Annotated in this window: 65 protein-coding genes, 4 tRNA genes and 1 pseudogene; 57 read left to right on the top strand and 13 right to left on the bottom strand. The window is 71.5% G+C overall.

Going from position 1 to position 83,163, the window contains the following annotated elements:
• Positions 1-61: 61 nt before the first annotated feature.
• The 7 genes from VT52_RS12325 (at position 62) to VT52_RS12295 (ending at position 9,956) form a co-directional block, all read left to right on the top strand.
• Positions 62-928: an immunity 49 family protein gene (locus VT52_RS12325; RefSeq protein WP_107481313.1), complete on the top strand. Its 867-nt coding sequence runs from the start codon at positions 62-64 to the stop codon at positions 926-928.
• Positions 929-1,099: 171 nt separating this feature from the next.
• The gene (locus VT52_RS12320; protein WP_046421687.1) at positions 1,100-1,576 is read left to right on the top strand and encodes an HD domain-containing protein; all 477 of its coding nucleotides are present in this window, start codon (positions 1,100-1,102) and stop codon (positions 1,574-1,576) included.
• 50 nt (positions 1,577-1,626) lie between these two features.
• Positions 1,627-1,920, top strand: coding sequence for a hypothetical protein (locus VT52_RS12315; protein ID WP_046421688.1), 294 nt, complete (start codon positions 1,627-1,629; stop codon positions 1,918-1,920).
• 13 nt (positions 1,921-1,933) lie between these two features.
• Positions 1,934-3,289 carry a type VII secretion integral membrane protein EccD gene (gene eccD / locus VT52_RS12310; protein WP_046421689.1) on the top strand — a complete coding sequence of 452 codons (1,356 nt, stop codon included), beginning with the start codon at positions 1,934-1,936 and terminating at the stop codon, positions 3,287-3,289.
• 25 nt (positions 3,290-3,314) lie between these two features.
• Positions 3,315-4,475: a MinD/ParA family ATP-binding protein gene (locus VT52_RS12305; protein WP_046421690.1), complete on the top strand. Its 1,161-nt coding sequence runs from the start codon at positions 3,315-3,317 to the stop codon at positions 4,473-4,475.
• A 48-nt stretch (positions 4,476-4,523) separates the two neighbouring features.
• Positions 4,524-8,501 (top strand): type VII secretion protein EccC, encoded by a 3,978-nt coding sequence (locus VT52_RS12300; protein ID WP_046421691.1) that lies wholly within the window; start codon positions 4,524-4,526, stop codon positions 8,499-8,501.
• A 24-nt stretch (positions 8,502-8,525) separates the two neighbouring features.
• Positions 8,526-9,956 (top strand): DUF6177 family protein, encoded by a 1,431-nt coding sequence (locus VT52_RS12295; RefSeq protein ID WP_046421692.1) that lies wholly within the window; start codon positions 8,526-8,528, stop codon positions 9,954-9,956.
• 37 nt (positions 9,957-9,993) lie between these two features.
• On the opposite strand, the gene VT52_RS12290 is transcribed toward VT52_RS12295, so the two are convergent.
• On the bottom strand, positions 9,994-11,109 hold the full coding sequence (locus tag VT52_RS12290) for an acyltransferase family protein (RefSeq protein ID WP_046421693.1): 1,116 nt from the start codon (positions 11,107-11,109) through the stop codon (positions 9,994-9,996).
• Between the two features lie 532 nt (positions 11,110-11,641).
• On the opposite strand from VT52_RS12290, the gene VT52_RS12285 reads away from it, so the two are divergent.
• Positions 11,642-11,836: a hypothetical protein gene (locus VT52_RS12285; RefSeq protein WP_046421694.1), complete on the top strand. Its 195-nt coding sequence runs from the start codon at positions 11,642-11,644 to the stop codon at positions 11,834-11,836.
• A 73-nt stretch (positions 11,837-11,909) separates the two neighbouring features.
• Here the strand turns inward: VT52_RS12285 and VT52_RS12280 are convergent, their stop codons facing one another.
• The 3 genes from VT52_RS12280 to VT52_RS12270 all read right to left on the bottom strand — a co-directional run bounded on the left by VT52_RS12280 (position 11,910) and on the right by VT52_RS12270 (position 13,130).
• Positions 11,910-12,548 carry a TetR/AcrR family transcriptional regulator gene (locus VT52_RS12280; protein WP_046421695.1) on the bottom strand — a complete coding sequence of 213 codons (639 nt, stop codon included), beginning with the start codon at positions 12,546-12,548 and terminating at the stop codon, positions 11,910-11,912.
• Complete coding sequence (locus tag VT52_RS12275; RefSeq protein WP_046421697.1) at positions 12,545-12,931, bottom strand: VOC family protein; 387 nt, start codon at positions 12,929-12,931, stop codon at positions 12,545-12,547. The genes VT52_RS12280 and VT52_RS12275 overlap by 4 nt, the downstream gene beginning before the upstream one ends.
• A 128-nt stretch (positions 12,932-13,059) precedes the next feature.
• Positions 13,060-13,130, bottom strand: a tRNA-Gly gene (locus VT52_RS12270).
• 160 nt (positions 13,131-13,290) lie between these two features.
• Here VT52_RS12270 and VT52_RS12265 point away from each other — a divergent pair.
• The 6 genes from VT52_RS12265 (at position 13,291) to VT52_RS12240 (ending at position 18,620) form a co-directional block, all read left to right on the top strand.
• Positions 13,291-13,367: transfer RNA gene (locus VT52_RS12265), tRNA-Pro, on the top strand.
• A gap of 221 nt (positions 13,368-13,588) precedes the next feature.
• Positions 13,589-14,956 (top strand): trigger factor, encoded by a 1,368-nt coding sequence (tig, locus tag VT52_RS12260; protein ID WP_046421698.1) that lies wholly within the window; start codon positions 13,589-13,591, stop codon positions 14,954-14,956.
• Positions 14,957-15,381: 425 nt separating this feature from the next.
• Positions 15,382-15,987, top strand: a complete 606-nt coding sequence (locus VT52_RS12255; RefSeq protein ID WP_046421700.1) for an ATP-dependent Clp protease proteolytic subunit — start codon at positions 15,382-15,384, stop codon at positions 15,985-15,987.
• 69 nt (positions 15,988-16,056) lie between these two features.
• Positions 16,057-16,722: an ATP-dependent Clp protease proteolytic subunit gene (locus VT52_RS12250; protein WP_046421702.1), complete on the top strand. Its 666-nt coding sequence runs from the start codon at positions 16,057-16,059 to the stop codon at positions 16,720-16,722.
• Between the two features lie 169 nt (positions 16,723-16,891).
• Positions 16,892-18,178: an ATP-dependent Clp protease ATP-binding subunit ClpX gene (gene clpX, locus VT52_RS12245; RefSeq protein WP_046421703.1), complete on the top strand. Its 1,287-nt coding sequence runs from the start codon at positions 16,892-16,894 to the stop codon at positions 18,176-18,178.
• 193 nt (positions 18,179-18,371) lie between these two features.
• The gene (locus VT52_RS12240; protein WP_046421705.1) at positions 18,372-18,620 is read left to right on the top strand and encodes a hypothetical protein; all 249 of its coding nucleotides are present in this window, start codon (positions 18,372-18,374) and stop codon (positions 18,618-18,620) included.
• A gap of 78 nt (positions 18,621-18,698) precedes the next feature.
• On the opposite strand, the gene VT52_RS12235 is transcribed toward VT52_RS12240, so the two are convergent.
• A complete protein-coding gene (locus tag VT52_RS12235) occupies positions 18,699-19,733 on the bottom strand; it encodes a hypothetical protein (protein WP_046421706.1) in 1,035 nt (344 codons plus the stop codon).
• A gap of 137 nt (positions 19,734-19,870) precedes the next feature.
• On the opposite strand from VT52_RS12235, the gene VT52_RS12230 reads away from it, so the two are divergent.
• The 12 genes and pseudogenes from VT52_RS12230 to VT52_RS36880 all read left to right on the top strand — a co-directional run.
• A complete protein-coding gene (locus tag VT52_RS12230) occupies positions 19,871-22,495 on the top strand; it encodes a valine--tRNA ligase (protein WP_046421707.1) in 2,625 nt (874 codons plus the stop codon).
• Positions 22,496-22,554: 59 nt separating this feature from the next.
• Entirely contained in the window at positions 22,555-24,099 is a 1,545-nt protein-coding gene (gene folC / locus VT52_RS12225) for a bifunctional tetrahydrofolate synthase/dihydrofolate synthase (RefSeq protein WP_420856276.1), read from the top strand.
• A gap of 10 nt (positions 24,100-24,109) precedes the next feature.
• Positions 24,110-24,463 (top strand): DUF4233 domain-containing protein, encoded by a 354-nt coding sequence (locus tag VT52_RS12220; RefSeq protein ID WP_046421710.1) that lies wholly within the window; start codon positions 24,110-24,112, stop codon positions 24,461-24,463.
• A 66-nt stretch (positions 24,464-24,529) separates the two neighbouring features.
• Positions 24,530-24,943, top strand: a complete 414-nt coding sequence (gene ndk / locus VT52_RS12215) for a nucleoside-diphosphate kinase (RefSeq protein ID WP_046421712.1) — start codon at positions 24,530-24,532, stop codon at positions 24,941-24,943.
• A gap of 208 nt (positions 24,944-25,151) precedes the next feature.
• Positions 25,152-26,171, top strand: a complete 1,020-nt coding sequence (locus VT52_RS12210; protein WP_046421714.1) for a rod shape-determining protein — start codon at positions 25,152-25,154, stop codon at positions 26,169-26,171.
• Between the two features lie 168 nt (positions 26,172-26,339).
• Positions 26,340-27,320: a rod shape-determining protein MreC gene (gene mreC, locus VT52_RS12205; RefSeq protein WP_046421715.1), complete on the top strand. Its 981-nt coding sequence runs from the start codon at positions 26,340-26,342 to the stop codon at positions 27,318-27,320.
• 13 nt (positions 27,321-27,333) lie between these two features.
• Positions 27,334-28,011, top strand: coding sequence for a rod shape-determining protein MreD (gene mreD, locus VT52_RS12200; protein ID WP_046421716.1), 678 nt, complete (start codon positions 27,334-27,336; stop codon positions 28,009-28,011).
• A gap of 167 nt (positions 28,012-28,178) precedes the next feature.
• Positions 28,179-30,431, top strand: a complete 2,253-nt coding sequence (gene mrdA, locus VT52_RS12195; RefSeq protein ID WP_046421718.1) for a penicillin-binding protein 2 — start codon at positions 28,179-28,181, stop codon at positions 30,429-30,431.
• The gene (gene rodA / locus VT52_RS12190; protein WP_046421719.1) at positions 30,428-31,624 is read left to right on the top strand and encodes a rod shape-determining protein RodA; all 1,197 of its coding nucleotides are present in this window, start codon (positions 30,428-30,430) and stop codon (positions 31,622-31,624) included. Before mrdA ends, rodA begins: the two co-directional genes overlap by 4 nt.
• A gap of 92 nt (positions 31,625-31,716) precedes the next feature.
• A complete protein-coding gene (locus VT52_RS12185) occupies positions 31,717-33,216 on the top strand; it encodes a CYTH and CHAD domain-containing protein (protein ID WP_046421721.1) in 1,500 nt (499 codons plus the stop codon).
• A 70-nt stretch (positions 33,217-33,286) separates the two neighbouring features.
• Positions 33,287-35,248, top strand: a complete 1,962-nt coding sequence (locus VT52_RS12180) for a TIGR03960 family B12-binding radical SAM protein (RefSeq protein ID WP_046421722.1) — start codon at positions 33,287-33,289, stop codon at positions 35,246-35,248.
• A 317-nt stretch (positions 35,249-35,565) separates the two neighbouring features.
• Positions 35,566-35,653: pseudogene (locus VT52_RS36880) on the top strand (IS5/IS1182 family transposase); the annotation flags it as partial.
• A gap of 183 nt (positions 35,654-35,836) precedes the next feature.
• On the opposite strand, the gene VT52_RS12170 reads toward VT52_RS36880, so the two are convergent.
• From VT52_RS12170 to VT52_RS12160, 3 genes are all read right to left on the bottom strand, one after another.
• On the bottom strand, positions 35,837-36,562 hold the full coding sequence (locus VT52_RS12170; RefSeq protein WP_046421725.1) for a hypothetical protein: 726 nt from the start codon (positions 36,560-36,562) through the stop codon (positions 35,837-35,839).
• 435 nt (positions 36,563-36,997) lie between these two features.
• Positions 36,998-38,506 (bottom strand): FAD-binding oxidoreductase, encoded by a 1,509-nt coding sequence (locus VT52_RS12165; protein WP_046421726.1) that lies wholly within the window; start codon positions 38,504-38,506, stop codon positions 36,998-37,000.
• A gap of 465 nt (positions 38,507-38,971) precedes the next feature.
• Positions 38,972-39,838, bottom strand: coding sequence for a YhjD/YihY/BrkB family envelope integrity protein (locus VT52_RS12160; protein WP_240509726.1), 867 nt, complete (start codon positions 39,836-39,838; stop codon positions 38,972-38,974).
• A gap of 273 nt (positions 39,839-40,111) precedes the next feature.
• Between VT52_RS12160 and VT52_RS12155 the strand changes: the two genes are divergently transcribed.
• The 7 genes from VT52_RS12155 to obgE all read left to right on the top strand — a co-directional run bounded on the left by VT52_RS12155 (position 40,112) and on the right by obgE (position 49,731).
• Positions 40,112-40,888, top strand: a complete 777-nt coding sequence (locus tag VT52_RS12155; RefSeq protein WP_046421729.1) for a TIGR03936 family radical SAM-associated protein — start codon at positions 40,112-40,114, stop codon at positions 40,886-40,888.
• A 261-nt stretch (positions 40,889-41,149) separates the two neighbouring features.
• Positions 41,150-45,475, top strand: coding sequence for an Rne/Rng family ribonuclease (locus VT52_RS12150; protein WP_079174997.1), 4,326 nt, complete (start codon positions 41,150-41,152; stop codon positions 45,473-45,475).
• Positions 45,476-45,597: 122 nt separating this feature from the next.
• The gene (locus VT52_RS12145; RefSeq protein ID WP_046421730.1) at positions 45,598-46,350 is read left to right on the top strand and encodes a phosphocholine cytidylyltransferase family protein; all 753 of its coding nucleotides are present in this window, start codon (positions 45,598-45,600) and stop codon (positions 46,348-46,350) included.
• Complete coding sequence (locus tag VT52_RS12140; RefSeq protein ID WP_046421732.1) at positions 46,338-47,405, top strand: iron-containing alcohol dehydrogenase family protein; 1,068 nt, start codon at positions 46,338-46,340, stop codon at positions 47,403-47,405. The genes VT52_RS12145 and VT52_RS12140 overlap by 13 nt, the downstream gene beginning before the upstream one ends.
• 170 nt (positions 47,406-47,575) lie before the next feature.
• Positions 47,576-47,896, top strand: coding sequence for a 50S ribosomal protein L21 (gene rplU / locus VT52_RS12135; RefSeq protein ID WP_009188585.1), 321 nt, complete (start codon positions 47,576-47,578; stop codon positions 47,894-47,896).
• 14 nt (positions 47,897-47,910) lie between these two features.
• Positions 47,911-48,165, top strand: a complete 255-nt coding sequence (rpmA, locus tag VT52_RS12130; RefSeq protein ID WP_030779398.1) for a 50S ribosomal protein L27 — start codon at positions 47,911-47,913, stop codon at positions 48,163-48,165.
• A 120-nt stretch (positions 48,166-48,285) separates the two neighbouring features.
• A complete protein-coding gene (obgE, locus tag VT52_RS12125; RefSeq protein WP_046421735.1) occupies positions 48,286-49,731 on the top strand; it encodes a GTPase ObgE in 1,446 nt (481 codons plus the stop codon).
• An 80-nt stretch (positions 49,732-49,811) separates the two neighbouring features.
• On the opposite strand, the gene galU is transcribed toward obgE, so the two are convergent.
• Together galU and VT52_RS12115 are read right to left on the bottom strand one after the other, a co-directional pair.
• Entirely contained in the window at positions 49,812-50,720 is a 909-nt protein-coding gene (galU, locus tag VT52_RS12120) for a UTP--glucose-1-phosphate uridylyltransferase GalU (RefSeq protein ID WP_046421736.1), read from the bottom strand.
• Between the two features lie 66 nt (positions 50,721-50,786).
• Positions 50,787-53,090 carry a bifunctional glycosyltransferase/CDP-glycerol:glycerophosphate glycerophosphotransferase gene (locus VT52_RS12115; RefSeq protein ID WP_046421738.1) on the bottom strand — a complete coding sequence of 768 codons (2,304 nt, stop codon included), beginning with the start codon at positions 53,088-53,090 and terminating at the stop codon, positions 50,787-50,789.
• 767 nt (positions 53,091-53,857) lie between these two features.
• Here VT52_RS12115 and proB point away from each other — a divergent pair.
• From proB to VT52_RS12090, 5 genes are all read left to right on the top strand, one after another.
• Positions 53,858-54,985: a glutamate 5-kinase gene (gene proB / locus VT52_RS12110; RefSeq protein ID WP_079174996.1), complete on the top strand. Its 1,128-nt coding sequence runs from the start codon at positions 53,858-53,860 to the stop codon at positions 54,983-54,985.
• Positions 54,986-55,117: 132 nt separating this feature from the next.
• Positions 55,118-55,543 carry a hypothetical protein gene (locus tag VT52_RS12105; RefSeq protein ID WP_046421741.1) on the top strand — a complete coding sequence of 142 codons (426 nt, stop codon included), beginning with the start codon at positions 55,118-55,120 and terminating at the stop codon, positions 55,541-55,543.
• A gap of 75 nt (positions 55,544-55,618) precedes the next feature.
• Positions 55,619-56,905, top strand: a complete 1,287-nt coding sequence (locus VT52_RS12100; protein WP_046421743.1) for a glutamate-5-semialdehyde dehydrogenase — start codon at positions 55,619-55,621, stop codon at positions 56,903-56,905.
• Positions 56,906-56,990: 85 nt separating this feature from the next.
• On the top strand, positions 56,991-57,539 hold the full coding sequence (locus tag VT52_RS12095; protein ID WP_046421744.1) for an SCO2584 family spore wall biosynthesis protein: 549 nt from the start codon (positions 56,991-56,993) through the stop codon (positions 57,537-57,539).
• Between the two features lie 80 nt (positions 57,540-57,619).
• Positions 57,620-58,684 (top strand): SCO2583 family membrane protein, encoded by a 1,065-nt coding sequence (locus VT52_RS12090; protein WP_046421745.1) that lies wholly within the window; start codon positions 57,620-57,622, stop codon positions 58,682-58,684.
• Between the two features lie 158 nt (positions 58,685-58,842).
• Here VT52_RS12090 and VT52_RS12085 read toward each other — a convergent pair whose 3' ends face one another.
• Complete coding sequence (locus VT52_RS12085; protein WP_046421747.1) at positions 58,843-59,922, bottom strand: M48 family metallopeptidase; 1,080 nt, start codon at positions 59,920-59,922, stop codon at positions 58,843-58,845.
• A 100-nt stretch (positions 59,923-60,022) separates the two neighbouring features.
• On the opposite strand from VT52_RS12085, the gene VT52_RS37930 reads away from it, so the two are divergent.
• The 14 genes from VT52_RS37930 to VT52_RS12025 all read left to right on the top strand — a co-directional run bounded on the left by VT52_RS37930 (position 60,023) and on the right by VT52_RS12025 (position 73,584).
• The gene (locus tag VT52_RS37930) at positions 60,023-60,190 is read left to right on the top strand and encodes a hypothetical protein (RefSeq protein WP_046421748.1); all 168 of its coding nucleotides are present in this window, start codon (positions 60,023-60,025) and stop codon (positions 60,188-60,190) included.
• Positions 60,191-60,319: 129 nt separating this feature from the next.
• Positions 60,320-60,475 (top strand): hypothetical protein, encoded by a 156-nt coding sequence (locus VT52_RS37925; RefSeq protein WP_167377687.1) that lies wholly within the window; start codon positions 60,320-60,322, stop codon positions 60,473-60,475.
• A gap of 56 nt (positions 60,476-60,531) precedes the next feature.
• Positions 60,532-61,233 carry a nicotinate-nucleotide adenylyltransferase gene (nadD, locus tag VT52_RS12080; RefSeq protein WP_046421750.1) on the top strand — a complete coding sequence of 234 codons (702 nt, stop codon included), beginning with the start codon at positions 60,532-60,534 and terminating at the stop codon, positions 61,231-61,233.
• 17 nt (positions 61,234-61,250) lie between these two features.
• Positions 61,251-63,023: an LCP family protein gene (locus VT52_RS12075; protein ID WP_046421751.1), complete on the top strand. Its 1,773-nt coding sequence runs from the start codon at positions 61,251-61,253 to the stop codon at positions 63,021-63,023.
• Positions 63,024-63,158: 135 nt separating this feature from the next.
• The gene (gene rsfS / locus VT52_RS12070; protein ID WP_046421753.1) at positions 63,159-63,602 is read left to right on the top strand and encodes a ribosome silencing factor; all 444 of its coding nucleotides are present in this window, start codon (positions 63,159-63,161) and stop codon (positions 63,600-63,602) included.
• Positions 63,602-64,270, top strand: a complete 669-nt coding sequence (locus tag VT52_RS12065; RefSeq protein ID WP_046421772.1) for a histidine phosphatase family protein — start codon at positions 63,602-63,604, stop codon at positions 64,268-64,270. The genes rsfS and VT52_RS12065 overlap by 1 nt, the downstream gene beginning before the upstream one ends.
• A gap of 97 nt (positions 64,271-64,367) precedes the next feature.
• Positions 64,368-64,440, top strand: a tRNA-Ala gene (locus VT52_RS12060).
• Between the two features lie 133 nt (positions 64,441-64,573).
• The gene (locus VT52_RS12055; protein ID WP_037655034.1) at positions 64,574-64,807 is read left to right on the top strand and encodes a hypothetical protein; all 234 of its coding nucleotides are present in this window, start codon (positions 64,574-64,576) and stop codon (positions 64,805-64,807) included.
• Between the two features lie 125 nt (positions 64,808-64,932).
• Positions 64,933-65,005: transfer RNA gene (locus VT52_RS12050), tRNA-Ala, on the top strand.
• Positions 65,006-65,255: 250 nt separating this feature from the next.
• Entirely contained in the window at positions 65,256-68,129 is a 2,874-nt protein-coding gene (gene leuS / locus VT52_RS12045; protein WP_046421754.1) for a leucine--tRNA ligase, read from the top strand.
• 128 nt (positions 68,130-68,257) lie between these two features.
• Complete coding sequence (locus tag VT52_RS12040; protein WP_046421755.1) at positions 68,258-68,914, top strand: hypothetical protein; 657 nt, start codon at positions 68,258-68,260, stop codon at positions 68,912-68,914.
• A gap of 105 nt (positions 68,915-69,019) precedes the next feature.
• Complete coding sequence (locus VT52_RS12035; RefSeq protein WP_046421756.1) at positions 69,020-69,865, top strand: DegV family protein; 846 nt, start codon at positions 69,020-69,022, stop codon at positions 69,863-69,865.
• Positions 69,866-69,979: 114 nt separating this feature from the next.
• On the top strand, positions 69,980-70,918 hold the full coding sequence (locus VT52_RS12030) for a ComEA family DNA-binding protein (RefSeq protein ID WP_107481312.1): 939 nt from the start codon (positions 69,980-69,982) through the stop codon (positions 70,916-70,918).
• Positions 70,915-73,584 carry a ComEC/Rec2 family competence protein gene (locus VT52_RS12025; protein WP_046421758.1) on the top strand — a complete coding sequence of 890 codons (2,670 nt, stop codon included), beginning with the start codon at positions 70,915-70,917 and terminating at the stop codon, positions 73,582-73,584. Before VT52_RS12030 ends, VT52_RS12025 begins: the two co-directional genes overlap by 4 nt.
• A 36-nt stretch (positions 73,585-73,620) precedes the next feature.
• On the opposite strand, the gene VT52_RS12020 is transcribed toward VT52_RS12025, so the two are convergent.
• On the bottom strand, positions 73,621-74,148 hold the full coding sequence (locus VT52_RS12020; RefSeq protein ID WP_046421760.1) for a DUF3761 domain-containing protein: 528 nt from the start codon (positions 74,146-74,148) through the stop codon (positions 73,621-73,623).
• 384 nt (positions 74,149-74,532) lie between these two features.
• On the opposite strand from VT52_RS12020, the gene VT52_RS12015 reads away from it, so the two are divergent.
• Both VT52_RS12015 and holA read left to right on the top strand, forming a co-directional pair.
• Complete coding sequence (locus tag VT52_RS12015; RefSeq protein WP_046421762.1) at positions 74,533-74,778, top strand: hypothetical protein; 246 nt, start codon at positions 74,533-74,535, stop codon at positions 74,776-74,778.
• A gap of 113 nt (positions 74,779-74,891) precedes the next feature.
• Entirely contained in the window at positions 74,892-75,881 is a 990-nt protein-coding gene (gene holA / locus VT52_RS12010; protein WP_206306492.1) for a DNA polymerase III subunit delta, read from the top strand.
• 655 nt (positions 75,882-76,536) lie between these two features.
• Here holA and rpsT read toward each other — a convergent pair.
• Complete coding sequence (gene rpsT / locus VT52_RS12005; protein ID WP_037655051.1) at positions 76,537-76,803, bottom strand: 30S ribosomal protein S20; 267 nt, start codon at positions 76,801-76,803, stop codon at positions 76,537-76,539.
• 227 nt (positions 76,804-77,030) lie between these two features.
• Between rpsT and lepA the strand changes: the two genes are divergently transcribed.
• The 3 genes from lepA (at position 77,031) to VT52_RS11990 (ending at position 83,024) form a co-directional block, all read left to right on the top strand.
• Complete coding sequence (gene lepA, locus VT52_RS12000) at positions 77,031-78,905, top strand: translation elongation factor 4 (RefSeq protein ID WP_046421764.1); 1,875 nt, start codon at positions 77,031-77,033, stop codon at positions 78,903-78,905.
• Positions 78,906-79,175: 270 nt separating this feature from the next.
• On the top strand, positions 79,176-81,053 hold the full coding sequence (locus VT52_RS11995) for an AMP-dependent synthetase/ligase (protein WP_046421766.1): 1,878 nt from the start codon (positions 79,176-79,178) through the stop codon (positions 81,051-81,053).
• Positions 81,054-81,227: 174 nt separating this feature from the next.
• Complete coding sequence (locus VT52_RS11990; protein WP_206306494.1) at positions 81,228-83,024, top strand: SpoIIE family protein phosphatase; 1,797 nt, start codon at positions 81,228-81,230, stop codon at positions 83,022-83,024.
• Positions 83,025-83,163 lie beyond the last annotated feature (139 nt).

The following is an 83,163-nucleotide window of genomic DNA, read 5'->3' as shown; positions in this document are numbered from 1 at the left end:
CACCCCACCCTTTCAACCTCAGCGTCATGGAACACTTCAAGTTCTGGTCCGAGGAAAATAAGTGGTCACCCGCATTCCCCGTCATGAGTTCCGCACGGACAACGCGGAGGAACTCATGGCGCCGGTCATCAGGAGTGCGAAGGACGTACGCGACCACGTCGAGACCTCGGAGGACGACCGCTACGACGCCCTGTCCGCCACGCTCGCCGTCGCCAAGTGGCGCTGCCTGACGAACCCGACGGCAGGTGAGTTCCCGACCTGGGAAGCGTGGGTCACGGCCATGCAGACCGGCTGTGGGCTCTTCGCGGCCGGTACGGCCTCCGAGGGGACCGTGCCCTGTCGCGTCGGCAGTACCGGTGAGGTGAAGAACCTTCCTGCCACCGGACCTCAGGACTATCTGCACGCGGGCAACTGGCTCACCTCCTTCTACCTCGCGGTGATCTGCCGCGAGAACGACCGGGTCGATCAGCCGGCCCGGGTGCCCGTCTCCTTCCTGCGCGCGTCCGGGGCGGAGTTCGACGACTACGTCTACTCCTGGGTGGAAGCCCTCCAGAACCTCCGGTTCGGGCGGCGCGAGGTGTGGGACACCCTGGCCACCGCCATCGACGGCACGGCTCCCGAGGTCGCCGGGATCGCCGGTCCGGAACTCATGCTGAAGATCCTTTACCCGCCGCTCGAACTCCTCCACCGCTATCTGCGCCGGGAGGCCGACGAGTTCAACGCGACCCTGGCCGACGCCCTCACCTGGCACAAGGAGTACTGGACGGCGAACGAGGCCCGTTCCCGCAGCGGTGAGGGCCTGGTCGCGCTCGCTCCGCTCGCCGTCGCGTGCATGGCCTACGACGCCGGCATGCCGATCGGCGTCGAGTCCGAGTACCTTCCGCGGGCCCTGCTGCGGCGGTCCTGGGTCGGCGAGTACCAGACCTGAGCCGGGTACCGGGCGCGCTCCCCGGCAGTGGTGCGCCGCATACCGCTCCGCTTCCTGGGTATGCCGGTTCCGCGGTGGGCTCCCGGTTGCGGCCGTGAACCCGGCCGACCCGGCTGCGCCGCGCGTGCGTCCATGTTCTATCTTGCACGGGCGAAGTGAGGGGGACTCTGTATGCCGTACGACGGGCTGCCCGAAGCGCCGGGCATGACGCTCGCCGAGGTCGAGGCCGTCGCGAGCGCCGCGCACGCCGCGCAGCGCGACAAGGCCGGGCGACCCTACGTCGAACACCTGCGGGCCGTCGCCGAGGGCGTCCGGGCCCGCGGTGGCGATGACGAACTCGTCGCCGCCGCCTGGCTGCACGACGCGGTCGAGGACGGCGTGCTCGGCGAGGAGTGGCTGGCGGCGGCCCCGCTCACCCGGCGTACCAAGGACGTCGTACGGGCCGTGACCAAGCGGCCGGGCGAGGAGCCGCGGGCGTACGCGGAGCGGATCCTGGCCACCCCGGGCGCCCTCCTGGTCAAGGCGGCCGACCTTGCGCACAACGCCGACCCGCGCCGGCTGGCCGCTCTCGACGAGCCCACCGCGCGGCGGCTGACGCGGAAGTACACCGTCATGCGGCAGTACCTCGGTCTCACCTCCGACGACTGACCGCCGACCGACGACCGACCACAGAGAACACGGGCACGGGGGCCAACTCGATGGCACGGGACTACGACAGTCAACTGCTGGAGTCGGTGGCGGTACGCCGGCGCCGGATGCGCGACGCCCTGCTGTTCGGCGCGCAGCGCGCCCGGCGCTCGGCGGACGAACGGCTCGGCAAGGTGTTCGCGGGCATCGCCATCGCGGCCGTACTGTGCGCCGGCTGCGTCGGATGGTCCTTCCTCCAGGCCACCCTCGCCAAGCAGAAACAACAGCAACAGCAGCAACAGCAGCAGTACGGCGCCCCCTCCGCACCACCGTCCTCGGCATCCTCGGCCCCGACTTCGCGATGATAGGTTCCGGTGAGTGGTGAGCGCAGCGACGACGTCCCGAGTAAAACTGAGCCGGGTCACACTGGTCGGTGAGCGTCGACGTGCCGACATCGTGCTGCCGTCGGACACCCCGATCGGCCAACTCCTGCCCGACATACTCCAGTTGCTCGACGACCGGGCCGCCACGCGACCCATGACCCGGCAACTGGTGACCTCCGACGGCTCGGTGCTGCCGCACGAGGCCACGTTGTCGTCGGCCGAGGTGCCCGACGGCGCCGTGCTCCGGCTGGTGCGCGCCCATGCCGCGCCGCCCGCGCCCGTCGTGCACGACGTCACAGAGCAGGTCGCCGACGACCCCGACCTGCGCGCCTGGCGCTGGCGGCCCGCCGCCCGCCGGGCCAGTGCCGGGGTGGCCACCGTCCTGTTCGCCGTGGCCGCGGCCCTGCTGGCCCGGCACGAGTTCGCGCTGGAGTCCGTCGCCGTCGTACTCGCGGTGGTGACCGTCGTGTTCCTCGCGACCGGCGCGCTCGTCGCGCGGATCGGCGAGGGCAACCAGGGGCTGGCCACGGCACTGCTGTTCGCCGCCGGGGGACTGGGTGTGCTCGCCGCCTGGACCGCCGCCGACGCCCACGGCTGGTCCGGACCGGCCCGGCTGGCCGGCGTCGCCGCCGCGCTGGTGCTCACCCTCGTGCTGCTCGCCCGCTCCTCCCTGTTCGGCCGCGGCGCGCTCATCGGGGCGGGTGCCGGGACCGGTATCACCCTGGTGTGGGAAGCGGTCGCTGCCGTGCAGGACCGGCCGGAGAGGCTCGGTGCGGTGATGGCCGTGTTCTCCGTCGTACTGCTCGGACTGCTGCCCCGGCTCGCGCTGACGGCCTCCGGCCTGACCGGACTCGACGACCGGCGTTCCGCGGGCGCGTCGGTCAGCCGCCACCAGGTCGCCAACGCGCTCGCCGCGACCCACCGCGGGCTCGCGCTGGCCACCATCGCGACCGTCGCCTCGGCCGCCGCCGGAGGCTGGCTGCTGACCTCGGCCGGGCGGCCGACGGTGTGGACGATCACCCTCACCTCGCTCACCGCCGTCGTGCTGCTGTCCCGGGCACGGGCCTTCCCCCTGGTCGCCGAGGTCGTGGCGCTGTTCGGCGCGGCCGCGCTGCTCGTCGTACGGCTCGCCGTGGAATGGATGGACCACGCGGGCGGCGCCGGCCCGCTGGTGCTGCTGTGCGCCGCCGGCGCGCTCCCGCTGCTGGCCCTCGTGGCCCAGCCGGCCGAGCATGTGCGGGTGCGGCTGCGGCGGGTCGGCGATCTGATCGAGTCCGTCGGCCTGATCGGGCTCTTCCCGCTCGCCGTCGGGGTGTTCGGCATATACGGGCAACTGCTCGACAAGTTCTGAGGCCGGCGCGGGAATGAAGGGCGACATGCCGAACGGGGACAACTGGCAGGGCGACGTGTTGCGGGAGCTGAGGGGCGGCACGCCGCAGCAGCCCGTACCGGAGCAGCCGCGACAGGAGGCCGCCGCACCAGGGCAGCAGGCCGGGCCCGCGCAGGGACCGGCGTACGGCCCCCCGCGGCAGCAGCCGTACACCGACGCACCGGCGCACCACCGGCAGCAGCCGCACGCCGGGCAACAGCGGCAGACCGGTGCCACGCGGCGCGCCACCCCCGAGTCCCGGCCGGTGCTCGACAAACGGCTCGCCTCCGCCGAGCTCAAGCCGCGCCGGGGCGAGACGTTCGCCGCGCGTGCCCTGCGCGCCGTACGCCACACCGTCTCCTCCTCCGCGGCCCGAGAGGTCGCCGGCGCCGCCGCGACCGCCGAGGTGCTCCAGCAGGCCGTCACCACCGGCCGCCAGATCGCGGTGACGTCCATCCGCGGCGGCTGCGGCAAGACGACCGTCACCGCCCTGCTGGGCGCCGCCTACGCCCACTACCGCCAGGATCCGGTGCTCGTCGTCGAGGCCGACCCGGCGCTCGGCTCGCTGCCGCTGCGGCTCGGCGCGGAGTCGCTGCGCTGGACCACCGGCGACCTCGCCGCCCTGGTGGAACCGCAGATGTCGCTGCTCGATGTCACCGGATACCTGGTCCGGCTCCCCGGCAACGCCTGGCTGCTGCCCGGCAGCCAGGGCCAGGTCGGCGCGATGCTCGACACCAAGGCCTACGAGCGGGTCATGGTGTCGCTGCGCCGCTACTTCGGGGTGACCGTCGTCGACTGCGAGACCCTGCCCGCCGAGGTCGCCCGCACCGCGCTGTCCGCGGCGCAGGCCCGGGTACTCACCGCGCCCGCGACCCTGGAGGGCATCGCCAGCACCCGTGCCGTCCTGGAGTGGATGCGCAACCTGCCCCGGCACGTGCTGGCCTCCACCGTCGTCGTCCTCACCGAGGTCGCCCCGCACCCCGGCCTCGACCTGGGCAGGGCCACCGGGGAACTGGCCGTGGCCGGAGTCACCGTCGCGGTCCTGCCCTACGACCGCCACCTCGCGGCCGGTGGCACCATCCGCACCGAACTCCTCGCCCGAGCCACCCGGGACGCTGTCCCCCGCCTGGCCGCCGAGGTCTTCCAGCTCGCCCAGAAGCAGCGCTGACCGTCCGACCGGAAGGGACACCAGGAACTCGGGGACGAGGCAACGAAGATGAGCACCCGACTGATCCACCGCCCGGCGCGCACCACCCGGCCGCCGGCCGAGCCCGAGCCGCGCACCATAGAGGCACCGCCCAACCTGCCCGAGGGCAGGGCCGGTTCGATGCTGCACTCGCTGCTGCCCATCGCCGGCGTCATGTCGTCCGTCGTGATGATGACCGTCGTGCGCAACAGCCAGTTCGCCGGGCTGGGCGCGATCATCCTCGTCGTCACCCTGACCGGCTCCCTCGCCCTGGCCTTCTCCCAGCGCGGCAAGGCCCAGCGCACCCGCCGCACCCAGCGCGAGGCCTACCTCGCCTACCTGGAGGAACTGCGCGAACAGCTCGCGGAGGAGGAACGCGAACGACGCGCGAGCGCCCAGGTGCTCGACCCGCCGCCGGACGCGCTCCACGACATCATGCGCGACCCCGCACGCCTGTGGGAACGGCGCCGGACGGACGCGGACTTCCTGCATGTGCGGGTCGGCACCGGCCGGATGCCGGTGCGCGATCTGAAGATCGCCCAGCAGGGTTCCTCCGTGCTCACCCCGCCCGACCAGTTCATGCTCAACGAGGCCTCAGCGCTGATCTCCCGCTTCGGCACCGGATCCGAGCTGCCGCTCACCGCCCCGCTCGACCGGGTCGGCAACGTCAGCGTCATCGGCCCGCGTGAGGACACCCTGCGCGTCGTGCGCGCGCTGTTCCTCCAGACCGCCGCCGCCCACGCGCCGGACGACGTGGCCCTGGCCGTCGCGGCCCCCGGCGACCGGCTGGCCGACTGGGAGTGGGCCAAGTGGCTGCCGCACCTGCTGGACACCGAGCAGTTCGACGGCCCGGTCGCCGCCCGCCGGATCGCCCCCTCACTGCCCCAGCTCGCCCGGCAGATCGGCGGTGAGCTGCGCCGCCGCGCCTCCTACGCGGCCGAGGTGCGCCGCGGGCTGTCCGGCAAGGACGCCCTCGCCATGACCTCCCGGCTCCTCGTCGTCGCCGACGCGCACGGCGAGGACGCCGTCGACCTGCCGCGACCCGACGACGCGGTGGGTCTGCGGGAGATGGGGGTCACCGTGCTGCACCTGCTCGACGAGCGGGTGCAGGAGCCCGGCAGCGTCGGGGTGCGGATCACCGTAGACGGCGCCCGGATCCTCATCGAGGACCTACGCGGGGACGAGCCGGTCAGCGCCGACGGCACGGTCGACGAGGCCGGCACCGCGCTCGCCGAGGGCCTGGCCCGGATGCTCGCCCCGCTGCGGCTGTCTGCGGAGTCCCTGGTCGACGCCCCGCTGACCGGCCCGGTCGACTTCGCGGAACTGCTCGGCATCGACGACGTCGCCCGGCTCGACCTGGACCGGCTCTGGGCGCCGCGCGGCGAACGCGCCTTCCTGCGCGTCCCGGTCGGCGTCGGCGACAGCCACGAACCCGTGCTCCTCGATCTCAAGGAGTCCTCCGAGCTGGGCATGGGCCCGCACGGCCTGTGCGTCGGCGCCACCGGCTCCGGCAAGTCCGAGCTGCTGCGCACCCTCATCCTCGCGCTGGTCGCCACCCACCCGCCGGAGGATCTCGCGCTGGTCCTCGTCGACTACAAGGGCGGCGCCACCTTCGCCCCCTTCGCGGATCTGCCGCACGTGGCCGGCGTGATCACCAACCTGGAGAACCAGGCCGGTCTGGTCGAACGCGTCCACGCCTCGCTCGCCGGCGAGGTCAAGCGGCGCCAGCAGGTGCTCAAGGAGGCTGGCAACGTCGCCGACATCGGCCACTACGCCGCCCTGCGTGCCGAGCGGCGCCCCGATCTCGAACCGCTGCCCCACCTGTTCGTCGTGATCGACGAGTTCGGCGAACTGCTCACCGCCAAACCGGACTTCATCGACCTGTTCCTGTCCATCGGCCGCATCGGCCGCTCCATCGGCGTCCACCTGCTGCTGTCCAGCCAGCGCATCGAGGGCGGCAAGCTCAAGGGTCTGGACACCTACCTGTCGTACCGGCTCGGCCTGCGCACCTTCTCGGCCGACGAGTCCCGCACGGTCCTCGACACCACGGACGCCTTCCACCTGCCGCCGCTGCCCGGCTTCGGCTACCTCAAGGTCGACACCAGCCACTACGAGCGGTTCAAGGCGGGCTATGTCTCCGGCGGCTACCGCGGCCCCGTCCAGCGGGAGACCGAGGACACCGGGCCGCTCGCCCTGGAGTACCCGGCGTACAACACCCTGGGCCAGGACGAGGACACCGGGGCCGGGGAGCCGCAGATGCGGCGCCGGGAGACCGGGCCGACCGAGATGGGCGTCATGGTCCGGCAGATCGAGGACTCCGGCGCCGGTTCGGTGCGTCAGATCTGGCTGCCCCCGCTGCCCGACGCCGTCGCCCTCGACCAGGTCGCCGGCCCCGTCGAGGTGGGCCCCCGCGGCATGCGGCTGTCCCGGCGCCGGGGCCCCCTCCAGGTGCCGCTGGGCATCTTGGACGACCCGACCCGGCAGTGGCAGGGCCAGTGGTACCTCGACCTCACGATGGCGGGCGGTCACGCGGCGGTCATCGGCGGCCCCCAGTCCGGCAAGACCACCCTGCTGCGCACCCTGGCCCTGTCCCTGGCGCTCACCCACACCCCGCAGGAGGTCGGCGTCTACGGCCTCGACCTGGTCGGCGGCGGCCTCCAGGCGTTGTCCGTGCTGCCGCACGTGGGCGGGGTGGCCGGCCGGGCGGACCGTGAGCGGTGCGCCCGCACCATCGACTCCGTGCGCGGCATGCTGGACCAGCGCGAGGAACTGTTCCGCCTGCACGACGTGGACTCCCTGGAACAGCTGCGGACCCTGCGCGCCGCGGGGCGCGTCCCCGAGCTGGCCTCCACGGAGATCGTGCTGCTCATCGACGGCTTCGGCGCCCTGCGCGACGACTTCGAGGAACTCGACGACGCGGTCGGCGACATCCTCAGGCGCGGCAGCGGCTACGGTATCCACGTGGTCGCCGCCATGCTCCGCTGGAACGACGTGCGCATCGCCGCCCAATCCCAGTTCGGCACCCGGGTGGAACTGCGGCTGAACGACCCCGGCGAGTCCAGCATCGAGCGCAAGCTCGCCCAGACCCTCTCGCCCGAGGAGAAGGGCCGCGTCCTCACCGACGGCAAGCTCTTCGCCCAGGTCGCCCTGCCCCGCACGGACGGCGTCGCCGACACGGCGGACCTCGGCGCGGTCCTGGAGCGCACGGCCCGTACGATCCGCGCCACCTGGACCGGGGAGACCGCCCAGCCGGTCAGAGTGCTGCCGCACCTCCTGGAGCCGCACCTGCTGCCGGGCCCGGCCGCCGAACCGCGCCGAGTGCCGATCGGCCTGGACCAGACCCAGCTGGCACCGGTTCTGGTCGACCTGTTCCGGCACGACCAGCACCTGCTGATCATGGGTGACAGCGAGTGCGGCAAGACCAACCTGCTCAAGGTCGTCGCGGACGCCCTGATCGAACGCTACAGCGAGGACGAACTGGTCTTCGGCGTGATGGACCCGCGACGCGGGCTGCGCGGCGCCGTCCCCGAGGAGTACCGGGGCGGCTACGCCTACAACGCCAAGCTGTGCTCGGCCCTGTCCGCGGGCATCGCCACCGAACTGGAGAAGCGGATGCCCGACGAGGGCGAGGGCGGCGAGGACCTGGAACCGGGCAATTGGGGGTCGGGCCCGCGGATCGTGATGCTGGTCGACGACTACGACGTCCTCACCACCGCCGGACAGCAGCCGCTCGCGCCCTTCCTGCCGTACATCGCCTCGGCTCAGGACATCGGCCTGCACTTCGTCCTCACCCGCCGGGTCGCCGGCGCCTCCCGCGGCCTGTACGAGCCGCTGGTGCAGAGCCTGCGCGAGTCTGGCGCCTCGGCGCTGGTGATGGCGGGCGACCGCAGCGAGGGCCAGCTCTTCCCCGGGGTGTACGCCGGACAGCAGCCGCCCGGTCGCGGCGTCCTGGTCCGCAGGGGCGAACCGAACCGGCTGATCCAGACCGTGTACGCGGGCAACAGGTAGACCAGGCAGGGGACGGAAAGACCCATGACGAAGGACATCGTCGCTCTCACCAGGAAGATGCCCGACCCGCTCAGCGTGCTCGCGGCGCTGCTCGCCGGCGGCCCGGACGTGCTGGCGGGCGCCGAGGGGGACGGCGCGGTGGTGCAGCTCTGCGACGAGCAGGGCCGCCCCCTGGTCTCCGTCGAGGCACCCCTTCTGGTACAGATCAGGGGAGAGGCACAGCGGCTGCTCGGGGCGAGCGAGCCGGAGGTGCCGTACTGGTGGACCGAGGCCCGCGCCACCACCGGCGTCAGGCAGGCCGAGGAGCTGGCCGGGACCTTCGCGGCCCGTGTCGCCACCCTGGTCGGCGGCACCGCCTGGCCGCGCGAGGCGGCGCGCTCGCTGGCGGTGGTCAGGACCGACGGGATCCGCGCGGTGCCGGCCCCGGCCGCGGCGCAGCCCGCCGTGGACGTGCTCACGGACAAGGTCGCCGTGGTGATCCAGGACCGTCCGGTGGTCCCGATGACCGCCTGGCTCTCGGACGCCTTCCGAGCCGTCGCCGAGGCCGAACTCGGCCTCCAGATCGTCACCCCCGCGGGTACCCGGCTGTCACCGGCGGTCCGCAACAACCTGCCCGGCTGGCCCTCGCGGTGGGTGGTGCAGGACGAGAAGGACGGCTACTACGACGGCCTGTCCGGAGCCGTGCTGCACTGGTGCGACGGTATGTTCGCGCCGGTCGCCTCCCCGGACCCGGAGGCGACGCCGGAGGACCCCCGCACCCCGATGGCGGACGCGTTCGCCGCCACGGCCGCGGACGACGGCGAGCGCCAGCTGGCCGTGTCCTTCCGGGCGATCCACCCCGCGGACGAACGGCTGGTGCTCGGCGGCGCGCTGGAGGCCGTGTGGCGTGAGCTCACCGGTGCGCCGCCGGCCGGCTGGGGGACCGAGGAGCCCGTCAATCTTCCTTGGTCACCACGTCAGTTGACGGATGTGGCGTACGAGCGCGCCCCCCGGCCGACCTGGCTGGTGGCGGTCGGCGGCCCCGGGCGTCCGGGCCTCGCGACGGTCCGGATCAGCCGTACCGAGGGCGGTGTGGAGGAGGACGTCACGCTGGCGTTCGGCTACGGCCCCGGCGAGGAGATGCCGGCGGAGGCCGAGGTGATCCGGGCGGCCGAGGCTCTCGCCACCCGGCACGACCTCCAGTCGATGCTGGTCCAGATCCGCCGGGCCCGCCGTGATCTGTCCGTGCCGCCGCGCTTCGAGGGGCCCGGCGTCCCGTACGCCTTCGTCCTCGGCGCCGACGAGGTCCGGGAGATGCCCGGCGACCGGGCCCGGCGCACCCCGCTGCCCCGGCCGCCGCGCGAACTGGGCCCGAAGCGCCGTCCGGCGTTGTACTACCCGTTCCCGGGCGACCCTTCGGACTTGTCGGGGTGGGCGGACTTCGAGCGCCTGATGAGCCACCTCAAGGGCGACTGAGGTGGCTCGTCGGCGCGGGGGCTCCGGCTCCCCGTCCTCAAACGCCCGCCTTCACCGGCTCTCGTTCCTCGCGCTGCCGTTCGCGGGCCAGTTCGGTGGCGTCCTGGACGAAGGCCCAGGCCATCTTGGGCTCCATGGCGAAGCGGAACACCCGTTGCACCGGCTTGGTGCACAGGAGGGTGATGGCGGCCACCGCGAGGACGCTGACGACGGCCGAGCCGTAGTTGCCGTAGCGCTGGGCGATGTCGAAGCCGCCGAGGAGGAGCACGGTCTTGATCACGAAGCCGTGCAGCAGGTAGCCGTACATGGTGCCCGCGCCGAGGGCGGTGAACCAGGTGCGGCGGCCCGGCACCCAGGCCAGGAAGCCTGCCGTCAGTACCACCGCGCAGCCGAACAGGGCCAGCGTCATCAGCGGCCCGATCCACCACGGGGCGCCCAGTTCCTGTGCGGCGTTCTGCCGGTAGAACCAGTTGTCGTTCATGTGCGGCGCGGTCCACCAGCCGATGGCCAGCGCGGCCGCGAACACCGGCAGCGAGAGGATTCGCATCCGGCGTGTGCGCATCAGCGCGAAGTGCTCCGGCTTCAGCAGCAGTCCGAGGACGAAGCACGGCAGGAACTGGAGGATGCGGCCGAAGTCCACACTGCCGTCGACCCCGGGGCTGACCGATCCGAGCACGGCCAGCCCGAGCGCGATCGGCAGCGGCCAGCGCACCAGCTTCCACAGCGGGCTGGTCATCCGCCACACGAACAGCGCGAGCAGGAACCACGTCAGGTAGTACGGCGAGAAGAGGTTGATCGGGCCGTGCGCGTGCATCGCGTACCGCTTGAACAGCGAGTAGGCGAGCTGGAACAGCAGATAGGGCACCAGGACGCCGGTGACCAGGCGCTTCAGCCGGTCCGGGCGCATGTCGAAACTGCGGGAGAAATAGCCGGAGATGACGATGAACGCCGGCATGTGGAACGTGTAGACGACGTTGTACAGGTCCTCCAGGACCCGGTTGTCCGTCTTCAGCGGGGACCAGGAGTGGCCCATCGCGACCAGCGCGATCGCCAGGTACTTGGCGTTGTCGAAGAAGGGGTCGCGCTCTTTGCCGGATCTTCCTGCCTTCGCCTGCTCCTCCTGCGCACGCTGCGGGGCACGCGGTCCGGGCACTCCGTCCGCCGGCGACTGTGCCGGGGGGAGCGGCCGTGGGTTCTGGCCGGGGGACGAGGCGGCGTCAAACATCTCAGGCACCCTAGCGTCGTCGGCGGGATTTCGTAAAACCCCCTAGTCATTCCTGGTTATCCACTTCGTATGCCCCGGGATTTCCCGAACTTGCCTCCCTCGGACACGTGATGATGCGCACACGGAGGGTCCGCCGTTGGCCCCTGATGTGCCGATTCATCCCCAATAATTGGGGCATACCGCACCTCGGTGCCCTTCGGGTGCCGTCAAGATGTCATCAATTCGAATTATCTGCAGGTGAGATGTGTGGGCACGGAAACGAATTCACGGAATTGAGGCCGGAGTCCCGCGCGTCCACCCGTCGAATTGCAGTGCGGGGCGTCACCCGCCCGGGACGGCCCGCCGGACATCCCGTCAGCGCCCGCATGGAGCAGCCCTGTTGGTGGCACGATGTTTCTGGCGGGGGTGCGGGCCGTACCCCCGGGCCGGCAGAGGGACCGACCGAGGGTTGTGATCAGTTGTGGCCATTTCGCTGTCCGTAGTGGTGCTGTTGGCGGTCATCCTGGTGGTGCTCCTGAGAGGGAAGAGCCTCAAGGCGGGGCCGGCCCTCGTGGCCGTCCTCTTCGGCTTCTTCCTGGCCTCCAGTGGTATGGCGCCGTCCATCCAGCGGTTCCTGAACTCGATAGCGGACTCGATCTCCTCGATCAAGTTCTGACCCCGGACCCCGACGGGCCGGCGCCGGCGGTGTCGGTCGCCGCCAGTGGCCGGGCACCGGCCGCCGCCACTGGCTAGTGGTACAGGTGCCGCTGCTCGCGCGGCTGCCGGCTGATGAACACCAGGCGGTCGAAGTCCACGGCCACCCCGCGCAGCAGCAGGTCCACCAGTGCGTGCGCCGAAGGCGCGTCGACGGGCGCCTCCCCGAACAGTGCCCGCCGGTACACGACCGAGGCGAGCAGGTCCACGAACAACTCGGGATCCACGTCCGGCTGTAGGTCCCCGCGCTCGACGGCCCGCCGCACGGCGACCGCGGCGGCCGCCCGGCCGGGCTGCACGAGGCTGCTCAGCAGGTGCTCGTGGAGCCCGGGGTCGGCGGAGCAGTCGGCGATCAGCGGCGCGAGCACCCCGGCCGGCAGCCGCTCGTGCAGCACCTCGGCGAGCAGTCGCACGCTCTGGTGCAGATCGCAGCGCGTGCAGTCGTTGTCCGGGGCCGGCGGTACGACGAGGGCCGAGGCGAGCGCGTCGATCACCAGGCGCTGCCGCTGGGGCCAGCGGCGGCGGATGGCGGCCTTGCTGGTGCCCGCGACGGCCGCCACCCGCTCCAGTGCCAGGGCGCCGTAGCCGTCCTCGTGCAGCAGCCGCAGGGTCGCCGCCAGGACCGCCGCGTCGATCGCGGGGTCCCTGGGCCGGCCGCCGGCCGCCGGGCTCACGCGGCGACGTCCTGGGGGTACCAGCGCAGCTCCACGGTGTTCCCCTCGGGGTCGCGCACATAGACCGACTGGGCGGAACCCCGGGCGCCCCACCGCGGCACGGGTCCCTCGATCACGTCGAAGGTGCCGGAGTCGACGACCTCCTGCCAGTCCAGCGGGTCCACCACCAGGCAGATGTGGTCGACGTTGGACTCGCCGCGCGGCCGCTCGAACAGGTCTATGACGGTCGTGGCACTGACCCGTACCGACGGGAACGACACCTTTCCGGCCCGCCATTCCTCGACCCGCTCACCGGCGAGCCCCAGCGGCCCGGTGTAGAACGCCAGTGCCCGCTCGACGTCCGAGACGTTGAGCACCAGGTGGTCGAAGTCCTTGATCCGCATGGTGATTCCCCCTGCTGTGGTCGTTCCGAGTTATGTTCCGTACCGGTGTGGAACATAACCTACGTGCCGCGAAATAGCAAAAGGCCCAGGTGAGAGGACAACCTCTCACCTGGGCCTTCGGCATCCAGAGCGGGCGACGGGAATCGAACCCGCGTAGCTAGTTTGGAAGACTAGGGCTCTACCATTGAGCTACGCCCGCAGCGCTGCGCCGCAGGTCGGGGACCGCGGCACTCAGGCATCCTAGCGGGTCGTCCGCCGCTTGGGCCAACACGTCCGGTCGCCGGACGCCACGCGCCCCGCCTCGAAGAACGCGGCCGACGCGGGCCGCCGGGCCATGTACCCTACGTGTCGCACACAGACGGGGTGTGGCGCAGCTTGGTAGCGCGTCCGCTTTGGGAGCGGAAGGCCGTGGGTTCAAATCCCGCCACCCCGACCACCGATCGGCCCTGTCGCCGAATCCCGGCCGAGTTCCGGCCGCTTCCGCCGGCGGCGTCACGAAGATCGCCTTTTGGGGCGCCGAACGCCTGCGGTTACTATGCAAGCTGCACGCCCGTGTGCCCCGGCCCTCACGGCCTACGTACTCCTCCGGGCGGCGAATCCGCCGGACCTGTCTGGCTCCGGCAGAACCCAAGCAGTCAGCCACAAGGAGACCGAACCGTGAAGAGCGCCGTGGAGACCCTGAACCCGACCCGGGTTCGGCTCACTGTCGAGGTGCCCTTCGAGGAGCTCAAGGACAGCCTCGACGCGGCGTACAGCAAGATCAACCAGCAGGTCACGGTGAAGGGCTTCCGCAAGGGCAAGATCCCTGCCCGCGTCATCGACCAGCGGTTCGGCCGCGGTGCGGTCCTGGAGGAGGCGGTCAACGACGCGCTTCCGAAGTTCTACACCGAGGCGGTCAACGAGGCCGAGCTGAGCCCGCTGGGCCAGCCCGACGTCGACATCACCGAGCTGAAGGACGGCGAGACGCTGAACTTCACCGCCGAGGTGGACGTCCGCCCGGCCCTCGAGATCCCGGACTACTCCGGCATCGAGGTCGAGGTCGACGCCGTCGAGGTCACCGACGAGGACGTCGAGAAGTCGGTCGAGCAGCTCCGTGAGCGCTTCGCCTCCACCGCTCCGGTGGAGCGCGCCGCCGAGGACGGCGACGTCGTCACCATCGACCTGGAGGCCAAGGTCGACGGCGAGGTGCTGGAGGACGGCGTCGCGAGCGGCGTCTCCTACACCATCGGCTCCGGTGAGCTGCTCGACGGCATCGACGAGGCCGTCAAGGGCCTGTCCGCCGGCGAGGAGGGCACCTTCACCTCCGAGCTGAAGGGCGGCTCCGCCGCGGGCAAGGAGGCCGAGGTCACCGTCAAGGTCACCCAGGTCGCCAAGCGTGAACTGCCGGAGCTGGACGACGAGTTCGCGCAGCTCGCCTCCGAGTTCGACACCCTGGACGAGCTCCGGGCCGACAGCCGCAAGCGTCTCGCGAACATGAAGCAGTTCGACCAGGCCACGCAGGCCCAGGAGCGCGTCCTGGAGAAGCTCCTCGAGCTGGTCGAGGTCCCGGTCCCCGAGAAGCTGCTCGAGGACGAGGTCAACACCCGCAAGCACAACCTGGAGCACCACCAGCTCGGCCAGATGGGCCTGACCCTCGACAAGTACCTGGAGATGCAGGGCAAGTCCGCCGAGGAGTTCGAGACCGAGACCCGTGAGGCCGCGGTCAAGGGCATCAAGACCCAGTTCGTCCTGGACGAGCTGGTCAAGAAGGAGCAGCTGAACGTCAACCAGGAGGAGCTCACCGAGCACCTCATGCGGCGTGCTTCCTCCTCCGGCATGTCCCCCGACCAGTTCGCCCAGGCCGTCGTCGAGGGTGGCCAGGTGCCGCTCCTCGTCGGCGAGGTCGCCCGCGGCAAGGCCCTGGCCGTCGTGGTCGAGGCCGCCACGGTGAAGGACACCAACGGCGAGGTCGTGGACCTCGGTGACGAGGACGAGGAGACCGAGGCCGCCGCGGCCGAGGCCACCGAGGAGACCACCGAGGGCTGAGCCGCCCCACGGCACCTCTGACGCTCGCACGACGGGCCCCCGGGACCATCCCGGGGGCCCGTCGTCGTACCGGCGCGAGCGGCCGACCGGCGGACGCCTCGCCGTACCGGCGGGGGCGGGCGGTCCGGGGCGCGGTGCTGCGCCCGGTCGCGGCCCCGCCGCACACGAGGTGCGACGGGCCGCACACGACCCGCGGCCTGACTCCGGCCGGCGCCGCATCCCCCGGTCCGCGCCCGGCCCCACCCGGCGGAGCGCTACGCCCCCGGCGAACAGTCGCTACTCCGGGATTCCCCGAAGGTGCCCGAGCGTTAGGGTCCATGAGTACGGGGGCAGGGGAGTCTCCTGAAACCCCGAACCTCCGGCAGGACGACGTGAGACGGCCCGGCGCCGTCGTGAGACGAGCAGGTGGATACGTGACGAATCTGATGCCCTCCGCCGCCGGCGAGCCCTCCATCGGTGGCGGCCTCGGCGACCAGGTCTACAACCGACTGCTCGGCGAGCGGATCATCTTCCTCGGGCAGCAGGTGGACGACGACATCGCCAACAAGATCACGGCTCAGCTGCTGCTCCTGGCCGCAGAGCCGGACAAGGACGTCTACCTCTACATCAACAGCCCCGGTGGCTCGGTGACGGCCGGCATGGCGATCTACGACACCATGCAGTACATCCCCAACGACGTGGTCACCATCGCGATGGGCATGGCGGCCTCCATGGGCCAGTTCCTGCTCACCGGCGGCGCCGCGGGCAAGCGCTTCGCCCTGCCGCACGCCGACATCATGATGCACCAGGGCTCCGCGGGCCTCGGCGGTTCGGTCACCGACATCAAGATCCAGGCCGAGTACCTGCTGCGCACCAAGCGGCGCATGGCGGAGCTGACCGCGTTCCACTCCGGCCAGACCTACGACACGATCACCCGGGACGCGGACCGCGACCGCTGGTTCACCCCGGAGGAGGCCAAGGAGTACGGTCTCATTGACGAGATCATCACGAACGCCTCGGGTGTTCCGGGAGGCGGCGGCACCGGTGCCTGACCGGCCCGGCCACGCCACGCACCGCCACCACCCAAGCCCCCAGAACGCCACCAGGACGGTGAACATCCCATGAGCAACTTCCCCGGCGCGGCCAGCGGCCTGTACGAAGGGCCCCGGCCCGATGCCCGCTACGTGATCCCGCGCTTCGTCGAGCGCACCTCCCAGGGCGTCCGCGAGTACGACCCGTACGCGAAGCTCTTCGAGGAGCGCGTGATCTTCCTGGGCGTCCAGATCGACGACGCCTCCGCCAACGACGTCATGGCGCAGCTGCTGTGCCTGGAGTCGATGGACCCGGACCGGGACATCTCGATCTACATCAACAGTCCGGGCGGCGACATGACCGCCCTGACGGCGATCTACGACACGATGCAGTTCGTGAAGCCCGACATCCAGACGGTGTGCATGGGCCAGGCGGCCTCCGCCGCGGCCGTGCTGCTCGCCGCCGGCACCCCGGGCAAGCGCATGGCGCTGCCGAACTCCCGCGTGCTGATCCACCAGCCGGCCGGCTCCTCCGGCCGCGGTCAGCTCTCCGACCTGGAGATCATCGCCAAGGAGTTCACCCGGATGCGCGAGCAGCTGGAGAACATGCTGGCCAAGCATTCGAACCAGCCGCTGGAGAAGGTCCGCGAGGACATCGAGCGCGACAAGATCCTCACGGCCGAGGAGGCGCTGGAGTACGGCCTCGTCGACCAGATCATCTCCACCCGCAAGCTGAACAACGCCGACGTCCGCTGAGGCGGAGCGGCGAGCTCTCCAGCCCCCCACGGCAGGGCTCACGGCAAGTGAACCCTGCCAAGGGGGGCCCGAACATCCGGCCCGGCAAGGTACCGTCGGACATAAGGCAGCACCAGGAGCCGCTGGAACGCAGTGTCCAGGCGGCTCCCAGGCGAAGGGGAAGCACACCGTGGCACGCATCGGTGACGGCGGCGATCTGCTCAAGTGCTCGTTCTGCGGCAAGAGCCAGAAGCAGGTCAAGAAGCTCATCGCAGGGCCCGGTGTCTATATCTGCGACGAGTGCATCGATCTCTGCAACGAGATCATCGAGGAGGAGCTGGCCGAGACCAGCGAGGTGCGCTGGGAGGAGCTGCCCAAGCCCCGCGAGATCTACGAGTTCCTCGAGGGCTACGTGGTCGGCCAGGAGGCCGCCAAGAAGGCCCTGTCCGTCGCGGTGTACAACCACTACAAGCGGGTCCAGGCGGGCGAGAACGGCGGCGCGAGCGGCCGTGACGACGCCATCGAGCTGGCGAAGTCCAACATCCTCCTGCTGGGCCCCACGGGCTCCGGCAAGACCCTTCTCGCCCAGACCCTGGCGCGCATGCTGAACGTGCCGTTCGCCATCGCCGACGCGACCGCGCTGACGGAGGCGGGCTATGTCGGTGAGGACGTGGAGAACATCCTCCTCAAGCTCATCCAGGCCGCCGACTACGACGTCAAGAAGGCCGAGACGGGCATCATCTACATCGACGAGATCGACAAGGTGGCCCGCAAGAGCGAGAACCCGTCGATCACCCGGGACGTCAGCGGCGAGGGCGTGCAGCAGGCCCTGCTGAAGATCCTGGAGGGCACCACCGCCTCGGTCCCGCCGCAGGGCGGCCGCAAGCACCCGCACCAGGAGTTCATCCAGATCGACACGACGAACGTGCTGTTCATCGTGGGCGGTGCCTTCGCCGGTCTGGAGAAGATCATCGAGGGGCGTGCGGGCGCCAAGGGCATCGGCTTCGGCGCGACGATCCTGTCCAAGCGCGAGCTGGAGTCCAAGGACGTCTTCGAGGACGTCATGCCGGAGGACCTGGTCAAGTTCGGCATGATCCCCGAGTTCATCGGCCGTCTCCCGGTGATCACCTCGGTCCACAACCTGGACCGCGAGGCCCTGCTGAAGATCCTGGTCGAGCCGCGCAACGCGCTGGTCAAGCAGTACCAGCGCCTCTTCGAACTCGACGGCGTGGAGCTGGACTTCGAGCGCGAGGCCCTGGAGGCCATCGCCGACCAGGCCATCCTCCGCCAGACCGGTGCCCGGGGCCTGCGCGCCATCATGGAGGAGGTCCTCCAGGGCGTGATGTACGAGGTCCCGTCCCGCAAGGACGTCGCCCGCGTCGTCATCACCGCCGACGTGGTCCTCTCCAACGTCAACCCGACCCTGATCCCGCGCGACGCGCGCGGGCGGGGTGCGGGGGAGCAGAAGACGGCGTAGCGTCAAATCGCCCGTAAAGAAGGTATGCCCGGCACTGTGAGGTGCCGGGCATAGCCTGTTTTCGTCATATAGCGAAGAGAAGTAGCCGGGAAGCGCCCCACGCTTGAGGTGCGGTAGGCATCGTTGATCAACTTCTTCTCGACCTCGTCGGCCACAAGTTCGAGTGGCTGACGGAAAACGGGAGAGATAACTGATGCGAGCCAAGAGCCTTCTTGTCGCGGCTGGACTCATCCCGCTGGCGACCGCCACGTCGGCCAGCGCAGACCAGATCGACTGTATGACCTACCTGAAGCACCGCGGATACAAGGTGGGCATGCAGGTCCGCTGGGCTTGTGACAACAAGCCCGTCATCCTTGGGCTGCCCAACCCCTATTGCGTGGACCCGATCATGAAGCTGGGCGTGAAGTTCGGCTACGCGTCTGAGGCCTGCAAGATGGCCTGAGCGTTGCGACGCTGACCGCGACGGGCGCCCACGCCGTCAGTGGGCGCCCTGTCGGAGCGGTGTGTCACTCCACCGCCGTCAGGCCTTCACACGCACCTCGGCGCGGAACTTGGCCGCCAGTTCGGCGTCCGTCGCGGGGTCGCTCGCCCGGCCCGCCGCGAGCGTGGCGACATCCATGGGCATGACCATGCCGAGCGTGCTGTGGTCACCCCAGATGCAGAAATCGAATGACATCTCCTTGGGGCCCGTGCTGTCGGTGTTCGCGCCCTTGGCCTGCTGGCACTTGAGGACCGCACCGTCGAGCGAGGCAGGCTTGTACTCCTTCGGCTCGCCGACCAGGGTGTACTTGTCGGTGCTGTCCTTGGAGCTTTCGGTCTTCATGTAGGCGAACATCGCGTCGACGGCCTTCTCGGGGTCGTCGATCGTCCCGTAGACACCGCCGAACTCGATCATCTTCTGGCCCAGCGGGTTGGAAGGGTCCCCGGACTTGTACTCGGCGCTGACGTCCTTCGGGTTGTGCACGCCCCACTTCTCGGCGTCCTTGAGGTCGCTCGAGGTCATCGTGTCGCTCTTGCTGGAGTCTCGCTTGTACTCCGTCAGTACCGTCGCCGGGGTGATCAGCTTGTGCGCGCCGTCGTCCGCGACGGTGCTGCTGCCGCTTCCCTTGCCGAGCAGGAGGACCGCGCCCACCACGATCGCCGCCACGACCACGATCGAGCCGATGATCAGGCCCGTCTTCTTCTTGCCGCCCGCCGGCTGGGGCATGCCGGGCATGCCGCCGTACGGCTGCTGCTGGCCGTAGGGCTGCTGGCCGTACGGCTGCTGCTGCGGGGGCATTCCCGGCTGCTGGGGGTAGCCGTACCCCGGCTGCGGCGGAGGGGTCTGCTGGGGGTACCCGTAGCCGGGCTGCGGCGGAGGGGTCTGCTGGGGGTAGCCGTAGCCGGGCTGCTGCGGGGCCTGCGGCGGCTGGCCGTACGGGGCGCCCTGCGGCTGCTGACCGTACGGGCCGCCGGGCTGCTGCGGCTGGCCGTACGGACCGGGCTGCCCCGGCTGCCCGTAGGGGCCCGGCTGCTGGGGTGGCTGGCCGTACGGGCCCGGCTGGTTGTTGCTCATCTCTGGGATCCCCCTAGGACGCTTATATGTTCCTGACATCCTGAACCAGGCCGGGAAACCGCAGGGCACCGGGGGCCGCACCGTTACAGAACAAACGTGTTTCGGGACCGGCCCGTGACCCCTCTAAACTGACCCCCGTGACCGAGAACGCTCAGCAGCAGCCACCCGCGCCCGACACCGAACTGCCGACCCAGTACGCGCCGGCCGATGTAGAGGGGCCGCTGTACGAGCGCTGGGTGGAGCGTGGGTACTTCGAGGCGGACGCGAAGAGCGAGAAGCCGCCGTACACCGTCGTCATCCCGCCGCCCAACGTCACCGGCTCCCTCCACCTGGGCCACGCCTTCGAGCACACGCTCATCGACGCCCTGACCCGCCGCAAGCGCATGCAGGGCCACGAGACCCTGTGGCAGCCCGGCATGGACCACGCCGGCATCGCCACCCAGAACGTGGTCGAGCGCGAGCTCGCCAAGGAGGGCAAGTCCCGCCACGACCTGGGCCGCGAGGCCTTCGTCGAGCGCGTCTGGAAGTGGAAGGGCGAGTCCGGCGGCCAGATCTCCGGCCAGATGCGCCGCCTCGGCGACGGCGTCGACTGGTCCCGCGAGCGCTTCACCATGGACGAGGGCCTCTCCCAGGCCGTCCAGACCATCTTCAAGCGGCTGTACGACGACGAGCTGATCTACCGCGCCGAACGCATCATCAACTGGTGCCCCCGCTGTCTGACGGCCATCTCGGACATCGAGGTGGAGTACCAGGACGACGACGGCGAACTGGTCTCCATGAAGTACGGCGACGGGGACGACGCCATCGTCGTCGCCACCACCCGTGCCGAGACGATGCTCGGTGACACGGCCGTCGCCGTCCATCCGGAGGACGAGCGCTACAAGCACCTGGTCGGCAAGCTCATCAAGCTGCCGCTGACCGACCGCTCCATCCCGGTCGTGGCCGACGCCCACGTCGACCCCGAGTTCGGCACCGGCGCCGTCAAGGTCACCCCCGCGCACGACCCGAACGACTTCGAGATCGGCCAGCGCCACGACCTGCCGTCCATCACCGTGATGGACGAGCACGCCGTGATCACCGTCCACGGCCCCTTCCAGGGCATGGACCGCCTGGAGGCCCGCTCCGCGATCGTCGCCGCCCTGCGCGCCGAGGGCCGGATCGTCGCCGAGAAGCGGCCCTACGCCCACTCCGTCGGCCACTGCTCGCGCTGCAAGACCACCATCGAGCCGCGCCTGTCCATGCAGTGGTGGGTCAAGGTCGGCCCGCTCGCCGAGGCCGCGGGTGACGCGGTCCGCGAGGGCAAGGTCAAGATCCACCCGCAGGAGATGGAGAAGCGGTACTTCGACTGGGTCGACAACCTCCACGACTGGTGCATCTCGCGGCAGTTGTGGTGGGGCCACCGGATCCCGGTGTGGTACGGCCCCGAGGGCGAAGTCGTCTGCGTCGGCCCCGGCGAGCAGCCGCCCGCCGGCGAGGGCTGGCACCAGGACACCGACGTCCTGGACACCTGGTTCTCCTCCGGCCTGTGGCCCTTCTCCACCCTGGGCTGGCCGGAGCGGACCGAGTCGCTCGCGAAGTTCTACCCGAACTCCGTCCTGGTCACCGGTTACGACATCCTGTTCTTCTGGGTCGCCCGGATGATGATGTTCGGCCTGTACGCGATGGACGGCACCCCGCCGTTCCACACCATCGCCCTGCACGGCATGGTCCGCGACCAGTTCGGCAAGAAGATGTCGAAGTCCTTCGGCAACGCGGTCAACCCGCTGGACTGGATGGACAAGTACGGCAGCGACGCCCTGCGCTTCACGCTGGCCCGCGGCGCCAACCCGGGCGTCGACGTGCCGATCGGCGAGGACTGGGTCCAGGGCTCGCGCAACTTCGCCAACAAGATCTGGAACGCGACCCGCTTCGCGCTGATGAACGGCGCGACGGTCGAGGGCCCGCTGCCCGAGGCGTCCGAGCTCTCGGCGACGGACCGCTGGATCCTCTCCCGCCTCAACTCGGTCGTGGCCGAAGTCGACGCGCTGTACGAGGACTTCCAGTTCGCCAAGCTGTCGGACGCCCTCTTCCACTTCGCGTGGGACGAGGTCTTCGACTGGTACGTCGAGCTGTCCAAGACCGTCTTCCAGGCGGGCGGCGCACCGGCCGAGGTCTCCAAGCGGGTCCTGGGCGAGGTCCTGGACGTCACCCTGAAGCTGCTGCACCCGGTGGTCCCGTTCGTCACGGAGACGCTGTGGACGACGCTGACCGGCGGCGAGTCGATCGTCATCGCCGAGTGGCCGACCGACAGCGGCTTCCGGGACGCGGCCGCCGAGCAGGAGATCTCCGCGCTCCAGTCCGTGATCACCGAGGTCCGCCGCTTCCGCGCCGACCAGGGCCTCCAGCCCGGCCAGCGGGTCCCCGCCCGGCTGACCCTGGACGGCACGGCACTGGCGCCGCACGAGGCGGCCATCCGCCAGCTGCTGCGTCTCCAGCCGGAGGGCGACTCCTTCACGGCGACGGCCACCCTGCCGATCGCCGGAGCCGAGGTCGCCCTCGACCTCTCCGGCACGATCGACGTGGCCGCCGAGCGCAAGCGCCTGGCCAAGGACCTCGCCGCCGCGGAGAAGGAGAAGGCCCAGGCCACCGCCAAGCTGGGCAACGAGGCCTTCCTCGCCAAGGCCCCGGACAACGTGGTCGACAAGATCCGCACCCGCCTCGCCAAGGCGGAGGACGACATCACCCGCATCCAGTCCCAGCTGGAGAAGCTCCCGCAGGCGTAAGCGCCCGTACGACGCCGCAGGCCCCGGTACCGACCAGGCACCGGGGCCTTCGCCCACCCATGTCGGCGGGGCTCCGTAGACTGGGACCCGTGAGCGACCTCCCGCACGAGAACGACCAGCCCGACCCCCTCGATTCCTTCGAGGAGATCATCGAGGCCGAGACCGACCGCGACCCCGACCTCGCCGTCATCGAGGCCGGCAGCCGTACCCTCCGTACCCAGGGCGGCGCGCCGCGGGCCGACGTGCCCGCGCGCCCCGAGGACCCGGAGGTCGACAAGGCGCTGCGCGAGGTCGAGGCGGAGCTGGCGACCCGCTGGGGCGAGACCAAGCTGGAGCCCTCGGTCAGCAGGATCTCCGCGCTGATGGACGTCCTGGGCGACCCCCAGCGCTCGTACCCCTCGATCCACATCACGGGCACCAACGGCAAGACCTCCACCGCTCGCATGATCGAGTGCCTGCTCGGCGCCTTCGAGCTGCGCACCGGCCGCTACACCAGCCCCCATGTGCAGTCGGTCACCGAGCGGATCAGCCTGGACGGCGCCCCGGTCTCCGCCGAGCGCTTCATCGAGACGTACCAGGACGTCAAGCCGTACATCGAGATGGTGGACACCGCCCAGGAGTACCGGCTGTCCTTCTTCGAGGTCCTCACCGGCATGGCGTACGCCGCCTTCGCGGACGCGCCGGTCGACGTGGCCGTCGTGGAGGTCGGCATGGGCGGCTCCTGGGACGCCACCAATGTGATCGACGGCGATGTCGCCGTCGTCACCCCGATCGGCCTGGACCACACCGACCGCCTCGGCGAGACCACCGGCGAGATCGCCGGCGAGAAGGCCGGCATCATCAAGCAGGGCGCCACCGTCATCCTGGCCCAGCAGCCCGTGGACGCCGCCCAGGTGCTGCTGAAGAAGGCCGTTGAGGTCGACGCCACCGTGGCCCGCGAGGGCCTGGAGTTCGGCGTCGTGGCCCGTCAGGTCGCCGTCGGCGGGCAGATGCTCACCCTGCGCGGCCTCGGCGGCGAGTACCCCGAGGTCTACCTCCCGTTGCACGGCGCCCACCAGGCGCACAACGCGGCCGTGGCGCTCGCCGCCGTGGAGGCGTTCTTCGGCGTCGGCGCCCAGCGCGCCGAACCGCTGGACATCGACACCGTCCGCAAGGCGTTCGCCGCCGTCTCCTCCCCGGGCCGCCTGGAGGTCGTACGGCGGTCTCCCACGGTCGTCCTGGACGCCGCCCACAACCCGGCCGGCGCCGAGGCCACCGCCGAGGCGGTGCGCGAGGCGTTCGACTTCACGCGGCTGATCGGCGTGGTCGGCGCGAGCGCCGACAAGAACGTGCGCGGGCTGCTGGAGGCCTTCGAGCCGATCTTCGCCGAGATCGTCGTCACCCAGAACTCCAGCCACCGCGCCATGGACGCGGACGAACTGGCCGCCATCGCCGTCGAGGTCTTCGGCGACGAGCGGGTCCAGGTCGAGCCGCGGCTGCCCGACGCCCTGGAGGCCGCGATCACGCTGGCCGAGGAGGAGGGCGAGTTCGCGGGCGGCGGTGTGCTGGTCACCGGTTCCGTCATCACGGTCGGCGAGGCCCGGCTGCTGCTGGGCAAGGGCTGAGGAGTCCGACGTGCGTACGCTCTGTTCATCCACGCTGATCGGCGAGTTCTTCGTCATCGGTTTCGCCGGTCTGGTCGCCATGAAGGACCCGAGCCTGTCGGTCTCCACCGTCTGGCTGGTCAGCGGCATCGCCATGGTCCTGTGCGTGCTGCTGTGCGGCATGGTGACCCGGCCCGGGGGCATCGCCCTCGGCTGGGCCCTCCAGATCGCCCTGATCGCCTCCGGTGTCTTCGTGCCGGTCATGTACTTCATGGGCGTGGTGTTCGCCGCCCTGTGGTGGGCTTCGGTGCACTTCGGGCGAAAGGTGGACGAGGCCAAGGCCCGGTTCGCGGCCCAGGCCGGGTCCTCGGCTGACGCTGCGTAACGGGCGCACGGACACGCCCTGTAACCTCGTCCCACCGCACACGTCCCACGCGTAAGGAGTCCCCTCGTGAGCCAGCGCACCCTCGTCCTGCTCAAGCCCGACGCCGTCCGTCGCGGCCTGACCGGCGAGATCATCAGCCGTATCGAGCGCAAGGCCGGCTGGCAGATCACCGCGCTGGAACTGCGCTCCCTGGACCAGGAGACCCTTGAGCAGCACTACGGCGAGCACAAGGGCAAGCCGTTCTACGAGCCGCTGGTCGCGTTCATGTCCTCCGGCCCCGTCGTCGCCCTGATCGTCGAGGGCGAGCGGGTCATCGAGGGCGTGCGCGCGCTCGCCGGCCCGACCGACCCGATCGCCGCCCAGCCCGGTTCCATCCGCGGCGACTTCGGCGTCATCGTCCGGGAGAACCTGATCCACGCCTCCGACTCCGAGGAGTCCGCCGAGCGCGAGGTGAAGATCTTCTTCCCGGGCCTGGCGTAATACCGGCGATAGAGGGAACGAACGCCCCCGAACGCCCGTCTCCACAAGCGGGGCGGCCCGCCATCTGGTGACAATGGCCAGGACCCTCGCGCAGTGTTCGTGCAGGCGCGTTTACGATGGAAGCCTTCACGTCACAGCACCCGCCTCGCCTTGCCTGACATGCCCTCAAAAGCTCAGGAAGGCCAGATGAATCCGGATGGGGAACTCAATGTCGTTCATCGGCCGTGACATGGCTGTCGACCTCGGGACCGCCAACACGCTGGTGTACGTCAGGGGTCGCGGGATCGTACTCAACGAGCCGTCCGTCGTCGCGATCAACACCAACACCGGTGGCATCCTGGCGGTCGGCGCCGAAGCGAAGAAGATGATCGGCCGGACGCCGGGGAACATCGTGGCGGTCCGGCCGCTGAAGGACGGCGTCATCGCCGACTTCGAGATCACCGAGCGGATGCTGCGCTACTTCATCCTGAAGATCCACAAGCGCCGGTATCTGGCACGTCCGCGCGTCGTGGTCTGTGTGCCCTCGGGCATCACGGGCGTCGAGCGCCGCGCGGTCATCGAGGCCTCCACCCAGGCGGGCGCCCGCCAGGTGCACATCATCGAGGAGCCCATGGCCGCGGCCATCGGCTCCGGCCTGCCGGTCCACGAGGCGACGGGCAACATGGTGGTGGACATCGGCGGCGGCACCACGGAGGTCGCGGTCATCTCCCTCGGCGGCATCGTCACCGCCCAGTCCATCAGGGTGGCGGGCGACGAGCTCGACAACGCGATCATCCAGTACATCAAGAAGGAGTACAGCCTTCTCCTGGGTGAGCGCACCGCCGAGCAGATCAAGATCACCATCGGTTCGGCGTACGAACTCGACTCCGACGAGCACACCGAAGTGCGCGGCCGGGACCTGGTGTCCGGGCTGCCCAAGACCGTCGTCATCTCGGCCGCCGAGGTCCGCAAGGCGATCGAGGAGCCGGTCAACGCGATCGTGGACGCGGTCAAGACGACCCTCGACAAGTGCCCGCCGGAGCTGTCCGGCGACATCATGGACCGAGGCATCGTGCTGACTGGTGGCGGCGCCCTGCTGCGGGGCCTGGACGAGCGGCTGCGCCGCGAGACCGGCATGCCGATCCACATCGCCGAGGACCCGCTGGACAGCGTGGCGCTCGGATCCGGAAAGTGCGTCGAGGAGTTCGAGGCGCTCCAGCAGGTTCTGGACGCGCAGCCGCGCCGGTGACACGGCGCACCGATTCCGCCGTACGAGACGTTCTCCTCTCGTACGGCGGATCGTTGATATAGAGGCATAAGCTCCCCCAAATGGGCCGCTTGGATTTGCGCCGTACCTTTCGCGCTTTTCCGGGGGGTCCGACGAATTCCTACTTGAGGAAGGGCACGGCCGCCGCACGTGAGGGACACCAAAGAGAGCCGGCTGCTCCTGGTCCTGCTGATCGCCGTCGCGTTCGCGTTGATCACCGTGGATATCCGAGGGGGCCGGAACTCCCCGGTCGACGGTGCCCGGCAGGCAGCGGCCACCGTGTTCGGCCCGGTGGAGGACGGCCTGTCCTCGGCGGTCGACCCGGTCGGCAACGCCGTCTCCGCGATCCGCGACTCGGGCGAGCGGCACAGCAGGCTCGCCACGCTGGAGAAGGAGAACGCGGCCCTCAAGGCGAAGCTCGGCAGCGACGACCGCAGCCGCAGCCGCCTGAACCAGCTCGACGGCATGCTGAGGCTCGCCGGCGCGGGCCAGTACGGCATCAAGGGCGCCCAGGTCATCGCCATAGGGTCGGCGCAGGGCTTCTCCTGGACCATCACCATCGACGTCGGCGCGAGCGACGGCATCAAGCGGGACATGACCGTCCTCAACGCCGACGGCCTGGTCGGCCGGGTCACCACGGTCGGCCCGGACACGTCCACCGTGCTGCTCGCCAACGACCCGGACTTCACCGTCGGCACCCGGATGGAGGGCAGCGACGAACTCGGCTTCGCCTCCGGGCAGGGCGACCGCCCGCTGCGCGTCCAACTGCTCAACGGCAAGGCCGAGGTGAAGAAGGGCGACCGCCTGGTCACCTTCGGCTCGGAGTCCGACAAGCCGTTCGTGCCGGGCGTGCCCGTCGGTGTGGTCTCGCGGGTCGACCCCTCCGGCGGCGGTCTGACCCGCACTCTGTACGTCACCCCGTACGTCAGCTTCACCAAGCTCGACATCGTCGGCGTGGTCGTCCAGGCGCCGAAGAAGGACCCGCGCGACGAGGTACTGCCGAGCAAGCCCAAGCCGGTCCCGACGCCCACCGTGACCGTCACGGTCACCCCGTCCGCGGACGCGAACCAGGGCGGCGGGCAGAGTGACCAGTCGTCGGGAGACCCGTCCCAGACCGACCAGCAGCCGTAGGAGCTCAATCCCCATGCGTGTCAACCGGATCCTGCTCTCCGTGCCGCTGGTCGTGGTCGCCCTGGTGATCCAGGTGAGCGTCCTCGCCCGCCTCCACCTGCCGGGCGCCGTCCCCGATCTGCTGCTCCTGACCGTCCTCGGCCTCGCCATGGTCTACGGCCATGTCGGCGGCGCCCTCGTCGGGTTCGCCGCCGGCCTGCTGGCCGACCTGGCCCCGCCCGCGGACCACGCGGCCGGCCGCTACGCCCTGGTGCTCTGTGTGACCGGCTACTTCGCCGGGCTGATCAAGCCGGACCACGGCCGGCTGAAGTCGGCGACCGGCCCGATGGCCGTGGTCGTCGTCGCCGCGATCGGCTCCACCCTGCTGTACGCCGGGGTGGGCGCCCTGGTCGGCGACACCGCAGCCCGCCATGTCGGGCTGCCCGGCCTGCTGGTCTCGGCCGCCCTGTACGACCTGCTGCTGGCCCCGTTCGTGGTCCCGGGGGTGATGTGGCTGGCCCGCCGCGGTGAGAACGACCCGCTGGCCGAGACCGCCACCAGCGCCAAGGCGGCCGACATCTCCTCGGGCTGGCTTTCCTCCGGCACCGGCCTGCGCATCGGCAGCCAGCGCGGCGGCCTCGGCGCGCTGAAGGCCAAGGCCCGCACCCGCTCCGCCCGGGTCGGCCGGATCAAGGGGGTCAAGCGGCTGTGAACACACGTCAGGCCCCCGGGGACCCGGGACCATTCACTCGAACGGGTCGGCCTTCGCGGAACGCGGGCTCACAGACTGATCGTTCATCATTCGTACGCGCGCGGTCCGGTCGCACACACGCGCTGCGCGTCCGGACGTCCGTGCGCTGAGAGGGGGAGCAGCCCGCAGTGACCAACATCCCCGAGACCGGCCGGACCCCACGGGTCCAGATCCGGCTCGTCGTGATCCAGATCCTCGTCCTCTCGCTGCTCGGCACGCTCGGCGGCCGGCTGTGGTACCTCCAGATCCGGGAGGGCGCGCAGTACCAGAAGGAGGCGTCGGGCAACCACGTCCAGCAGGTCGTCCAGCCCGCCGTGCGCGGCGAGATCCTGGACGCCCGCGGCGTACCCCTCGCGGACAACGAGACCCGCCTGGTGGTCTCCGCCTCCCGCACCGACCTGCTCAAGCAGAAGGACGACGGCAAGGCGGTCCTGACCAAGCTGGCCGGGGTCCTCGGCCTGTCGACCGAGGACGTCCTGCAGAAGGTCCGCCTCTGCGACGCCAAGACCCCCCAACCCTGCTGGAACGGATCGCCCTACCAGCCGATCCCGATCACCGACAAGGCCACCGCCCGCCAGGCCCTGCAGATCCGCGAGCGCTCCGAGGACTTCCCCGGCATCACCGCCGAGCCCGAGGCCGTGCGCCGCTACCCGGGCCCCGGCAAGTCCAACACCGCGCAGGTCCTCGGCTACCTCTCGCCGGTCACCGACGACGAGATCCAGAAGGCCAAGGACACCAGCTCGCCCTATCTGCGCTCGGACATGGTCGGCCGCTCGGGCCTGGAGCGGGAGTACGACAAGGAGCTGCGCGGCAAGGCCGGCGTGACCCGCTACGAGGTGGACAATCTCGGCCGGGTCATCGGCAAGGCCAAGTCGGACGCCGCCGAGCCCGGTTCGAACCTGGTCACCAGCATCGACTCCCGCGTCCAGCGCGTCGCGGAGTACGAACTGGACAAGGCGATGAAGACCGCCCGCCAGCAGTTCGACTCCATCACCGGCGAGAACTACAAGGCCGACTCCGGCGCCGTCGTGGTCATGGAGGCCAAGACCGGCCGCATCGTCGCCATGGCCTCCGCGCCCACGTACGACCCGAACGCCTGGGTGGGCGGCATCTCCGCCAAGGACTACCAGGCCCTCACCGGCAAGAACTCCGACTACCCGCTGCTCAACCGGGCCATACAGGGTCAGGCCGCACCCGGCTCGACCTTCAAGGTGGTCTCCACGGCCGCCGCCGTCCAGGCCGGCTACCCATGGGACGGCGGCTACCCGTGCACCAGCGACTACCGGGTGGGCAGCCAGGTCTTCAAGAACTTCGAGGGCGAGAACTTCGGTGACATCTCGCTGGGCCGCGCCCTGGAGGTCTCCTGCGACACCGTGTTCTACGGCCTCGCCGACAAGGAGTGGAAGAGGGACGGCGGCATCAACCCGAAGAAGGGCCAGCCGAAGGACTACTTCTTCAAGACCGCCCACCAGTTCGGCCTCGGCAAGCCGACCGGCGTCGACCTGCCCAACGAGGTCGGCGGCCGCGTCCCGGACCGTCAGTGGAAGCTCGACTACTGGAAGGCCAACAAGGACTCCTGGTGCAAGACCGGCAAGAAGGACGGCACCTACGTCGAGAAGATCGCCTACGAGAACTGCCTCGAAGGCGACAAGATGCGCGAGGGTGACGAGATCAACTACTCCATCGGCCAGGGCGACACCCTCGTCACGCCGATCCAGGAGGCGATGATCTACGGCGCCGTCGCCAACGGCGGCACCGAGTACGTCCCGACCATCGGCAAGGCGATCATCAGCCCCGACGGCAAGACCGTCCAGGAGATCAAGCCCCAGGTGCAGCGCAAGCTGCCGGTCACCCAGGCCACCCTCAAGGGCATGAACGACGCCTTCGCGGGCGTCATCACCCGGGGTACGGCCGCCTGGAAGTTCAGCGGCTGGCCGCAGGACAAGATCCCACTGCACGGCAAGACCGGTACGGCGGAGGTCTACGGCAAGCAGACCACCTCCTGGATGGCCACCTACTCCAAGGACTACACGGTGATCATGACGATCGCCCAGGCCGGTACGGGTTCCGGCGCCTCCGGTGAGGCCGTGCGCAACATCTACAGCGCGCTCTACGGCGTCCAGGGCGACGGCTCCGTCGACAACAGCAAGGCGCTGCTGCCCCACCCCCAGCAGTCCCTGCCGAAGGTCCGCGCGGACGGTACCATCGCCGCGCCCGCGGTCCCCAAGGACCCGGCGAAGGACACCGAGGCCGCCCAGAAGAGCAACCCGAGCAACGGCAGCGACCAGCAGCCCGCCGGTACCGCACCCCCCACCAATGGCAACAGCAACACCCGAAGGCGCCCGCGCCGGAAGCGGGGAAGCCGGAGGATGCCCTCATGACCGGCGCGAACAGCTTCTCCGTCTCCGGGTACGGACCCGCGCGGGCCGGCTGGACGAGGATCTTCGCCCGCGACTCGCTGGCGCGGCGCCTGGACTGGCCGATACTCCTGTCCGCGATGGCACTGTCGCTGATCGGCTCCATGCTGGTCTTCTCGGCGACCCGCAACCGCACCGAGATCAACCAGGGAGACCCCTACTTCTTCCTGGAACGCCATCTGATCAACCTGGGCATCGGGTTCGCCCTGATGCTCGCCACCCTCTGGCTGGGCCACCGCGCCCTGCGCAACGCGGTGCCGGTCCTCTACGGCGCCTCGGTCCTGCTCGCCCTGGTGGTACTCACCCCGCTCGGCGCCACCATCAACGGCCAGCGCAACTGGATCGTGGTCGGCGGCTTCTCCATCCAGCCCGCCGAGTTCCTCAAGATCGCGATCATCCTCGGCATGGCCATGCTGCTGGCCGCGCGGGTGGACGCGGGCGACAAGCCGTTCCCGGACCACCGCACGGTGGCCCAGTCCCTGGGACTCGCGGCCGTGCCCTGCATGATCCTGCTGCTGATGCCGGACCTCGGCTCGGTGCTGGCGATGGTGGCCATCATCCTCGGCGTGCTGCTCGCCTCCGGCGCCTCCAACCGCTGGGTGTTCGGGCTGCTCGCCACCGGTGTGGTCGGCTGTATCGCCATCTGGCAGCTGCACATCCTGGACCAGTACCAGATCAACCGCTTCGCGGCCTTCGCCAACCCGGACCTGGACCCGGCCGGCGTCGGCTACAACACCAACCAGGCCCGCATCGCCATCGGCTCCGGCGGACTGACCGGCGCCGGGCTCTTCCACGGCTCGCAGACCACCGGCCAGTTCGTGCCCGAACAGCAGACCGACTTCGTGTTCACGGTCGCGGGCGAGGAACTGGGCTTCCTGGGCGCCGGACTCATCATCTTCCTGATCGGCGTCATCCTGTGGCGCGCCTGCCGGATCGCCCGCGACTCGACCGAGCTGTACGGCACCATCGTGGCCGCGGGAATCGTGGCCTGGTTCGCCTTCCAGTCGTTCGAGAACATCGGCATGACCCTCGGCATCATGCCGGTCACCGGTCTGCCGCTGCCCTTCGTGTCATACGGCGGATCATCGATGTTCGCGGTGTGGATAGCCGTGGGACTGCTCCAGTCGATCAAGGTGCAGCGGCCGATGTCGGCCTGACACCGGGCACCGTGACGCGGGGCGGGGTCATTCCCGCCCCGCACCGCGATCGCCCCCTGCCGCACCGGCCCGCCGCGCACTAGATTCGGTCCATGGCGGAGACGAAACGCGAGATCGAGCGCAAGTACGAATCCGATGACAGCGGTCTGCCCGACCTGACCGGCATCGGCGGGGTGGCCGCCGTACTCGACAAGGGCCTGGTCGAGCTGGACGCCACCTACTACGACACCGCCGACCAGCGCCTCGCCGCCGCCTCCCTCACCCTGCGCCGCCGCACCGGCGGCTCCGACGCCGGCTGGCATCTCAAGCTCCCGGTCGCCCCCGGAATCCGCGACGAGATCCGGGCCCCCCTCTCCGACACCCTCCCCGCGGAACTCGCCGCCCTGGTCCGCTCCCGGGTCCGGGAGGCGGAACTGGTCCCCCTGGTCCGGCTGCGCTCCGCCCGGGACGTGCGCCATCTGACGGACGCGGACGGCACCCTGCTGGCCGAGGCGAGCGCGGACACGGTACGGGCCGAACGGCTCACCGGCGCGGGCGGGACCGCCCAGTGGACCGAGATCGAGGTGGAACTGGCCGACGGGGGAGACCCGGCCTTCCTCGACCACGTGGACACCTGCCTGGCCGGAGCGGGCGTACGGCCGTCCGCCTCGCCCTCCAAACTCGCCCGCGCCCTCGAACTCACCGGCGGCCCGCTCCGCACGTCCCCCGCGCGCGCCGAGCCGGTCACCGCGGGCGACCACGTCCTCGCCTACCTCCGCGCCCAGCGGGACGCCCTGGTCGCCCTCGACCCCGCCGTCCGCCTCGGCACCCCCGACACCGTGCACCGGATGCGGGTCGCCACCCGCCGCGCCCGCAGCGCCCTGCGCACCTTCCGCGCCGTCCTCGACCGCGCCGCCACCGAGCCCGTCGCCGCCGAGCTGAAGTGGCTCGCGGGCGAGCTGGGCGTCGACCGCGACCAGGAGGTACTCGCCGAGCGGCTGACCACCGCCCTCGACGCCCTCCCGGCCACCCTGGCCACCGGGCCGGTCCACGAACGCCTCACGTCCTGGGCACGGGCCCGCGGCGCCGGCGCCCCCGCCCACCTCGCCGGCGTCCTGGACTCCCCCCGCCACCTCGCCCTGCTGAACACCCTGGACGCCCTGCTCGCGGACCCACCGCTGCGCGAGGCGGCCGGGCGCAAACCGGGGAAGGCGCTCGGCGAGGCCGTGCACAAGGACCTCGCGAAGCTCACCGCCCGCGTCGAGCGGGCGCTGGACCTGCCGCCCGGCACGGAGCGCGACCTCGCCCTGCACGAGGCCCGCAAGAAGGCCAAGCGGACCCGGTACGCCGCCGAGGCCGCGACCCCCGCGCTCGGCGCCCCCGCCCGCCGGCTCACCGCCGCCATGAAGTCCCTCACCACCCTGCTCGGTGACCACCAGGACAGCGTCATGGCCCGGCGCACCCTGCGCGAGCTGGCCGCGGTGGCCCATGCGGCGGGGGAGAGCGCGTTCCCCTACGGGGTGCTGTACGGCAGGGAGGAGGCGCGGGCGGCGGTAGCGGAGGCCGAGCTGCCCGCGCGGTGGCGCGGGGTCGCGGACCGCTCGTTCGGCTGACCGTTCGGAGGAGGGCCGCGGGCGGGTTACGCTGGATGGTCACCCCTGTCAGCTCATGAAGGTTCGCGAGATGCCTGTCGAGTCGGTTTTCCCGCAGCTCGAAGCTCTGCTCCCGCACGTGCAGAAGCCGATCCAGTACGTAGGCGGAGAACTCAACTCCACCGTCAAGGACTGGGACGAGTGCGACGTCCGCTGGGCGCTCATGTACCCGGACGCCTACGAGGTCGGTCTGCCCAACCAGGGCGTCATGATCCTCTACGAGGTGCTCAACGAGCAGGACGGCGTCCTCGCCGAGCGCACGTACAGCGTGTGGCCGGACCTGGAGGCGCTGATGCGCGAGCACCGCGTCCCGCAGTTCACGGTGGACGCCCACCGGCCGGTGAAGGCGTTCGACGTGTTCGGCCTCAGCTTCTCCACGGAGCTGGGCTACACGAACATGCTCACCGCCCTCGACCTTGCCGCAATCCCGCTGGAGTCCAAGGACCGCACCGAGGACGACCCGATCGTCCTGGCCGGCGGCCACGCGGCGTTCAACCCGGAGCCGATCGCCGACTTCATCGACGCGGCGATCATCGGTGACGGCGAGCAGGCCGTGCTGGACATGACCCGGATCATCCGGGAGTGGAAGGCCGAGGGCCGCCCCGGCGGCCGCGAGGAGGTCCTCTTCCGGCTGGCGAGGACGGGCTCGGTGTACATCCCGGCGTTCTACGACGTCGAGTACCTCCCCGACGGCCGGATCGGCCGCGTCGTGCCGAACAGGTCGGGCGTGCCGTGGCGGGTCTCCAAGCACACCGTCATGGACCTGGACGAGTGGCCCTACCCCAAGCAGCCCCTCGTGCCGCTGGCCGAGACCGTCCACGAGCGCATGTCGGTGGAGATCTTCCGCGGCTGCACCCGCGGCTGCCGCTTCTGCCAGGCGGGCATGATCACCCGCCCGGTGCGCGAGCGCTCGATCACGGGCATCGGCGACATGGTGGAGCGCGGCCTGAACGCCACGGGCTTCGAGGAGGTCGGCCTCCTCTCCCTGTCCTCCGCGGACCACTCGGAGATCGGCGACATCGCCAAGGGCCTCGCGGACCGCTACACGGACGACAAGATCGGCCTGTCGCTGCCCTCCACCCGCGTGGACGCCTTCAACGTCGACCTGGCCAACGAGCTGACCCGCAACGGCCGCCGTTCCGGTCTGACCTTCGCCCCCGAGGGCGGCTCCGAGCGTATGCGCAAGGTCATCAACAAGATGGTCTCGGAGGAGGACCTGATCCGTACGGTCGCCACCGCCTACGGCAACGGCTGGCGCCAGGTGAAGCTGTACTTCATGTGCGGCCTGCCCACGGAGACCGACGAGGACGTGCTCCAGATCGCCGACATGGCGACCCACGTCATCCAGAAGGGCCGCGAGGTGTCGGGGGCCAACGACATCCGCTGCACCGTCTCGATCGGCGGCTTCGTCCCCAAGCCCCACACCCCCTTCCAGTGGGCCCCGCAGCTCTCGGCGGAGGAGACGGACGCACGCCTGGCGAAGCTGCGCGACAAGATCCGCGGCGACAAGAAGTACGGCCGTTCCATCGGCTTCCGCTACCACGACGGCAAGCCCGGCATCGTGGAGGGCCTGCTGTCCCGCGGCGACCGCCGTATCGGCGACGTCATCCGCGCCGTCTACGAGGACGGCGGCCGCTTCGACGGCTGGCGCGAGCACTTCTCCTACGACCGCTGGATGGCCTGCGCCGACAAGGCCCTCGCCGCCCACGGCGTCGATGTCGACTGGTACACCACCCGCGAGCGCACCTACGAGGAGGTCCTTCCCTGGGACCACCTCGACTCCGGCCTGGACAAGGACTGGCTCTGGGAGGACTGGCAGGACGCCCTCGACGAGACCGAGGTCGAGGACTGCCGCTGGACCCCGTGCTTCGACTGCGGCGTCTGCCCGCAGATGGACACGGCCATACAAATCGGCCCGACCGGCAAGAAGTTGCTTCCTCTGACGGTCAAGAACGCTGGTCCGGCGCCCGCTTCGAGTGGTCACGCGCACTGACGTGAGCGAGGCGCTCGATCGGGTGATGGAGGCGCTGGCGGGGGTGAGCGAGGGGGATGTGACGGCTGCGCTGGCTGCGGTCGGCACTTCGGTCCCTCGCCCGTCGGCGCCGCCCGTGCCCTCTCGGACGCCGTTGCCGGGCCCTGGAAGTGCCCCGTACATCGTTTCCGAGGTGGAGTGGGTCTGAGCGGCCTGTCAGTCCAGCTGGAGCGATTTGTGCGACTGGGTTCAAGGCGGCTGCGTCCCCTCAGCGCGCGCGGCTCGGGTGCCGGCCGGCCGCGCCTCTGTCTCCGCCACGCGCCAGCCTGGCTGACGCGCGGCACGGCGTGAACGTGCAGGTGGTCACCGATCCCGGCGGCCGGCTGCTGTGGCTCTCGCCCGCCCTGCCGGGCCGCACCCACGACCTGGGGACAGCGGAGCCTCCGGTCCTTGCGAACGGCTCGTCTTGGTCGACTGCCGGTTCTACCGGGGCTCCGCTCCTCACGTACGGCGAACCGCCGCCTACAACCCCTGGACGACCCCGCCAGGCCCATGGCTTCACGGTACTGGTCCGGAGTCCGGGAGCGGGTCGCCTCCCTGAGCGCCTGGTCAGGCGGTCTTCATCGTCTGCTCCAGCGACGCGAGGATGTGTTCCGCGAGCTTCTTCCCGGAGACGGCGCCGTTGTCGTGGTTGGAGAGCACGGTGATGACTGCGGTTCCCTTACGGACGGCGATCAGCGTGGCGCCGTTCTCGTACACGTTGCTGGACTCGGTCATGGCGTAGGCATCGTCGCCGAGACCGGTTATGGTGCGGCTCGAGACCTTGAAGGCAGCGTGTTCTCTGACGTCGTTGAACGTCGCGCACATGGCCCCGATGGTCCGTAGGCGCTTCATCACCGTCGCCGCGGTGGTGCCACGGAAGACGTCGATCTCCTGGTCCATCTCCGAGTGCTCGGCCGAGTAGCCGTTCTGCGCGAACGACACCCCCGTGATGTTCGTCATGGAGATCCAGGCGGTGCCTTCCAGGCTCGTGCAGTCGGGCTTCCCCAGGCTCTTGACGTCCTGCGACTGGTACGTGGTGCCGGTGTCCACAGAGGACTGGGACGTGAGGGAGAGCCCGGCCGGGAAGAACGATGCGGGCGCCAGGGCCTTCTTCAACTGGGTCCCCGTCAGCAGTTTGGCGCTCGGGGCCTTGGGCTTGGCGGCGTGCGACGAGCCACTGCCGGATCCGTTGGATCCGTTGGATCCGTTGGATCCGGCGGAGCAGGCGGCGAGGGCCAGCGGGAGGACCGCGGCGGCGAGCATCTTGGTGGCGGCACGGGGCGAGAAACGCATCGGAGTCCTTCAGGGGTCACTGGGGCGGAGCAATGCGCCTGCGGCCGTCCGGCATGTACAGCGGCGCATGTACGGAACCTGTCGCAGGGCAGGTTGTGGCCAGTCGATCACCGGCCGCGGCTGACCTTATGGGTTCGCACGGAGCGCGCGGTCTGGGTCGCCATATTGAAATCAACTCAAAACGCCTGACAATTGGGGAATTTTTGCCGTGTCATGGGCAATTCTTGTGGCGGGTGGAGGTTGTGGTTTTCCCGGTGCGGGCGAGCCGGCAGCCCCGCCGCGCCCCCCCCGCGTCCACGGGGCCCGGCCACGGATGAGGCCGCGGTGGGCGGGCGCCGTGGTCCCTGGGTTCCGGCGATTGCGCGGTGAACGCTCAGGGCGGGTAGGTATGACCGAGCCCCCTCCCGGTCGGGGAGGGGGCTCGGTCGTACCAGGTCAGCAGGACGCGGGCGGGATGCTCTGGTCGTACTGGAAGATGTTGTGCGGGTCGTACTTGGCCTTGAGCCTGCGCAGCCGGTCGAAGTTGGATTCCCAGTAGGCGGTCTCCCAGTCCTGCAGGCTGACGTTCGGCACGTTGACGTAGGCGCCGTTGACATAGGGGCGCAGTGCCTGGCTGAACTCCGCGATCCAGGCCTGGGCGCGTGGAGTGAGCGGGTCGCAGATGCCCGGCTGGTCGCTGCGCGTGCCCCAGCCGGCGCCGGGCTCGGCGTAGAAGAGCGCGTCGCGGTGCGGGAAGGCCGTGCCGCCGTGGGGGTTCCTCCGGACGTTCCCGCCGAACGCCTGGACGAAGTAGTTGCTGTCGTCCGTGGGGGCGTCCTTGACGAACGCGGAGACGATGTCGATCGCCTCGCCCGGGAACGGCTTCTTCGCGAACTGGGAGTAGAACTTCCAGTTCGCGGGCTCGTTCTCGATCGGGATCTGGAACCCCGCGTAGATGTCGCCCCAGTTGCCCACCTGCGTCGTGACCTGGGGGCTGCCGATCGACAGGATCGGGGCCAGCAGTCTCCTCGTCTCCGTGGGTGTCCCCTCCGGGAGGACCGCGAACAGCAGGAGCTGGTTCCGGTGGGCTTCGAGCTGGGTGCCGAGTCGGGCGTCGGTGTACGGCGTGGTGCGCTGGTAGGCCTCGAAGATCCTGCGCAGGTCGCCGGTTCCGTCCCATGTGGCCTGCAGATACGTGACGCTCTTGAGCGGGGCCAGTTTGTACGTGAGCGAGGTGACGATGCCGAAGTTGCCGTTACCCGCTCCGCGCAGCGCCCAGAGCAGGTCCGAGTTGTGGTTCAGGTCGGCCTTGACGACCTTCGCGCACTCATCGCCCTCCGCGACGACGATCTCGGCGCCGATGAGGCTGTCGCAGGCCATGCCGAGCCAGCGGGTGAGGAAGCCGAAGCCGCCGCCGAGTGTCGCCCCGGACAGGCCTACGCTGCCCTCGGTGCCCGTCGTCACCGCGAAGTTCCGCTTCGCGAGTGTGGTCACCGCTTCCAGCTGGTTGAGTCCGGCGCCGACGGTCGCGACGCGGGCGGCGGCGTCGATGCGGACCGACTTCAGTTCGCTGATGTCGATCACGATGCCGCTGTCGACGTTCGACCAGCCCTCCAGGGCGTGGCGGCCGCTGCGGATCCGTACCGCGACGTCGTTCTGCCGCGCCCACGTGAGGGCGTTGACCACGTCCTGGGTGTTCTGCGCGAAGACGATGACCAGTGGGTAGTGCGAGAAGAGCTGGTCCCAGCCGAGGCGCGCGTCCGTGTACCCGGAGTCCTCGGGGCGGACGATGCGGCCGGTCAGCTTTGCCGGCGGGCATTTCCCTCCCTGCCCTCCGCTCCCCGGGGCGTCTGTCACGGCGCTCGCGGCGGGGGCGGCGGCAGCGGCGGCACCCGGCACGACGACGGCGCCGGCACCGGCGGCCGCCGAGGTCTTGAGCAGCCGGCGACGGGAAAAGTCGTTCATGGTCCGTTTCCTTTCGACCACCAGCCGACGCGAATCGGCCTTTTATGGGTTATTTCGGCGAGCGGACGCTATCAAGGGTGGCCGGGGAGGGCCGACGTGACACGCTCCCGGCCACGGTCGAGGCGCGTGATGGCGTAGTTTTCCGTGCCGCGCGCGGGCGGCTTCGAGGCGGTGAATTCGGGGCGATCCGCCTCTCGGGAAAGCGGTCGCGAAAGGGGGCGCAAAAGCGGCTTCGAGGGAAGGTGTATATCGCCGTCGCCGGTGCCGAGAGCGTCATCGGACTCGATGTCCGGACCGCCGCTGAACTGGATCTTCCCGCTCTGGTGAGCGGTGAACCGAGGCTCGCGGAATCGCGGGTGCCCGCATTCTGTTCGGATGTTCGGTGCGGTCTGCCGGGATATTTCCGTCGATGCCCCTATGGGTCGGCGAATTGTCGGTGGGCGGTCCTTGTCTCCGTGGCCGAGATCAATGGTCGGGCGGGTTGTCGGAGCGATGGCGGCTCACCTGGCGGCGGACCGAGTGCCAACGGGAGCGGGTCTGGGAGACGACCTCGTTCCATTGGCGGCGGACCTCGTCGTCGGGGGTGCGTTCGCCGCGGGAGATGCGGGTCAGTTCGTCGCGGATCTCGCGGCCCATCACGGAGGCGCCGACGATGCAGAGCATGACCGCGAAGAGGGCGGAGATCATCGCGAAGACGGCGCCGACGACGCCGTAGCGCTGGGCGGAGGCGTTGAAGAGGTGGGGGAGGTAGAGGGTCGCGCCCACGGAGTAGGCCGCGATGGCCACCGCGCCGGTGATGCCGAAGGGGATCAGGTCGCGCCAGGCGACGCGGCGGGCGGAAAGCATGACGCCGGTCCAGACCAGGAAGGCCGCGGTCACCGGCATCTCGGCCGCCACGCTGATCAGTTGCGCCCGGCCGTCGCTCGGCAGGGTGTGGATCAGGGCGCTGATCGCCATGTAGAAGGCGCCGGAGAGCAGCCAGCCCAGGCCGTTGCGGGTGTTGCGCACGCTGAGCGGCCGGAGCTCCCAGGTCTGCTCGAACAGGCGTTGCAGGGCCCGGGTGAAGCTCAGTGCCGAGACCGCGAGGAACAGCACGCCGAGGACGCTGACGTTCACCTGTTGCTGCTCGGGGGCGAAGAGCGCGTCGACCGCCGCGGCACCCTCGCCCGTCAGGCCGTACCGCGTGATCAGCTGCCGTGCGACGTCGTACGAACCGACGCTGGTCAGCACCGCCGCGCCCAGGATCGCCAGCGGCACCAGCGCGGTCAGGGCGCTGGAGGCGAGGGCCATGGAGCGGTCGAAGCCCGCGATCCGCTGGAAGCGGCCCAGCACGCGCAGCGTGAACGCAGGACGCAGCCAGAAGGTGAGGGTCCTGAGCAGGCGCCGGCCGCGGTTCTCCGCCGTCGTACCCTCCGGGGAATCGTTCAGAAGGGGGCAAAGTCAGCAGAAGGGAGGGTAGCCGTCCGTGCCCGCTTCGTTCCCGGTCGACACGGCGGGAACCCGGGAGCGCTGCGGCACGTACTCTTGAGAGGAGTACGACCGCTCTCACGAAGGACTAGGACACTGGGCAAGCGACAGCCCGAAGGCCCGCCGCCCGCACCCGCGGTGCAGCGCATCCGACTGCGCTACACCAAGCGCGGCCGCCTGAGGTTCACCAGCCACCGAGACTTCCAGCGCGCCTTCGAGCGTGCGCTGCGCCGTGCCGACGTGCCCATGGCCTACTCGGCCGGATTCACGCCGCACCCCAAGGTGTCGTATGCCAATGCCGCACCCACCGGCACCGGCAGTGAGGCGGAGTACCTGGAGATCGCGCTCACCGCGTCGCGCGACCCCGAGACACTGCGCGTCCTCCTCGACGAGTCGCTGCCCGCCGGGCTCGACATCGTCGACGCGGTCGAGGCGCACACCTCGGGCCTCGCCGACCGGCTGACGGCCTCCGTCTGGGAGCTCAGGCTCACCGGAGTCGATCCGGCCGACGCCGAGCGCGCGGTCGAGGCCTTCAACGGGGCCGAGTCCGTCGAGGTGCAGCGCATGGCCAAGAACGGTGTGCGCACCTTCGACGCCCGCTCGGCCGTGGCGAGCCTTCAGGCGTACGGCGCACCGGCTGATGGGCCGACCGACCAGCCCTGTGCGATACTGCGGCTGGTTGTTCGGCACGTGACGCCTGCCGTACGACCCGACGACGTCCTGTCCGGTCTCCGCGCCGTGGCCGACCTGGCGCCGCCGGTCCCCGCAGCGGTGACCAGGCTGGCGCAGGGGCTGTTCGATGAAGAGACCGGAACGGTGACCGACCCGCTCGCGCCCGACCGCGAGGCAGCCACGGCCCGAACGGCCGTACCGGCTGCCGCCGCGACGGCGCCGGCGCCGGAAGGTCCCGCGTAGGACGGACGTCGTAGCGCCGCCCTGGTACTCGGGAGCCACCTGGGTCGGGCAGCGCACCGACCAGAAGACTTTCGCCAGGCCGTACCGACAAGGTGTACGGAACCGGCGAGACAGGACACAGAGTGCTCCCGTGCGGCGCCCGCGCCCCGGACGGCGGCCATCGCGCATCGCGTGGCCGCGGACGTCACCGGTGGACGGCCCCTTCGGGCCGGTGCCGGAACCAGGCGCGGCGCCCGGGAGCCTGACGGGAGAAACGCCCGCATGCTGGAGCCGACCGAACCCAATGAGGGTTCCGAACTGAACACGCCGAGCGACACCCTGCCGCCGCGCAGGCGTCGCCGTGCCGCCTCCCGGCCGGCGGGTCCGCCCGTCGCGGCGGAGGCGCCCGCCGAGGTCACCCTCCCGGCCATACCGGCCGCTGAGGACCCCGAGGAGGCGGAGGGGTCCGCCGCCGGGGCCCTGACCCCCGAGGCGGCCGAGGAGGCCGCGCCCGCCGCGCGTCCGCGCCGCCGTGCCGCGCGCCGTGCGTCTGCGCCCGCTGGCGCACCCGCCGCGGAGACCGCCGAAGCCGCGGAGACCGTCGCGCCGGCCGCCGCCGCGGAGGTCGCCGAGGGCGGCGAGGTCGTCGTCGGCGAGGAGGCCGCACCACGGCGCACCCGACGCCGGGCCACGCGCAGCGTCGCCACGCCGAGCGCGGAGGCGGAGGCCACCGACGAGACCCCGGCCGAGGCCGAGGCGCCCGTCGCGCGTCCGCGCCGCCGTACCAGCCGTCGTGCCACCGCGCCCGCCGCCGAGGCCACCGAGACCGCCGCACCGGCCGTCGAGGCCGCGACCGAGACCCCGGCCGAGGCCGAGGCGCCCGCCGCGCGTCCCCGTCGCCGTGCCGCGCGTCGTGCGTCGGCGCCCGCGGGTGCGCCCGCCGCCGCCGAGGCCGTCGAGCAGGCGGAGACCGTCGTAGCGCCGACCGCCGTCGAGGCCGAGCCGGTCCAGGAGGCGGCGCCCGCCGCCCCCACCCGTCGCCGTGCCGCGCGTCGTGCGTCGGCGCCCGCGGGTGCGCCCGCCGCCGTCGAGGCCGCCGAGACCGTCGTACGGGTCACCGTCGAGGACGTCCCGGAGGCCGCGCCGGCCGCCGAGGAGCCCGCCGCCGAGGCCGCCCCCGCCCGTACCCGCCGTCGTGCCACCCGCCGCGCCTCCGCGCCCACCGGTGCGCCGAAGGCCGCCGAGGAAGCCCCCGCCGAGCCGGTCGTCGAGCCGGTCGCCGAGCCCGCCGTCGAGGCTCAGGCCCCCGCCGCCGAGGCCGAGAGCGAGGACGCCGGCCCGCGTCGTGGCCGCCGTCGCGCCACCCGCCGGGTCACCGCGCCCGAGAGCGCCCCCGCCGAGGCCGCGCAGACCCCGGAGGTTCCCGTCACCACACGCTCCACCACCGAGCCCGCGCCGGCCGCCGCCGAGGAGTCCGGGGCCGCCGAGACCCCCGCCCCGCGCCGGGCCCGGCGCCGGGCCGTGCGCCCCGCGTCCGGCTTCTCCGAGCCCGCGCGCGGCGCCGGGGCCGAGGAGGGCTCGCGCCGTCCCGCCCGTCCCGCCGTCGCCGTCTTCCAGGCCCCGGTGTTCGCCGAGCCGCGCTTCCAGACGCCCGAGCGGGCCGCCGCCGAGGCGGCCGCGGAGGCCGCCGAGCCGGTCGAGGCCGAGCAGCCCGCACCGCCGCAGCAGCCTGAGGAGCACGCGGAGGAGCGTGCCGAGGCCGGTTCGCGCCGTCGCCGCCGTCGCCGCGCCGAGCGCGTCGAGGAGGCCCCGGTCGCCGAGGCCCCCGCCGAGGACGAGGACGAGGAGCCGGAGGGCGCCGAGGGCGAGGCCGAGGACGCCGAGGGCTACGAGGAGTCCTCCTCGCGTCGCCGGCGCCGCCGGGGCGGCCGTCGTCGCCGCCGCGGGGACGCCGCCGAGGGCGAGGGCGGCGAGGAGTCCGAGGAACTGGCCGCCGAGCAGGCCGCGCAGGACACCGAGGACACCGCCGAGCAGGAGGAGGAGGACGCCGAGGAGGCGCACGGCGAGGAGTCCGGCGGCTCCAGCGCCGGCAGCCGTCGCCGTCGTCGCCGCCGTCGTCGCGCCGGTGAGTCCGCCGCGGACGGCGAGCCGTCCTCCGACGACCCGGAGCGTACGGTCGTCAAGGTCCGCGAGCCGCGCAAGCAGAGCGAGCCGTCCGACGAGGTGCAGTCCATCAAGGGCTCGACCCGTCTGGAGGCGAAGAAGCAGCGCCGCCGCGAGGGCCGCGAGCAGGGCCGCCGCCGCGTCCCGATCATCACCGAGGCCGAGTTCCTGGCCCGCCGTGAGGCCGTCGAGCGCGTGATGGTCGTCCGCCAGCACGGCGAGCGCACGCAGATCGGCGTCCTCGAGGACAACGTGCTCGTGGAGCACTACGTCAACAAGGAGCAGTCGACGTCGTACGTCGGCAACGTCTACCTCGGCAAGGTGCAGAACGTGCTGCCGTCGATGGAGGCCGCCTTCATCGACATCGGCAAGGGCCGCAACGCCGTGCTGTACGCCGGCGAGGTCAACTTCGAGGCGCTCGGCATGGCCAACGGCCCGCGGCGCATCGAGTCCGCCCTCAAGTCCGGGCAGTCGGTGCTGGTGCAGGTCACCAAGGACCCGATCGGTCACAAGGGCGCGCGTCTGACCAGCCAGGTCTCCCTGCCGGGCCGCTACCTCGTGTACGTCCCCGAGGGCTCCATGACCGGCATCAGCCGCAAGCTGCCCGACACCGAGCGGGCCCGGCTGAAGACGATCCTCAAGAAGATCGTCCCCGAGGACGCGGGTGTCATCGTGCGCACCGCCGCCGAGGGCGCGAGCGAGGACGAGCTGCGCCGCGACGTCGAGCGGCTCCAGGCGCAGTGGGAGGACATCCGGAAGAAGGCGAAGAGCGGCAACGCCCCGACGCTGCTGTACGGCGAGCCGGACATGACCGTCCGGGTCGTGCGCGACATCTTCAACGAGGACTTCTCCAAGGTCGTCGTCAGCGGTGACGACGCCTGGCAGACGATCCACGGGTACGTCGCGCACGTCGCGCCGGACCTCGCGGGCCGCCTGTCGAAGTGGACCTCCGAGGTCGACGTCTTCGCCACGTACCGGATCGACGAGCAGCTCGCCAAGGCGCTGGACCGCAAGGTCTGGCTGCCCAGCGGCGGTTCGCTGGTGATCGACCGGACCGAGGCGATGGTCGTCGTCGACGTCAACACCGGCAAGTTCACCGGCCAGGGCGGCAACCTGGAGGAGACGGTCACCAGGAACAACCTGGAGGCGGCCGAGGAGATCGTGCGCCAGCTGCGGCTGCGCGACCTCGGCGGCATCATCGTGATCGACTTCATCGACATGGTCCTGGAGTCCAACCGCGACCTGGTGCTGCGCCGCCTGCTGGAGTGCCTGGGCCGCGACCGTACGAAGCACCAGGTGGCGGAGGTGACCTCGCTGGGCCTGGTGCAGATGACCCGTAAGCGGGTCGGCCAGGGCCTGCTGGAGTCGTTCTCCGAGACCTGTGTGCACTGCAACGGCCGCGGTGTCATCGTGCACGTGGAGCAGCCCGGCACCGCCGGTGGCGGCGGCAAGCGCAAGAAGCGCGGCCGTGGCGGCGAGGCGCAGGAGCAGCCGCACGAGCACGAGACCGCCGCGGTCGCCGTGGAGAGCGGCGAGGCCGCGGAACCGGAGATCGAGACGGCCGCCGAGGTGGCCGCCGAGGTCGCGGAGCCGGTCGCCCTCGCGGCCCCGGAGTTCACGCCGGACGAGGAGCTGTACAGCAGCGTCGCCGAGGCGGAGGCGGCGGCCGGTCGCGGCCGTACCCGCCGCCGGGCGAGCCGTCGCGCGTCGGCCCCGGCGGGCGCGCCGAAGGCGGAGAAGTCCGCAAGGAAGCCGGCCCGGACGAAGGCCGCCGAGCAGGACGCCGCCGCCGAGGCCGTCGTGCCGACCGCGCAGGACGTCACCGCCGAGGAGGCCGCGGCCCGTCCGGTGCTGCCCGAGCCGGCCGTCGAGGCGCTGGCCGAGCCGGTGGCCGCCGAGGACCAGGTGGTTCCGGCCCCCGAGGCCGCCGAGGAGGCACCCAAGGGCCGTACCCGCCGTCGGGCGACCCGGAAGGTGTCCGCACCGGCCGGTTCCCCCGCGGGTGCCGAGGCCACCGTGGTGACCGTCGCCGAGACCGCGCCCGCGGCCCCGGTGGCGGAGCCCGCCGCCGAGGCGGCGCCGGCGCCCGCCGAGAGCGCCGCACCGGCCCGTCCGCGCCGCCGCGCGGTGCGGCAGACGGCCGCGCCGACCGCCTCCGAGGAGACGGCCGTCGTGGTCGTCCCGGCGGCTGCGGAGGCTCCCGCGGCCGAGGCCCCCGCCGAGGAGGCCGTGGCCGAGGAGACCGCGGCTCCGGCCAAGAAGACCGCTCGCAAGGCGGCCAAGAAGGCCACGGCGAAGAAGGCGGCCACCAAGAAGACGGCGGCGAAGAAGACCGCCGCCAAGAAGACCGCCGCCAAGAAGACGACGGCCAAGAAGGCGGCCGCCACGAAGAAGACGGCGGCCAAGAAGACCGCGGCGACCCCGCAGTCGGCCTCCGTCGACTGACCGGTCTCCGGTCACGCCTGGGTGCGGTCCTGTCCGCGAGGAGAGGGCCGCACCCGCTTTTTCGGCGGGCCGGGGCACCGCGTCCCGGGCCCGCGCCCCTGAACCGAAGGAGAGAAACCGCGATGATAGGCCTCGTGCTGGCGGCCGGCGCCGGACGGCGACTGCGCCCCTACACGGACACCCTGCCCAAGGCCCTGGTGCCGGTGAGCGCACAGGACGCGCCCGAGGCCGTCTCCGTCCTGGACCTGACCCTGGGCAACTTCGCGGAGATCGGGCTGACCGAGGTCGCGGTCATCGTCGGCTACCGCAAGGAGGCCGTCTACGCGCGCCAGGCCGAGTTCGAGGAGAAGTACGGCCTGAAGCTGACGCTCATCGACAACGACAAGGCCGAGGAGTGGAACAACGCCTACTCCCTGTGGTGCGGGCGCGACGCGCTCAAGGACGGTGTGATCCTCGCCAACGGCGACACCGTGCACCCGGTCTCGGTCGAGAAGACGCTGCTCGCCGCCCGCGGCGTGGGCAAGAAGATCATCCTCGCGCTGGACACCGTGAAGTCCCTGGCGGACGAGGAGATGAAGGTCGTCGTCGACCCGGACGGGGGCATGACGAGGATCACCAAGCTGATGGACCCGGCCGAGGCGACCGGTGAGTACATCGGCGTGACGCTGATCGAGGGCGACGCGGCCGAGGCGCTGGCGGACGCCCTGCGCACGACCTTCGAGCGCGACCCGCAGCTGTACTACGAGGACGGCTACCAGGAACTGGTCGACCGCGGCTTCCGCATCGACGTGGCGCCCATCGGCGACGTCGACTGGGTCGAGATCGACAACCACGAGGACCTCGCCCGCGGGCGGGAGATCGCATGCCGGTACTGACCCGGCTGTTCCCCTCGCCGATCGTCATGGACATCCGCGCGGGTGCCCTGGACGATCTGGCGGGTGTCCTCGCCGACCAGCGCATCTCGGGCTCCGGGCGGCTCGCCGTCGCCGTCAGCCGCGGCTACGGAGCCCAGCTGCGCGAGCGCCTCGCGCCGGCGCTGCCCGCCGCCACCTGGTTCGAGGTGGGCGGCGGCACCCTGGACGAGGCGGTCGACCTGGCCGACCGGATGAAGTCCGGCGACTTCGACGCGGTCGTGGGCATCGGCGGCGGCAAGATCATCGACTGTGCGAAGTACTCCGCGGCGCGGATCGGCCTGCCCCTGGTCGTGGTGCCGACGAACCTCTCGCACGACGGCATCTGCTCGCCCGTGTCCAACCTGGACAACGACGCGGGGCGCGGCTCCTACGGCGTGCCCGCGCCGGTCGCCCTGTTCATCGACCTCGACGTGATCCGCGAGGCCCCGCTGCGCTTCGTGCGGTCGGGTATCGGCGACGCCCTGTCCAACATCTCCGCGGTCGCGGACTGGGAACTGGACCACCGGGTCAACGGCGAGCGGATCGACGGTCTCGCCGCGGCCATGGCCCGTCAGGCCGGCGAGGCGGTCCTCAGGCACCCCGGCGGCTGCGGCGACGACGGGTTCCTCACCGTGCTGTCCGAGGGGCTCGTGCTGACCGGCATCGCCATGTCGATAGCCGGGCACACCCGGCCCTCCTCGGGTGCCTGCCACGAGATCAGTCACGCGCTGGACCTGCTCCACCCCCACCGGGCCGCCGCGCACGGCGAACAGGTGGGTCTCGGCGCCGCGTTCGCCACGTATCTGCGCGACGACCGCGAGGGTTCCCTTCTGATCGTGGAGTGCTTGCGCCGGCACGGGCTGCCCGTGCTGGCCGAGGAGATCGGCTTCAGCGACGAGGAGTTCGTACGGGCCGTGGCGTTCGCGCCGGAGACCCGGCCGGGCCGCTACACCGTCCTGGAGCACCTCGGACTGTCCGCCGAGGGGATCGCGGAGGCGTACGCCGGGTACGTCGCCGCGGCCGGACGCCCAGTTTGACCCTCACGGCCCCGGCCCGTAACCTTGACCGTCGGCGTGTCATCGAGCCCGCCACATCCCCGTAAACCTGTTCCTCCCGGACGCTGGGCCGGCCGGGAGAGGTCACCCATGCGTATGCCGGGTGGCTGGCCTGCGGGGGTGCCGTTTCTTCGAGCGAAAGAGAGATCCGCGTGTACGCCATCGTGCGCAGCGGTGGTCGCCAGCACAAGGTTGCTGTCGGCGACATCGTTGAGGTTGACAAGATTTCCACCGCCAAGGTTGGCGACACGGTCGAGCTCTCGACCCTGCTCGTTGTCGACGGCGACGCTGTGACCAGCGACCCGTGGGTGCTGGCCGGCATCAAGGTCCAGGCCGAGGTCGTGGACCACCACAAGGGCCAGAAGATCGACATTCTGCGCTACAAGAACAAGACCGGCTACCGCCGTCGGCAGGGCCACCGCCAGCAGTACACGGCGATCAAGGTCACGTCGATCCCCACGGCTGCGAAGTAAGGGACTGAGAAGACATGGCACACAAGAAGGGCGCATCGTCCACCCGGAACGGTCGCGACTCCAATGCCCAGCGGCTCGGCGTGAAGCGCTTCGGCGGTCAGGTCGTCAACGCTGGTGAGATCCTGGTCCGCCAGCGCGGCACCCACTTCCACCCCGGCGCCGGTGTCGGCCGTGGCGGCGACGACACCCTGTTCGCCCTGCTGCCGGGTGCGGTGGAGTTCGGTACCCACCGTGGCCGCAAGGTCGTGAACATCGTTCCGGTCGCCTGAATCATCTGATTCGGCATCGAACGTTTCGCGAGGCGGACCTCACTTCCCGGACGGGAAGGCGGGTCCGCCTTTCGCGTGTTAGTACCTAGACATACCCGTAATTTCTGGAGGCACTGAACCATGACCACCTTCGTGGACCGCGTCGAACTGCATGTCGCCGCGGGTAACGGAGGCCACGGCTGTGCCTCCGTCCACCGCGAGAAGTTCAAGCCGCTGGGCGGTCCGGACGGCGGTAACGGCGGGCGTGGCGGTGACGTCATCCTGACCGTGGAGCAGTCGGTCACCACGCTGCTCGACTACCACCACTCCCCGCACCGCAAGGCCACCAACGGCAAGCCCGGCGAGGGCGGCAACCGGGCCGGCAAGGACGGCCAGGACCTGGTCCTGCCGGTCCCGGACGGCACCGTCGTGCTCGACAAGGCGGGCAACGTCCTCGCCGACCTGGTCGGGCAGGGGACGTCGTACGTCGCCGCTCAGGGCGGCCGCGGCGGCCTCGGCAACGCGGCGCTGGCCTCGGCCCGCCGCAAGGCGCCCGGCTTCGCGCTGCTCGGTGTGCCCGGGGACCTCCAGGACGTCGTCCTGGAGCTGAAGACCGTCGCCGACGTGGCGCTGGTCGGCTACCCGAGCGCCGGCAAGTCCTCGCTGATCTCGGTGCTCAGCGCGGCCAAGCCGAAGATCGCGGACTACCCCTTCACCACCCTGGTGCCCAACCTCGGTGTGGTGACCGCGGGCTCGACCGTCTACACCATCGCCGACGTGCCGGGGCTGATCCCGGGCGCCAGCCAGGGCAAGGGCCTGGGCCTGGAGTTCCTGCGGCACGTGGAGCGGTGCAGCGTGCTGGTGCACGTCCTGGACACCGCGACCCTGGAGTCCGACCGTGACCCGCTCTCCGACCTCGACGTCATCGAGGAGGAGCTGCGGCAGTACGGCGGTCTCGGCAACCGGCCCCGCATCGTCGTCCTGAACAAGATCGACGTGCCCGACGGCAAGGACCTCGCCGAGATGGTCCGCCCCGACCTGGAGGCCCGCGGCTACCGCGTCTTCGAGGTGTCGGCGGTCGCCCACACCGGTCTGCGCGAGCTGTCCTTCGCTCTCGGTGACCTGGTCGGCAGGGCGCGTGCGGCCAAGCCCAAGGAAGAGGCCACGCGGATCGTCATCCGGCCCAAGGCCGTGGACGACGCGGGCTTCACCGTCACCCGTGAGGAGGTCGGCGGCGAGCCGCTGTTCCGGGTGCGCGGCGAGAAGCCCGAGCGCTGGGTGCGCCAGACCGACTTCAACAACGACGAGGCCGTCGGCTACCTCGCCGACCGGCTCAACCGCCTCGGTGTGGAAGAGCAGCTCATGAAGGCGGGCGCCCGGGGCGGCGACGGCGTCGCCATCGGCCCCGAGGAGAACGCGGTCGTCTTCGACTGGGAGCCGTCGGTCACGGCGGGTGCCGAGATGCTCGGCCGCCGCGGTGAGGACCACCGCTTCGAGGCACCCCGCCCCGCGGCCCAGCGCCGCCGGGACCGGGACGCCGAACGGGACGAGGCCGGCCGGGAGTTCGACGACTTCGAGCCGTTCTAGGCAGAGCCGACGACAGGGGGCGGGCCCGGAGGATTTCTCCTCCGGGCCCGCCCCCTGTCGTGTCCGGTGCGCCGGCCGGGTCAGCCCTCGGTGAGTTCCTGGCCGACATAACCGCGCAGCCAGGTCCGGAACTCCGGTCCCAGATCCTCGCGTTCGCAGGCGAGCCTGACGATGGCACGCAGGTAGTCGCCGCGGTCGCCGGTGTCGTAGCGGCGGCCCTGGAAGACGACGCCGTGCACCGGGCCGCCCAGCTTCTCGTCGGCGGCGAGCTGCTGGAGCGCGTCGGTCAGCTGGATCTCGCCGCCGCGGCCCGGCTCGGTCTCGCGCAGGACGTCGAAGATCTGCGGGGCCAGGACGTAGCGGCCGATGATCGCGTAGTTGGAGGGGGCGTCGGCGGGGTCGGGCTTCTCGACCAGGCCGGTGATCTTGACGGTGTCGCCCTCGGCGGTGGCCTCGACGGCCGCGCAGCCGTAGAGGTGGATCTGCTCGGGCGCGACCTCCATGAGGGCGATCACGCTGCCGCCGTGCTCCTCCTGTACCTCGATCATGCGCTGGAGCAGCGGGTCGCGCGGGTCGATCAGGTCGTCGCCGAGCAGGACCGCGAAGGGCTCGTGGCCGACGTGCGGGGCGGCGCACAGCACGGCGTGGCCGAGGCCCTTCGGGTCGCCCTGGCGGACGTAGTGCATGGTCGCCAGGTCGCTGGACTCCTGCACCTTCGCGAGCCGGCTCGCGTCGCCCTTCTTCTGGAGGGCGGACTCCAGCTCGTAGTTGCGGTCGAAGTGGTCCTCCAGGGGACGCTTGTTACGACCGGTGATCATCAGGACGTCGTCGAGTCCCGCGGACACGGCCTCCTCGACCACGTACTGGATCGCGGGCTTGTCGACGACCGGCAGCATCTCCTTGGGAGTGGCCTTGGTCGCCGGCAGGAACCGGGTGCCGAGACCCGCCGCCGGAATGACAGCCTTGGAAATGGTGGGGCGGGAAGCCATCAGGTGTTCGTCTCTCTCGTTTCGCACGTCGGGCGCCGGTGCGGCCGGGGTCGGCCGCGGCCGCGTTCAGGCGTCGATGAGGCCGTGCTCGCCGGTGGGCTGCCGCGGGATACGAGCCTGGGCGAGCGCCCCGGGCGCGGGCGCGGGCGTCCGCTCGTCCAGCGGGAGCACCGCGGGGGTGGCCTCCTGCCGGCCGAGGAACAGCCGGCGCACCACACGCTCGGCGGCGTTTCCGTCGTCGAACTGCACGAAGCGCTCACGGAACGCGGCGCGCAGCTCGGCGGCCTTGGAGCCGTTCCAGGCACCGGAACGGAAGACCTCGATCAGCTGGTCCTCGTCGGTCGCGGTCGCACCCGGCGTCTCGCCCGGCTGGCCGGAGAGGATGTCGAAGTAGACACCGCGGGCCTTGCGGTAGACCTCCCAGTCGTCCGCGTAGGTGACGATCGGGCGGTCCAGGCACGCGTAGTCGAACATGATGGACGAGTAGTCCGTGATCAGCGCGTCGGCAGCCAGGCAGAGGTCCTCCACCACCGGGTACGTCGACACGTCCTTGATCAGACCGCGCTCCTGGAGGGCCTCCAGGCGGGGGTCGGCGCCGTAGAAGTAGTGCGTGCGCACGAGGACGACGAAGTCCGGGCCGAGCTCGGAGCAGAAGCGCTCCAGATCGATGCGGGGGACGTAGCCCTTCTGGTAGTCGCGCACGGTCGGGCAGTACAGGATGGCCGTCTTGCCGTCCTCGATGCCCAGCTCGCGGCGGATGCGCAGGACGTCGTCACCGTCGGTGCGGAAGAAGACGTCGTTGCGCGGGTAGCCGAACTCGATCGCCTCGAAAGCGCAGGGGTAGACCCGCTCCCAGTTCTCCGTGGAGTGCTGGTTGGAGGTGAGGCTGAGGTCCCACTTGTCGGCCCGCTCCAGCATCTTGGCGAAGCTCATGTTCTTCGCGGCGGCCGGGTACTTCTGCTGGTCGATGCCCATCTGCTTCAGCGGGGTGCCGTGATGCGTCTGGAGGAAGACCTGCTCGGGGCGCTTGATGATGTCGTTCGGGAAGTTGACGTTGTTGACGAGGTACTTGGCGCGGGCCATGACCTCCCAGTAACGCGGCGAGTTGGCCACCACGTAGTCGACGCCCGCGGGGACGCTCTCCACCATGTCCCGGCGCACGACCCACACCCCGTGCACGTCCGGGGCGAGTTCCTTGGCCTTGCGGTAGATCGCGGCCGGGTTGCAGGCGACACCGCGGTTCCAGTAGGCCGCGTAGACCGCGAGGTTCTCGTCCACCGGGCGGCGCAGGTGCAGCCGGTACAGCCGGTTGTAGGCGGTCTTGCCGAGCTTGGTCTTGACCTTGGTGGCCCGCTGGATCACCTGGCGGCGGGTGTTGCCGGCGGCGGTCACCGCGGCGTACGCCGTGTAGGAGCCGCGTTCGAGCAGCTGGAACCGGACGCCCTGGGAGCCCTCGGGGAGCACGAAGCCCTTGGGCTTGTAGCGCTTGTACGAGGCGGCCGCGAGCTTGAAGAACTCCGCGCGGTCCTTGGGGACGATGCGGTCCTCGCGTGCCAGTGTGAAGAGGTAGTGGCTCGCCGCGCGCTCGAAGAGCAGGGCGCGCACCGGCTCCGCCTCCGGGTGCTGGTCGAGGAACTCGAAGAGGCGGGCGTACTGCTGGAAGATACCGAAGTGCTTGCGGCCGGGCGTACGCATGGAGTTGCCCTGGCGGCGCTGGCGGTACTCGACGCAGACGTGGTCGGTGGCGGCGATGCGCTCCGCGGTCAGCATGGTCTTGTAGACCATGAGCGCGTCCTCGTAAATGCCGTCCGTGAAGACGAAGTTGTTGCCGACGTAGAATTCGCGGCGATAGGCGCGGTTCCAGACGACGGCGAACATGGTGAGGAAGTCGGGCCGTTCGAGGGCCGTGAAGACGTCCGTGCCCGCGCTCGCGAGGAGTTCACCGGCCGCGCTCGCCTGGACCCGGTTGTTCCAGTACGTGCGGACGTGGTTGAGCAGCAGGATGTCGGGGTCGCCCGTGACCTCCAGGCGGTCGGCGATCGCCTGGAGCGCGCCGTCGGCCAGGGTGTCGTCGCTGTCCAGGAAGAGGATGTACTCGCCGCGGGACTTCAGCGCACCGGCGTCACGTGCCTTTCCGATGCCCTGGTTCTCCTCCAGGTGCACGGGTATGACGCGGCTGTCGAGGGCGGCGTATTCATCGAGTATCCGACCGCAGGCGTCGGGCGAGTGGTCGTCGATGGCGACGATCTCGAAGTCCTCGAAGGACTGGGACAGAATGGAGTCCAAGCACGCACGCAGATATCCCTGGACTTTGTAGACAGGGACGACAACGCTTATTTTCGGCGAAGCGTTTCCATTCGCTACGGGCATGCTTGGGGCTCCTGGACTGTCGGTCAGACTCTCAACCGCCTCCCGCCGCCGGTTCGGCGGGGGAGGCGAGAGGCACAAGGAGTGCGAGGTTAAGGGGCGTTTAACCCTACCCTAACGTGCCCTACCGGATGGTCTCACCGTATGACCGCGCGGGACCCGTTGCTCCGGGTGTGGTGTGACTCACGGGCGCGCGCGGAGGGCTTCGAGGTGGCCGGATCCGGTATCGCGGGCCGGGTGGCGCCGATCCGCGGGAGTGGCCGCCCGCCTGGGTAAGAGAAGGTGAGCCCACGGTGAGAACGACGCTTTCGGCGGTGCGAACCGGACGATCCGGTCAACCTGTCCCGCGCGGCCGCCGTCGGGGTCCGTGGCGCGGATGTCGTGAGCCCCGATCCATGGTTTCGGGCGGAATGTGGTGGATTCGACACCGATCCCCACGGCGCGGCCGCATGCCGGCGCCCGGCCGGGCGCCGGACGGCGGCACCCGGTGCCGCGGCAGCGGCCGCGGCAGCGGCGGCAGCGGCGCGGCGCGGCGAAGGAATTCTCCCGGCGCGATCCGGAAAGAAAAGGCCGCCGCCTCTTCGGAATTGCGGACCCCTCGTGAATGGCCGCGCCATTCGCCATTCCCGGCGCCCTTTCCGTCACCGTCTCCCCGGCCGCGCGGCGGCGGCCGGCGTCCGTCCGGTGAAACCGGAGCGCGCCGAAGGTCCCCGGTCGCGTACATTGCGCAGCACGAGGCCGGTACACGGGCGAAAGGGACGGCGGGCAAGGTGGCAAGCGCGAGGCAGGCTGTGGACGCGGCCCGCAGGATCGTCGTCAAGGTGGGGTCCTCCTCGCTGACCAGCGCGGCGGGCGGGCTGGACGCCGACCGGGTGGACGCCCTGGTGGACGTGCTGGCCAAGAGCCGGGGCGGCGGGGCGCGGGAGGTCGTCCTCGTCTCCTCCGGTGCCATCGCCGCCGGACTCGCGCCGCTCGGGCTGCGCCGCCGGCCCCGTGACCTGGCCCGGCAGCAGGCCGCCGCCAGCGTCGGCCAGGGGCTGCTGGTCGCCCGGTACACCGCCTCCTTCGCCCGGTACGGCGTCCGCGTCGGCCAAGTCCTGCTCACCAGCGACGACATGAGCCGCCGCGCCCACCACCGCAACGCCTCGCGCACCCTCGACAAGCTCCTCGCGATGGGCGCCCTGCCGGTCGTCAACGAGAACGACACCGTCGCCACCGACGAGATCCGCTTCGGCGACAACGACCGGCTCGCCGCCCTCGTCGCCCACCTCGTCCACGCCGACCTGCTGGTCCTCCTCTCCGACGTCGACGGCGTCTACGACGGCGACCCCGGCAGGCCCGGCACCTCCCGGATAGCGGAGATCCACGGCCCCGAGGATCTCGCCGGCATCGAGATCGGCAGCGCGGGCAAGGCGGGCGTCGGCACCGGCGGCATGGTGACCAAGGTGGAGGCCGCCCGGATCGCGGCCGCCGCCGGCATCCCGGTGGTGCTGACCAGCACCGTGCACGCGGCGGACGCCCTCGGCGGCGGCGACACCGGCACGTACTTCCACCCCACCGGCAAGCGTTCCGCCGACCGGCTGCTCTGGCTCCAGCACGCCTCCACCCCGCAGGGCGCGCTCACCCTGGACGACGGCGCCGTGCAGGCGGTCGTCAAGGGCCGCAAGTCGCTGCTGCCCGCCGGGATCGCCGCCGTGGAGGGAGAGTTCAGCGCGGGCGACCCCGTGGAGCTGCGGGACACCGCCGGCCGTGCGGTGGCTCGCGGGCTGGTCAGTTTCGACGCCAAGGAGATCCCCCGGCTGATCGGGCGTTCGACCCACGAGCTGGCTCGCGAACTGGGTCCGGCGTACGAACGCGAGGTCGTACACAGGGACGACCTGGTGCTCCTGCACGGGTGACACTCGTACAGCGGGGCGCCCCCGGGGGCCTCCGGTGGGGGACGTTCCGTAAAACCGCCCCGCGAAGCCTTACGGCCTGCTCAACTTTGTGTGCGAGACATGTTTCCGAGCACTTGGGTGAAGGAGGCCGTCGTGAGACGAGTGCGCCCTGGGGGTACCACCCGAGGTGCCCTGACCAGCGTCGCGGCCGGGGGCACCTACGAGGAACCCAGGGATCTGCCCCGGCTGTGGCACGTCACCCTCAGCGTGGCCGGCGAGAGCGTCCCCCTCGCGGACCTGCGCCGGGCCCTGGAGCAGCTGGCTCACGACCACCCCTTCCTGCTGACCAGCAGATACGCGAGCGACCACGCCGAGATCCGGTACTGGGAGGAGGCCCGCGACCTGCATGACGCGGCCGCCGTGGCGCTGCGTCTGTGGGGCGAGCACCGGCTCAGCGCCGGACTGCCCGCGTGGGAGATCGTCGGGCTGGAGGTCATCGACCGCGAGACGTACCACCAGCGCATCGCGGAGGGGTACGGGCCGCCGCCCGCGACCCCCGTGGGGGTCCACCCCTTCTGAGCCCTTACAGGAGTTTTCGTCTCGGGGTGTGAAACGTGCGCGGAAGGGCTCCGCACCGCGCACTACCCTTCCCTCATGACCACGCTCTCGCCGTACGACTCGATGTCCCCGGTCACCCAGGCCGCCTACCGGGCCAGGGCAGCCGCCGCCGGCCTCGCGCCGCTGCCGCGCGCCGTGAAGGACGACGCGCTGCTGGCGATCGCCGACGCCCTGGAGGTACGGACCGGGGAGATCATCGAGGCCAACGCGAAGGACGTGGCCAAGGCCCGCGAGAACGGCACCGGCGAGGCCGTCGTGGACCGGCTCAGCCTCACCCCCGAGCGGGTCCGGGCCATCGCCGCCGACGTCCGCGACGTGGCGGGGCTGCCCGACCCGGTCGGCGAGGTGGTCCGCGGCTCCACCCTGCCCAACGGCATCGACCTGCGCCAGGTCCGCGTCCCGCTCGGCGTCGTCGGCATCGTCTACGAGGCCCGCCCCAATGTCACCGTGGACGCCGCCGCGCTCTGCCTGAAGTCCGGCAACGCCGTCCTGCTGCGCGGCTCCGCCTCCGCCTACGAGTCCAACACCGCCCTCGTCCGGGTGATCCGGGACGCGGTCGGCGGCGCCGGGCTGCCCGCCGACGCCGTACAGCTGGTGCCGGGGGAGAGCCGCGAGTCCGTGCGCGAGCTGATGCGCGCCCGCGGCCTGGTCGACGTCCTCATCCCGCGCGGCGGCGCCTCCCTGATCAGGACCGTGGTCAGCGAGTCCACGGTGCCCGTCATCGAGACCGGCACCGGCAACTGCCACGTCTACGTCGACGCGCAGGCCGACATCGACATGGCGATCGACATCCTCGTCAACTCCAAGGCCCAGCGGGTCAGCGTGTGCAACGCGGCCGAGACGCTGCTGGTCCACCAGGACATCGCCGCCGAGTTCCTGCCGCGCGCCCTGGACGCGCTGGCCGAGGCCGGCGTGACCGTGCACGCCGACGAGCGGGTCATGGCCCACGCCGAGGGCTCGAAGGCCACCGTGGTCGAGGCGACCCCGGAGGACTGGGAGACCGAGTACCTGTCGTACGACATCGCCGCCGCCGTAGTGGACTCCCTCGACAAGGCCGTCGAGCACATCCGGCTGTGGACCTCCGGGCACACCGAGGCGATCGTCACCACCTCGCAGCAGGCCGCCCGCCGGTTCACCCAGTTGGTCGACTCGACCACGGTCGCCGTGAACGCCTCCACCCGGTTCACGGACGGCGGCCAGTTCGGCTTCGGCGCGGAGATCGGCATCTCCACCCAGAAGCTGCACGCCCGGGGCCCGATGGGCCTGCCGGAGCTGACCAGCACCAAGTACATCGTCACCGGCGACGGGCACGTCCGCCGCTGACGACCGGCCCGGCCGGGCGTCTCGACAGGTGGATGAATTTCCGTACCGTCTGCCCAAATTGATCCCCCAGGTCTACTCTGGACATGTGCCGGAGGACGTGGGGGGCACGCCGTTCCCTGACGGCTGGGAGCCCGACGACGACCACGACCGCGGGGTGTCGGACGAAGAGTTCGCCTCCGTGGTCTTCGACGAGGACTTCGTACGGGCGGCCACGGTCCACGAGCCGACCGCCGTCGAACGCCTCCTCGCCGCCGCCGAGGCCAGGGCCGAGGCCTCGGAGGCCGCCCGCCGCGCCCGCGCCCGGAGCGAGCGGCGTGACGACGCCTACGGGGGCGCCGATCTCGGCGAGGACCCGGACGGCGACGATCTCGACGAGCTGGACGACCTCTACGCCCTCGGCGGGGGACCCTTCGACGGCCACGGCAAGCAGGTCCGCTGGCACCGGCCGGTGGCCTGGGTGCTCGCCGTGGTGATGGGCGTCGGCATGGTGGCCCTCGCCTTCGCCGCGGTCTACCGGGGCACCTCCTCGGGCACCCGGGACCAGCTGCCGTCGTCCACCACGACGGGCCAGAACCAGGTTCCCACGGCGGACCCCGCGCGCCCGGCGGCGTCGGCGGTGCCCCACCTGCCCTGATCGGCTCCGGGTGAGGAGTTGTCAGAAGTTGTGGTGGAGCGGGGTGTTTACCCGGGGTCCCGGGAACCCACTCTGAAGGTATGGGCGGGCCTGGAGACCCACCGGAGGGGACACCCGAGGGCGGCCCCGGAGGTGCGGAGGACGAATACCGATCCGTCGTGTTCGACGAGTCGTTCGTGCGCGCTGCCCGCCTCCAGGAGTATTCGGCCGAGGAGCGGATGGCCGACCACGCGCCCGCCGTGCGCCGCCGGCCGCCGCACCGCAGGCTCGTCCGCCAGGCGATGATCCTGGTGCTGCTGATGGCCGTGGCCTTCGGCACCGCCGTCTACATGGGGGTGCGCCATCCGTACGACTCCGCCGCGGCCCCGCGTCCCGTGGAGCCGCTGCGGATGACGGTCGTACCGCTCGCCCCGCGGGGCAGGGTGCCCGGGGGGACGGACGCGGAGACGCTGTACGCGCACAGCCCCGCCGCGCGGTTCGACATAGGCGCCGAGGGGGTCCCGCTGCCGGCCGCGCGGGGCACCGCGCACTTCTCGGACAGCGACGTCATGACGGCGCTGACCACGGCCAAGGACTACATCGTCCGTTCCTCGCTCTACCCGGAGGTGCTCACCGGGCACGAGACGGCTCCCGCGCGGGCACTCGTGGACTCCGGCCAGCTCGCCCAGTTCGACCGGAGCTTCGACCGTCCGGCGGCGGACGGCCGGCACGCCCCGACCGGCTGGGTGGTGCGCCTGGACCCGGCCCGCGACCGGCTGGCCGACGACCGGATACGGGTCCAGGGCGATCTGCGCTTCATGGAGGAGGACCCGGTGACCCTGGAGGTCAGCGCGGACCACACCTTCGTCTACGCCCTGCGCCCCACCGGCGGCGCGAGCGGCCACGTCTCCCTCTTCACCGTCCGCCGCGTGCTGACCTTCCGTTTCACCCGCGACGACCTGCGCACCCGCCAGGTCCAGCTGACCACGGCCTACGTCGAGGCCGGCCCGCTGTCCTGCGCCGGGGACTCCACGTCCCACCTCCACCCCCTGCTGGCGGGCCAGGCCCCCCGTCCGGGCACCCCCGCGGGCACCGACCCGTACGAGACGGACAGCCCCGCCTCCCTGTGCGGCACGCTGGCCAAGGGGAGCGAGCCCCAGGTGTGAGGAGGGGCGGACCGGGGAGGGTGGCTCGCCCCCGAGGCCGGGCGTCCCGCCGCCGCCCTGCCCGCGCGAGGGGGCGAGCGGCGCGGACCGGGCCGGAGCCGTCACCGGGGCCGGACCGGGCCCCACCGGGCCCCGGCCGTCCGGCCCCGGGCCGTGTCCTACTCCGCCGCCGTCGCCGGACCGCCCTTGGCCGGCGGGGGGCTCTTGAAGCCGTCGAAACCGCGCTTGACGCGGCCGCCCAGGTCGCCCGCGCCGCCCGCCAGATCGGTGACCAGCTTCATCAGGGGGTCCTTGGAGTCCTTGACGTCGCTCGCGTAGCTCGCCGCCGACTCGCGGAAGGAGTCGCCGACCTTGGCGTCCTTGTCGTCGTCGCGGCGCGGGTAGTGGCCGTCCATGATCCGCTGGTGGTCCCGCGACTCGGCCCACTTCTTCAGCTCCGAGGCGCGCACGGTGGTGAACGGGTGCGAGCGGGGCAGCACGTTCAGGATCTTCAGCACGGAGTCGCGCAGGTCGCCGCCGGAGTCGTACTCCTCGGCCTGCTCCAGGAACGCGTCCACGTTCATCTCGTGCAGGTGGTTGCCGCCCGCGATCTTCATCAGGCCGCGCATCGAGGCCCGTACGTCCTGGCCCACCAGCAGCCCGGCCCGGTCCGCGGACAGCTCGGACTTGCGGAACCACTCCCGCAGCGCCGCGATGATCGCCATGATCGCGAGATTGCCCAGCGGGATCCAGGCGACCTTGACCGCCAGGTTCGTCAGGAACAGCAGGACGGTGCGGTACACGGAGTGCCCGGACAGCGCGTGTCCGACCTCGTGGCCGACGACCGCCCGCATCTCCTCCTCGTCCAGCAGCTCCACCAGGCCCGTGGAGATCACGATGATCGGTTCGTCCAGGCCGATGCACATCGCGTTCGGCTGCGGGTCCTGCGTGACGTACATCGGCGGGACCTTCGGCAGGTCCAGGATGTAGCAGGCGTCCAGCAGCATGTCGTGCAGATGACCGAACTGACGTTCGGAGACGCGTACCGAGTCGGACAGGAACAGCAGCCGCAGGCTCCGCTCCGGCAGCAGCCCGCTCAGTGCCTTGAACACCTGGTCGAACCCGCTGAGCTTGCGCAGCGCCACCAGGGCGGACCGGTCCGCCGGGTGTTCGTACGCCCGCGAGGAGATCCCCGGGAAGCGCCTCCGCTGCCTGCTGGGCACCCGCTCGTGCCCGCTCTGCCGATCGCCGTCGTGCATGTCTTCCCCCAAGTGCGTGTGAGTGCCGTGAGCCCCCGAGGCGGGGTTCAGCCTAGGCGGAGATACCGTGGACGGGCAGACAGCCGAAGGAGTCCACGCCATGGAGCACCACCCCGCAGCCGCCCGGCTGACCGAGGCCGCGGCGAGCGCCGCCCAGCAGCAGGGGGGCGGAGGCGACGTGCTCCGTATCGTGCTGCTCGTGATGATCGCGGGCTGCGCGCTGACCGCCTGGTTCCTGCTGCGCGGCTACAAGCAGAAGGACGACTGAGGCACGGCGGGAGTTCCCCGCCCGGCCCCTGGCTTCCCGACGGCGGAGTCGGCGTGATCGCCGGCGGACCGCCCGCATACGATGAGCCGACGTCTTTATCCCGCCCACACGCGATAGGTCCTGTCGAAGATGATGCTCACCAGCGCCGCAGCCCCGCTGATCTCCCTCGCCGCCGAAGAGGGCGGCCACCACGACAGCCTGAACCCCGCCGTCACCGGCGGCTCCGCCTTCGTCATCCTGCTTCTCCTGCTGTGGATCACCACCCGCTTCAACCGCGACCGCTGAGCCGGGGGACCGGCCCCGGCCGGACGCCGGGGACCGGGCCGGTAGGGTCTGCACGCATGGGAGAGCAGGACATGCCTACCGGTCCGGCGCACGACAGCGCCGACGACGCCGACATGGCCGACCGGCCGCAGTACCGCAGGCACCGGCCGGGCCACGGCCCCGCCCGCCCCGGCAAGCGGCGCCTGGGTGTCATGGGCGGCACTTTCGACCCGGTCCACCACGGGCACCTCGTGGCGGCCAGCGAGGTCGCCGCGCGGTTCCAGCTGGACGAGGTGGTGTTCGTGCCCACCGGCCAGCCGTGGCAGAAGTCCCACCGCCAGGTCTCCCCGGCCGAGGACCGCTATCTGATGACGGTCATCGCCACCGCCGAGAACCCGCAGTTCTCCGTCAGCCGCATCGACATCGACCGCGGCGGCCCCACCTACACCGTGGACACCCTGCGCGACCTGCGCGCCCTGAACCCGGACACCGACCTGTTCTTCATCACCGGTGCCGACGCCCTCGCCCAGCTGCTGACCTGGCGCGACAGCGAGGAGCTGTTCTCCCTCGCGCACTTCATCGGCGTCACCCGGCCCGGCCACCACCTCAGCAACCCGGGACTGCCGGAGGGCGGCGTCTCGCTGGTCGAGGTTCCGGCGCTCGCCATCTCCTCCACAGACTGCCGTGCGAGAGTCGCCAAGGGCGACCCCATCTGGTACATGGTGCCGGACGGAGTCGTGCGCTACATCGACAAGCGCGAGCTGTACCGCGGCGAGTGAGCCGAGAGGGGCACCCGGTGAACGACCGATACGACGCGGGGCAGTACGAGATCGTCGGTTACGACGAGTACGGACAGCCCGTCTACCGCCAGGTCCCGGCGCAGCAGGCTCCGGGCGGGTCCTACGACCCCTACGCCCAGCAGCAGGGATACGGCCACGACGGCTACGGCACCCCTCAGCCGGCGCAGCCGTACGGGTCGTACGGCACGGGGCAGCAGCCGCAGGTCCCGTCGTACCCCTCGCACGAGGGCTACCCCGGCAACGGCGGCTACCCCGGCAACGACGGCTACGGCGGCTACGACACCTACGGGACCCAGGGCCAGGGACACGGGGGGAATTCCGGGTACGACCCCTACGGGCAGGCCGCGAGCAGCGGGCAGCAGCCCCGGGTCGCCGAGCAGACCCCGCACATCCCCCAGCAGGCACGCCCCCAGGACGCGCCTGCGCACAACCCGTACGCGGAGCTCGCGAGCGACGACGACGGGGACGACGGGCGCGCGGACGGCGAACCGGACTACCGTACCGAGCAGTTCGCGTTCGTGGAGGAGCCGGACGGCGACTCCGAGGACGTCATCGACTGGCTGAAGTTCACCGAGAACCGCACCGAGCGCCGCGAAGAGGCTCGGCGGCGCGCCCGCAGCCGGCTCGTCGCCCTCGGCGTCGTCCTCGCCCTCGTCGCGGTCGGCGGCGTCGGCTACCTCTGGTACGCCGGCAAGCTGCCCTTCCTGTCCTCCTCCGGCGCCGGCGCGGGCTCGGCCCCGGCGGCCGGCGCCCAGAAGCGCGACGTGATCGTCGTCCACCTGCACAACACCGGCAAACGCGGCACCTCCACGGTGCTGCTGGTCGACAACACCACGACCGAGCGGGGCACCACCGTCCTGCTGCCCAATTCCCTGGCGCTGACCGACGACGACGGTTCCACCACGACCCTCGCCAAGTCGGTGGACGACGACGGCTCCTCCGGCACCCGTGACCAGCTGGACACCGTCCTCGGCACCAACATCCAGGGCACCTGGCGTCTGGACACCCCTTACCTCCAGAACCTGGTCGATCTGGTCGGCAACATCGACATGGACACCAATGCCGACGTGCCCGACCCGGACGCCAAGAAGAAGGGCACCGAGCCGCTCGTCTCCAAGGGCAGCGACCAGACCCTCAGCGGCAAGATGGCCGTCGCCTACGCCACCTACCGGGCCCCCGGCGAGTCGGAGAACGCCCAGCTGGAGCGGTTCGGGCAGGTCATGCAGGGCGTGCTGCGCAAGATCTCGACCGACGCCTCGGACGCCACGGTCACCGTGCAGAGCCTCGCGCAGATCCTCGACCCCTCGCTCACCGACAAGGACCTCGGCGCCTTCCTGGCCAAGCTCGCCGGTCTCGCCAAGGAGGGCGACTACAGGACGGCCCTGCTGCCGGTGCGGCCGGACGGCACGCTCAGCGCCGGCACCAGCGACAGCGTGGTCAAGGACATCCTCGGCGGCACCGCGAAGAGCCCCGACGCCGGCGGCGCGGTCCGGGTCTCGGTGCGGAACGCCACCGGGGTCAAGGACGACACCGAGCAGGCCCGCGTGGTGCTCCTGAACGGCGGCTTCACCTTCCTGGAGGGCGGCAGCGGCGGCAGCCGGGCGGCGGCCTCGAAGGTCGTCTACCAGGACGCCTCGGACAAGCAGAACGCCACCGAGGTCGCCAAGACCCTCGGCCTGCCCGCGGGCTCCGTCACCAAGGGCTCGGTCTCCTCGGGCGCCGACGTCTCGGTGGTCCTGGGCCAGGACTACAAGCCGTCCGGCTCCTGAGCACGGTCCGGGGCGCCTCCCGCGATGCCTTCGCTCGTGCGGGGGCGCCTCCCGCGATGCCTTTAATCACGTGGGGTGCCCCCGGCGGTCCGTGAGACCCTTGAGGTTCAGTACCCGCCGACGGAAAGCCACGCAGTGACCGCCACCGATCGTTCCCTTGAGCTCATCAACACCGCCGCGCAGGCGGCTGCCGACAAGCTCGCCCATGACGTCATCGCCTACGACGTCAGCGACGTCCTGTCGATCACGGACGCCTTCCTGCTCGCTTCCGCGCCGAACGACCGCCAGGTCAAGGCCATCGTCGACGAGATCGAGGAGCGCCTCCAGAAGGAGCTCGGCGCCAAGCCGGTGCGCCGCGAGGGCGACCGCGACGCCCGCTGGATCCTGCTCGACTACGTCGACATCGTGGTCCACGTCCAGCACAGCGAGGAGCGCGTCTTCTACGCCCTGGAGCGGCTGTGGAAGGACTGCCCCGAGCTCGAACTGCCCGCCGACGCCAAGGCCACCCGCGGCAAGGGCGAGGAGCACGCCAGGCTCCAGGAGTCCGAGGCCGACGGGGAGCCGGGCGGGGAGTGGTGATGAGCGCCACGGGTGAGGTGACCGACCGCAGGGACCGGGGCCGCCGCGTCATCCTGTGGCGGCACGGCCAGACCTCGTGGAACGTGGAGCGCCGCTTCCAGGGCAGCACCGACGTGCCGCTGACCGAGACCGGCATCGGGCAGGCCCGTCGCGCCGCCCGGCTGCTGGCCTCCCTGCGCCCCGACGCGATCGTCTCCTCGGACCTGACGCGGGCCGCGGACACGGCCGCCGAGCTGGCCGTCCTCACCGGCCTCGACGTGACCCGCGACGAGGGCCTGCGCGAGACCTACGCGGGCGTCTGGCAGGGGCTGACGCACACGGAGATCATCGCCCGCCACGGCGACGAGTACGCCGCCTGGAAGCGCGGCGAGGCGATCCGCCGCGGCGGGGGCGAACTGGAGACCGAGGTCGCCGACCGGGCCGCGCCCGTCGTCCGGCGGCACGTGGAGAAGCTGCCCGTGGACGGCACCCTGGTGGTCGTCAGCCACGGCGGCACCATCCGCACCACCATCGGCCGGCTGCTCGGCCTCCAGGCCTCGCACTGGGAGAGCCTCGGCGGCCTCTCCAACTGCTGCTGGTCCGTGCTGGGCGAGGGCGCGCGCGGCTGGCGCCTGCTGGAGCACAACGCGGGCACCCTCCCCGAGCCGGTCCTCGGCGACGACGACTGAGCCCGCGGCGGCGCCGCGAACCCCGGATTTCACTTTCCGGCAGGTCACAGGCTAAAGTTCTTCTTGTTCGCCCCGCCGAGCGGGAAGAACGCGGCAAGGGGCTATAGCTCAGTTGGTAGAGCGCCTGCATGGCATGCAGGAGGTCAGGAGTTCAATTCTCCTTAGCTCCACAGGAGGAAGATCCCGTCCCCGTCAGGGGGCGGGATCTTCTGTTTGTGCTACTGAAGCGTCGCTGACCGTGTCGGTCCCCTCGTGGCAGAATCGGACGGCCGGAAGGGGGCGCGGTCCGACGGGAGCTGATCGATGGGTGCACACAGGCGGAAGTGCGACTGGTGCGGCAGCGGTACGCCCATCGTGCGCGACATGGAGCCGGTCAACGCCGACTACCAGTACTGGTGCGAGGAGTGCGCGCGGGCGCTGATCATAAAAGGCGACCCGATCGAGACGTACCGGGAGCTGGAGGGCGAGCCGATCTACGGCCGTCTCCTGGAGGAGCACTGCACCCTCAAGAGGTTCTACTCCTTCGTCGCCGCCTGATTCGATCATCGGAAAAAGGGACATTCAGGACCAAGTGGTCTTAGTGGGAACCGATTTGGTGCTCCGGCCCGGTGCCTGTAATGTTTACGACGTCGCCGGGGGAACCGGGCGGAGAAACAAAACAAGGGGCTATAGCTCAGTTGGTAGAGCGCCTGCATGGCATGCAGGAGGTCAGGAGTTCAATTCTCCTTAGCTCCACAGAAGTCGAGAGCGGATCATCCGGAAGGGTGGTCCGCTCTCGGTCTATCCGTGCCCTGAGTCCCCGCCGGATCGACGCCTGCGGTACCCTAGGCGCCATGCGTGCCGTACGCCTTCTGCTTAGCGGGCCGCGCTGATCAGTACCGACCCCGGTGGTACCCGTGAGGTCGGCATCGGCGCGGCGTCCCCTCCTGCGTGAGGGGATTTTTCATTTCTGCAGGCAGAGACGATCGATGGAGCTTTGAGGATCATGAGCGAGACGAACCCCGCTGCCGCCGCGACCGGGGCGGAAGCCTCCCCGTACCGCTACACGGCCGCCATGGCCGCCGAGATCGAGGCACGCTGGCAGGACTTCTGGGACGCCGACGGCACGTACGCCGCGGACAACCCCGCGGGCGACCTGGCGGGCGAGGGCGCCGCCAGGCCCAAGAAGTTCATCATGGACATGTTCCCCTACCCCTCCGGCGCCGGCCTGCACGTCGGCCACCCGCTGGGCTACATCGCCACCGACGTATACGCCCGGTTCCAGCGCATGACCGGCCACAACGTCCTGCACACCCTGGGCTTCGACGCCTTCGGCCTGCCCGCCGAGCAGTACGCCGTGCAGACCGGCACGCATCCGCGCGTGTCCACCGAGGCCAACATGGAGAACATGAAGGCCCAGCTGCGCCGGCTGGGCCTCGGTCACGACAAGCGCCGGTCCTTCGCCACGATCGACCCGGACTACTACAAGTGGACCCAGTGGATCTTCCTGCAGATCTTCAACTCCTGGTACGACGACGAGGCCCGCAAGGCCCGCCCGATCGCCGAGCTGATCGCCCAGTTCGAGACCGGTGAGCGCGCGATCCCGGGTACCACGCGCGGCTGGAACGAGCTGAGCGCCGCCGAGCGTGCCGACGTCCTGGGCGAGTACCGCCTCGCCTACGCCTCCGACGCGCCGGTCAACTGGTGCCCCGGCCTGGGCACCGTGCTGGCCAACGAGGAGGTCACCGCCGACGGTCGTTCCGAGCGCGGCAACTTCCCGGTGTTCAAGTCCAAGCTGCGCCAGTGGAACATGCGGATCACCGCCTACGCGGACCGCCTGCTGGAGGACCTGGAGGAGCTGGACTGGCCCGAGGCCATCAAGCTGCAGCAGCGCAACTGGATCGGCCGCAGCGAGGGCGCCCGCGTCGACTTCCCCGTGGACGGCGAGCACATCACGGTGTTCACCACCCGCCCCGACACCCTGTTCGGCGCCACCTACATGGTGCTGGCGCCCGAGCACCCCCTGGCCGACAAGTTCACCCCCGCGGCCTGGCCCGAGGGCACCCATGAGGCGTGGACCGGCGGCCACGCCACCCCCGCCGAGGCCGTCGCCGCCTACCGCGCGCAGGCCGCCGCCAAGTCCGACGTCGAGCGCCAGGCCGAGGCCAAGGACAAGACGGGCGTCTTCACCGGCGTCTTCGCCGTGAACCCGGCCAACGGCGAGCAGGTCCCCGTCTTCATCGCCGACTACGTGCTGATGGGCTACGGCACCGGCGCGATCATGGCCGTCCCCGCGCACGACACCCGCGACTTCGCCTTCGCGCGGGCCTTCGAGCTGCCCGTGCGCTGCGTGGTCGAGCCGACCGACGGCCGCGGCACCGACACCGCCGACTGGGACGACGCGTTCGCCTCGTACGACGCGAAGATCGTCAACTCGGCCGGCGAGGGCGTCACCCTGGACGGCCTGGGCGTCACCGAGGCCAAGGCGCGCGTCACCGAGTGGCTGGAGCGCAAGGGCATCGGCCGGGGCACGGTGAACTTCCGGCTGCGCGACTGGCTGTTCAGCCGCCAGCGGTACTGGGGCGAGCCCTTCCCGATCGTCTACGACGAGGACGGCATCGCGCACTCGCTGCCCGAGTCGATGCTGCCGCTGGAGCTGCCCGAGGTCGAGGACTACAGCCCGCGCACCTTCGACCCGGACGACGCGGACACCCGGCCCGAGACCCCGCTGTCGCGCAACGACGAGTGGGTCCACGTCACCCTGGACCTGGGCGACGGGCCGAAGAAGTACCGCCGCGAGACCAACACCATGCCCAACTGGGCCGGTTCCTGCTGGTACGAGTTCCGTTACCTCGACCCGCACAACGACCGGAAGATGGTCGACCCCGAGATCGAGCGGTACTGGATGGGCCCGCGCGAGGACCGGCCGCACGGCGGTGTCGACCTGTACGTGGGCGGTGCCGAGCACGCCGTGCTGCACCTGCTGTACGCCCGCTTCTGGTCCAAGGTGCTGTTCGACCTGGGGCACGTCTCCTCCGCGGAGCCGTTCCACAAGCTGTTCAACCAGGGCATGATCCAGGCCTACGTCTACCGTGACAGCCGGGGCATCGCGGTGCCGGCCGCCGAGGTGGAGGAGCGCGACGGCGCGTACTACCACCAGGGCGAGCAGGTCAGCCGTCTGCTGGGCAAGATGGGCAAGTCCCTGAAGAACGCGGTGACGCCGGACGAGATCGCCGCCGAGTACGGCGCCGACACCCTGCGCCTGTACGAGATGGCCATGGGCCCGCTGGACGTCTCCCGCCCCTGGGACACGCGCGCTGTGGTCGGCCAGTTCCGGCTGCTGCAGCGGCTGTGGCGCAACATCGTGGACGAGAACACCGGCGAGCCGACCGTGATCGACGCGGCGCCCGACGAGGACACGCTGCGCGCCCTGCACAAGGCGATCGACGGGGTGCGCCAGGACCTGGAGGGCCTGCGCTTCAACACCGCCATCGCCAAGGTCACCGAGCTGAACAACCACCTGACCAAGGCCAACGCGGCCCTGCCGAGGTCGGTGGCCGAGCCGCTGGTGCTGATGGTCGCCCCGCTGGCCCCGCACGTCGCCGAGGAGCTGTGGCGCCGCCTGGGCCACACCGACTCGGTCGTCCACCGGGACTTCCCGGTCGCCGACCCGCGGTACGTGGTCGACGAGACCGTGACCTGCGTCGTCCAGATCAAGGGCAAGGTCAAGGCCCGCCTGGAGGTGCCGCCGGGCATCTCCGAGGAGGAGCTGGAGAAGGCGGCCCTGTCCGACGAGAAGGTCGTGGCCGCGCTGGACGGCGCGGGCGTCCGCAAGGTGATCGTGCGCGCGCCGAAGCTGGTGAACATCGTTCCGGCGTAATCGCGACGCCTCTCGGGGTACTCCCCTACGGGCAGGTTCGGGGTATTTCTGGAACCCCGGGCCTGCCCCTTGCGTTTACCGTTGAGGAGTGCCGCGACGCGCGGCGCACCTGCCCGAGGAGGAGCGCCGTGGAAGCAGTGATCATCGTCATCGCCCTGTTCTTCCTGGCCTTCGTCGCCCTGGGCGCGTATGCCACGATCAAGGTGGTGAGCGCCGCCAAGCGCGGCGTGGACCGCACCATCGTCCAGGCCCGGCGCACCGTCGAGGACCACACGCTGCGCGCCAAGTCCTTCGCCCAGGTGGGCCCGGCCGCCGAGCTGGCCCAGCTGCGGCTCACCCTGCGTACCTCCATGCGCGCCACGCAGGACGCGCTGGACGCGGGCGTGGCCGAGGACGAGTCGCTGAAGGAGTCCCTGGGCCTCTTCGAGCGCCTCAACGCGCACGGACGCGAGCTGGACGCCGACCTCAAGCGCCTGGAGTCCGAGCCCGACCGCGCCACGCTCGCCGCCCGGCTGCCCGGCCTGCGCGCCCGCACCGAGCGCATCACCCAGTCCGCCGACTCCCTGCGCTGGGCCGTCCGCGACCGCGCCCGCCGCTTCGCCGACGACGATCTCGGCACCCTCAGCGCCCAGATCGACATCGAGGCCGACGCCCTGCGCCACTGGACCCGGCCCGGCACCGCCGGGGAGCCGGCACCGGAGCCCGCGCCCCACCCCCTCACCCCGCCCGTGCCGCGCCCGGCCTACCCGTGGCAGAAGAGCCCACGCCCGGAAAGCACCACCTGACCGTCACCGGATCACCGGGGTGTCCCGGGCTTGAGGGACCCGCCCGCGGGCACACGTCAGGGGCCGGGCTGCCACCCGCGCGCCCCGGCGGGTAACCTCCAGGTCATGTCCCGCCATGTCGCCATCGTCACCGATTCCACGGCCTACTTGCCGCCCCGGGCGATGGAGCGGCACGGCATCACCGCGGTCCCCCTGACCGTGGTCCTCGGCGACCAGGCGCTCGAAGAGGGCACCGAGATCTCCACCCGCGCCCTCGCCCAGGCCCTGACCAGGCGGCGCCCCGTCACCACCTCGCGTCCCAGCCCCCAGGTGTTCGCCGACACCTACCGCAGGGTCGCCGAGTCCGGCGCCGGCGGCATCGTCTCCCTGCACCTGTCGGGCGAGCTGTCCGGCACCTACGACGCGGCCGTCCTCGCGGCCCGGGAGGCGCCGGTGCCGGTGCGGGTGGTGGACACCGGGATGGTCGCGATGGCCCTCGGTTTCTGCGCCCTCGCCGCTGCCGAGGCGGCGGAGGCGGGCGGCACCGTGGACGAGGCCGTCACCGCGGCCGAGAAACGGGCCGCCGGCACCTCCGCCTACTTCTACGTCGACACCCTCGACTATCTGCGCCGCGGCGGCCGCATCGGCGCCACCCAGGCCCTGTTCGGCTCCGCGCTCGCGGTCAAACCCCTGCTCAGCCTCGACGGCGGCCGCATCGAGCTGCTGGAGAAGGTCCGTACGGCCTCGAAGGCGATCGCCCGCCTGGAGGAGCTGGCCGCCGAACGGGCCGGGGGCACGGAGGTCGACATCGCCGTCCACCATCTGGCCGCCCCCGAACGTGCCGCCGCACTCGCCGACCGGCTGCGGGAACGTGTGCGTGGGCTGGGGGAGTTGCACGTCAGCGAGGTGGGAGCGGTGATCGGGGCGCACACCGGACCGGGGTTGCTGGGGGCGGTGGTCTCGCCGCGGTGAGGTAGTGGTCGGGGGGTCCCCCGCACGAGTGGCGAAGTTGTCCACAACCCACCCGGTGTCCCCGGGAGTCGACCAAGATCATCGCGAAGTGACGGGATGTCCGATCCTCGTCGCATGGCACTTCGATCACGCCCTCGCACCGGCACTCCGGCCAGCGGCCCCGGCCGCGGTCCCGCCTCCGACGTCCGCACACGGCAGCGCGCGTCCGCGCACCGCCGTGTCCGGCACCGCGCGCACGCGCCGGCGGAGGACCTGCGGCGCCGGGCGGAACTCCTCTTCGGCGAACAGGCCGTGCCATGGCGGGAGTCGGGGAAGGCCCCGCCGGCCGCGAGCCCGCCCGAGCCGGTGGAGCGGCCGTCGGAGCACGCGGATCCGCCGCCCCCGGACCTGCGGGCACGGGCCGGGACGGCGTTGCGGGAGCGGCTGCCGGTGTGGCTGCAGTCGCGCTGCGGGGTGGAGCGGCGCGGGACCGTGGCGCTCGCCGTGCTGCTGGTGGTGGCCGCGCTGTTCGCCGTGCAGCACTTCTGGGCGGGCCGGCCCGAGCCGGTGAGCGCGCCCCAAATGGTGCGCGCGCGGCCGACGTACGCGAAGACGCCCGCTCCGGGCGGGGGCGGTGCCGCGACTCCGGGCGGAGAGATCGTCGTGGACGTCGGCGGCAAGGTCCGCGCTCCGGGCGTCCGCCGCCTCCCCGCGGGTTCCCGGGTGGCCGACGCGCTGCGGGCGGCGGGCGGGGTGCGGCCGGGCGTGAACACCGACGGCCTCAACCGGGCCCGCTTCCTGGTCGACGGCGAGCAGGTGGTCGTCGGCGCGCCGCCGGCCGCCGTCGCCCCCGCCGGCGCCGCGCCCCCGACCGGCCCGGCCGCGCCGGTCTCCCTCGGCACGGCGACCGAGGATCAGCTCGACACGCTGCCGGGAGTCGGACCGGTGCTGGCCCGCCGCATCATCGACTACCGCACCCGGCACGGCGGCTTCCGCTCGGTGGACGAACTCCGCCAGGTCGACGGAATCGGCGACCGCCGCTTCACCGACCTCCGCGACCTGGTACGGCCATGACCGCCGCCCCCTTCCACGGCACCGAGCCCGACCCCGGGCCGGGTCCCTTGGACCTGCGCCTGGTGCCGCCCGCGCTCGCCGCCTGGGCCACGGCGACGCTCACCCTGGACGCCCCGGCGGGCCCGACCGTGTGGATCGCGGCCCTCTCCCTGCTCGCCGGGATCGTCATGCTGGGCGCGGGCCGGGCCGTTCCGCGGTCTCCGGGTGGGCGGCCGGCCTGGGCACGTACCTCCCTCGCCGCGGTGCTCCTGTGCGTCGCCGCGTCGGCCACGTCCGCCGGATTGCAGGGCGCGGACGTGCGGCGCGGACCGGTCCCCGCACTGGCCCGCCGCTCCGCCACCGTGACCGCCGACATCGAGCTGACCGGCGACCCCTGGCTGAGCAGGCCCCGGGTGCGCGGGGACCGCACGGCCTCGGCGGCGGTGCTGGTCCGGGCGGAGGTGAGGCGGGTCGAGGAGAGCGACGGGCGGAGCACGCGGACCCGGACGCCGGTCCTGGTGGTGGCCGACGGGGGTGTGGCGGGGCCGGAGGGAGACGCCAGCCGGCCGCCGGCGCGGGGCACTCCCGAGGCCGTCGCGGTACCGGACCGGGTGCGCGGGGCGGCCGGGGACGGGCCGGCAGCGGCGACCGGGGGATCCCGGGCGCGGGCCGGGCAGGACGGCTGGCTCCGGCTGCTGCCGTCCACGCGGCTGCGGGTGAGCGGGCGGCTGGCGCCCGCTCTCGTCGGAGGTGACCGGACGGCGGCCGTGCTCAGGGTGCGGGGGCTGTCCGCGGCGAGGGTCCTGGCGGGGCCGAGCGGGGCGCAGCGGTGGGCGGGGCGGCTGCGGGACGGACTGCGCGCGGCGACCGACGGACTGTCCGGGGACGCGCGGGCGCTGCTGCCCGGCCTGGTCGTCGGGGACACCGCGCGGATCACACCCGAACTGGACGACGCCTTCAAGGCGACCGACCTGACCCACACCCTCGCGGTCTCCGGCAGCAACCTCACCGTGCTGCTCGCCCTGCTCGTCGGCCCGCCCGGCCTGGCCCGGCTGACCGAACGCCGGGGCCTGGCCCCGTGCCTGGGCCTCTCCCTCAGGACGACGGCCCTGTCCGCGGGGGCGCTCACGCTGGGATTCGTGCTCGTGTGCCGGCCCGACCCCAGCGTGCTGCGGGCCGCCGCCTGCGGAGCGCTCGCACTGCTCGCCCTGGCCACGGGCCGCCGCAGATCCCTCGTCCCGGCCCTGGCGACGGCCGTACTGCTGCTGGTGCTCTACGACCCGTGGCTCGCCCGCAGCTACGGCTTCCTGCTCTCCGTGCTGGCCACCGGTGCCCTGCTGGTGCTGGCCCCGGGCTGGAGCGAGGGGCTGCGGCGGCGCGGGTTGCCGCCGAGGCTCGCCGAGGCGCTGGGCGCGGCCGCAGCGGCGCAGGCGGTGTGCGCGCCGGTGGTGGCGGTGCTGTCGGCCCGGGTGAGCCTGGTGGCGGTGCCGTGCAATCTGCTGGCCGAGGTGGCGGTGGCGCCCGCGACCGTGCTGGGGTTCGCCGCGCTGGCGACCGCGCCGGTGGCGATGCCCCTGGCCAAGCTGCTGGCCTGGGCCGCGAGTTGGCCGACCCGGTGGATCGCCGGTGTCGCCAGGGCCGGGGCCGCGCTGCCCGGCGCGGGGGTGGGCTGGCCGGGCGGTTGGCCGGGGGCGCTGCTGCTCGCGGCGGTCACCGTGGCCGCCGTACCTGCCGGGCGGCGGCTGGTGCGGCACCCGTGGTGGTGCGGACTGTGCGGGGCGCTGCTCCTGCTGGCGCTGGTGCGCCCCGCGCCGCTGACCAGGGTGGTGACGGGCTGGCCGCCGCCGGGATGGCGGTACGCGATGTGCGACGTCGGGCAGGGCGACGCGACCGTGCTGGCCGCGGGCGCCGGCGCCGGGGTGGTCGTGGACGCCGGGCCCGATCCGGCGGCGGTGGACCGCTGCCTCCGGCGCCTGGGCGTCACCCGCGTCCCCCTCCTGGTGCTGACCCATTTCCACGCGGACCACGTGGCGGGGCTGCTCGGGGTGCTGCGGGGACGCGAGGTGGCCGGGATCGAGACGACGGGGTTCGAAGAGCCCGCGCAGGAGGCGGAGTTCGTCAGGAAGGAGGCGGCCGGGCGCCATATCCCGGTCACCCGGGCCGTCGCGGGCGAGGAACGGCGCAGCGGCCCGCTGTCCTGGCGGGTGCTGTGGCCGCCGGCGGACACCGGGCCGCCGATGGGTGCCGGTCCCCCCGCCGGGCCCGGCCCGGTCGCCGCTCCCGGGTTCGACGGGCCGAACGACGCCAGCGTGGCGTTGCTGGTGCGCACGGGCGGGCTGCGGCTGCTGCTGCTCGGGGACCTCGAACCCCCGGACCAGCAGGCGCTGCTGCGGTCTCCGGAGGCGGCGGCGATGGCCGGGGTGGATGTGCTGAAGGTGGCCCATCATGGATCGGCCCACCAGGACCCGGAGTTGACACGGCTCGCGGCTCCCCGGGTGGCGCTCATCTCCTGTGGCACCGGGAACCCGTACGGGCACCCGGCCCCGTCGACGGTGGCCGCGCTGCGGGCCGGTGGCGCGTTGGTGCTGCGGACCGACCGGGACGGGGCGCTCGCGGTGGGCGGGGCCGAGGGGGCCGACGGCGCGGGCGGGGAGGTGAGGGTGACGCGGGACGGGCCGTCCGGCTAGGGCCCTTCCTTCGGATCAGGCCGGCTCCAAGCCCTGCTAGTGGTAGAAGACGGCCACGCCGCCGTGGTGCGAGCAGGCGCCCTGGTGGTGGGCGGCGTAGGAGTAGGTGCCGTCGTTGCACAGGGCGGTGGCGCCGTTGCCGGCGCCGGTCGAGCCTCCCGAGGAACCGGAGCCGCCGCTGCTCGACGAACCGCCCGACGAACCGCCTGAGGACCCGCCCGACGAGCCCCCGCTGCCGCCCGAACCGGCGGCCGGCGCGTGCGCGGTGACGGTCACCTCGACCTTGACGGTCCTGGTCGCCGTGACCGTCGGCGCGGGCTCGGGCGTCGCCGTCTCCGTGGCGGTGGCCGTCGCCGTGACCGTGGCGGTCGGCTGCACCTTGGCTGCCGTGGGCTTGGCGTCGGTGCCGTTGTCCTGGCCGCCGGCGCCGGCTCCGATGCCGAGGAGGAAGGCGAGTCCGATGCCGGGCAACACGTAACGCTTCCGGGCCCACTTGGGGGCGGTCCGGGTGGGCGGGTGCGGCGGCCGCGGTGGCATGGCGTACGGCTGGTACGGGTTGCTCATGGGTCCCCCAAAGTGCGTCGGAGGTAAGACCGTAACCGCGGATGTGATGTTCATGTGAAGTTTTCGTGCGGAAGTCTCTTGTTCGTGACGTGGTGAAGGTGATGCGAAACAGGCATTCGACGATCAAATGCGCTCAGTTGTGGCGCATGCACTGGATTCCATTGATGTGCTCCCGTGTCACCTCGAAAGCCGCAACGGCGATCGAATGGATCTTCGGCAGCAGAAGATGTCGAGGTGTACAGGGGTGCAGCAGTCGGTGCTCGCCCGGGGGATCGCGGCGGTGGGGCCGAGTATCCGCGTCGAGTTGGAAGCACAGCTCGTGCCGCAGGCGCCCAACGGCTGACCTGGCGGTTCGGCGCCGCGGGCGTGCCGGAGAATGGCGGCGTGAGTGATGTGAGACATGTGCTGGTGCTGCCCGACCGGGAGGCGGCGGAGGAGGCGGCGGAGGCGCTCGGGGAGCGGTTCGCGCTCGACGAGGAACCCCGGCTGCTCCGGGACGCGCTGGCCGGCGAGGACGACGCCGAGGACGCGCAGTGGCTGGTCGTACTGGCCGACGAGGAGGAGCGGCTGGACCCCCGGGAGCTGGACGAGTTCGCGGGGGAGTGGGACGGGTGGCGCGAGGAGCCGTGAGCCGCGGGGGGCCGTGGATCCCGAGCCGCCGTGAGTCGCCTTGAGCCGTGGGGAGCGTGGGCCTCGGAGTCGGGCCGGGGGCGTTGTCGGTGGGGCGTGGGATGCTTGGTGCGATGGCCAGGAAGACTGCGAATGACGACGTCCTCGCCCCGGTGACGCTTGCCGTGGGCCAGGAGGACCTGCTGCTGGACCGCGCCGTGCGGGAGGTGGTGGCCGCCGCGCGCGCCGCCGACGCGGACACGGATGTCCGGGACCTGACCCCGGACCAGTTGCAGCCCGGCACGCTCGCCGAGCTGACCAGCCCGTCGTTGTTCGCCGAGCGCAAGGTCGTCGTCGTGCGCAACGCGCAGGATCTGTCGGCCGACACCGTCAAGGACGTGAAGGGGTACCTCGGCTCGCCCGCCGAGGAGATCACCCTGGTGCTGCTGCACGCGGGCGGCGCCAAGGGCAAGGGCCTGCTGGACGCCGCGCGCAAGGCGGGGGCGCGGGAGGTGGCCTGCCCGAAGATGACCAAGCCGGCCGACCGGCTGGCCTTCGTGCGGGGGGAGTTCCGCACGGCGGGGCGCTCCGCGACCCCGGAGGCGTGCCAGGCGCTGTGCGACGCGATCGGCAGTGATCTGCGGGAGCTGGCGTCGGCGGTGGCGCAGTTGACCGCGGATGTCGAGGGGACCATCGACGAGGCCGTCGTCGGGCGGTACTACACCGGGCGGGCCGAGGCCTCCAGCTTCACGGTCGCGGACCGGGCGGTGGAGGGGCGTACGGCGGAGGCGCTGGAGGCGCTGCGGTGGTCGCTGTCGACGGGGGTGGCGCCGGTGATGATCACGAGCGCCCTGGCCCAGGGGGTGCGGGCGATCGGGAAGCTGTCGTCCGCGCGGGGCGGACGGCCGGGTGATCTCGCCCGGGAGCTGGGGATGCCGCCGTGGAAGATCGACCGGGTGCGGCAGCAGATGCGGGGGTGGACGCCGGACGGGGTGTCGGTGGCGATGCGGGCGATCGCGGAGGCGGACGCGGGGGTGAAGGGCGGGGGCGACGACCCCGAGTACGCCCTGGAGAAGGCGGTCGTGGTCATCGCCCGCGCGGCCCGCTCACGGGGACGCGGGTAGCCACCCACCCGGGGCGCGGCCGTCCACCCTCCGGACGTGGGTGCTCGCCCCCTGGAGCGGAGCCCCACCGTCGGCTACGAGGCACCCCACAAAAGCCGCCGCCCGCGCGTCGGCCCGGAAGCCGCCGCCTGCGCGTCGGCCCGGAAGCCGCCGCCTGCGTGTCGGCCCGGAAGCCGCCGCTCACGTGTCGGCCCGGAAGCCGCCGCCTGCGTGTCGGCCCGGAAGCCGCCGCCTGCGTGTCGGCCCGGAAGCCGCCGCTCACGTGTCGGCCCGGAAGCCGCCGCCCGCGCGCCCGCCCGGAAGCCGCCGCCCACGTGTCGGCCCCGGAACCGTCGGCCGTGCGCCCGCCCCGGAACCGTCGGGCATGCGCCGTTCGCAAGCCCGCCCGAGTCCCCTCGCCGAAAGCCCCGGCGCCGCGCCCGGACCCGTGTCCGCCCTTCGGGCGAAGCCCGGCAAGGAGCCGCCCGCCCCCGGAACGCCGGGAACCCCGCCCCCCGCCCTGGGGAAGGGCGAGCGACGGGGTTCTCGGTTCACGATGCTGAAGCCTCACCCGCGTGGCGAACGCAGGCCGCGTGAGGCTTCGGGGCTGCCGGTCGGGAGCGGATGAGAGAGGGCCCGCTCTTGATCCTCCCGGCGGTCAGATCAAAGGGGAAGTTCAGCCCTTGATGGACGCGACCTTGGAAGCAAGCGCCGACTTCTTGTTGGCGGCCTGGTTCTTGTGGATGACGCCCTTGGAGACGGCCTTGTCGAGCGCACGCGCGGCGGCGCGCTGCAGCTCGGTCGCCTTGGCGGTGTCACCCGCGGCAGCGGCCTCGCGGGCCTTGCGGATCGCGGTCTTCAGGGAGGACTTGACGGCCTTGTTGCGCAGCCGAGCCTTCTCGTTGGTCTTGATCCGCTTGATCTGGGACTTGATGTTCGCCACGAAGGAGCCTTTTCAGGTTCAGGCACGGGGCCGCACGGGTCCCGTACCGGTGATCCAAAATTTCTCTGATCGTGCCTCGGGCCGAGAGGGCATGAGGCACAGCCATCTACAGTACCAGTGGCCCTGCGAGCGGCCCAAAACGCCCTCCGGTCCCTCCGCGTGGGACCATGGAGACTACGTATCGATCCGACCCGAGGCATAAGGCGCCTCAAGAGACAGGACCCTGCGTGCCCGCGACCCCTAACCACGTGCCCGAGCCGAGCCGTACCGCCCCGGCGCTGATCCGCAATTTCTGCATCATCGCGCACATCGACCACGGCAAGTCCACGCTCGCCGACCGGATGCTCCAGCTGACCGGCGTCGTCGAGCAGCGGCAGATGCGCGCTCAGTACCTCGACCGGATGGACATCGAGCGCGAGCGCGGCATCACGATCAAGTCCCAGGCGGTGCGTCTGCCCTGGGCCCCCACCGAGGGCCCCGACCAGGGCACGACGCACATCCTCAACATGATCGACACCCCGGGGCACGTCGACTTCACCTATGAGGTCTCGCGGTCGCTGGCCGCCTGCGAGGGGACCGTCCTCCTCGTCGACGCCGCCCAGGGCATCGAGGCGCAGACCCTCGCCAACCTCTACCTGGCGATGGAGAACGACCTCAAGATCATCCCCGTGCTCAACAAGATCGACCTGCCGGCCGCCCAGCCGGAGAAGTTCGCCGAGGAGCTGGCGAACCTGATCGGCTGCGAGCCGGAGGAGGTGCTGAAGGTCTCCGCCAAGACGGGTCTCGGCGTCGAGGCGCTGCTCGACAAGGTCGTCAAGGAGATCCCGGCCCCGGTCGGTGTCGCCGACGCCCCCGCCCGCGCGATGATCTTCGACTCGGTCTACGACTCCTACCGCGGTGTCGTGACGTACGTCCGTGTCATCGACGGCCAGCTCAACAAGCGCGAGCGCATCCGGATGATGTCGACCGGCGCGACCCACGAGCTGCTGGAGATCGGCGTCAGCTCGCCCGAGATGCTCCCGGCCGACGGCCTAGGCGTCGGCGAGGTGGGCTATCTGATCACCGGTGTGAAGGACGTCCGCCAGTCCAAGGTCGGTGACACCGTCACCAGCCAGAGCAAGGGCGCCACCGAGGCCCTCGGCGGCTACAAGGACCCGAAGCCGATGGTGTTCTCGGGTCTGTACCCGCTGGACGGCTCCGACTACCCCGAGCTGCGCGAGGCCCTGGACAAGCTCCAGCTCAACGACGCCGCCCTGGTCTACGAGCCGGAGACCTCCGCGGCCCTCGGCTTCGGTTTCCGCGTCGGCTTCCTCGGCCTGCTGCACCTGGACGTGATCCGGGAGCGCCTGGAGCGCGAGTTCGGCCTCGACCTGATCGCCACCGCCCCCAACGTGGTCTACCGCGTGCTCATGGAGGACGGCGGCGAGCACACGGTGACCAACCCGAGCGAGTTCCCCGAGGGGAAGATCGACGAGGTCTACGAGCCGGTCGTACGGGCCACGATCCTCGCGCCCACCGAGTTCATCGGCGCGATCATGGAGCTGTGCCAGACCCGCCGCGGCACCCTGCTCGGCATGGACTACCTCTCCGAGGACCGCGTCGAGATCCGTTACACGCTGCCGCTCGCGGAGATCGTCTTCGACTTCTTCGACCAGCTGAAGTCCAAGACCCGCGGCTACGCCTCGCTCGACTACGAGCCCACCGGCGAGCAGTCCAGCAGCCTGGTCAAGGTCGACATCCTGCTGCACGGCGACAAGGTGGACGCCTTCTCGGCGATCACCCACAAGGACCAGGCGTACGCGTACGGCGTGCGGCTCGTCGCCAAGCTCAGGGAGCTGATCCCGCGGCAGAGCTTCGAGGTGCCGGTCCAGGCCGCCGTCGGCTCTCGGGTGATCGCCCGCGAGACCATCCGCGCCATCCGCAAGGACGTCCTCGCCAAGTGCTATGGCGGCGACATCTCCCGTAAGCGCAAGCTGCTGGAGAAGCAGAAGGAAGGCAAGAAGCGGATGAAGATGGTGGGTTCGGTGGAGGTTCCGCAGGAGGCCTTCATCGCCGTCCTGTCCAGCGATGACAGCGCGGGTTCGTCCAAGGGCAAGAAGTAACCGGGGCGGAGAACGGTCGCGTCCGCAAAACGGACAGCAGGGGGCCCGTCGTGCGAAAGCGCGGCGGGCCTTCGCGCGTGGGCGCCGTCACTCCGCGTCGACACCGCGGGGAAAGACACAGGGTGAAGCCCCTTACGCAGCGGGCGGTCGCGCCTTACCCTGATGCCTGCTCGATAGTTACTCGCGAGTTAAACAACAGCTCGAAACCCACCGTGAGTTAACCCAGCCGCACGAGTACCAGCCGCGCTGTCGCGGGCCCCGGAGGATGTCGTGAGCGACACACAGACCCAGATCGAGAACCGTCCGCCGTCCGTCGCGGCCCTCTTCCTTGAGCGCGTCGCGGCGACACCGGACGCCGAGGCCTACCGGTATCCGGTGCCTCCCGCCACCGGGCAGGGCCCGGACGACTGGCGGTCACTGAGCTGGGCCCAGTCGGCCGACCGGGTGTACGCGATCGCGGCCGGACTCACCGAGCTGGGCATCGAACCCGAGCAGCGGGTGGCGCTCTCCTCCTCCACCCGCGTCGAGTGGATCCTCGCCGACCTCGGCATCATGTGCGCCGGCGGTGCCACCACCACGATCTACCCGCAGACCAACGCCGACGAGTCCGCGTTCATCCTCGCCGACTCCGAGAGCCGGGTGCTGATCGCCGAGAACGCGGCCCAGGTGGCCAAGGCGGTCGAGAAGCGCGCCGAGCTGCCCGAACTGACCAGGGTCGTCGTCATCGACCCGGCCGGCGTGCCCGAGGGCGACGACTGGGTGATCACCCTCGCCGAGCTGGAGAAGCGCGGCGCCGCCTACCTGGAACAGCACCCGCAGCTGATCAAGGAACGGGTCGCGGCGATCGCCGAGGACCAGCTCGCCACCCTCATCTACACCTCCGGCACCACCGGCCGCCCCAAGGGCGTACGGCTGCCGCACGACAACTGGTCGTACATGGCCAAGGCCATCGCCGCGACCGGGCTGCTCGGCCCGGACGACGTGCAGTACCTGTGGCTGCCGCTCGCGCACGTCTTCGGCAAGGTGCTCACCTCCGGCCAGATCGAGACCGGGCACATCACCGCCGTGGACGGCCGCGTCGACAAGATCATCGAGAATCTCCCGGTGGTCCGGCCGACGTACATGGCCGCCGTGCCGCGCATCTTCGAGAAGGTGTACAACGGCGTCGCGGCCAAGGCCCGGGAAGGCGGCGCGGCCAAGTACAAGATCTTCCAGTGGGCGGCCGAGATCGCCCGCGAGTACGCCAAGGCCGAGCAGGACAACTTCCGGCACACCGGCAACCGCTCCGTGCCCTTCGGCCTCGCCGCCAAGCACAAGGTCGCCGACACCCTCGTCTACGCCAAGATCCGCGAGGCCTTCGGCGGCCGGCTGCGCGCCTGCGTCTCCGGCTCCGCCGCGCTCGCGCCCGAGATCGGCTACTTCTTCGCCGGCGCCGGCGTCCACGTCCTGGAGGGCTACGGCCTGACCGAGTCCTCCGCGGCCTCCTTCGTGAACCCCGGGGAGGCGTACCGCACCGGCACGGTCGGCAAGCCGCTGCCCGGCACCGAGGTGCGCATCGCCGACGACGGCGAGATCCTGCTGCGCGGCCCCGGCATCATGCAGGGCTACCACAAGCTGCCCGAGAAGACCGCCGAGGTGCTGGAGTCCGACGGCTGGTTCCACACCGGCGACATCGGCGAGCTCTCGCCCGACGGGTACCTGCGGATCACCGACCGCAAGAAGGACCTCATCAAGACCTCCGGCGGCAAGTACGTCGCGCCGGCCGAGGTCGAGGGCCAGTTCAAGGCGGTCTGCCCGTACGTCTCCAACATCCTGGTGCACGGCGCCGACCGGAACTACTGCACCGCGCTCATCTCCCTCGACGAGATCGCGATCGAGGAGTGGGCGAAGGAGAACGGCCTGGAGGGCAGGCCGTACGCCGAGATCGTCGCGGCGCCGCAGACCGTGGAGATGGTCGACGGGTACGTCCAGCAGCTCAACGCCGGGCTCCAGCGCTGGCAGACGATCAAGAAGTTCCGGCTGCTGCCGCGTGATCTCGACGTGGAGCACGGCGAGATCACGCCGAGCCTGAAGCTGAAGCGGCCGGTGGTGGAGCGGGAGTACAAGGGGCTGATCGACGAGATGTACGCCGGAGCGCGGGAGAAGTAGGGCTTCCCCTCGCGGGCCGGGGGGCGCCGCGCGGCTCGGGGGCGCTTTCTGGCCACCGGGTCGCGGAAAGGTTTCCCTTGGATGCCGTCCTAGCACGCTTCTCGGCCATGCGTGGCCACTTCGGTGACTTCCCGCTTATGCGCGACCCCCGTCTGTCACCCTGGCCGCATGGACATGGCGGCCATACCCACGCAGCGGGACACGGCGGGCCGGGCGCGCGGACACGCCGCGCTGCCCGGCAGTCCGCTCGCGCCGGGCTCCGCGCGGGCCCTGGTGCGGGCCGCGCTGGAGGAGGCGCCCGTCGCGCCCCGGCTCGTCGACGACGCCATGGCGGTCGTCAGCGAGCTGGTCACCAACGCCGTGGTGCACGCGGGCACCGAGATCTCCCTCGACTGGTGCCTGGAGGACGGCGGCACGTTCCTGGTCGAGGTCGGGGACCGGCACCCGGCCCGGCCGCCACGGGACGCGACCGCGGGCGAGCCGTCGTACGACACCCTGGAGTACGGCCGTGGGCTGCGCCTGGTCGGGGCGCTCGCCGAGTCCTGGGGGGTCACCTACCGCACCGGCGCCAAGTCGGTGTGGGCCAGGCTGCCTCCGGGCGGCAGCGAGCCGCGGGCCGGCGGCGGGGCGCGGGACGCGCTGGAGGTCGCCGAGGTGCTGGCCCCGCAGTCGCAGCGCACGGACAGCGACCGGGACTGGCTCGGCCGGGGCGCGCTGTCCTTCCTCGCCGAGGCGTCCGACCTGCTCGCGGGCCAGCTGGACGAGAACCTGGTCACGGCCCTCACCGGCCAGCTGATCGTGCCCCGGCTCGCCGACTGGTGCGCGGTGTGGCTGGAGGACGAGGCGTCGGTGCGCGGCGGGTCGTACGACGGCCCCGCGCGGGTCTGGCACGCCAGCGAGAACCGCATCGAGGAACTGCGCCGCACCCTGGAGAAGGAGCCGCCGCAGCCGGGGGACGGGTTCGGCTTCGGCCCCTCGCCGTACCCGTGGCCCGGGAGCGCGCTGGACGCCCAGGGCGCGGACGGCACGGCGCTGGCCTACCGGCTGGTGGCCGGCGGGCGGCCACTGGGCACGCTGGTCATCGGGCGGTGCGGGCTCGCGCGCTTCCCCGACGAGATCACCGGCCTGGTGGAGGACCTGGGCCGCAGGGTGGCCCTCGCCATCGGCGCGGCCCGGCAGTACGCCCGGCAGGCCACCATCAGCGCCGTCCTCCAGCGCGGTCTGCTGCCCGGCGCGGTCGCCGAGATCCCCGGGATGAGCAGCGCGCTGGTCTACGAGCCGTGCGACAAGAGCGGCCCCAGCGGCGACTTCTACGACCTGTTCCCGGCGGGCGACGGCCGCTGGTGCTTCGCGATCGGCGACGTCCAGGGCAAGGGCCCGGAGGCGGCGGTCGTGATCGGGCTGGCCCGGCCCTGGCTGCGGCTGCTGGCCCGCGAGGGGTACCGGGTCGCCGACGTCCTCGACCGGCTCAACCAGCTCCTGCTGGACGACGCCACGGAGGCCGCCGACGCCGCGGCCCGAGCCCTGGTCGCGGTGGACGGCCGCGGGGAGGGCCCGCAGACGCGCTTCCTCTCGCTGCTGTACGGCGAGCTGGTCCCCCACGACGGCGGGGTCCGCTGCACCCTCGCCTCCGCCGGACACCCCCTGCCGCTCGTCCTCGGCCCCGACGGCACCGTGCGCACCGCGGCCCGCCCGCAGACGCTGCTCGGCGTGGTCGAGGACGAGACCTACACCAGCGAGACCCTGGACCTCGGGCCCGGCGACAGCCTGCTGTGCGTCACCGACGGGGTGACCGAACGCCGCTGCGGCCCCCACCAGTTCGACGACGCCGACGGTCTCGCCGCCGCCCTCGCCTCCTGCGCCGGCCTCACCGCCGACGAGATCGCCGAAAGGATCCGCCATCTGGTCCACACGTTCGGCGAGTCACCTCCGGAGGACGACTTGGCGCTGCTGGTGCTCCAGGCGGGGTGAGCGGGGCACGCGGACCACGGCCGGCTCTACGGCGCCGGTCCCGGGGCGGCGCCGCTCTGCGGGCAGGCCGCCGCTATGAGCGGCGTCTCCGGCCCCTGCCCCGGCCCCTTGCTCTGGTCCCCAGCTCCGATGCCGCCGC

The organism is Streptomyces malaysiense (assembly GCF_000980885.2).
GTDB lineage: Bacteria > Actinomycetota > Actinomycetes > Streptomycetales > Streptomycetaceae > Streptomyces > Streptomyces malaysiense.
This window is presented reverse-complemented; position numbering and strand designations above follow the sequence as displayed.

Bases quoted from the DNA above. Each gene is read 5' to 3' on its own strand.
- VT52_RS12295 (WP_046421692.1), top strand. From the start codon at position 8,526: ATGACGAAGGACATCGTCGCTCTCACCAGGAAGATGCCCGACCCGCTC.
- VT52_RS12275 (WP_046421697.1), bottom strand. From the start codon at position 12,931: ATGCGGATCAAGGACTTCGACCACCTGGTGCTCAACGTCTCGGACGTC.
- VT52_RS12030 (WP_107481312.1), top strand. From the start codon at position 69,980: ATGGCACTTCGATCACGCCCTCGCACCGGCACTCCGGCCAGCGGCCCC.
- VT52_RS12180 (WP_046421722.1), top strand. From the start codon at position 33,287: ATGCCTGTCGAGTCGGTTTTCCCGCAGCTCGAAGCTCTGCTCCCGCAC.
- leuS (WP_046421754.1), top strand. From the start codon at position 65,256: ATGAGCGAGACGAACCCCGCTGCCGCCGCGACCGGGGCGGAAGCCTCC.
- VT52_RS12055 (WP_037655034.1), top strand. From the start codon at position 64,574: ATGGGTGCACACAGGCGGAAGTGCGACTGGTGCGGCAGCGGTACGCCC.
- VT52_RS12235 (WP_046421706.1), bottom strand. From the start codon at position 19,733: ATGAGCAACAACCAGCCGGGCCCGTACGGCCAGCCACCCCAGCAGCCG.
- VT52_RS12140 (WP_046421732.1), top strand. From the start codon at position 46,338: ATGCCGGTACTGACCCGGCTGTTCCCCTCGCCGATCGTCATGGACATC.
- galU (WP_046421736.1), bottom strand. From the start codon at position 50,720: ATGGCTTCCCGCCCCACCATTTCCAAGGCTGTCATTCCGGCGGCGGGT.
- VT52_RS12035 (WP_046421756.1), top strand. From the start codon at position 69,020: ATGTCCCGCCATGTCGCCATCGTCACCGATTCCACGGCCTACTTGCCG.
- VT52_RS12150 (WP_079174997.1), top strand. From the start codon at position 41,150: ATGCTGGAGCCGACCGAACCCAATGAGGGTTCCGAACTGAACACGCCG.
- VT52_RS37930 (WP_046421748.1), top strand. From the start codon at position 60,023: ATGGAGCACCACCCCGCAGCCGCCCGGCTGACCGAGGCCGCGGCGAGC.
- VT52_RS12020 (WP_046421760.1), bottom strand. From the start codon at position 74,148: ATGAGCAACCCGTACCAGCCGTACGCCATGCCACCGCGGCCGCCGCAC.
- VT52_RS12085 (WP_046421747.1), bottom strand. From the start codon at position 59,922: ATGCACGACGGCGATCGGCAGAGCGGGCACGAGCGGGTGCCCAGCAGG.
- VT52_RS12185 (WP_046421721.1), top strand. From the start codon at position 31,717: ATGGCGGAGACGAAACGCGAGATCGAGCGCAAGTACGAATCCGATGAC.
- VT52_RS12315 (WP_046421688.1), top strand. From the start codon at position 1,627: ATGGCACGGGACTACGACAGTCAACTGCTGGAGTCGGTGGCGGTACGC.
- VT52_RS12250 (WP_046421702.1), top strand. From the start codon at position 16,057: ATGAGCAACTTCCCCGGCGCGGCCAGCGGCCTGTACGAAGGGCCCCGG.
- VT52_RS12165 (WP_046421726.1), bottom strand. From the start codon at position 38,506: ATGAACGACTTTTCCCGTCGCCGGCTGCTCAAGACCTCGGCGGCCGCC.
- VT52_RS12065 (WP_046421772.1), top strand. From the start codon at position 63,602: ATGAGCGCCACGGGTGAGGTGACCGACCGCAGGGACCGGGGCCGCCGC.
- VT52_RS12300 (WP_046421691.1), top strand. From the start codon at position 4,524: ATGAGCACCCGACTGATCCACCGCCCGGCGCGCACCACCCGGCCGCCG.
- rodA (WP_046421719.1), top strand. From the start codon at position 30,428: ATGACCGGCGCGAACAGCTTCTCCGTCTCCGGGTACGGACCCGCGCGG.
- folC (WP_420856276.1), top strand. From the start codon at position 22,555: ATGTCGGCGGGGCTCCGTAGACTGGGACCCGTGAGCGACCTCCCGCAC.
- VT52_RS12305 (WP_046421690.1), top strand. From the start codon at position 3,315: ATGCCGAACGGGGACAACTGGCAGGGCGACGTGTTGCGGGAGCTGAGG.
- nadD (WP_046421750.1), top strand. From the start codon at position 60,532: ATGGGAGAGCAGGACATGCCTACCGGTCCGGCGCACGACAGCGCCGAC.
- holA (WP_206306492.1), top strand. From the start codon at position 74,892: ATGGCCAGGAAGACTGCGAATGACGACGTCCTCGCCCCGGTGACGCTT.
- VT52_RS12115 (WP_046421738.1), bottom strand. From the start codon at position 53,090: ATGCCCGTAGCGAATGGAAACGCTTCGCCGAAAATAAGCGTTGTCGTC.
- VT52_RS12170 (WP_046421725.1), bottom strand. From the start codon at position 36,562: ATGCGTTTCTCGCCCCGTGCCGCCACCAAGATGCTCGCCGCCGCGGTC.
- VT52_RS12210 (WP_046421714.1), top strand. From the start codon at position 25,152: ATGTCGTTCATCGGCCGTGACATGGCTGTCGACCTCGGGACCGCCAAC.
- VT52_RS12320 (WP_046421687.1), top strand. From the start codon at position 1,100: ATGCCGTACGACGGGCTGCCCGAAGCGCCGGGCATGACGCTCGCCGAG.
- VT52_RS37925 (WP_167377687.1), top strand. From the start codon at position 60,320: ATGATGCTCACCAGCGCCGCAGCCCCGCTGATCTCCCTCGCCGCCGAA.
- mreD (WP_046421716.1), top strand. From the start codon at position 27,334: ATGCGTGTCAACCGGATCCTGCTCTCCGTGCCGCTGGTCGTGGTCGCC.
- rpmA (WP_030779398.1), top strand. From the start codon at position 47,911: ATGGCACACAAGAAGGGCGCATCGTCCACCCGGAACGGTCGCGACTCC.
- VT52_RS12100 (WP_046421743.1), top strand. From the start codon at position 55,619: ATGACCACGCTCTCGCCGTACGACTCGATGTCCCCGGTCACCCAGGCC.
- VT52_RS12240 (WP_046421705.1), top strand. From the start codon at position 18,372: ATGCGAGCCAAGAGCCTTCTTGTCGCGGCTGGACTCATCCCGCTGGCG.
- VT52_RS12255 (WP_046421700.1), top strand. From the start codon at position 15,382: ATGCCCTCCGCCGCCGGCGAGCCCTCCATCGGTGGCGGCCTCGGCGAC.
- VT52_RS12090 (WP_046421745.1), top strand. From the start codon at position 57,620: ATGGGCGGGCCTGGAGACCCACCGGAGGGGACACCCGAGGGCGGCCCC.
- VT52_RS12025 (WP_046421758.1), top strand. From the start codon at position 70,915: ATGACCGCCGCCCCCTTCCACGGCACCGAGCCCGACCCCGGGCCGGGT.
- VT52_RS11990 (WP_206306494.1), top strand. From the start codon at position 81,228: ATGGCGGCCATACCCACGCAGCGGGACACGGCGGGCCGGGCGCGCGGA.
- VT52_RS12145 (WP_046421730.1), top strand. From the start codon at position 45,598: ATGATAGGCCTCGTGCTGGCGGCCGGCGCCGGACGGCGACTGCGCCCC.
- obgE (WP_046421735.1), top strand. From the start codon at position 48,286: ATGACCACCTTCGTGGACCGCGTCGAACTGCATGTCGCCGCGGGTAAC.